This is a genomic window from Agathobaculum desmolans ATCC 43058 (genome assembly GCF_000701665.1).
GTDB classification, from domain to species: Bacteria; Bacillota; Clostridia; order Oscillospirales; family Butyricicoccaceae; genus Agathobaculum; species Agathobaculum desmolans.
In genome coordinates, this window is record NZ_JNJN01000001.1 from 1 (window position 1) to 115,343 (window position 115,343).

Consider the following 115,343-nt stretch of genomic DNA (forward strand, 5'->3'; position numbering starts at 1 on the left):
CAGAACTATTATACAAAACATCTCTGTAAATCTAAATGCAAGTATTTTGAGCAAGAGTACAAGAAAAACTTGCGTTTAGTTTTTCAATTAACCCCCCTTGTTCCAGCAAGCAAGGGAAGTTTATTGGACACCGCTTATGCTATGCTTACCGTAACAAGGAGGTGACCGGCATGATCTATTGCTGCCAGACCAAATGCTGCCACTATCTGTTCTGCGGCAGTGAACAGCAAACCACCTGCCCCGACTGCGGCCATAAGCGCATCCGCCCGGCGACCCGCGAGGAACGCGCCGCATTTTTCCGCCAGCGCACCGCGCTGCTCGCCGCAGAGCGCCGTCCCGGCTGACGGCAAAGCAAACGTGCTTCCCCATCCGGGGAAGCACGTTTGCTGTCGAAAACTCTGTTTTCCGAACAGTCTCTCGATCGAAGCCACGCTTTCGATCGAATCTGCGACGGAGAATCGCGCTCCTTGGGCGCAATTCTCCGTCGTCTGGTATAAAAATGCGTACTGACGCGCATTTTACGGATATTTGCTGTTAAAATCCATTCCATAGGCGCAGCGCCCATACGAAGAACCGGCAGTCCCACAGGAAGGGCAACGGTTCTTCGATTTTTATCAACCAAAGCAGATAAAAGGCCTTCCGAACAATTTCCGGAAGACCTTTTATGTACCGCTTGTTTGTGTCATGTGTGTTCTGACTCCTCAAGGCAGCCGCTGCCTTTGTAATGATACCGCATTACTTGGCAGTGCGGCGCGCCTTGCGGGACTTGGAATCAACGCGGTTGGAATCCAGATCCAGCATACGGGCTGCGACCAGATTGTTGAAGAAACCCTTCATCATGATTTGTCACACTCCTTTTTCTGATTTGTGAGATCGTCTTTTCCTGATCTCTGGTATAATCATACACGGAGCGCGGCAGAAAAACAAGTGTCACTATTTATGAATATTGCATAACCGCTGTTTTTATTTTTTGTGCATATTAAATATATCGCATTAACACTTTGTACATATATTGCGTTTTATTATCATACATTTTACACAATTTTTAAGCAAAATATTCCTGCGCCAGCTTTTCAAACAGCGGCAGGGCACGCCGAATGGTATCTTCCCGCACGCAGTACGAAATACGCATGTGACCCGGCGCACCGAAATCCGAACCCGGCACGACCAGCAGGTCATATTTTTTCGCCCGTTCACAGAACGCCCGGTCATCCGGCTCCAGCGTCTGCGGGAACAGATAAAACGCCCCCGCCGGCTTGATGCAGCGGTATCCCATTGCTGTCAATCCCTGATACAGCAGGTCGCGGTTGGCCTGATAGGCGGAAATATCTCCCGTCATACCGGCGCAGCGTGCCGCCACCCGCTGAAACAGGCTGGGCGCACACACATAGCCCAGTGCCCGGCCCGCGCCACACACCGCAGCATACAAATCGCTGCTGTCCGCCGCCTGCGGCGGCACCAGCACATAGCCGATACGTTCACCCGGCAGCGAAAGCGACTTGGAGTACGAATAGCAGACCACGGTATCCGCGTAATAGTGGGGAATGAACGGAACCTGCGTCCCATCATATACGATCTCACGGTACGGCTCATCCGAGATCAGGTAGATCGGATGTCCATAGGCGCGTTCCTTTTCCGTAAGCATTTCTGCCAGCCGGCGGATGGTCTGCTCCGCATATACTGCGCCCGACGGATTGTTGGGTGAATTGATGACCACCGCCTTGGTTTTTTCGTTCAGACACTGTTCAAGCGCGTCAAAATTGATTTGAAAATCCGCGACCGACGGCGGCACGACCACACATTTGGCACCCGCGCCACTTTCGATAAACATCCGATATTCGGGAAAATACGGCGCAAATATAACCACCTCGTCTCCCGGGCAGAGAACCGCCCGAAATGCGCAGGAAAGCGCCGCCGCCGCGCCGGCTGTCAGATACAAGCTGTCGCCAGTGTAATCCGTGCCAAAACGGCGACTCAAGTCTGCCGCCAGCGCCGCGCGCACCCCTGCCGCGCCCTGCGCCGATGTATAGCCGTGCAGCGCGACCGGATCGCCCGCCGCCTCTTCCACAATCGCCTGCCGCACCGCGTCCGGCGCGGGAATGCTCGGGTTGCCGATCGAGAAATCAAACACATTTTCACGGCCCACCACCGCCGCACGCTGGTTTCCATATTCAAAAAGCTCGCGGATGGTCGAGCGCTTGCTGCCAAGCTCCTGCATCTGCCGATTGATCATTTTGCGAAACGCCCCCTTTCTTCATTGTGGTTTATTATAGCACAGTGCAAAAGTGTTGACAAGTGCTCCCGACCGGTCACTCTACGGTCCGTCGATTGCGTCCGCTCCGGTTATCCGGTATAATAAACCTGCGAGGTGAACAAAACATGGATCACGAAAAAACCGGCGCCCTGATCCGCAAATTGCGGACCGAAAAGGGACTGACCCAGCGCGCACTGGCAGAACGCCTGCACGTCAGTGATAAAGCGGTCTCCAAATGGGAGCGCGGAGTTTCCCATAGTTAAAGATACCATACCACAAACCCACGCTTATAATATTTCTCTAAGATGGAAATGTCTTTTTGCTGTCATGACAGAGTTCTAAAGTAATTCACACCAATGCCTTATTGATAGTTCAATCCAATATTGTTTTTCTCATCTATTTCACAAGCCGGATGCTGTTTGAAACAGACATTCGGCTTGTTTTATTTGTATCTATCTTTATTTGATCTTAATACGTTTAGGCAATCTCTTATTATTTTATAGTATTCCGCATGGTACGATATAAACACTCATGTATACCACAGACCGATATTGTAGGAGAAGATACATATGGAGAAGATACAACAGACAAGGTCAGGTGTCGAGATAGGTGGGGAAGGTACGCACCTTGCTGGAAAGCTAAAAATCTTTTTTGGCTATGCAGCGGGTGTAGGCAAGACCTATGCCATGCTCGAGGCAGCCCATCAGGCGCAAAAAGAGGGCATGGATGTTGTGGTGGGCTATGTGGAGCCGCATGCCAGACCAGATACATTGGCGCTCTTGGATGGGCTGGAGAGTTTACCTTGCAAAGAGATTGACTATCGCGGAATTAAGCTGAAAGAGTTTGATCTGGACCGAGCGTTGCAGAGGAAACCACAACTCATTCTGGTAGACGAATTGGCCCACAATAATGCCCAAGGGTGCCGACACACAAAGCGGTATCAGGATGTAGAAGAACTACTCCAGGCCGGGATCAACGTCTATACCACGGTGAATGTGCAGCATTTGGAGTCGTTGAACGATTTGGTGTCCTCCATCACAGGCATTGCGGTCAATGAGCGAATCCCGGATCATATTTTTGACCGGGCCAATCAGGTTGAACTGGTGGATATTGAGCCTGATGAGTTGGTGAAACGCCTCCAGATGGGAAAAGTGTACCGGGAGCGCCAGGCAAAACAGGCCCTCCAACACTTTTTTACCACCGAAAATTTGGCTGCCCTGCGTGAGATCGCTATGCGGCGTACTGCGGATCAGCTGAACCGCGCGGCGCTGCAGGAAGGTAAGGAAAAGAGCGCGAAAGCCGGGGAACACATTTTGATCTGTCTTTCGTCTGCACCTTCCAATGCGAAAGTGATCCGAACCGCTGCACGAATGGCGGAAGCCTTTCACAGCGGTTTCACTGCGTTGTTTGTGCAGACACCGGAAACAAAAGAATTATCCGGCGAAAACCTGAAGCGCCTGCGTAGTAATCTGCGTCTCGCGGAGCAGCTGGGCGCACAGATTTCTACGGTATATGGAACGGAACCCGCCGTACAGATTGCGGAATATGCCCGTGTCAGCGGCGTGACAAAAATCGTTATGGGGCGCATCAACCATAAGCAAAACCCTATTACAGGGAAAAAGAGTCTGGCTGATCGTCTGATTGAACTAACAGATCTGGATGTATACATTATTCCGGATCACCAACCGCTATATAAAAAGCCTCTTGGAAAGCTTCATGTTCCAAAAACACGCTTTACATGGAAAGACACAGGCATTATGCTGGCCTCTTTACTGCTTTCCTCCCTTGCGGGATTTGGCTTTTATTACGCTGGATTCAGCGAATCAAACATCATTACGGTTTACATCTTGGGAGTTCTTATTACGGCGGTTTGGACAAATGGTCACTTTTATGGCGCAATTGATTCTCTCCTCAGTGTTGCCGCTTTCAATTTTCTTTTTACAGAACCTCGTTTTACCTTTCAAGCCAACGATCCCAGCTACCCTGTTACATTTCTCATTATGCTTTTCTCCAGCGTGATTGCAAGCTCATTGGCCAGTCGCGTAAAAGCACAGGCCCGTTTGGCGGCACAAAAAAGCTACTATACGGAACTGCTTTTGGGAAGCAGTCAGAAACTGCAAAAAGGGCGGACTGAATGGGATTGCCTTCGGTTGACTGCGGAACAATTAAATCGGCTTTTTGACCGACCTGTTCTCTATGCTCTAAGTGGAACGGAAAAGGAATTGGCGTTTCGGGTAGAACCGTCCGATGAACAGAATATTTTGATGGAATTGGGTTCCGAAGAAATCGGGGTGGCCAAATGGGTACAAAGAAACAACAAGCACGCAGGTGCAACCACAAACACACTGCCGGACTCTAAATGGCTTTTCCTGTCTGTCCGGGGAACGCAGGGAGTAATGGGGATTGTTGGAATTCCCATTGCAGGTTATTCCATCCCGGACGCATTCGAAAAAAACCTTATGATTGCCATATTAAGTGAGTGCGGTCTCAGCCAGGAACGTATCCGGCTGCAGGAAGAACGAAATAAAGCAGCGCTTCAGACACAAAAAGAGCGGCTGCAAGCCAATTTGCTTCGAGCAGTCTCTCATGATTTACGTACACCGCTCACAAACATCAGCGGCAGTGCCGATATGCTGATGCAAGAAGAGTCTGAACTTGATCCGGCAATCAGGAAAAAGCTGTACACGGCAATTTATGACGATACAAACTGGCTGATTAACATGACAGAAAATCTGTTGGTAGCCACTCATCTGGAAACAGATAAGGAATCCTTCAAAATGAGTCCGGAACTGATCGAAGATCTTTTCCAGAGTGTAGTTGCACATCTGGATCGCAGAGCTGCAGAACATCACATATCTGTCCATTTGGAAGATGCCACACTCATGGCTGCTATGAACGCAAGACTGATTCAGCGAGTCATCATCAATATTCTGAACAACGCAATTCAGTACACGCCTAAGGAATCAAATATTGAACTGAGTGCCGTAAAGAAAGGAAATGTCGTGCAGATAAGCGTCACCGATGATGGCCCGGGAATTCCGGATGATGCAAAAAGGCACTTGTTTGATTTGTTCTACACTGCCGGGCAAGGGAAAGCGGATTGTCAAAGAGGTCTGGGGCTTGGGCTCAATCTATGCCAATCTATTGTCGCTATGCACGGGGGAAAAATTGATGTACTGGACCATATGCCAGCCGGGACTACATTCCAGTTTACGCTTCCCTTGGTTTCTGCTGAGGAAATGAAATATTAATCTCCTGTTAATGTCCCGTCATCTTCCTTAATCCCCACTTATTACAGATTGCGGTATGCTATGAACGCAAAACAGATGTTGTGTGTTTTGCTTGCCTGTCAATTGCGAAAGGAGAACGATCTTATGGCAGAGTATATGCTGCTTCGCATGGCTATGATCGGCGTCATCATTGGAATGTTTGCGCTGACGATCACTGCCAGGAAAATGGCGCATGTGGCATGGCATCATTTATATCAACGAAAGGAGCCCCGAGTATGATGGATTGCTTTATGGTAGGAACCCTGTTGGCCGGTTTTGGCCTTGTCTGGATGCTGGTGAATTGGTGCCAGCGGCAAGTCGATTCTCAGGAATAATGGAGAGTAGGAGTTGAACAGTATGATTTTGCTCGGAATTATTGTTTTGCTGCTGGGCGGATATCTGGTATACGCCTTGGCGCATCCGGAGCGATTTTAATGTCGAGGACACAGTATAGGAGGAGTTTCATATGTTACAGCTGGTTCTGACATTGATCATTTATTTGATCCTTGTCATTCCGGTGGGGCGGTATCTGTATCATATTGCCGCAGGAAAACACACCTTTGCCGACCCCGTATTTGATCGAGTAGACGGGGCAATTTATAAGTTGGGCGGGGTAGATCCCCACAAGGGTATGAACTGGAAACAGTACGCCATGGCCCTTATTGGCACCAACGCAGTGATGATCGCCATCGGCTATATCATTCTCCGGATTCAGAGTCTCCCCCTCTTGAATCCCAATGGGATTGATGGAATGGAACCCACTCTGGCCTTCAATACCATTATCAGTTTTATGACCAACACCAATCTGCAGCACTACTCTGGTGAGAGCGGATTGAGCTATCTTTCTCAGATGCTGGTCATTATCTTTATGATGTTTGTTTCGGCAGCCAGCGGCTATGCTGCCTGTGTGGCCTTTATCCGTGGCCTGGCTGGAAAAACGAAGGACAATGTGGGAAACTTTTTTGCCGATCTGGTTCGCATCACCACCCGTGTACTGCTGCCCTTCTCTCTGGTAGGCGGACTGCTGCTGGTATGGCAGGGTGTGCCGCAGAACTTTTCGGAGAATGTGGTGGTGCAAACCCTGGAAGGTACATACCAGGTCCTGGCTATGGGTCCCGTAGCGGCACTTGAAATCATTAAGCACCTGGGTACCAATGGCGGCGGATTTTTTGGCGCCAATTCCACCACACCCATGGAGAACCCTACCATCCTGTCCAACCTGATCGAGCTGTATTCCATGATGCTGCTGCCCGGCGCCTGCGTCATTACCTTTGGAAAAATGGTGGGAGACGGTCGTCTCCAGCATCAGAAGAGCAAGACCCCGGAAAATGCTCTGCCTGCGCATCAGGAAGGAATCACCGCCCGGCTGTTCGGCAAAGAAGGCCGAAGCATCTTTTTGGCTATGGGAATTTTGTTCCTGGTAGGCCTGAGCCTTTGCTACTGGGCGGAGTTGCAGGGCAATCCGACTCTGGCTGAGATCGGCCTCAACCAGTCCGCAGGCAGCATGGAGGGCAAAGAGGTACGCTTCGGTATTGCCCAATCCGCTCTATTTACCACGGTGACTACATCTTTCACTACAGGTACGGTCAATAATATGCACGACACATTGACGCCGCTGGGTGGCATGGTGCCGCTGCTGCACATGATGCTCAACTGCGTCTTTGGAGGCAAGGGTGTGGGCCTCATGAATATGATTCTGTACGCCATCCTGGCAGTATTTATTTGTGGGTTGATGGTAGGACGTACCCCCGAATATCTTGGCAAGAAGATCGAGGGGCGCGAGATGAAGCTTACCGCATTGGCCATCATTATCCACCCGCTGCTGATTCTGGCTTTCTCTGCTCTGGCGGTGGCGACGGCCGCCGGTCAGGCAGGCATTACCAATCCCGGATTCCACGGCTTGAGCCAGGTGCTGTATGAATACGCCTCCTCTGCAGCGAATAACGGATCCGGATTTGAAGGGCTGGCAGATAATACCTACTTCTGGAACATTACCACCGGTATTGTCATGTTCCTGGGGCGGTATCTGCCCATCGTGATTCAATTGGCCATTGCAGGCTCGCTGATGAAGAAAAACTATGTAAACGAGTCTGCTGGCACGCTGCGGACCAGCACCGTAAGTTTTGCTGTGATTCTTGTGTTCGTGGTGTATATCTTTGCTGCGCTGACATTCTTCCCGGCGCTGGCGCTGGGCCCCATTGCTGAACATCTGACCCTTTGGGGCTAAGGAGGATTTTCGTAATATGAGTAAGAAACAAAATAAAAAGCTGCTGACCCCAGAGATCCTGAAACAGGCTCTCATCGGTTCGGTAAAAAAGCTGGACCCCCGATATATGATCAAGAATCCGGTCATGTTCGTCGTGGAAATCGGCTTCCTGATCACGCTGCTGTTGACGATTGTGCCGGGGCTGTTTGGTGAGGGCGATACCGGCCTGCGTACTTACAATTTGATCGTTTCCATCATTCTGCTGGTGACAGTGCTGTTTGCTAACTTTGCGGAGTCTGTGGCAGAGGGGCGGGGCAAGGCGCAGGCTGCCAGCCTGAAGAAAACCCAGAAGGACACTGAAGCCCATTTGCTGGACCAGGACGGTAACGAAACCATCGTTTCTTCCAGCGAGCTGAAAAAAGGCGATGTTGTTATGGTAGTGGCCGGTGAGGTGATTCCCGGCGACGGCGAGGTGATTGAAGGCATTGCGTCAGTGGATGAATCGGCTATCACCGGCGAATCCGCTCCCGTAGTTCGTGAGAGCGGCGGCGACTTCTGCTCCGTTACCGGCGGTACCACCGTGGTATCCGACTGGCTGAAAATCCGCATCACCTCTGATCCCGGCAACAGCTTTCTGGATCGGATGATCGCTCTGGTGGAAGGTGCCTCTCGGAAGAAAACGCCCAACGAAATTGCATTGAGCACTCTCCTCGTTTCCCTGACCATCATTTTCCTGATTGTGATTGTCACCCTGTATCCCATCGGTATGTATTGTGGGGTTCAGCTGCCGCTGTCCACCCTGATTGCCCTGATGGTTTGTCTAATCCCCACCACCATCGGCGGTCTGCTCTCCGCCATTGGCATTGCTGGTATGGACCGTGTGACCCGCTTCAATGTGATCGCCATGTCCGGTAAGGCGGTGGAAGCCTGCGGCGATGTGGACACCATGATTCTGGATAAGACCGGCACCATTACCTTTGGCAACCGCCTGGCCGCTGATTTCTTCCCCGTGGAGGGGGCAAGCCGCAGCGATCTGATTCGTTGTGCGGCTCTGACCAGCCTTCATGATGAAACTCCTGAGGGTAAATCCACTCTGGAACTGGCACGCCGTCTGGGAGACAACAGTGAGGAAATCCCCGGTTCTTCCTTTATGGAATTTACAGCCCAGACCCGCATGAGCGGCGTGGATCTTCCCGATGGCACCAAGGTTCGCAAGGGGGCCTCGGATGCCATTGAGCAGTATGTTATGTCTCAGGGCGGAAAGGTTCCGGCTGATTTGCATGCCCATGTGGAAAAGGTTTCTTCCCTGGGCGGCACCCCTCTGGTTGTATGCCAAAATAAGCAGGTGCTTGGCGTTATTTATCTGAAAGATACCGTAAAGCCCGGCATGGCAGAGCGTTTTGAGCGCCTGCGGGCCATTGGCATCAAGACCATCATGTGTACTGGCGACAACCCCCTGACTGCGGCCACCATCGCCAAGGAGGCGGGTGTGGACGGATTTATTGCCGAGTGTAAGCCGGAGGACAAGATCAGCGTCATCAAAAAGGAGCAGGCGGAAGGAAAAATCGTTGCCATGACCGGCGACGGTACCAACGACGCTCCCGCCCTCGCTCAGGCGAATGTGGGACTTGCAATGAACTCTGGCACCACCGCGGCTAAGGAAGCCGCCAACATGGTGGATTTGGACTCCGATCCCACCAAGATCCTGGAGGTGGTGGAGATCGGCAAGCAGCTGCTCATCACCCGAGGCTCTCTCACCACCTTCTCGATTGCAAACGATATCGCAAAGTATTTTGCCATCATTCCCGCTATGTTTATGGCGGCCATCCCGCAGCTGGGTGTTCTGAATATCATGCACCTGAGCACACAAAACAGTGCCATCCTGTCTGCATTGATTTTTAATGCGATCATCATTCCCTGCCTGATTCCTCTGGCGATGAAAGGCGTCAAGTACCGCCCCATGTCTTCCGGGAAAATGTTGGCCCGAAATATGATGATCTACGGTCTGGGCGGTGTCATCACTCCCTTTATCGGAATTAAAATCATCGACATGATTATTGCTCCCATACTGACAGCAATGGGCATCTGAGGAGGATCCTTACTATGAATGAAACAACAAATAAGAACGCATTCTTTCACGGTCTGCGTCAATCTTTGGTGGTAACATTAGTATTGTTGCTGCTCTGTGGTTTTGTATTTCCTGTATTGCTCAGCGGTATTTCCACGGTGATTTTCCCCAGCCAAGCCAATGGCAGCCTGGTCTATGCAGATGGCCAGGCTGTGGGGGCAGAAAATATAGGGCAAGATTTCACTGAACCCTATTTCATGAAGGGACGTCCTTCGGCTTACAACTATAACACCTATTATGAAGATGACCAGGGTAACCAATACTATAACGATGGCAGTGAGTTTGCCGGGCTCAGTTCCGGTTCCAACAACTATGCGCCCTCCAATCCTGCCCTGACGGAACGAGTTGAGGTCGACATTGAGGCATTCCTGGAGGCTAACCCGGATGTGAAGCGGGAGGATATTCCTGCTGATCTGATGACTGCTTCCGGCTCCGGACTGGATCCGCACATTTCGCCTGAGTCTGCCCGCATTCAGATTCCTGCTCTGGCAGCAGCCTCCGGACTGAGTGAGGATAAGTTGGAACAGATTGTGGCGGATAACACAGAGGGTAAGCTGTTCGGTATTTTCGGTGAAGAAACCGTCAATGTTCTCGGCGTGAACCTGGACATTGCCAAGGCGATGGGCCTTGTGGGGGATGCGTCCAAGTAAGTGCCCTCCCCGCTGGTTTTCGATAACGGAGGCACACTATGCAATTCCATTTTGACAAAACGCTAAAGCAGAAATTCAAAGCAATGACCCAGATTGCAGATGAAACTCCGGCGTGGCTGACGATATGCCTGGCAAAGTCCTTAAAAGAATGGCTTGGTCAATCGTGCAGAGTATCCTATCAAGACGGAAAGACGCAGCTTCAATTGGGCTATGAAGTCCTGTCCGTGCCGGTTTTGGAGTTTGCACAGACATTCGCCCCCCTGGTTTGCAAAGTCGATCCCATATGGCCCGTTCAGATTTTTGGAATGGCGGAGAACCGCGAATTGATTGAACTTTCATTTTCTGAAATGGGCGGCGAGTACATTGTGCAGCAACACAATATTTCCGGAATCTGGTGTGACAATTTTCAAGATATCTATTTATGTATCCAGTTTCCTGATCCTTTGTCGGCTGGTTGTATGTACCAGCTTTTATGCGCAGCCGTACATGATGAGTATGTGGTTGCTTTTGACTGGAGATTTGCTGATTTTCTGAACCAGCAGAAGCTGTTCATGGAAGATCGCACATTGTCCTACTGCTATGTTTCGTTGGATACTGACTCGGCACAAGAGAGCCCCGTTGACTGTTTGTCTGGATTGCAGCTGCAGCAAAAGGAAAGCTTATGGCATCTGTTTTTGGAAAAACATTTGGTCCCGCCTGAATTTGAATGGATCAGGGATGCATTGCTGCAAGACGGTGTCCCAAACTGGATCGAGTGGCATTTGGCACTTTACCACACTTTGGAACAATTGGGCATCCGATTTCTCTGCAATGGAAGTCAGTTTGAGCTTATGGACAGCGCGGGGAAACGCCTCTATTTCAGCGTGGATCACACCAATGCCGCAGAACATGTGCTGATGAAAATCCTTTTTCCACTGAATCAATAGTTCCACCCTCATATGCTATTCAAAAGGTCACCGGCCTGCCTGTGCATTTCAGGCGGGCCGGCGACCTTTTATCTGTTCTTAATTCCATATGTGCAATCTTTTCCCCGGTTTTAGTTTCTATGAGCTATCATAATGCCATAAGGAGGAGACAGATATGTTTGCGTTAAAGTTAAAAAAGCGTGTCTCTCGTTTTGAAAACCATGTTGACGCCGCCATGGAAAAGTTTCTTTTCCATCACAGGTTGTTGGGGTTTTTGATCATCTTCATTGGAATGCCTCTTGTCACCCTGGCCGCTGTTTGTATTTGTACCACAATGATTACTTTGCCAATCGCCTTGCTGTTCGGCTGGATATGAGACGGGTGTGCGTTTCAAGAAAGTGTGACATATGAATATTGCCAAAATTATGATTCCTAAGGTTTGCACCGTTGTTTTGCATGAGCGCAGCACGATCCGGCAGGGATTGGAAGTCTTGGCACGTTGCCATTATACGGCCATTCCCGTGCTGGACGCCGAGGAGCATTATGTCGGAAGTGTTACGGAAGGAGACTTCCTTCGACATATCATAAAAACCGGTATAACAGATATGAAGGAACAGGAGAAGTATTCTGTTAGAGACATTTTACGGCGCGACTTTTGCCCGGCGCTTTCTATTGAGGCGGAGTATGATGTCGTGGTAGATGCCTCGCTTCGACAAAATTTTGTCCCGGTTGTTGATAGCAGAAACGCACTTTGTGGAATTGTCACTCGCCGTAGTCTGATTGCAGAGATTGCGGCTTCTAAAAAGTAGTTGCAAATAAGAGGAGTGACTTGTGCCTTAATACCGTCTTAATATGCGCCCTAATACATTAACACCTCCTTTAGACCAGATATGGATAATGGGGGTATAAAGAAATAATAAAGGCGTATTAAGAGGTGGAGGCTTATGTGGCAGCTTTTGCATAAGAACAATAAGTCCCCTTTCCGGGTTATCATATTGGGATTTTTTCTGGTCATTTTAATGGGAAGTTTCCTTCTTATGCTTCCAGTATCAACACAAGAGGGAACCAGTACCTCATTTTTGGATGCTCTGTTTACTTCCACATCCGCTGTCTGTGTAACAGGATTGGTGATACATGATACAGCTACTTGCTGGTCGAATTTTGGACAATTTATCATTATTTTGCTGATACAAATAGGCGGACTTGGTGTCGTGACGGTGGCAGGTGCCTTTGCCATTCTCTCGGGGCGAAAAATCGGACTCATGCAGCGAAGTACCATGCAGGAAGCAATTGCAGCCCCCAATGTGGGAGGCATTGTTCGTCTGACCCAGTTTATTCTAAAGACAGCCCTGATAGTCGAATTATTAGGAGCCGCGCTTCTTTTTCCTGTGTTTTACCAAGAGTTTGGACTTATTAAGGGTGCTTGGTATGCTTTATTCCACTCCATATCCGCTTTTTGTAATGCAGGGTTTGATCTGATGGGAATGAAAGCTCCTTTTTCCTCCTTGACGGATTATGCAAGGAACCCGATAGTTTCCCTTGTGATTGCGCTTTTGATCGTGGTGGGAGGAATTGGCTTTCTGACCTGGGAGGATATTCGCACCAATCGGCTGAATCTCCGCAAATACCGGATGCAGAGCAAAGTGATTCTGACCGTGACCGGCATCTTGATCCTGCTTCCGACAATCTATTTTTTCTTTTTTGAGTTTGAGGATGCGCCTATCGGAGAGCGATTTCTTTTATCGATTTTTCAGGCCGTCACGCCCAGGACCGCCGGCTTCAACACTGCGGATCTCACGGCCATGAGCGAAACCGGGCAGTCGATGATTACGATTCTAATGCTGATCGGCGGCTCTCCGGGATCTACCGCTGGAGGTATGAAAACCACCACTTTGGCAGTCTTATTGGCGAGTGCTTTTGCAGTTTTTCGTCGTAGAGAGAATCCGCACTTTTTCAATCGGCGCGTGCCAAATGAAACAGTGACTCAGGCGGCCACGATTATGATGATGTACCTGATTCTGTTTTTAACTGGCGGGCTGATCATCAGCAGGTTAGAGAATCTGCCTGTCCTTACCTGCCTTTTTGAGACAGCCTCTGCCATAGGAACGGTAGGTCTTTCGTTGGGGATTACTCCGCAGTTGGGGTGGATATCACATCTCATTCTAATTGTGCTGATGTTTTTTGGTCGGGTTGGCGGACTTACATTAATATTTGCAGCCCTCTCCAACATACAGGGCAACAGTGCTCGACTCCCTCAGGAACGAATTACAGTAGGGTAAAGAAATAAATATGGAGGACTTATGAAAACCATTTTGTTGATTGGCTTAGGCCGTTTTGGCCGCCATATTGCGATGAAGCTAAACGAACTGAATCATCAGGTTATGGCGATAGACAAAGATGAGGAACGAGTCAATGCAGTTCTTCCCTTTGTGACCAATGCCCAGATTGGGGATAGCACCAGTGAAGAATTCCTTTCTGCTATTGGTGTGCGAAATTTTGATGTTTGTATTGTTGCGATTGGAGATAATTTTCAAAGTTCCTTAGAAACTGCATCCTTATTAAAGGAATTAGGGGCAAAAAAAGTGGTGGCAAGAGCTGCGCGGGATGTACAGGCAAAGTTTTTGCTCCGCAATGGTGCCGACGAAGTTGTATATCCGGAAAAGCAGATGGCAATTTGGAGTGCGATCCGTTATAGTTCCGATCACATTTACGACTATATTGCTCTGGGTGATGACCACGCAATCTTTGAAATTGAAGTCCCTAATAACTGGGTTGGAAAGACGATCGGACAATTGGACGTGCGGAAACGCTACCATGTCAACATCCTGGCAATTAAGCAAAGCGGAAAATTCGCTATGACGGTCATTACCCCGGATATATGTTTGCCGGAAAACAGCACGATCCTGGTTTTGGGAACACAGCGTGATATCCAGAAGTGCTTCCATATATGAGTATAGTACCCTTACGACCCAAGAAGGAGGGATAGAAATGGGAATGGAAGACATCGTTTTACTGGGTGGTTTTGCGGCAATTGCAATATTTGGGTATTACATTATGGTAAAATTGGATAATTTCTTAGATAAGGTCCGGCGGGAGAACGAAGAACAGGCGCAAACAACCTGTTTCAATATTGCGACCTCATGCGTTAACATCATACCGGCTGTTTCAAATATTCTGAAAGATATCAATCATTTGTATCCTGATGTACATTGCAATCTATCTGTTGGCAGTGAACAGGAAGTTATGAAGTCCTTTGATTGCGGAGATGCCGATGTAGTAATTATATCCGCCGATTCCGATGTAGAAAGTGCAAGACTGGCACGGTGGAAATGCATTACTCTAAATCCGCAATCCTTTTCCATAGACAATGGAATTGTTGATGTGAAAACTATTGAGAAAAATCCTCAGCATCAAAAAGTTCTGTGGAAAGGCAGCGATAACCAATCTTTGGTGCTGCATTTTATTCACCAACTCTGCGGCCAGAGGGCGTAAATTTATGCTATAATACATTTGCTTGGAAGGGGGGTTCATAATGAATACAGTCACACTGCCTGAGCAACTTACAGAGAAGAAACAAGGAAAACTCACTATTTTTTCCAGCTACTTTACTGGTGCTGGCAAAAGTTATTCTATGTTGGAGAGCGCTGAACAGGCAAGACAAGCGGGGCTGGATGTAGTCATTGGCTTACTCTCCTGCGAGCAGTGGCCTCAAACTCAATTTTTGGCTGAAAAGTTTGAGGTATTGCCTTATAAAACAATAATCCGGGCCGGGCGGACTGATTATGAAATGGATTTGGATGCCTGTCTGAAAAGAGCGCCGGATTTGATTTTGGTTGATGATTTATCTCACTTGAACATGGATGTTTCGCGCCATATGAAACGCTATCAGGATATAGCGGAATTGTTGAAAGCAGGCGTGGATGTTTATACAACACTGAATGTTCAGCACATTGAGAGTATTCAAGATACCGTTTTTTCCATACTGGGATATTCTGAATCAGAGCGTATTCCGGACCGTGTGTTTGATCAGGCGGACCAGGTGGAGTTTGTTGATATCGAGCCGGAAAGACTGCAGCAGCGTCTGCTCCAGCAGAAGAAGGGAGAGCTGCTTTCCGACTGTACTTTGTCACAATTAAGCGCACTACGGGAGATTGGTTTGCGCCGTTGCGCAGACAGAGCAGCTTTATATACCCAAGGTTCCCAGAGTAAAATGGAATACCGCACTCGTGAGCACATTTTGGTGTGCCTTTCTTCTGCCCCTTCTAATGAGAAAATTATACGCACAGCAGCACGGATGGCAAGTGCTTTCCGTTGCGGATTTACTGCACTATTTGTAGAAACAAAGGAATTTCAGTGGATGCCTCAGACGGATAAAGAACGCCTCCAGACCAATATTCATCTGGCGCAGCAATTGGGGGCATCCATTGAAACAGTTTATGGCGATGATGTTGCGTATCAGATTGCCGAATTTTCACATCTGTCAGGGGTCACAGAAATTGTGCTTGGCCGTAGCGGGATCCCGCATCATATGTTGTTCCGGAAGCCATCTTTAACTGAGCGGCTAATCGAACTTATTCCGGAACTTGACATTCACATCATTCCCGATAATGGATTGAATGGTCGGTTTGCTGCTAAACATCGAGAAATCATGCGTCTGCCGACCTTGTCAATTCTTGATTTGTTAAAAAGCGCGCTGCTCCTTGTTTTAGCTACGGTTATAGGATTTTTGTTTTATCATTTGGGCTTTACGGAGGCCAATATTATTACGCTTTATATTTTGGGCGTTATGCTGGTTTCCATATCCACAAAGAGTTCTGTCTGTAGTTTTATTGCTTCCTTCGTCAGTGTGCTTACATTCAATTTCTTTTTTACGGAACCCAGATTTTCTCTGCATGCTTACGATAGCGGATACCCGGTTACTTTTCTTGTCATGTTTCTGGCCTCCCTGCTTACAGGCTCTTTAGCATCCAAACTGAAGTCCCATGCCAAACGATCTGCTCAGGTAGCATGGCGTACAAAGCTTCTTCTTGAAACGAATCAGAATCTTCAAAAGGCTCGAACGGAGGAAGAAATTATCTCGGTAACGGCAAAACAGCTATTAAAAATATTCCAACGAGATATCATTGCATACCGCATAAAGGAAGAAAAACCTGTGATGCCGGAAATATTTCTTGCAGACAGTACGGCTTCTCCGGAGTGTTACACCACTGATAAGGAGCGCGAGGTGGCGCAGTGGGTGATCACAAACAATAAGCGAGCTGGTGCAGGAACAGAAAACCTTTCCGATTCCTGCTGCACTTATCTGTCGGTACGAACAGGGAAGCAAATCTATGGGGTTGTGGGCATTGCCGCATCGGATAAGCCTCTGGACTCCTTTGAAACAAGTATTCTTCTTTCTGTTTTAGGCGAATCTGCACTTGCCCTTGAAAACCAGAAGAATTTAGAGGAAAAAGAGGCTGCTGCGGTTTTGGCCAAAAATGAACAGCTTCGCGCCAATTTGCTTCGATCGATTTCTCATGATTTACGTACTCCTCTTACTTCTATTTCGGGAAACGCCAGCAATCTGCTCTCCAATGGAGATTTGTTTGACGCAAAGACCAAGGAACAGATGTATACCGATATATATGATGATGCCATGTGGCTCATTAACCTGGTGGAAAATCTGTTGTCTGTCAGTCGGTTGGAAGAAGGACGGATGAACCTGCATGTATCTACGGAGTTGATGGATGAGGTGGTTGCGGAGGCCCTGCGTCATATTAACCGGAAGAGTGCGGAGTATCACCTGAAGGTGCAAAACAGTGAGGAATACCTTTTGGCGCAGATTGACGCAAAACTCATCGTTCAGGTCATCATTAATCTGGTGGATAATGCCATCAAGTACACTCCGCCAGGGTCCGAAATTGACATTGGGTGGAAACAAAAAGGAAGCTACATCTATATTTCCGTTGCAGATAACGGACCGGGAATCTCTGACAAAGACAAACCGCATATTTTTGATATGTTTTACAGTGCGTCCAATCAGATTGCGGATAGCCGCCGCAGCATGGGATTGGGTTTGGCATTGTGTAAATCCATTGTCAATGCACATGGAGGAGAAATCATGGTCACCGATCATTTGCCTCATGGATCCATTTTTACATTTTCTGTACCAGCCGGGGAGGTAGAACTGCATGAATAAACCTTTGATCTTAGTGGTTGAGGACGATACACCCGTTCGCAACTTAATTACTACAACATTAAAAGCCCATGATTACCGCTTTTTGACTGCGGCAAACGGAGAATCAGCTATTCTGGAGGCTTCCTCCCACAATCCGGAAATCATTTTACTGGATTTGGGACTGCCGGACATGGATGGCGTGGAAGTCATCCACAAAGTTCGTTCCTGGTCCAATATGCCCATTATTGTAATCAGCGCCCGGAGTGAGGATACGGATAAAATCGATGCGCTGGATGCTGGTGCTGATGATTATCTGACCAAGCCCTTTTCTGTGGAAGAATTGCTTGCAAGACTGCGCGTGACACAGCGGCGCTTAGCCGCACTGCAGATTGGTTCTATCAATACAGATGCGGTTTTTACAAATGGCAAGTTAAAAGTGGATTACGCAGCTGGCTGTGCTTTTTTGGATGGGCAAGAGCTTCACTTAACCCCCAGTGAATACAAACTGCTGTGCCTACTTTGTAAAAATGTGGGCAAGGTGCTGACCCATACTTTCATTACCCAGCAGATTTGGGGAAGAAGCTGGGAAAATGATGTTGCCTCACTTCGCGTATTTATGGCTACCCTGCGTAAGAAATTGGAAAAAGAGCCGGGTTCTCCGCAATATATCCAGACCCATATCGGAGTCGGGTATCGCATGATGCGAGTAGAGCCATAAGAAACGTTAACTGATATAGAGGTTGGAAACAGACCTGTTGGAGAGTATAATCCAGAGGTATATAGTTTTCTATTATAACGCTAATATTCTAATGAAATGCTATATTATGCTGCCTGTTGTTTGAAATAATCAGGGCGCAAATACTATCATGGGAATGCGTTGTGAAAGGAATGCTCCTATGTGCTGAAATATATAATGAATTATTCTTTTGGCAAAAATGTTACTCTCTGTGGTATCCCACTCTGCCAACCGCACGATCTCCGCTGTTCCAGCCTCAAAATCAAACGAAATCTCGCCCCATTCACCGTCGTTGTCCACCTGATACAGGTAGACAGCGGCGGCGATTTTCTTTTTGTGTTTGGTCTGGGATTTGCGTTTCAGCCGGATCATATGAAGCACTCCGGCTTCTGTCAGCAAACAGGCCAAGTGTTCTACGGCTTTGCGGTAGGCTCGTTCTGCGCCGCTAGCGGAGCTGCCCTCAAAGAGAAGCGCCAATTCTTCAAAGGTCAGCCGAGTGCTGATGGGACTGACCCGTCCACAGGTCATACAGATGGCGTTTCTCTTTTCCAAAAGGGTCTGTTCCCGGTAATTCAGTTTTTCAAATGCTTCTCGGACAGCTTCAGCCTGGATGCCGTTCCAGAGAATCTCCGTATAGTCCCAGTGTTCATCCCGGCTGACATCCTCGCCGGTTTCTTCGCTGTCCTCGTCCTGTACGGTCTGGTAAAACGGAACACGGCTTCGGTTTTGATTGGCCAACGCCAAAAACTTCGCTGCGGTTTCACCTGAGCAGCTATGTTTCTGGGCATATTTCTGGATCGCCGCCTGTTCAGACTGACCGGATTGATTGTAGAGCCATGCAATTCCACGCACAGCCTTGTACTCATCCACATTTTCAAAGGAACCGGCCTCCTCCTGCATCCGGCAGGTCAAAAGGGCGTTCCCGATAAAATGATGGGCATAGGTCAGAAAATCTGCTCCTTGTGCGGGATCGTATTCTCGGAGGCAATCCAGTATGGCAAGCACACAGCCCATTTTGTAGTCCAAAAAGCGTTCTGGGTCATAGCGATCCAGCCCCTCCCGCAGCAGGAAACGGCGAATACGGCCATTGAGCCGATTTTCATAGTGGTACAGGAAAAAGGAGAACCAGCGCAATTCACGGCTCCGCACAGCCTCAATGATGTAGTCGTTCATATTTTCCAGAACAGGCGGTTCCGGGTCAAGCTGAAAGATGCGTTCCACTTCCCGCATGGTCAGACCCTTGGGGTCCGTCAGAAAACTGTATTTGGCACAGTAGCCGGGTAGCTCCCATGACCACGCTGTATCCATTTTCCCTCACCGCCTTTCTGGTGTTTCGTTGCTTAGTTCTTTTCTACTGCTTTCAGCAGTGCATCTTGGGTCATTTCCTGCTCATAGACAGTGCTGGCATAACGCTGATCTGAAAGCGCACGGAGCATCTTATCTTTTGCCAGCTTTTTCATAGCCGCTGCAACTCCTTCATCCAGCTTTCCCCGGCGGGTATTTTGCAAAATGGTGTTCATACGGCGGGTATAAATGGCCTTGATAGGATGATCGTCGGCAAGCTCCCGCTGCTCCCGGCCTCTCAGATTGCCGATTTGTCGGCACGTCCGTCCCCGTTGGTCACCGGGGGCCAGACCACCGCAGTATTTGGTATGCCGTGCGTCAATGGTGAGAAACCATCTGCCACAGATGGGGCATTTCTTGGGTGCATGGCCCACACAAAGACCCTCAAACAGATCGGAACGGAACATCCCCACAAAGGAGACATAGTGCATCCGCTTGACCAACTGTAGCTCCATCTTTCCGGGGCGAATGGCGGATACATACTGCACCGAAGCATTGGTTAGGGTCATCCAGGCCGGGTTATCCAGCGACAGAGTTGGCTCACCTTTGAAGAACTGCCCGAACATTGCCGCATAACCATCCGGGGTACGGTCATAGCCTGGTTCATTCAAACGCTCTGCAAATTTCGTCAGGGCTTCCTTGTATTGCCCCAGCGAATAACTCAAATGTCCCAGCACCTGTGCGATTCGGGCGAGCATGGTTGCCTTGCTATGCTGACCAGTCAAGGCACAGATCAGCTGCTCCTGCTGGGTAAGCTGCAAATAGGCTTTTGCGTCCTCCATATATTCTTCGGAAAAGATGGCTGCAAGTTTTTGCTCAAAATAGCTTCGATTCGATCGGGAGAAGGGTGGTGTAACCTGCAAAAAGGAGATGATCTCGCCAGCGGCCTGCTGCACCTGCGGCAGCAGCTCCATATCCACAGAACCGGTGTTCATCCCCTGAAGCAGCTGGTTCAGCACATTGCAGGGAGTATTCAACTCTTCAATGGTACTGTCCGGGATGTTCAGCACCTCGCAGCCAATGGTTCCTGTGGGCATGGTACTTCCCTCATAGGTCACGGTGTCCTGCCAGAAATCCAGCGACAAAACTGCATGGTTGATGATCTGATCCATGTTCTCCCTCCTGTCATGTTTTTTTATTTTCATAATAACACACAATTAAATTCTTGTCATGTTTTTTGAAAATGGCTTGTCATGCCATCAGCCTGTTTTTTTCGATTTTCCCCATAACCTATACAGAGGGGTGAAAAAACTGCCCCATCAAAAAGGAAATGGAGGGAATCTGTATGAATCTATTTGAAGTGGTGAAAGCCAGTATTAACGCACAGGAAGCAGCGCAGGCGTATGGAATCGACATCAACCGCCATGGCATGGCACTGTGTCCGTTCCATAATGACCGTCATCCGAGCCTGTATGTGTCGGATGACCACTACCACTGTTTTGCCTGTGGGGAGCATGGGGATGTGATCGACCTGGCCGCCAAACTGTTTGACCTTCGGCTGTATGATGCGGCCCGAAAACTGGCATCGGACTTTCACCTTGCACCGGACAAGCCCTTGCCGGAAGCCATTCGCCGGAAAAATGAACACAAAACCAGAGCACAGCAGCTTCGTGAGAACGAGCAGCTGTGCTTTCCTGTTTTGAACGAGTATCGGCGGCTGCTCCTGGATTGGGAAAAACGGTATGCACCGCAAGCGCCGGAAGATGTACTGGACGAGCGGGTTGTAGAAGCCTGCCACCGATTACCCTGGGCAGAGTATCAGCTGGACATCCTGCTGCAAGGCGATTCCTATGAACGAGGCGAAACCGTAAGTAATCTAACGGCAGACGGATACATCCGCAAATTACAGGCCCGCCTGAGAGAGGAGCGATACCATGAACAACCCTGTTTGGATCGATGAGAAAGGGAAAATCATCGAGCCGGAATATTGCCGGGATTTCCTGTCCCGGCATCCCATGCGCTGTATCAATGACCGTTTTTATACCGTGGACGGCCCGCTACCGGATGAGAACAAATTGAAGCGGACGATTTATGAGGAAATCTCGCCCTAGCTCCATGACAAGGTCGCACAGACGGTGGAGCAGGTGATTAAGGCGTTGAAGCTGGCTGCATACACAGACCCTCTGCCCCTGCAATGTGACCGCATCCATGTGGCGAACGGCACTTATTTTCTGGGCGGTACATTCACAGAGGAAAAAGAATACTGCAGCAACCGTCTGTCGGTGTCTTATCGGGCAGATGCTCCTGCACCGGAACACTGGCTGCGGTTCCTTTTGGAACTGCTGGAGCTGGAGGATATTCCCGCCTTGCAGGAGTATTTGGGCTACTGCCTGATTCCGTCCACCAAGGGCCAGAAAATGCTCATGCTGATCGGAAAGGGCGGCGAGGGCAAAAGTCGGATCGGTGTGGTCATGAACGCCATTTTCAGGCTAAACATGAACACCACTTCTATCCAGAAGGTAGAAAACAATCGTTTCGCCAGAGCCGACCTGGAGGGCAGGCTGCTCATGCTGGACGATGATTTGGACATGAACGCCTTGACCAAGACCAACTATGTCAAATCTATCGTGACCGCAGAACTGCGGATGGATTTGGAACGGAAGAAAGAGCAGAGCTATCAGGGGCAGCTTTATGTACGCTTCCTATGCTTCGGCAACGGGGCATTGACTGCACTTCACGACTGCAGCGACGGTTTCTTTCGCCGCCAGATCATTCTGACCACCAAAGACAAGCCTGCGGATCGGTTCGATGACCCGTTTCTTGCTGAGAAACTGATTGCCGAAAAAGAGGGAATCTTCCTCTGGATGCTGGAGGGACTGCGGCGGCTGATCGCCAATCACTATCACTTTACCATCAGCCAGAGAGCCAAGGACAATATCTCTTCCGCTGTTCGGGATGCCAACAACATTCTGGACTTTCTCGATTCTGAGGGTTATGTGGCATTCAAGGCCGATTATGAAGCCAGCACCAAAAATCTGTATGCAGCGTATAAGCGGTGGTGTGAGGACAACGCAGAAAACCCGCTATCCCCAAAGAGCTTCGCAAACCAGCTTAGCCAAAATGCGGAACGCTACCATTTGGAGCCGGTCAATAACCTGCACATCGGCGGTGGAAAACGGTGTCGGGGATACATGGGCATTTATGTCCTGCTCTCGCCTATGGAGTTGTAATGAAACTTCAAAACCTTCTGTTCGTGCGTTCATGCGTTCCTGACCGGGTACAGCCTGTGGAACGAAGGAACGCACGAACGCAAAAAATCGAAGTTCATTTTTTTATTGTTCGGCTCAGAGGGCGCTCTAAAATCCGCACTTCCCGATCAATGGTTGTGCAAACAGTGAAAAACACTACTGTAAACAGAATGCAAATCATCATTCGGTGATTTGCGAAACAGTGACGCTGGTATGCGGTAAGGTGACTATTTTCACGGTTTCGCTTGCAAGCCCACCTAATGGAAAAGTCGATGGGGTGCTGTTACGGACAGTTCTTCACAAAAGCAGTTCTGAACGATTTTTGAGAAGTAATTAAGATTAACTGTACCGTGCAACGTGTGTGCTCTACGGCAAACTAACTTTACTAAAGAATGAGGTATTTTCTATGAAATCCAATTTAAGAAATGAAATTAAGTCGTACATCGTGCGTTCCGGCTACACGATGCAGGAAGTCGTTGACCTGCTTTCTGAGGATTACGGCTGGAGCGACAGCGTTTCCAACCTGTCAAACAAGCTCCAGCGGGAGTCTCTGCGGTATGTGGAAGCGGTACAGCTTGCCGACGCCCTTGGCTATGATCTCGTATGGCAGAAACGGAGGGACACATGATGCCCGCCGTTCTTACCCGTCGTATCTCCCGTCCCCATCGAAAAATCCGCAGATTTGGAGATGGATGGCAGAGTGGATTTGCAAAATCTGCTCTACCTGTGAGCGGCAGAATTGAAGCAATCAAGAGTGCGGAGAGACTGTCGGTCACACCGCCTTTTGAGGATTTGGGTGCCACACACAAGCCTCTAAAGGCGGCAAGGCATCCGCAGATGCCGCATTCCCCCTCGGAGAGCCCACGGCACTTTGCAGCCCTCTGGGATGAAAGTGTCATAGTGGGTTATTACACTTCCCGCAGGAAGTGCATCCCCGGCCCCCAGCCGTCTGCCGCACAATGGAAAGGAGCTGATTTGTATGGCCAGAAACGACGGAATCGACCGCACCTTTGCCCGTAACCAGGACTTGCCCACCCTCGATGATGTAGCGAAGGTGCAGGAGCATAACGAACGAGAAAAGGACAGCTACTCCAACCAGGATATTGATACCACCCAGACCTACCGGAATATCCACTTCAAAGCTCCCACCGACAGCTATGCCGCTATGTTCGATCAAATGATTGCCGATGGCGTCATCTCCACCCGTGGCCTGAAAGCCGATGCGGTGAAATATGGGGAGCTGATTTTTGATGTGAACTCCGCTTACTTTCACAATCACGGCGGCTACGAATATGCCAAGCAGTTCTACACCGACGCATACAAAGCAGCCGTGGAGATCGTGGGCGGTGAGCAGTACATCCTCTCTGCCGTCATGCACGCTGATGAACGCAACCGGGCTATGTCGGAAGCTCTGGGGCAGGATGTGTACCACTACCATCTTCATGTGGTCTATGTCCCGGTGGTGGAAAAACAAATTCTCTGGTCAAAGCGGTGCAAGGACAAGTCCCTTGTGGGCACGGTTAAGGAGACCATTATGCAGGTCAGCCGCAGCAAAAAATGGGAGTCAAAAGTTGCTCTGGATGAGCAGGGCAATCCGCTTCTGACTTCCAAGGGGAAGAAAGTCCTGCGGACGTCGTACAGTGTCCTGCAAGACGATTTCTTCAACTATATGAAAACTGCCGGATATACCGATGTGGAGCGTGGAGAGCGTGGCAGCACCGAGGAACATCTGACGGTGACCCAGTTCAAGGTAGCACAGGAGCAACAGCGGCTGGAAGATGTGACCGCCCAAATCGCTCAGACAGAACAGGCGCTGGACACCGCACAGGCTGCTGTTGAGAAAAAGCAGAAGGAACTGCAATCCCTGCAAAAGCAGACCAAAGAACAGCGTACTGCCGCCCTGACGGTACAGGAAATCCGCTCCATGGGGAAAAAGACGATCACCGGCAACATCACTCTGACCCCATCCGAGTGTAACACGCTCAAGGATTATGCGGTCAATGGGATTCTTGCCAAGGCGGAAAACAGCCGTTTGGAGGAAAAGCTGCAACAAGCGCAAAAGAGCACCGTTGTCTGGAAACAGCGATATGAATCACTGAAAGAACTGGCACGGCCCTATCTGGAAGCTGTCAAGCTCGCACCCGAAAAGGTGCGGGCTTTTCTTGATGCCATTTTGACCCGAACCCGACAAACAAGGCAGCACGATCAACCTTCCCGCCGTAAGTCGCAGGATATGGAACTTTAATTGATGGAGGAAACTGCATGAGAAAACACAAAGATTTTATGAGCGAACCCGACTATGGTTATATCGACATTGAATCCTGCTTTGAACCGATTTTTGAGCCGCCGTTGGAAACTCTGGAAGAATGGCGCAGCTGGGAGGATGAACCCGAACCGACACTGGAGAACACCTCGGTCTATGTCACAGAGCCAGATGGCATCCAATATTTTTACTGCGGCAATACCCGGATTCGGGTATCCGAGCATTTCTCCCAGGCAGGCAAACCCATGGACAAGCTGATTGAAAATGTGATCCAGTATACCGCCCGCAACGCCGGATAAACCCATTCCACAACAAAATGTCGTTGAACCACACCCACGCTTACGGTATAATAAAAGTAGAAGTATTGTAAGCGTGGGTTGTTTCGATTAGAAGGAGGATTTTTACCGTGAAACAACCTTACAATACCGCACTCTATATGCGTCTCAGCCGTGACGACGAAAACTATGGCGACAGCGTGAGTATTGAGACTCAGCGCACCATTTTGCAGCAGTACGCAAAGGAACATGGCCTTTCGGTGTATGGCGAATATGTCGATGACGGATGGAGCGGAACAAATTTCGAGCGTCCCAGCTTTCAGCGGATGATGGATGATGTGGAGGCCGGAAAGGTCAACTGCATCGTTACCAAAGACCTCAGTCGCTTTGGCCGTGAACACGTGATGATGGACTACTATCTGGAATTTGTGTTCCCGGAAAAGCAAATCCGCTACATTGCCGTGGCCGAAAACGAGGACACCGAAAAAGGACTTTCGGATTTCGTGCCGTTCAAGAATCTTTTCAATGAATGGTTCGCAAAGGATACCAGCCGCAAGGTAAAAACGGCACTCCGTGCCAAATTTGCCGCAGGAGAACGAACCTTTTCCTATGCCCCGCTGGGATACATCCGCCATCCCGAAGTCAAAAACACTTTGGCCATAGACGAAGAAACCCGCTGGATCATCGAGAAAATCTTTGACCTTGCGTTTCATGGGGCGGGTGCAGCGAAGATCACCAAGACCCTGATTGCAGAGAAAGTCCCGACTGCGGGTTGGCTCAATTATCAGCGGTATGGAACTTTCGCCAATATCTATGCCAATGCGTCGGAAGAAAAATCCTATGCCTGGACGATTGCTCAGGTGAAAAGTATTCTGCAAGATGAAACCTACATCGGCAACAGCGTGCACAATAAGCAGACCAATATCTCTTATAAAAACAAGAAAAAGGTGCGCAAGCCGAAAGAAGAATGGATTCGGGTGGAAAATACCCATGAGGCCATCATCAGCCGGGATGTGTTTGAGCAGGTGCAGAAGCAGATCGCCAGCCGCCGGCGTCAGCAGAAGGATGCCACAACGCAGATTTTCGCCGGGCTTGTAAAATGTGCAGATTGTGGCTGGTCTATGCGCTTCGGCACGAACCGGCAGAACAAAACGCCGTACAGCCATTTCACTTACAGCCAGTACGGACAGATGGGGACACAATGCTCGGCGCATTATATCCGCTATGACACGCTCTATGTCTATGTGCTGTCCAGAATCCAGTATTGGTTCCATCGGGCGCAGCTGAGCGAAGAAAAGCTCTTGCAGCAGATTTTGAAAAACGGTGACCGGGAACGCATGACTGCCGCCAAGCGTCAGGAATCCGAGCTGAAACGGGCGGAAAAGCGCAAGGCAGAAGTGGACGGAAAATTCGTCCGAATGTACGAGGACTGGTCCGCCGGACGCATCACCGAGTATAACTTCAATCTGCTGACTAAAAAGTACCAGGCAGAACAGCTGGAGCTGGAGGAAAAGATCAGCCGCTTGCAAGCGGAGCTGTCCGCAGAGCAGCAAACTGCCCTGGATGCCGAAAAGTGGGTCGCTCTCATCAAGCAGTACGCCAATCCCACGGAACTGACTGCTGAACTTCTCAATACCCTAATTGAAAAAATCGTCATTCACGAGGCCACTAAAAGTGCGGATGGGATGCGAGATCAGGAGATTGAGATTTACTACCGCTTTATCGGCAAAATTGATTAACCTGTATCCATATCCTTAACTTTGGGAAACCGGCGCGGGCTGTCCGGATATATCGCTGCTGCCCGCACTGGCCGAAGAACTGGGGGCTTCGCTCGAAAGCCTATTGGATGGTCAGACGGACGCCGCTGAACAACAGGGAGGTAATATGAAAAAAACATTGTTTTACGTCTGTCCGGACTGCGGCAACCTGCTTACAGCCGCGGCAGAAACCACCATCAGCTGCTGCGGCAAACGGCTGACCGCCTGTACACCCCGTAAGGCGGCGCCCGATGAGCGCCTGACAGTTGAGCCAATGGACAACGATTACTGCATTTCGTCCGCACACGAAATGACCAAAGACCACTACATCGCCTTTGTCGCATTATTGACCGGCGATACGCTGCTGCTGCGCCGCTTGTATCCCGAATGGGATATGCAAACGCGCCTGCCCGCCTTTGCGCGCCACGGCACGCTGCTTTGGTACTGCACGCAGCACGGATTACAATATCAGTTATTTTGATGTGCGCTGCCGCGCGTATGCTGATATTCGCCTGTAAGTATTTTTTGATAATCTTAAAGACCGCCCCGTTGGGGCGGTCTCAGCCTGTCAAAAAAGTGTGTTGTCGATGGGTGTTAGCAATACGCGCGGCAGCGCGCATAAACAGCATTTGCAGCGCAAATGCATAAAAAGTCAGGACAAGTGCCTGACTTTTTATACTTTGAGAGAGAAAAAACTTCTGCACAGGAACTTTTTCTCGTCCATGTTTGGCGAAGTCCAAACATAGATTGTCGGAAAAACGAAGTTTTTCGACAGTCTCAGACCGCCCCGTTGGGGCGGTCTTGTTATCTGTTTACAGCGTAAGCTGCTCGTCCGGCAGGTCTTCATCTGTCAGCAGTGCGCCGATGGACGGAATGCTGCGGCAGCGGTAACGGCCGTTATCCGACAGCGCCGCCTCTTCCATGCGGCAGGCGCGCGTTACCGTGTGCTTGCCGCGCAGTACCATCGTCTGCACGCCCTGCGTGGAACGGCTGGCCTTGATATCCAGCATATTCGCCCGGAAGGTCAGTGCGCGGCCCGCCGTAGAAAACATGGTCAGTTCGGTTTGCTCATCCACCGGATGGAAAAATGCTACCGCCGGCGATTTTGCCGAATACGCGCCAGTCAGGCGGCGGCGGTTGGTTTTTGTCTCAAAGCTTTCCAGCGAAAAGCGCGCTGCCTTGCCGTTTTGGAACACAACCACCATATTGCCCTTATAATCCCCCGGCAGCAGGGCATATACCGGGCTTTCCCCCTCTTCCATATCCAGTTTGGAGGCCAGATAATCGCCCAGCACCGAAGCCTTGCAGTCATCAAAATCATACAGCCGCGCCTTATATGCCTGCTGCATATTGGTAAAGAAGATGATCTCGGCTTTGTTGGTGGCTTCCACCTGCCAGATCACCTCGTCGCCGTCCTTGAGCTTATGCTCCTGCGACATGCGCCATGACTGCGGCGTGATCTTTTTGAAATAGCCCTCCCGCGTCAGGAACAGCAGCACGGGATAATCCTCAATGTGATCCTCTTCATCAAACGCCGGCACGGCCTCCGCCGTAACCAAACGGGTCCTGCGCTCGGACGGATACTTTTTGATGACCTGCTCCAGCTCTTTGATGATGATATTGCGGATCTTGGTTTTGGACTTTACCGTTTCCTCCAGCTTTGCGATCTCTTTTTCCAACGCCTCAGTCTCCTGCGTGCGCTTGAGGATGTATTCCTTATTGATGTTGCGCAGCCGAATATCCGCGATAAATTCTGCCTGAATCTGGTCGATTCCAAACCCGATCATCAGGTTGGGGATGACCTCGGCATCCTCCTCGGTCTCACGGATGATGCGGATCGCCTTGTCGATATCGAGCAGGATCTTGCGCAGACCGAACAGCAGATGCAGCTTATCCTTCTTTTTATTCAAATCAAAGAACACGCGGCGGCGAACGCATTCCGTGCGCCATGCCGTCCACTCATCGAGCAGCTCCTGTACGCCGAGCACACGCGGCATCCCGCCGATCAGCACGTTGAAATTGCAGGAAAAGCTGTCCATCAGCGGCGTCATCTTCATCAGCTTGGCCATCAGCAGCTCGGGATCTGTGCCGCGCTTCAGGTCGATCGCAATTTTCAGGCCGGAAAGGTCGGTCTCATCACGCACGTCTGCGATCTCACGCAGCTTGCCCGTCTTAGCCAGATCCGCGATCTTGTCGATAATCGCTTCGATCGTGGTGGTATACGGTATCTCCGTGATCTCGATCAAATTTTCCTTTTTATTGTACGCCCATTTGGCGCGCACCTTGAACGAGCCGCGGCCGGTCTGATAAATGGCGCGCATTTCCGCCTCGTCGTAGATCAGCTCGCCGCCGGTCGAAAAGTCCGGTGCGGGCAGCGTGGAGAGGATATCGTGCGCCGGGTTTTTGATGCACTCGATCGCCGTGCGGCACACCTCGCCCAGATTAAAGCCGCAGAAATTAGATGCCATACCGACTGCGATACCCGTATTGGCTGATACCAGAATATTCGGAAAGGTCGTCGGCAGCAGCACCGGCTCTTTCATCGTGCCGTCGTAGTTATCCGTAAAATCGACCGCATCCGTATCAATATCGCGGAACAGCTCCGCGCAGAATGCATCCAGCTTGGCTTCGGTATAGCGCGGCGCGGCATACGCCATATCGCGCGAATAGACCTTACCGAAATTGCCCTTGGAATCGACAAACGGGGTCAGCAGCGCCTCGTTGCCGCGCGTCAGGCGCACCATGGTTTCGTAAATGGCCGCATCGCCGTGCGGATTGAGTTTCATCGTCGAACCGACGATATTCGCCGACTTGGTACGGTTTCCGTTCAGCAGCCCCATCTTGTACATGGTGTACAGGAGCTTGCGGTGCGACGGCTTAAAGCCGTCGATCTCCGGAATCGCGCGCGACACGATTACGCTCATCGCATAGGGCATATAATTTTCGCGCAGCGTATCCGTAATGCGCTGATCGACCGAGGGATGCTCCTTATATACTTTTATTTCGGGTTTTTTCGCCATGCTTACCCTCCGTTATTTTGTTTGATTTACGATGCGGCGCGCCGCCCAGCAGGCTGCCGTGCGGCAGGCAGGAAACCAGCCCCGCAATCAGCAGACCGCCCGCAAAGGTCATCAGCCAGCTCTGCCACAGGCGCAGATAGATGACCGGCTCCTGCCGCACCGTCCATTCGTTCCACAGCCGCATCACAAGCGGATGGGAAAGATACAATGCAAAAGACAATTCGCTCAGCCGCCGCACTGGCCGCGGCATCTGCCGCACCATGCTGCCCAGTTCCCACAGCAACAGCCCCGAGGTAAATACGTACACCGTCAGATCCGGCCGCAGCGACAGGCTGCCCAGCGTTGGAAAGCGGCGCACCGTCCACAACACGGCAGCGGCGCTCACGATCCACAGCAGCCCAATGCACACAAGCCGTTTTCCGCTGCCGGACACCGGCAGTGCATCCCGCCGGCGCAGCCATAAACCCACGGTGTAAAACAGCAGATACGGTACAAACAGGCTGCTGTACGGCACCGGCAGCGCCGGAAGCCGGCACAAGCCAAGCTGTGCGCCGCACAGCAGCGCCTGCATCACCAGCGTAATCAGTCCCGAGAGAAGCAGCGTCTGATACGGTGCGCGTTCCACAGCGCGGTAAAGCGGTACATACAGCAGTTCAAACTGCACCAACACCACAATAAAGTACAGGTGCATATACGCGCCGCCGCTGATCAAATCCCACAGCGGTGCGGCATGCGGCCTGCCGAACAACGCATCCAGTGACAAATAGAGCGCCGACCACAGCCAAAACGGCGGCAGAATACGCTTCATCCGCCGCAGAAACAGCGGCACCGGCTGCATCAGATTTTGCCCGGGCGCCCCATGGCCGAACGCTGACAGCAGGATGAACAGCGGCACCGCAAACCGTGCCAACTGATTGCAAACCTGCGCTGCACCGCCGGCACTGCCCGCAGACACATGGATCATCACGACCGCAGCGGCGGCTGCCGTCCGCAGGCCGTCCATCTGCGGATACCACTTTTTCTCCATACTCATCAAATCCTTATGAAATATCTGCCAGCTCCAAATACTGTGCGCCGTTTTCCGCAATATACTCCTTGCGGCCGGACAGATTATCCCCCAGCAGCAGATCGAACATATCACTCGTTGCCTTGGCCTCATCCGGTGTGATGCGGATGAGACGGCGGGTTTCGGGGTTCATGGTGGTTTCCCACATCATATCGGCCTCATTCTCGCCAAGGCCCTTGGAGCGTTGGATGAGCAGCTTTTTTCCCGCAAGCTTTTGCAGGATCGCGGCCTTTTCGCTTTCATCAAAGGCAAAATAGCTTTTATCTTTATAAGTGATCTCATACAGCGGGGATTCCGCAATATACACATAGCCCTGCTCGATCAGGGTGGGTACCAACCGGTACAGCATGGTCAAAATCAGCGTGCGGATCTGGAAGCCGTCCACATCCGCATCCGTACAGATGATGATGCGGCGCCAACGCAGGGCTTCCAGATCAAAGGCGCTGAGATCCTTGGCCGCCTTGCCGCGCACCTCGACCCCGCAGCCGAGCACCTTGAGCAGATCGGTGATGATATCGTTTTTGAATATCTTGTCGTAATCCGCTTTCAGGCAGTTTAGGATTTTGCCGCGCACCGGCATGATGGCCTGAAACTCACTGTCCCGCCCCTGCTTAACCGAACCGAGCGCGGAGTCGCCCTCCACGATATACAGCTCGCGGCGCGTTACATCCTTGGTGCGGCAGTCCACAAATTTCTGTACCCGGTTCGCCAGATCAATATTGCCGGAGAGCTTTTTCTTGATGTTGAGACGCGCCTTTTCCGCCTGTTCACGGCTACGCTTGTTGATCAGGATCTGCTCGGCGATTTTATCCGCCTCCGCTTTATTCTCAATAAAATAAATCTCCAGCCCCTGCTTCAGGAAGTCGGTCATCGCCTCCTGAATGAACTTATTGGTGATGGCCTTTTTGGTCTGGTTCTCGTAAGAGGTCTGGGTGGAAAAGCAGCTTGTCACCAGTATCAGGCTGTCCATCACATCCTGAAAAGTAACTTTACTCTCCGACTTATTGTATTTGCCGTTCTGTTTGAGATAGCCGTCAATCGCAGAAACAAATGCCGAACGCACCGCTTTATCCGGTGCGCCGCCGTGCTCCAGCCACGAAGAGTTGTGATAATACTCGATCTGCGACACCGCAGCGGAAAAGCAGAACGCGCAGGACAGCTTGACCTTATACTCGTTTTTATCCGCACGGTCGCGTCCGCGGCGCTCGCCCTCCAAAAACTGCACTGAGGTCAGCGGATTTTCCCCCGCCAGCTCATTCACATAGTCCACAATGCCGTTCTGATATAAGAACTCGGTGGTTTCATACCGGCTGCCGTTCTGATCCTTCAGCACAAACTTGATATGATTGTTGACCACCGCCTGCCGCTTAAGGGTATCCAGATAATAGTCGACCGGGATATTGATATCAGTAAACACTTCCAAATCCGGCTTCCAGCGGATGGTGGTGCCGGTTTTCTTAGTGGCGGCGGGCTGCTTGATAAACCCTTCCTTGGTGCCGGTTTTATTTTCGCCTTTTTCAAAATGCAGGCTGTACGAAAAACCGTCCCGTACAATGGTCACATCCATATATTCCGAAGAATACTGCGTGGCGCAAGTGCCGAGGCCGTTCAGACCGAGTGAAAACTCATAGTTTTCGCCCGTATCGTTTTTATACTTGCCGCCCGCGTACAGCTCGCAGAACACCAATTCCCAGTTATACCGCTGCTCGCTCTCATTCCACTCAACCGGAATACCGCGCCCGTGATCGGCCACGGAGATCGACCCATCCGCATAACGGGTCACCACAATCTCACTGCCGTAGCCCTCGCGTGCCTCATCGATCGAGTTGGATAATATCTCAAACACGGCATGTTCGCAGCCCTCCAGCCCGTCCGAGCCGAAAATAACGCCCGGACGCTTGCGCACACGATCCGCGCCCTTGAGAGAGGAAATGCTTTCGTTGCCGTATGACGGTTTTGCTTTACTCATATATACCCAAACTCCCATAATAGAAGATTTATGATTCCATAACTTTTATATTATACGCTGTTTTCATATTTTTTTCAATCTATTCCTGCACTTTCTCTGTCATATGCTGTCATGCAGTCAAAATACCAAGCGAGCCATACCGCAATGTTGACCATCCGGATGCGCAGCGCAGCACCTTTCGGCAAATGAAAGCGCGATGAGATTGTCGAAAAACGCAATTTTCAACAGTCTCAGCGCGCCTGTATCATAATGGGCGGAAATCCGCCTCTTTTCTTTGGACTGTCCGGGAGCCTGCGCGGTATTCCGTCCCACAGGGCCGAACAGATTTTTTATTGTCTTCCCATGAAGATTCTTTTATTTGAAAAGGGTTGTCTCCCTTGCTGTGCTTATAGAATACCGCATCGATATGTCTAAAGTTTGGCGAATCTATGAAAGAAGTGTAAATACTTCCCGGCACTGCCCCACTTCGAACAAATAAAAAGCACGGAATCCAATGATTCCGTGCTTTTGTCAGACACAAATTATCTGAACTTTTTCTTCTTCGCGCGTGCAGCCTCAGACTTCTTGCGGCGCTTTACGCTCGGGCTTTCATAATGCTCACGCTTGCGGAGCTCGGAAAGCGTACCCGCCTTGGCGCACGAACGCTTAAAGCGGCGCAGCGCGCTGTCAATAGACTCATTTTCTTTGATGCGGATCTCCGACACAGTTTTCCCTCCCTCCGCGCGTTCCTCTCTGGAGGATCGCTTTGCACGGCTTGCAATGCACAGGCACACAAAACCGTAAGAATATTATATCTGTTTTTACTGTCTCTGTCAACAACAAAGTTCAGCGGACAACCAGATTCACAATTTTTCCGGGAACCACGATCTGTTTGACCATCTGTTTCCCCTCTACCGCGTGCTGCACCTTCTCTTCTGCCAATGCAGTATCGATCGCCGTCTGCTTGTCACAATCCGCCGGCAGCTTGATCGTGCACTTGAGCTTGCCGTTGACCTGCACCGCTACCTCGACCGTATCCTCCACGGTTTTGGCCTCATCATATACCGGCCACGATGCCACCGAGAGCAAACCCTCGCCGTCCATCATCTGCCACAGTTCCTCCGTGATATGCGGCGCAAAGGGACTCAGCAGCTTGAGGAACGTCATATACTCAGCGCGGTTCACGCCCTTGTCGTAAAACTCATTGAGCATACTCATCAGCGCAGCGATCGCCGTGTTGGCCTTGAGGGCGTCTGCATCTTCTCCGACCTTTTTGATCGTGCGGTGCATCAGTACCTCATGCTGCCCGGAGTAGCTGTTGCCCTCCTGCACCTTTTCCGCCAGCGCCCAAACACGCTCGAGGAAGCGGCGGCATCCCTTGATGGATTTCGGGCTCCACGGCGCAGCCTTTTCAAAGTCACCGATGAACATCTCATACAGGCGCATGGTATCCGCACCGTAGGTATCGACGATCTCATCCGGATTGACCACATTGCCGCGGGACTTGGACATCTTCTCGCCGTTTTCGCCGAGGATCATGCCGTGGCTCGTGCGCTTGGCATACGGCTCCCGGGTCGGCACAATGCCGATATCATACAGGAACTTATGCCAGAAACGGCTGTACAGCAGGTGCAGCGTGGTGTGCTCCATGCCGCCGTTATACCAATCGACGGGCGACCAGTACTCGAGTGCTTCCTTGGAGGCCAGCGCCTTATCGTTATGCGGATCCATATACCGCAGGAAATACCAGGACGAGCCGGCCCACTGCGGCATGGTATCGGTCTCCCGCTTGGCGGGGCCGCCGCAGCAGGGGCAGGTGGTGTTGACCCAATCGGTCATCTTTGCCAGCGGGGATTCGCCGTTCTCGGTCGGTTCATAGCTCTCCACATCCGGCAGGGTCAGCGGAAGCTGCTCCTCCGGCACCGGCACATAGCCGCACTTGTCACAGTGCACGATCGGGATCGGTTCGCCCCAATAACGCTGGCGGGAGAACACCCAGTCGCGCAGCTTATACTGTACCTTGGCATGGCCGATCCCCTTCTCTTCCAGCCATGCTGTCATCGCCGGGATCGCGTCCTTCACAGTTTTGCCGTTCAGAAAATCCGAATTGACGAGAATACCGGTCTCATCCTTCGCGGTAAATGCCGCCTTCTGCACATCCTCACCGCCGGAAACGACCTCGATGATCTCACAGCCAAACTTTTTGGCGAACGCCCAGTCGCGGTCATCATGCGCCGGCACGGCCATGATCGCGCCCGTGCCGTAGCCCATCAATACATAGTCCGATACGAAAATCGGGATCTGCTTGCCGTTTACCGGGTTCACCGCAGCTACACCGTCCAGCTGCACACCGGTCTTGTCCTTGTTCAGCTCGGTGCGCTCAAAATCTGATTTGCGCGCAGCTTCTTCGCGGTAAGCGCGGACGGCTTCCATGTTGGTCAGCCGGTCCGCCCACTGTTCGATCACCGGATGCTCAGGCGAAATGACCATATAGGTCGCGCCGAACAGCGTATCCGGGCGGGTGGTATAAACGGTCAGCACATCGCCGGCCGTGGTCTTGAAATCAACCTCCGCACCGGTCGAGCGGCCGATCCAGTTTTTCTGCTGGGTCTTCACGCGCTCAATAAAATCCAGATCGTCCAGATCATCGATCAGACGCTGCGCATACTTGGTGATCGCCAGCATCCACTGGCTCTTGGTCTTATGAACGACCTCGCTGCCGCAGCGCTCACACACACCGCCGACAACTTCTTCGTTCGCCAGCACGCACTTGCACGAGGTGCACCAGTTGACGCTCATTTCCTTTTTGTAAGCCAACCCCTTTTTGAAGAGCTGCAAAAAGATCCACTGCGTCCACTTATAGTAGCTCGGATCGGTGGTATTGATCTCACGCGACCAGTCAAACGACAAGCCGAGACTCTTAAGCTGGCTCTTGAAACGCGCAATATTCTTTTTGGTCACCTCTGCCGGGTGTACATGGTTTTTGATTGCAAAGTTCTCGGTCGGCAGGCCGAACGCATCCCACCCCATCGGATACAGCACGTTGTAGCCCTGCATGCGCTTTTTACGCGCCACGATATCCAGCGCGGTGTAGGAGCGCGGATGGCCTACATGCAGACCCTGACCGGACGGGTACGGAAATTCTACCAGTGCATAGAATTTTTCTTTATCGCTGCCGTTTTCGGCTTCAAAGCAGTGTGCTTCATCCCAGGCATCCTGCCACTTTTTTTCGATCAGCTTATGCTCATATTTGTTCAATGGAATTTCCCCCAAAATACTAATTGAAAATGGAAAATGGAGAATGGAACCAACAGCAGACTGCGCCGATCGCCTATCAGACGGCACGAAATGCTCCATTGCCCATTCTCAATTCTCTATTTTTATTCGTCCTGCTTGATGCCCAGCTCAGCCAGCGGCACAGGCGTGCCGTCCTTCCACATATTCTCCAGATTATAGAACTTACGCGCCTCGGGCATAAATACGTGCAGCACGACGCAGCCATAGTCCATCAGCACCCACTGGTTGGATTCAAACCCCTCGGTGTGGTGCACCAGTGTCTCGTGGTCGTACTTAAGACGCCATTCTACATTGTCTGCCAGCGCCTTAACCTGTGTAGTCGAAGTGGCAGAGCATATCACCAAATATTCCGTCAGCTCAGTCAGCCGCTCAACCTGCAGGACCTGAACATCCTGCCCTTTCTTTTCCAGCAGCGCCTCGCAAATTGCCTTTGCCGTCTGTTGTGCAGTCAAATTCACAAACTCCTTTACGTTTTTGTTTCCGTTATGCTTCCGGATCGACCGGTGGGGCCGTGCCGCTATCCGTACTGCCGCCGCCCGAGCTGTCCCCGCCGGAGGTATCTCCACCGGCATCGCCGCCCGATGTGTCTCCGCCGGTGCTGCCGCTGCCCGAGCTGTCCCCGCCGGAGGTATCTCCACCGGAGGTATCGCCGCCCGAACTGTCTCCGCCGGACGCGCCGCCGGACGAGCTGTCCCCGCCGGAGGTATCGCCGCCTGACGTATCACCGCCCGAGCTGTCCCCACCGGAGGTATCACTGCCCGAGCTGTCTCCGCCGGAATCATCCCCGCCGGACGAGCTGCCGCCGGTAGTATCACCCCAAACGTCGTTGTCGTCCGGGTCATAGGTCACAGAGCCGCCGGAATAGCTTTCCGGTCCGCCGACAATATCCAACGTGATGATTTCTTCCTCATACGGATTGAAATACTGATTGACCAGTTCCAGTGTTTCCTTGTAATACGGGAAGAAGAAAGAATACGCAGTCGAGCTGCCTGCCGTGCTCATCTGACCGTAGCCCGGCAGCGTGAAAAACTGGATATTCTCATTTTTGATCTGTACCGCCTGCATCCCCATCCAGAGCAGCTCGCCGGCCGTCAGGTCGGTTTTGACATTCTGGAACACGGCTTCCGCAATTTTGGGAATGTTGGGCACATTTTTCAGCTGGAATACCTCTTTTGCCAGCGCTTTGAGGAATTTCTGCTGATTTTCCACACGGCCTTCGTCGCCGTTGGCATACTGCATGGAATAATCGTTATTGTGCCGCCAGCGCAGGAACTCGACCGTCTGCTTGCCAGTCAGATGGTGCATACCGGCATACAGGTCGATATGCAGGTTCTGCGAAGGGTCATCATACTGCATCCGGAAGGGGATCTCATAATCCACACCGCCGATCGCATCCACGATCGCGGCGATACCGTCGAAATTGACGATCACGTACTTATCCGGTTGGAAGCCCATCAGCCGCTCGATCTCTTTTTTGGTCTGCTCGATGCCCTTGCTCATGCCATAAGCCGCGTTGATCTTGCGGGCGGCGCCGGTCACCCCATTGTTGCACATGGTATCACGCGGGATGTTCATGATGTTGATGTTTTTTTTCTTGATATCCATCGTTGCGACCATGAGCGCATCTGTGCGGGTCTCATCCTCATCCACTGCGCCGACCACAAATGTGAACACATCACTGATGCGCGTGCCCGAGTTGAGCAGACTGTCCACATTGATCTTATCGCCGTTTTCCTTATCCTTGATGGTGGGATCGTTCGCCTGCGGCGGGCGGATAAACCACACTGCTGCGGCCGTCAGCCCTGCCAGAAGCGCCAATACCACCACCACGGAAATCACGATCCGCCGCGTGCGCTGCTGCCGGGTCAGCGGTTTTTTTACCTTTGCACCTTTTTTTCCGTCCGGCCGGGGCGCAGTGGCACGCGGTGCGCTGCCCGGCGCCGGCGCTGCCTGACGCGGTGCGCTCTGCGGCGCCGATGCGCGGGATGGGCGGTCCTCCGTTTTACGGGCCGGCGTTTTACGATGGCCGCCGCTGCCTCCAAAAAGTTTCAAGCGTTTTCTGCCTCCAGTTCCATCTTACGCTTCCCTCCAGCGGATTCCCTGCCGTATCATATCGTTATAGGCAGCAATCGTATCACTGTGGATCAGCTTGCCGCGTGTGACCAGCTCGATCAAGGTCTGGTCATAGCAATACAGCAGTGCGCGGTCGATGCTGGTTTTTGCCAGCTCGCGTGCCTGATCCACGCCGGGGAAATCGCGCGTCTCCTCAATGTAATCCGCCAGATAAAGAATCTTATCCAGCAATGTCATCCTGTTTCGTCCGGTGGTATGGCAGGCGATCGCCTGACAGATCTCCTCCGGCATGCCGTATTCCGCGCGGGCAATGGCTGCAGCGGTTTTGCCGTGCAGCATTTTCGGCTCGCTTTTTTCAACAGCACAGGGTATTATACCGTATTTTTCACATAAATTCAACTGTTCCTGCGGAGAAAGATGTTTGGTTATGTCGTGCAGGATCGCCGCCGTGCCCGCCCGATCCGGGTCTTCGCCGTACTGCTCTGCCAAACGGCGCGCAGCGCGCTCCACCCCGAGCGAATGCTCATACCGGTATCCGCGCAGCCTCGACAGAATGCCCTTGCGCATTTCATCATTACACAACATAACTTTGACCCGCCTTTCTGTTTATATCGAAGTGTTGTATCGTCAATATCCGTACAAATGATGCTGCTCGATATAATCCGCGACCGCGGGCGCGGTATAACGGCGCAGTGCGCCGCCCTGCCGCAGCTCGGTCGATGAAATGGGCAGGCTACCGCCCCGCACCATTTCGATTTTGGCATGCAGCTCGCGCCGCAGGGTTTCCGCCTTGCGCGCCAGTGCCGGCCAGTCCTCCTCCTCCCGTGCACATACCGCCAGCGTGGACAGCCGTGCGATCTCCTCCGGCGCACGCCAGATACGGTCAAACGAAAGCAGCATATCCGTGCCGACGATCAGGTACAGATCCTCTTCCCCGCGCGCATGCAGCGCACGCAGCGTATCCACCGTGTAGCTTGCACCGCCGCGGTCGATCTCGATCGTATCCAGCCGCGCCCATGGCTGATCCGCAGTCATCCGGCGCACCATCTCACAGCGGTCCGCCGCGGTGGCGGTATCCTCCGGCAGCGCCTTGTGCGGCGGGATATTCGTCGGGATAAACAGCACACGATCCAGCCCCAGCGCCTGCTGTGCCAGACGCGCGGCGTGCAGGTGTCCCAAATGCGGCGGATTGAATGTGCCGCCCAGCAGTCCCGTCCTCATTTTACCAGCACGATCTTTCTTTTATCCTTCTCCCGCGCCTGACGGTACAGCACAAACTTGGAACCGATGCACTGCACCGGTTCTGCGCCGGTCGCTTCGCACAGCGCTTCAGAAACCGTGCGCGGCGTCAGCAGGGCACTTTCCAGCACCTTGCCCTTGACCAGCTCATGCGCCTCCAGAAGCTGATCAAGCTGACGCTCGACCGCATCGGTCACGCCCTCCTTGCCGATAATCAGTGTATCGGCCAGCGGGTTGGCCATCGCACGCAATTGCGCGCGCTGTTTGGTAGTCAGCATAGTTGTTTTTCTCCTTATCCGTTCTCAAATCCTGTATCCTGCATCCGCAGTTCCAGCGCCTCGCGCAGCTTGCGCAGCGCACGCCCACGGTGGGAAATTTCATTTTTCACTTCGCCCGGCAATTCACCGAACGTGCAGCCGTGGGACGGCACGTAAAACAGCGGATCATATCCGAAACCGCCCGCGCCGCGGCTTTCGCAGAGCAGCTCGCCTTCGCATTCACCGCGCACGGTAATGGTTTCCCCATCCGGCAGCACACATGCCGCCGCACAGACAAACCGGCACGTACGGTTTTCCTGCCCCTGCATGTTTTGCAGCAGAAAGGCATTGCGATCCTGATCGGTCCCTGCGCAGTAGCGCGCAGAATAAATTCCCGGTGCACCGTCCAGCGCGTCCACGCACAGGCCGGAATCATCCGCAATCGCCGGCAGTCCGGTAAAGTCTGCCGCACTTTTCGCCTTGATCCGGGCGTTTTCCTCAAATGTCGTGCCGTTTTCCTCCGGTTCCGGCGCCTGTTCCGGCAGCGGAAGGATCTCGATCCCCAAACCATTCAGAATCACGGACAGCTCCGCCAGCTTTTTCTGATTGTGGGAAGCCAGTACAAACTGCATCAAAGCGCCTCCCCCATGACCCGGCTCTGCGCCCGGCACAGCCGCGCGCAGCCGCGTTTGCCGAGGCCGAGCAGCCGTTTCAGCTCCGTTTCCGTAAACGGACGGCCTTCCCCGGTACCCTGCACCTCGATAAACTCGCCCTTGGAGGTCATCACCACATTGCAGTCCACGATTGCGCGGCTGTCCTCCGCGTAGTTCAGATCCAGCACCGCTTCCTCCTCAAAAATGCCGACCGATACCGCCGCAACCTGCGCCGTCAGCGGCATGGCTGCAATCACGCCCTCGTCGAGCAGCTTTTTGCACGCCAGCCACAGGGCAACAAACCCGCCCGTAATGGACGCACAGCGCGTGCCGCCGTCCGCCTGGATCACATCGCAGTCAATCGTGATCTGCCGCTCACCGAGCGCGGCACGGTCGACCACGGCGCGCAGGCTGCGGCCGATCAGCCGCTGGATCTCGCTCGAACGGCCATCCAGCTTGAGGCTCTTGATATCGCGCTTTTTGCGGGTATTGGTTGCACGGGGCAGCATAGCGTATTCCGCCGTGACCCAGCCCAGCCCCTTGCCCTCCAGAAAGGGCGGCACCTTTTCCTCCACCGAAGCGGTGCAGATGACCTTGGTATTGCCCATCTCCACCAGCACCGAGCCTTCGGCGTACATGGTATAATCCGTTGTGATTTTCACCGGGCGCATCGCGCCGGGTGTTCTTCCGTCCGGTCTCTGCATTTATCCTTCTCCTTCCTGCGCTTCGGGCAGCAGCGCTTCCAAAAAGGCCGCGCGGTCAAAATCGATCAGATCGTCGATCCCTTCGCCTACGCCGACCAGCTTGACCGGTACGCCCAGTCCTGCCGAAATGGCGATCACGATACCGCCCTTGGCGGTGCCGTCCAGCTTGGTCAGCACGATGCCGGTCAGTTGGGCGGCCTTATTGAACTCCTCCGCCTGATGCACGGCATTCTGCCCGGTGGTCGCGTCCAGCACCAGCAGCGTCTCGCGTGAGGCTTCGGGCAGCTCGCGCGTGATCACCCGGTCGATCTTAGCCAGCTCGTTCATCAGGTTGGCCTTGTTGTGCAAACGCCCCGCCGTATCCACAATGATGATATCGCTGCCGCGCGCCTTGGCTGCGGAGATCGAATCAAACACGACCGCCGCCGGATCCGCACCCTCGCCATGGCGCACAATGTCCGCCCCGGCGCGTTTCGCCCAGATCTCGAGCTGGTCGGCCGCCGCCGCGCGGAATGTATCTGCCGCAGACAGCATGACCTTTTTCCCCTCGCTGACATAGCGGGCGGCCAGCTTGCCGATCGATGTGGTCTTGCCTACGCCGTTGACGCCGATTACCAGAATGACCGCCGGCTTGCCCGATACGTCAAGCGGCTGGTTTTCCAGCATATGGTCAGTCAGCACCTCGCGCAGCAGATCACGCAGTTCAGGCGCGGTGGTAACTTTTTGCAGCTTAGCACGTTTTTCCACCTCCGCCACAATTTTCACTGAGGTTTCTGCGCCCACATCGGAAAGGATGAGCGCCTCCTCCAGCTCTTCAAGCAGATCCGCGTCGATCTTGACGAACGCCGCGAACACGTTGTCCAGCGAGCGGTTGACCGCATCACTGGTTTTCTGTAAGCCCTGTTTGATTTTATCAAAAAATCCCATCTATCAAAACTCCTTACGAATTTAACCGATCGCCGCGCAAAACAAAATGATCAGCGACGCCCCTGCGGCAAGCTCGCCCAGCAGCATCCGCTTCTCGCGCTTATCACGCGCTTCTTCGCTTTCCTCCGCCTGCGGATGCGTATAAAAAATCGCACTCGTCAGCCCGAACACAAAGGTCATCGGCCATAAAAACCACAAGTTTTTGCCTGCTGCGGCCAGCAGGGCAAAAATATCCCAATACATACGGTGTTCCCCCTTTGTTGTCGGAATTACCGGATCGCATTTCCGAGCTGTTTTTCCGCCTCCGCGAGATTGAGCATCAGCATCTTGGAGACACCCTGCTCCTGCATGGTCACACCGTACAGCATGTCGGCCTCTTCCATCGTGCCGCGGCGATGCGTGATGACGATGAACTGGGTCGCATCGGTCAGCCGACGGATGTACTGCGCAAACCGCGCCACATTCACGTCGTCCAGCGCGGCTTCGATCTCATCGAGCACGCAGAACGGTGTAGGCCGCAGCTTGAGGATCGCAAAATACAGTGCGATCGCCACGAACGCCTTTTCACCGCCGGAAAGCAGCGTCAGCGTTTTGACCGACTTACCCGGCGGGGAAACACGGATATCAATGCCGCAGTTCAAAATATCCGAGGTATCAGCCAGCGACAGCTCCGCATGTCCGCCGCCGAATATCTCGCGGAAGGTTTCCCCGAAATAGGCGTTCAGTTTGGCAAACTCAGAAGCAAAAATCTCCTTCATGTTCACCGTCAGTTGTTCTATGACCTTGTACAGTTCATGCTGTGCCTTCTCGAGATCAGCTTTCTGCTCTCCCATAAAGGTATAGCGCTCCATGGCCTGACGGTATTCCTCCACTGCGTCCAGATTGACGTTGCCGAGCGCCTTCATCTGTCCGCGCAGGCTGCGCGCCTGCTCCTTTGCCTCCGGAATATCATCCACAGGCCGGGCGGCCTCAGCCGCCGGTGTGGGGGTCAGCTCATAGCTTTCCCACATTTTATCCAAAATCTGCGTTTCTTCGTTTTTCAGCTGCCCGGCACGGTTCTCCAAACGTGCTGTCTCCCGCTCGAGATGCAGGATCTCCTCATTCCGGCTCTGCGCGTCACGATCGACCCGGGTGCGATCGCCCTCGATCCGTTCACGCAGGGTTAACTGCGCTTGGATCTGCCCGCTGATCTGCTCTGCCGCCGCACCGGACTGCACATGCAGCGCCTGCGTCTGCACCAGCTCTTCTTCCAGCCGTCGGATCTCCGCTTCATATTCCGCAGCGGCTTCATCCGCGCCGGTCACCCCTGCATCCAGCTCTTCCTTCAGCCGTTCCAGATCTGCCAACGCGCGCTGCTCGCTCGCCGCTTCCGAACGGTTTTCCGCCAATTCGGTCTGCAGGGCCGCCCGCTGCGCGGCACGTCCGGCCGCTTCTTCTTCCAGTGCATCAAGCGCTGCACGCGCCTGTGCCTGACGCTGTTCCGCCTGTCCGCAGGCCTCACGCGCCGCCGTTTCCCGCTCGCCGCAGCGGCGGATGGTCTGCTCATACTGTTCCCGGGCGGCGGACAGGTTTTCCCGTTCGAGCGCCAGCCCGTCATGCTGCTGCCGCACACTTTCCACCAGTGCTGCATGCTGCTGCACAGCGGCGCGCAGACCGGCTTCCTCCTGTGCGGCGCGGCTGCGTTCGGCTTCGATCGCCTTGAGATCATAATCCAGCGCAGCCAGTTCTTCTTTTGCCGTGCGCCAGCGTGCGTCCGTCTGCTCCGCCTGTGACTCCAACATACGCACCTGCTCCTGCGCGGCACGCAGCTTTGCCGCCCGCGCCAGTGCGCCCGTCCCGCGGGATGCCGAACCGCCCGTCATCGCGCCGCCGGCCTGTATGATCTGGCCGTCCAGTGTCACGATACGGAAGCGGTGTCCATACGCCTTGGCAAGCGCCAGTGCAGTATCCATATTCTCCGAAACGACCGTGCGTGCCAGCAGATTCTGCACGATTGCCGCATAGCGCTTGTCAAACCGCACCAGCCTGTCAGCCGTGCCAAAGCAGCCCGGCTGCTCCTCCAGCCCGGTTTCCCGCAGGGTATTCGGACGGATGGTATCGGCCGGCAAAAAGGTCGCGCGTCCGCCGTCCGTCCGCCGCAGGTATTCGATGCAGCGCTTACCGTCTGCTGCGGTATCCACCACAACAGAAGAAGCGGACGCACCCAGTGCAGTGTCGATCGCGGTCACAAAACGATCCTCAGTCGTCAGCAGAGAGGACACCGGCCCGTGCACCCCGTGCATCGCGCCCCGTTCCGCCTGCTGCATGACCGCCTTGACTGAACGGGAAAAGCCCTCATACTCCCGCTGCATATCGGACAGCATTTTTACCCTGCCCTGCGCGTTGGTCAGCGCAGCAGCGGTTTTCTGCTGCTCCTCCCGCAGGGCATCCACCTTGCGCCGGCGGCTCTCCGCCTTGAGCGCCACACCCTGCATTTTATTCTCCGCTCCCGCAAGGATGTCCAGACAGGCGTGCAGCTGCGTTTCCATCTGTTCCTGCGCCTGCTGCTCCGCTTCCAGCCGCCCGGCCGCGGCCTGTATATCCGCTGCGATCGTCGTGCGCCGGCTGTCCATCCCGGCCAGTCCGGTTTCTGCTGCGGTGCGGTCAAGCGCCAGCGTATGCAGCGTATTGCGGCAGGCCTCGTGTGCCTGCGCCGCCGCCTGCACCGCCTGCACCGCCTGCTGCTGCACCGATGCCTGCGATGCATCCGCCTGCTCCAACGCGGCCAAACGGTCGGTCAGCCCCTGCTGCGCTGCATCCAGCAGCCCGATCCGCGTGCGCCGCTCCGCAAGCTGTCCATCCAGATTGCGCACCTGTTCGGCTCGCTGGCTGCTTTCGCGCCGGGCACGGTCGATATTTTCCTGATAATTGTGAATGTTGGCTTTGAGCACCGCGGCACGGCCGGACTGATCCGCAGCGCGCTGTTCGGTCTCCCGCAGCTGCTGCCGCAGGCTGTCCGCCGCGCGGTCGATCGTCCGTATCTCACCGGCAAGCTGTTCGGAGCGGGCATACAGCCCCTCCTGTGCTTGTTTTGCCGCTGCAAGCTGTTCCGCACAGATGGCGCGGTCGCTTTCCAACTTTTCGGTATCCGCCTTAATACGCTCCAGCGACAGCAGCCAAAGTGATATCTCCAGTACGCGCAGCTCGTCGCGCAGCAGCAGGTACTGCCTTGCCTTTTCAGCCTGCTTGCTCAACGGATCGATCTGCCGCTCCAGCTCATCATACAGGTCGTGAATGCGGGTCAGATTATCCTCGGTAGCGGCAAGCTTGCGCTCTGCCTCCTCCTTGCGGTACCGGAACTTCGTAATACCGGCAGCTTCCTCAAAAATTTCCCGGCGATCTTCGCTTTTCAGGGAGAGGATCTCATCGATCCGCCCCTGCCCGATAATGGAATAGCCGTCGCGTCCCAAACCGGTATCCATAAACAGCTCGTGGATATCCCGCAGGCGACAGTGCTTTTTATTCAGGAAATACTCGCTCTCGCCCGAGCGGTAATAGCGGCGGGTCACCATAAGCTCGGTATATTCCGACCGGAACACGCCCGCTGCATTATCCAGAATCAGCGATACCTCCGCAAAGCCGACCGGGCCGCGCTTTGCTGTACCGCCGAAGATGACATCCTCCATCTTCGCACCGCGCAGCGAGCGCGAGGACTGCTCTCCCAGCACCCAGCGGATAGCATCCGATATATTGGATTTTCCCGATCCATTCGGCCCGACGATCGCGGTCATGCCGCCGAGAAATTTGATCTCTGTTCTGTCGGGAAAGGATTTGAAGCCTTGTAAGAGCAGGCTCTTGAGAACCATGTAACACCTCGTAAATATATATGGTATCATTCTACCACCGTACGGCCTGTTTTTCAATGCACAGCGGGATAATTTACAGCTTATCTACAAATCACCGCCCTTGTGTGCTATGCTAAAAGCAGCAATATCTTACAAGAGGAAGGACGTGCGCGCAATGAAGCACAGAGAACAGCTGATCCGGCACTGGTTTGCCATGTGGCTGACCGGCTCTTCGCATGGTATAGAAGACATCTTCGCCGAGGACTGCATCTATACGGAAAGCTGGGGGCCGGAATACCACGGTATCACTCAAATACAGCACTGGTTTACCGAATGGAATACGCGCGGATGCGTACTGCAGTGGGACATCCAGCGCTTTTTTCACAGCGATGAGCATACCATTGTGCAGTGGTATTTCAAAAACCAAATGCACAACGGCAACACCGAGGCCTTTGACGGTCTCTCCCTCATCCGTTGGACGGCGGACGACAAAATCGCCTCGCTCAAGGAATTCGGATGCAATACGAACACCTATGACCCCTACGCGGACGGTCCCACCCCCCGCTTCCGTCCGCAGGACCATCTCTGGTTTTGATCCTTACGCAAAAAGCGATCCCGGTGCCAAGGGCGGCTGCCCTGCACCGGGATCGCTTATCTGTCAGCCCTCGCCCATCAGCTCGAGCGCTTTTTTGGCCGCCATCTGTTCGGCTTCCTTTTTACTGCGCCCCGTGCCCAACGCGAACACATTGGAATTGAGCAGCAGCTCCATCGTAAACCGTTTATCGTGATCCGGTCCGGACTGCCCCGCCAAACGGTATTGCAGCGTTTCCTGCTTGTTCTTCTGCACGATTTCCTGCAGCATCGTCTTGTAATCCTTAAATGCGCCGCCGGCGATTGCAGCCTCCACCTTATACGGAATAAATCGCAGCACGAACGCACGCGCCGGCTCAATACCGCCATCCATAAAAATCGCGCCGAGCAGCGCCTCGGTCGCATCTGCCAGAATGGACGGACGCTCCCGTCCGCCGCCCAATTCCTCGCCGTGACCCAAACGGATCTCCTGCGGAATGCCGAGTTCCCTCGCGATCTCGCACAGCGCGCCCTCGCACACGACTGCCGCGCGCAGCTTGGTCAGCTCGCCCTCCGGCAGATCGGGATAGTGCGTGAACAGATAATCCGCTGTGACAAAGCCGAGCACGGAATCGCCAAGGAACTCCAGCCGTTCGTTGTGGTGCAGATGATTGCCGCGATGTTCGTTGGCGTAGGACGAATGGGTCATCGCCGTTTGATACAGCGTTTTGTTTTGAAATTGATAATCGATATGCAGCATATATACCTTCACCTCCCGCTGTTTGGAACTGCGGCCGCAGCGCTGCTGTGACCGCAGTTGTTTTCATCCGGTTATCCTTCGGATTCGGATACCGTCATGTACGCTATGTTTTCCCGCACCGCATCGATCATACCCGACTTGGTATAGGCGATCGCCTGCCGCACCGCGTTCATCACAGCGATCTCGCCGGAGGAGCCATGCGCCTTGATGACCGGCTTGGCGATCCCAAGGAAGGGCGCACCGCCCACCCGGTCCTGATCGAACAGGCCGCGGAATTCATCCATGCCCTTTTTGCAGGCCAGATATCCCATCTTGGTAGCTAAATTGCGCGTAAATACGCCCTTGATCTGCCCGGCCATGAATTTGGCGACCCCTTCAATGGTTTTCAGCATCACATTGCCCGAATATCCGTCGCACACGGCAATATCACATGCGCCGAGCGGCACCATGCTGCCTTCCACATTGCCGACAAAGTTGAGGCGGCCTGCATCACCCGCTTTCTTGAGCAGGGCATAGGCCTCCCGGCGCAGCGGATCACCCTTGGTATCCTCCGTGCCGTTGTTGACCAGACCAACACGCGGATTATGCACCCCGCTGATCTTTTCCGCATACAGCGAACCCAAAAACGCAAATTGCAGCAGCATCTCCGCCGTGCACTCGGTGTTCGCACCCGCGTCGCACAGCATGACCTGACCGCCGGCACAGGGCATCACCGGGGCGAGCGCACCGCGGCGGATGCCCTTGATGCGCCCGCCGAACAGGGTCGCGCCGGTAAGCAGCGCCCCTGTGTTGCCCGCAGAAACCAACGCATCCCCCTCGCCGCTTTTCAGCAGCTTGAACGCCACCGCCATGGAAGAATCCGGTTTGCGGCGCAGCACGGTTGCCGGATCATCATGCATATCCACCAGATCGGACGCCGGCACGATATGCAGGCCGGGCTGTTCCGCCATCCCCTTGGCCTTGAGGATCTCCGCAATCGGCTCCGGACGGCCAACCAGCACAACCTCCTCGCCGAACTCCTTTGCCGCCAGCGCACCGCCCCAAACGGCGGACTCTGGCGCATGATCGCCGCCCATGGCGTCCACAATGATCCTCATGTCAAAGCTCCCCTTTCAAACTGCCGATCGCTTCAAGCGCCCGCTCGGAAATTTTTGTATTCTTCTCCCGCTTTCCCTTAATTTTATACCCAAGCGGATCGAGAATGCCGAAATTGATGTTCATCGGCTGAAATTTAACAACGGTATGGTCAGAAATATAACAGGCCAGCGCACCCGTCGCCGTCCGGCGGTCGAGTGCGGGGAAGGAGCGTCCCAAAACCTCCAGCGCGGTCGCCGCACCTGCAACCCAGCCCGATGCGGTGGATTCCACATACCCTTCCACACCGGTCATCTGCCCGGCAAATCGGATACGCGGATCGGCCTTCAAGGCATAGGTTGCATCCAGCAGGCGCGGGGCATCCAAAAATGTATTGCGGTGCATCACACCGTAGCGTACAAACTCGGCATGGCGCAGCGCCGGGATCATGGAAAACACCCGCTTCTGCTCCCCCCATTTCAGGTGGGTCTGGCAGCCGACCAGATTATACAGCGTGCCCTGCGCATTGTCCCGCCGCAGCTGGAGCACCGCATACGGATCCTTCCCTGTTTTTGGGTCGGGCAGGCCGACCGGCTTCAAAATGCCGTAGCGCATGGTATCATACCCCCGCCGGGCGTTGACCTCGATCGGCATGCAGCCCTCAAACACCTTGGAATCCTCAAACCCATGCACCGGCGCTTCCTCCGCCGTGGTCAGTGCGTTCCAGAAAGCGTCATACTCCTCCCGGGTGAACGGGCAGTTGATATAATCTGCCGTTCCCTTGCCGTAGCGGGAGGCGATATAAGCGGAATCCATATCAATGCTTTCCGCCGCAACGATCGGCGCAGCCGCATCATAAAAATGCAGGAAATCCCCGCCCACCTTACGGTGGATCGCCTCAAACAGCGCGTCCGAGGTCAGCGGCCCGGACGCGACCACAACCCGCCCCGCCGGGATCTCGGTCACCTCGCCGTACACGATCTCGATCAGCGGATGCGCTTTGATTTTCTCCGTTACCGCACGGGCAAATGCTTCCCGATCGACCGCCAGCGCGCCGCCGGCCTCCACGCGGTTGGCATCCGCGCAGGCAATGATCAGGCTGTCCAGACGGCGCAGCTCTTCCTTGAGCAGTCCCGCTGCATTGGACAGTTCATCCGAACGCAGGGAGTTGGAACACACCAGCTCGGCAAAATCATCCGAATGATGCGCCGGGCTGTGCTGCGCGGGCTTCATCTCATGCAGCCGCACGGGCACGCCGCGCTGTGCCAGCTGCCACGCAGCCTCACAGCCGGCCAGCCCCGCGCCGACCACGGTTACTGTATCAAGCATCTGCATCCTCCCTGCTTGTTTTCTTCCGGGCGGACGTCTTACCCGCCGCAGGCTTTTTCGCCGCCTTTTTCTTTTCCGCGGCTTTCTTTTCCTTTTCCGCAGCCTTTTCCTGCTCCGCCTTGGCCAGTGCCTTGGCATACTGCTCCTGCTGCTTGGGGGTAAGCGCCTGCACATCTTCCTCCTTCAGCTTTTTGAAGCGGTTCGTGGTTTTGGTCATCCACGGCACCTGCTTTTTTGCTGTTGTTTTCTTAGCCGCAGGCTTTTTCGCCGCCTTCTTCGGGGCTTCCTCCCCTTCGCCGGCTGCTGCGGCGGCTTCCTTGGCCGCTGCCCGCTCGGCAGCCTTTGCCGCACGCGCTTCCCGGCGCTGGCGGTTCTTTTCCGCCTCCTCTGGCGGCAGGCCTTCCTTGACCAGATCGGTGTAGCCGCAGCCCTCGCGCAGACATACATCGGTGACCTCCTTGGAGTCCCGGTCGGTATGGCGGAACAGCGAGGAATCACAGTTCGGGCACTTGGTTTTCAGCGGCTTGTCCCACGTCATAAACTGACAGGTGGGATAGGTATCGCAGCTGTAATATACATAGCCGCGCGCCGATTTTTTCTTAACGACCTTAGCGCCGCACACCGGACAGGCCGCGCCGGTGTCCTCTGTGATCGGCTTGGTGTTGGTGCACTCAGGGAAGCCCGGGCAGGCCAAAAACTTGCCGAACCGCCCGGATTTGATTACCATATTGCGGCCGCACTTATCACAGATAACGTCCGTGACCTCATCCTTGATTTTGATGCGCTTGCCCTCCAGATCGATCTCCGCCTGACCGAGCGCTTTTTCAAATCCATCATAAAACTGGTGCAGCAGCGTGATATAATCCAGCTTTCCGGCTTCGACCTCATCGAGCTGCTCTTCCATATTGGCGGTAAACTCATAATCTGCCACCGACTTGAACTCATCCACCAGCAGACCGGTCACGCCCTCGCCCAGCGGCGTGGGACGCAGCGCCTTATTTTCCTTCGTCACATAGTCGCGGTCGATGATCGTCGAAATCGTCGGCGCATAGGTGGACGGGCGGCCAATGCCGCGCTCCTCCATCGCGCGGATGAGCGACGCCTCGGTATACCGCGCGGGCGGCTGGGTGAAATGCTGCGCCGGTTCGAGCTTTTCTGCCGTAACCATATCGCCCTTGTCAAAGCGCGGCAGCGGCTTGCCTGCATCACCGCTCTTCTTTTCCTCATCCGTGCCTTCTTCATAAACGGCGGTAAAGCCGGGGAAGGCAACTGTATGACCGGACGCGCGGAACACCTGTCCCTCGCACACAATATCAGCCGACACCGTATCAAGGATCGCATCCACCATCTGACAGGCCACAAAACGCGACCAGATCAACCGGTACAGCTTAAACTGGTCGGGCGTGAGATAGCGCCGGATCTCCTCCGGCAGCAGCTTAACATCGGACGGGCGGATCGCTTCGTGCGCATCCTGCGCATTGCCCTTGGTTTTGAACACACGCGGCTTGCCGGGATAGTACTGCTCGCCATACCGTCCGCGGATAAAGCCCGCCGCCGCGGCCGTCGCCTCATCGGCCAGACGCAGCGAATCGGTACGCATATAGGTGATCAAACCGGTCAGGCCGTATTCGCCCAGCTCAATGCCTTCATACAGCTCCTGCGCAATGCTCATGGTGCGGCGCGGCGTCATATTGAGCTTGCGGGAAGCCTCCTGCTGCAATGTTGAAGTGATGAACGGCGGCGCGGGACTGCGTTTTTTCTTGCCGCGCTTGATCTCGCCCACGGTAAGCGGCCGACCCTGCACCGCATCGAGCACGGCCTGCGCCTGTGCCTCGCTCTTCAGCTCGGCTTTGCCGTTTGCATCGCCGTAATAACGCGCGGGAAATCGTCCGCCGTCTGCTGTTTGCAGCAGCGCTTCGATCGTCCAGTATTCCTCCGGCACAAACGCGCGGATCTCATTTTCACGATCCACCACCAGCCGGGTCGCCACGCTCTGCACGCGGCCGGCGGACAGACCGCGCTTAACCTTGCGCCACAGAAACGGCGACAGCTCATAACCAACGATGCGGTCGAGGATCCGGCGGGCCTGCTGCGCGTTGACCAGATCGATATCGATATCCCGCGGGTTCTCGATGCCGTAGCGCACCGCCTGCCGCGTGATCTCGTTAAAGGTGACGCGCTTGGAATCCTTATCCTTCAGCTTGTATAATTCCTTGATGTGCCACGAAATGGCTTCTCCCTCGCGGTCCGGGTCAGTTGCGAGATAGACGAAGTCCGCCTTGCGGATCTCGCTGCGGATCTCCTTGATGATTTTATCTTTCCCTTCGATCGGCACGTATTCCGGCTTGAAATCATGCTCGATATCGACGCTCATTTTCTTTTTCGGCAAATCGCGCAGGTGCCCCATTGATGCCTTGACCACATACTCCGACCCCAGATATTTCCCGATGGTCTTGGCCTTGGCAGGCGACTCCACGATGACTAATTTCGACATATAAACCTCCAAAGCTTCGATTGCAAACGATGTTTGCAATCGAGTTCTGATTCTCTGGCAGCGAAACTGCCCGAGAATGCCGGCCGGAGCCCGCGCCGCAGGCGCGGCTTCCCTGCCGGATGGTTTTGCAAAACCGGGCAAAGCTCGATTTTGCAAGGCCGCTCACAGAGCGGCTATTTCATTTGCGCCTTATAGCGCAGACCGCTTCCATTTTCTTCTCCGACTGTACAACGGACGCTATTGCCGTCCCAGCACAAGCCTGCCCTTTTCGCGGCGCAGAACGCCGTCCATCTCCAACATGGTGACCAGACTCATCACACGCGGCGCGGGCAGGCCGCAGCGCTCAATCAATTCCTCGGCAGTGCCTACGCCCTGCTGCACCAGCTCCGCGATCTGCCGCTCCGCATCCGACAAGTGCGCCGGCAGCGCCGCTGCCGCAGCAGCGGACGGCTTTTCCGTTTTCTCCGCCTGCTTTGCCCGCTGTTCCGCCTGTTCCTCGCGCCGCCGGATCTCATCCCATGCAGAACGGGCTGCCGGCGCGCTGCGCTCCCCGGTCTGCCGTTGGAATGCACGACGCGCCTGCTGTTCTACGGTGCGGTCGGGCAGCAGCCCCAAGTAGGTGCGCACCAGCGCCTGCGGACTGCGCAGCAGCGCGGCCTCTCCCTTTTCGATCAGCTCGTTGCACGCGCGGGACTGCGGTGCGTCCAGCGCACCGGGCACCGCATAAACGTCCCGCCCCTGATCGAGCGCGTGCCGCGCGGTGATCAGCGCACCTGAGCGGTAATCCGCCGCTTCCACAATGACCGAAGCGACCGACAGACCGCTGATGATCCGGTTGCGGTTGTGGTAATGCGTGCCGCGCGGCTCTGTTCCGGGCGGGTATTCGCTCACGACCGCGCCGGACAGTAAGATATCCCCCATCAGGCTGCGGTGCTGCGGCGGATAGCATACATCCACGCCGCCGGCCAGCACGGCAACGGTCAGTCCGCCTGCACGCAGCGCGCCGCGATGCGCCGCACCGTCCGCGCCAAGCGCCATGCCGCTCACCGTGATCATACCGGCACGAGCCAGCGCCGCGCCGATCTCCTCCGCCGTGTGCAAGCCGTAAGGCGTGGCCTTGCGCGTACCCACAACGGATACTGCAGGCGTCACATCAAAATCCGGCCAGCTTCCGCGCACATAGAGCACAAGCGGCGGATCGGCGATCGCGCGCAGACGGTCAGGATAGGCGCTGTCGCCGATCGTCAGTATCTGGATGCCCGCTCTGGTGCACTGCTCGATGATGCGCGCTGCCTCATCGGTATTTTTATCGCAAAGCGTATCCACCTGTGCCTTGCGCAGCGGGCAGGCCGACGCGGTCAGCGCTGCCCGGTCGGCGGCATATACGGCCTCCGGCGAACCGAACGCCCGCAGCAGCTCTGCCGCAGTGCCCGCGCCCAAACCATTCCTCTGTGCCAGCCATACATAACTCAAACGTGACGGCATCATGCCCGCCTCCTTATTTGGTCATTTCATAGATCACAATCGCTGCCGCAACACCCGCATTAAGCGATTCTGCACGCCCATGCATGGGAATAATGATGCGCCGGTCGGAAAGTGCCAATGCCTGCTGCGACACACCTCTGCCCTCGCTGCCGATGATCACCGCTGCGCTGCCGAGCGGCACGCTGCCGAGCGGCACGCTGTCCGCGTGCAGCGCAGTCGCATACAGCGGCAGCCCCATCTGCCGCAGTTGTGCCGCGGCCTGTTCCAGCGGCAGCTGCACGCACGGCAGGCGGAACACCGCGCCCATGGTTGAACGCACGACCTTGGGCGAAAAGGGATCAGCGCAGCCCTCGCACAACACCACAGCGCCGAGCGCAAAGGCTTCGGCGGTGCGCAGGATCGTGCCAAGGTTGCCGGGATCCTGCAAACCGTCCAGCAGCAGAACCTGCTGCCGTCCGTTCAGCGCCTGCGCCGTCCACACCGGCTGCCGGCAGGAAAACACCACACTCTGCGGCGTTTCCACTTCGCTGGCCAGCGCAAACAGCGCGTCCGGCGCGGTATACAACGCCGCACCGGATGCGGCCGCCTGTCCGAGCAGAGTGGACAGCTCCGCTTCCCGTCCCGCGCGCACCAGCAGGGTTTGGATCTGCGCCCCCGAAGAGAGCGCTTCGCGCAGCATCTTTTCGCCTTCGCACAGCATTTCTCCTGTGCTGCGGCGGTATTTCCGTTCCCGTCCCAACCGCGCCAGATGCCGCAGCGCGGGGTTATGACGGCTCTGCACCTCGATCAATGCAGCTCCACCACGGCGTTGACACGGTCATTCGTGCCGATCACGATCAGGATATCGCCATTCTCGATCACCTGTTCCGGAGAGGGCGATACATCCACATGGCCGCCCTCCCCATGCCGGATCGCCAGCACATTGATCAGGTAGCGCGCACGCACGTTCAGTTGTCCCAGCGAATGGCCGATCCAACTTTTGGGCGGATGGATCTCCAAAATCGAAAAATCATCCGACACACCGATAAAATCCACCACGTTGGTACGCGCCAAACGCTGCGCCAGACGCTGCCCCATTTCACTTTCAGGCAGTACGACCCGATCCGCGCCGACGCGCTCGAGCACACGGGCATGCACCGGACTCATTGCCTTTGCCACCACGTATTTCGCGCCCATTTCCTTGAGCATCACCGTAATCAGGATGCTGGCCTCCATATCCGAACCGACCGCGACCACGCAGCAGTCAAAATTGCGCGCACCAACCGAGCGCAGCACGGCTTCCTCCTGCGCATCGCCCTGAATCGCCTGTGTCACATCATCGGCAATGTGCTGCACATTTTCCGCATCCACATCAAGGGCAAGCACCTCCTGCCCCAAGGCGGACAGTTCCCGCGCCACCGCAGTGCCAAACCGCCCCAAGCCGATCACCAAAAAGGATTTCATCATGCAAAACTCCTCTGTTTCCGCCCCGTTTGGCGGCATCTGCCGCCAAACGGATCAGCCTATCATCACATTGGCCTCCGGATACTGCATCTTCGGCGGGTCCCGGTGCCGCATAAGCACAGCGACCCCCAGTGTCAGCACGCCGACACGGCCAAGGTACATCAATAAAATCAAAATCACACGCGAAGCGGTGCACAGCATCGGCGTCAGCCCCATGGTCAGCCCGACCGTACCGAACGCCGAAACCACCTCGAACACACACTGCTCAAACGGCACGCCCTCCAGATAGGAGATCGCACAGGCTCCGCTCAGCCCCAGCACACCGCCCATGATCATCATGGTAATAGCATTCATAATGCTGCGCGGCACGATCGTGCGGCCAAAGGCGGATGCCGTTGTCCGCCCGCGCAGCGCTGAGATCGCACTGATTGCCAGCACCGCCGTTGTAACCGTTTTAATGCCGCCCGCTGTCGATCCGGGCGAACCGCCGATCATCATCAACAGGCAGGCGATCGCCTGCGAAGGGCCGGTGAGCGCCGCCTGATCGATGGTGTTGAAACCCGCGGTGCGCAGCGTAACCGACTGGAACGCCGCCGCAAGCAGCTTATCCCCGCCGGAGAGCGCCCCCAGCGTTTTCGGATTGTTCCACTCAAACAGGACGGTCAGCCCGAAGCCCGTCAGCAGCAGCACGCCGGTTGTGACAAGCACCAGCTTGCTGTGCAGGGTCAGGCGGCGGAAGCGCCGCTTGTCCCAGATATCGCCCCACACAAAAAAGCCCAGCCCGCCGATCACGATCAGCGCCATGATCGTCAGGTTGACAACCGGATCTCCCACGTAATCCACCAGCGAACCAAACGGCTGCTCCGGGGTGCCGAACAGGTCGAATCCTGCGTTGCAAAAGGCTGAAACCGCGTGAAATATGCTCATTTTCAGGCCATGCCACCAGCCGAACTGCGGAATAAACCGCGTGCTGAGCAGCAGTGCACCTGCACTTTCAAACACCAGCGTGCCGAACAGCACACGGCGGGTCAGACGGACGATACCGGCGTTTTCCGTTAAGTTCAGCCCCGCACTGAGCACCATGCGCTCACGCAGGGTGATTGTGCGGCGCAGCAGAAAAGACGCGATCGAAGCCATTGTCATAAATCCCAAACCGCCGATCTGGATCAGCACCAGAATCACACCTTGTCCAAACCCCGACCAGTGAACCGCCGTGCTGACCGTGATCAGACCGGTCACACAGGTAGCCGAGGTAGCAGTAAACAGCGCATCCAGAAAGTCCGTCGGCTGTCCGCTGCGGGCCGAAACCGGCAGACACAGCAGCAGTGCGCCGGTCAGGATCGTGATGGCAAAGCCCAACGCGATCACCATGGTGGCGTGCATGGACCGGTGCATCCTGCGGCGGCCGAACAGATTGATACCGCTCATTCCCGAAATACTCCTTTGCTCATGCGAAATACCAAAAGCCTGAACGGTATGCGTTCAGGCTTTTATCGAAATATTGGCTTGCCCTGCAGCAGCCGGCCCCACGGCCAGCTGCACTGCGCGCGGGAACAAAACGTTTTCGACAAGCTGAACGATGCTGCTGCCGTCCGCGCTTCCACGCCGGAGCGGCAGTGCCCGCAGCCTTAGTACAACTTGGCGCCGGCGGGAATCCGATCATCCACAAGCAGCAGGTTCAGACCCTCGCGGCCGTCCTCTTCATGCACCGCAGAGATCAGCATCCCTTCCGATTCGATCCCCATCATCTTACGCGGCGGCAGGTTGACGATCGCGATCGCAGTTTTGCCGATCAGCTCCTCCGGCTCATAGTATTCATGAATCCCGCTGAGGATCGTGCGGCGGCGCTCCGTGCCGTCGTTCAGGGTGAACTGCAGCAGCTTCTTGCTCTTCGGCACCGCCTCGCAGGCCTCGATCTTGACCGCGCGGAAATCCGACCGGGAGAACGTTTCAAAATCTACCGTTTCTTCAAACAGCGGCTCGATCTTCACCTTGGAAAAGTCCGGCTTTTCTGCCTTCGGCGCAGCAGCTGCTGCACCGGCAGTTTCCCCCGGCTTGCCGTCCAGCGGCTTCATTGTCGGGAACAGCAGCACATCACGGATGGAGGCCGAATCGGTCAGGAACATGACCAGACGGTCGATGCCCATGCCCATGCCGCCCGTGGGGGGCATGCCGTACTCCAGCGCGTTGATAAAATCATCATCCATCATGTTGGCTTCGTCATCGCCTGCGGCGCGCAGCGCAACCTGACGCTCAAAGCGCGCCCGCTGATCGATCGGATCATTCAGCTCAGAGAAGGCGTTGCACAGCTCACGCCCGGCGACAAAGCACTCAAAACGCTCGGTCAGGCGCGGGTCAGATGCCTTGCGCTTGGCCAGCGGCGAAATCTCGACCGGATAGTCAATGATAAAGGTCGGCTGCAGCAGATTTTCCTCTACAAACGCATCGTAGCACTGCGCCAGCAGGTCGCCCCAGCTTTCCTTGCCCGGCTCGACCTCCACGCCCTTGGCGCGAACAGCCGCCAGCGCCTCCTCCTGACTCATCGCCATAAAGTCCAGTCCGGCGTATTCCTTAACGGCATCCGCCATGGTCATGCGGCACCAGCCCTTGGAGAAGTCCAGCTCCAGCCCCTGATAGGTCACCTTGGTGGTTCCCAGCACCTTTTCGCACACATGCACGACCATATCCTCAGTGATATCCATCATGCCGTGATAATCCGTATAGGCCTGATACAGCTCAATCGTGGTAAACTCCGGATTGTGCTTGGTATCCATGCCCTCGTTGCGGAAAATACGGCCGATTTCATACACCTGCTCAAACCCGCCTACGATCAGACGCTTCAGGTGCAGCTCGGTCGCAATGCGCATGTACATATCAATATCGAGCGCATTGTGGTGTGTGATAAAGGGACGCGCTGCCGCACCGCCCGGAATGGTATTCAGGCACGGGGTTTCCACTTCCATAAAACCACGGGAGTCCATAAAATTGCGGATCTCGCGCACGATCGCCGAGCGCTTTTCAAAGGTGTCGCGCACCTCGGGGTTGATGATCAGATCAACATAGCGCTGACGGTAGCGCATATCGGTATCCTTCAGGCCGTGCCACTTTTCAGGCAGCGGCGCAAGATTCTTGGAGAGCAGCGTCAGCTCATGCACCGCAACCGAGATCTCGCCCTTCTGCGTGCGGAACACCTCGCCCTCCACACCGATGATATCACCGATATCAAACTTCTTGTAGCCCTTATAGACCTCATCGCCCACATTATCGCGCTTAATATAAAGCTGCAGGCGGCCGTAGCGGTCGGACAGGTCGGAGAAGGATGCCTTGCCCATGATGCGCTTGCTCATCATACGGCCGGCCAGACGGACGGTCTTGCCCTCCAGTTCCTCAAACCGCTCGTGGATCTCGTTTGTGTGATGGTCACGTTCAAAGCGCACCTGCTGGTACGGATCTGCATCCGCAGCCTGCAGCTCCGCCAGCTTTTCGCGGCGGATGCGCTTCAGTTCGTGCAGCTCCTCCGCGGTCTGCTCGTGCTGTTCCTGCGCCTGATGCTGTTCTGCCATGTTTTCCCCATCTTTCTGATTATGATAATATGTAAGACACGCCGGTGCGTGCCATGCGGCGGGCTGCTTGCCCTGCCGCCATTTTATTTCTGAATATTAACGATCTGGTACTTGACAATGCCGACCGGCGCCTCAACCTCGACCACCGCGCCGACTTTTTTGCCCAGCATCGCCTTGCCAAACGGCGATTCATCCGAAATTTTGCCCTCCATCGGATCCGCTTCCTGCGAACCGACGAAGTGGTATTCCTCCTCATCGCCGAATTCCAGATCCTTCACCACAAAGCGGCAGCCGGGAGAAACCTCGTCCGCAGCGTACGTATCGCCGGTCACGACGACAGCCAGCTTGATGATCTCCTCCAGCTCTGCAATCCGGGAATACAGCTTGCCCTGCTCGTTTTTCGCTTCATCATATTCCGCATTCTCGGACAGGTCGCCGAACGAGCGCGCTTCCTTCAGCTGCTCGGCTACTTCATCCGCACGAGTGGTTTTAAGGTATTCCAGTTCTTCCTTATATGCGTCCAGACTTTCCTGCGTCAGTTTGATTTCTTTTGCCATTTCCTGCAAACCCTTCTTATTCTCAATCATCGGCTCTAAGGCCGTACAGTACACCTTATTATAGGTAAGGATGCGCACTCTGTCAAGCGCACATCCCTATTTTCTTGCATTTGATCTGATTTCGACAGGATATTATTTCAACATTTCGGCTGCTTTTTGTATCTGCGGATCATTTTCCGGCATCAAAAACCAAAACGCTTCCCGCTGCTCCTCGGTAAGCGGCGCCTCTATATCCGGCGCGATACCGACACCCGCCAAGCTCTTCCCCTGTGGGGTAAAATACTCCTCTACCGACAGATTGACCGCCGAACCGTCAGACAGTTCAAAGGTGCGCTGGGCGCGCCCCTTGCCCGTGGTATGGGTACCCAGTAAAAGCGCACAGTCATATTCCTGCAGGGCGGCAGCAAAGAACTCCGCCGCCGAAATACTCTGCTCATCGATCAAAACCGCCAGCGGCAGATCAAGCTGCGCTGCATCCGAGGAATAAACGATCTCCTCCCCATCCTTGGTGCGCAGGGTCATAATCGTCCCCTCAGGCAGCAGCGGATCGAGCATAGCGCTCATTTCCTTCACCCGGCCGCCGCCATTGTGACGGACATCCAGCACGATCGCCCGCGCACCCGCCTGCACCAGTGCATCCAACGCCGTCTGAAACTGCTCCGCTGACCCCACATGGAAATTTTCGATGCGCAGATATCCGGTACCGTCCGCCAGCATTTGCCCCCACGCCATCTTTTGCGTCACGATCGCACGCGTCATCGTCATCTCCAGTGTGCTGCCGTCCCGGCGGACGGTCAATGTCACCGGTGTGCCCTCTTCTCCCTGAATTGCTTCCAGCACCGCTTCTGCACCGTCCTGCGGAACGGTCAGGCCATCCGCACCTACAATGCAGTCACCCTGCTGCATTCCGGCCTGTGCCGCCGGAGAGTCATCATAGATCCGGCTGACATGCAGCCCCTTTTCATCTGTGACGACCATCACACCGATACCGCAGTTTTTGCCCTCGGTATTCAGCTTGTACGCCTCATACTGCTCCGCCGGAATGTAGGATGACCATACATCCCCCAAGCCGGTCACATAGCCGACCGCCGCATAATCCGCCACAGCGGTTTCATCCAGTGTCCCGATATACCGGTCCGCCGCAATACGGTCGATCTCACGCAGTTTGTCAGCGACCGCCGGCGTGCGCCAGCCCAACGCCGCCAAGCAGCACAGCACAGCGAGCAGCGCAGCCGTCATGCTCAAAAACAGGGCCGTCACCAGCGGCACGCGCACTTCTCGTATTTTTTTCAATGCTATCCCTCCAAAAAAGCAGGGGGAGCCATGCTCCCCCTGTATTATTTCGGTTGTTCCGGATCAAAAATAGCTCTTCGGATCAACGGTAGAGCCGTTGACATAGACCTCGAAGTGCAGATGCGGCCCGGTCGAGTTGCCGGTCGAGCCGACCTTGCCGATCAACTGTCCCTGTGTTACGGTCTGCCCCACCGAAACCAGAATGGACGACTGATGACCGTATGCCGTCATCAATCCGCCGCCATGGTCGATTACCGTATAATTGCCGTAACCGGATACCCAGCCCGCCGTTACCACACGTCCCGTGGCTGCCGCCAAAATATCCGCGCCGTAGCCCGCGGGGATATCCTCGCCCGCATGGAACTTACGCGTGCCGTAGATCGGGTGGATGCGCCAGCCATACCGCGAATTGGTAGTCGTGCAGCTCGGCGTCGGCCAAACGAGCGTACCATCCCCCATCGGCACCGAACCGTTCGCAGCCGACTGCCGGGACAATTCCGCGATCTGATTGCTGACCGACTGCATTTCACCGGCGATACGGTCGTACTCCGCTTCACTTTCCGCCTTATACGCCTCGATGCTCTTTTGCAGCGCGGCCTGCTCCGCCTCGCTTGCAGCCAGCTCATCGACCTTATAGCCCAGATTCTCCTCGTATTCCTTCTGCGCATCCTGCGTATTCTGCAGGTCATCCCGCTTCTGTTCGATATCCTCCTTGGCCGCCGTATACTCAGCTACCACACGCTTGTTATCGTCCATGATCGCGGTAACGATCTCCATGCGAGAGAGCAGGTCGGAAAAGCTCGAAGAATTCAGCAGCACTTCCAGATAGCTGGTATCCCCCTGCTCATAGGTCGTGCGCACGGTCAGCGCAAAGGCATCCTCTTTCTCAGCCAACGCCTGTTCCGCCGTATCCAGCTCAACGGTTTTTACATCGATCTGCTGCTGCAGACGCGCAATGTACGCCTTGACCGTTTCAATTTCTTCCTTGGTCAGATTGATCTCGGCCTGCAAAGCATCACGGGTTGCCTGCACATCGTTGGCCTGACGGGTCAGTTCAGCGATTTTTTCCTTGACCGCCGCCTTTTCATCCTCCAGTGAGGACAGCTTATCCCGCAGGGAATCGGCATCCTCGGCCGCTGCGGCAAACGTCAGCCCGGAAGCCAGCAGGGATACCAGCATTGCCAGCACCAGCACGCCCGCCACCACGCAGGAGATCAGCCGCACGGTTTTCTTTTTCAACATAAGGTATTCGCTCCTTTTCTGTGCGGAGAATTATACATCCATAAACTTGCGGATGCTCGTCACCGATCCGCCGATGCCGAACAGCACGCTTGCGCCCAAAAATACGCTGAGCACCAGCCAGCGCAGGCTTTCAAACGGCGCGATTTGGAAATACGGGATCACGCCGCCCGCAATTCTGGCCAGCTCGGTATACAGTCCCCATTCGGCAAAGAAAGCCAGAGCGCCCGCCAGCAGGCCGAGCACCATGCCTTCAATCACAAACGGCCAGCGAATAAACCAGTTGGTTGCGCCAACCATTTTCTGAATGGAGATCTCCTCCCGCCGGGCAAACATGCCGAGCTTGACCGTGTTGGCGATAATGAACACCGAAATAACAGCCAGTCCCACCACCATGGCAAGCGCCACAATGTTGAACACCCGCTGCACCTGCACCAGTTTGGAGATCACAGCTTCATCCGCACGGACATTTGCCACACCGTCCACCGCTTCGATTTCGGCAATGGTCTGTTCGGCCTGTGCCGGATCGGCAAGCGTAAAGATAAAGCTGTTGCGCAGCGGATTATTCGAGGAGTCATAGCTGTCGAGGATTTCGGCATCCTCGCCCAGATCTTCACGATATTTTTCCAGCGCAACATCCCGATCTTCAAAGTCGATCGTGGCGATATTGCCGATCCGCTCAAACTGCGAGCCAAGCGCCTTGGCCTCGCGCGTTGTCAGCTCCTCATCGATAAACACCACGATCTCGCTCGACTGCTGCAGATCGCGGATACTCAGATCGATGTTATACGCCAGCAGCGACACCGTTCCGGTAAGGATCAGGCAGGCGATCATAATGAGCACCGCTGCCAGCGACATAAAGCCGTGCTTGAAAATATTGCGGAAGCCTTCCTTCCAGTAATATCCGAATTTTCTCATACCTGATAGTACCCACCTGTCTGATCACTGATGACCTCGCCCTTATCGATCATCACAACACGTTTTTCAAACTCATCCACCAGGCCTTTTTCGTGGGTAACGATCAGCACGGTGGTGCCCAATTCGTTGATCTTCTCAAACAGCGTCATGAGTTCCAGCGAGCGGGCCGGGTCGAGGTTGCCGGTCGGCTCATCCGCGATAATCAGACGCGGGTTGTTGACCAGCGCACGCGCGATTGCCACACGCTGCTGCTCGCCGCCGGACAGATTCATCGGTTTTTCCTGTGCCTTTTCCGTCAGCCCGACCAAATCGAGCACATAGGGCACCCGCTCTTTGATCGCCTTGGCCTTGGCACCGATCGTCCGCATCGCAAAAGCGACGTTTTCGTACACGGTTTTATTATTGATCAGGCGGAAATCCTGATATACCACGCCCAAAGTACGGCGCAGATAGGGAATCTGGCGCTTCTTCATCTCTCCGACATTGTAATTATTGACCAGCACACGCCCCTCAGTCGGCCGAACCTCCGCCGTGAGCAGCTTGATAATCGTTGTTTTGCCCGAACCGGACGCACCGACAAGAAAGACAAACTCCCCCTCGTCCACACGCAGGTTAGCCTTGTTCACCGCACGGGTACCATTGTCGTACACCATGGTGACATCGTTCATTCGTATCACAGGCAATCCTCCCCGGATCTATCCCTTAAAATCAAAAAAGGCGAAGGCATATATCCATACACCTTCGCCTATTATAGCAGATTATTTCCCGCCGCGCAAGCCAACATTCCCCGCAGCGGTTTCCTTTTGATCCGGCTGCTGCATCAAAAGCTTACGGATCAGCCCTCATTCCGCTCACTACAAGGCATAACCCAACCACGCCAAACAGCAATCCGATGTAAAAGAAAAATACATCCGGAACCGCTACGATGTTTCCAAACAGCAAAAGGGCAAACCCAAGCGTTTTTCGTTTCATTTACCTGCACCTCTTCATTTGCAAGGTGAGCTGCCTGCCGTCATCCGCTATGACGATTGCACTGCCCGCGCTTTAGCGCACGCCTTCCTCACGGCTGGCCAGATACTTGCGCACCATGAGCGCCACCTTGAACACAATCGCGTGATCAAATTCACGCAGATCCAGACCGGTCAGCTTTTTGATCTTTTCCAAACGGTAAACCAGCGTATTGCGGTGCACAAACAGCTTGCGCGAGGTTTCGGATACGTTCAGGTTGTTTTCAAAAAACTTCTGAATGGTAAACAGGGTCTCCTGATCGAGCGAGTCGATCGATCCCTTTTTGAATACCTCGGACAGGAACATCTCGCACAGGGTGATCGGCAGCTGATAGATCAGACGGCCGATGCCCAGATTTTCAAAGCTGATGATATTTTTCTCGGTATCAAATACCGCGCCGACCTCGATCGCAGTCTGCGCTTCCTTAAACGACTTGGCGATGTCCTTCATCTGCGAGGAAACCGAACCGATACCGATCAGGCATTTGACCGAAAGCTCACTGAGCAGCGTTTCTTCGATCGCAGCGGCAATCTTCGCCAAATCCTTGACCTCGCTGCCGGCCTTTACTTCCTTTACAACAACAATATCGTTTTCCGAAATGTGCAGCACAAAGTCCTTCTGCTTGTCCGGGAACATACCGACCACAACATCAATCGCCGCCACATCCGCCGGAGCCTGCTGGCGCACCAGAAAGACCACACGCGGTACATCGTTGCCGAAATGCAGCTCACGCGACTTGATGTAGATATCGCCCGGAAGGATATTATCCAGAATGATATTCTTTACAAAGGTCGCTTTATCATGCTTTTCATCATACAGCGTTTTGATATTATTGATAGCAACCGCGACCAGCGAACAGATGCTGCGCGCCATTTCGTCCTCGCCCTGCACAAAAACGGCATATTCCAGCCGGGAGGCACGATCCCCCGTAATGTGGTACGTGTAGCCGCCGAAACGGACGATCTCCCCCGCAAAGCCCAGCTCGGTAATTGCTTCCTCGCGCATCTCACCAATCCGGGGCAGGTCGGTGCATGCCACAACCGCACCGCTTGCATCCACAATGCCGATCGTACGATCCACCGTATCCTTCATTTGCAAAACAATTGACTGGAACAATCTTGAAGCCATTTCCATCACCTTTCCCGTCTGCTCTCTTTTTTCGGTACTGCACACGCACCATCATGCAGTATCCGCACCGCACCGCCGCTGTTCTGCACAATCTCCACAAGAACGCCACGGCATTCCATCGCATTTTATGACATTATATCATATGCATACTCATTTTTGTACAAAAAGTTTGAAATTTTTTGTCCATTTTTAGAACTCCTGTGCCCCTCCAGCCTGCAAAACTGCCAGCTCGTCTGCCGTCAGCTCCCGGAAAGCGCCCGGCTCCAGCGCGGGATCAAGCGGTATGCCACCGAGCTGCACCCGTTTCAGCGCCACGACCACACCGCCCACTGCGGCCACCATGCGCTTGACCTGATGATATTTGCCCTCCCGCAGGGTAATGCGCACGCGCGCATCCGGTAAACCGGACAATACCTCGAGCCGGGCCGGGCGGCATACCGTGCCGTCCTTCAGCACAAGCCCCTGCCGGAACCGTTCTGCTGCATCCGCAGCCAGTTCCCCTTCAACCGCTGCCTCATACACCTTGGAGACATGGCGGTTCGGGCTCATCAGCGCATGGCTGAGCGCCCCGTCATCCGTAACGAGCAGCAGGCCTTCCGTGTCCTTGTCCAACCGGCCGACCGCAAACAAACCGCGCCGCTCGGCCTCCGGAAACAGATCAAGCACGGTATCGTGCCGTGCATCCCGGCTGGCTGTGATCACCCCCGCCGGCTTATTGAGCATATAATACCGCTGGGCACGGTAACGCTGCACCTGACCATCCAGCGAAACCGAAGCAGTATCCGGATCGACCTTTGCTGCCGGGTCACGCTCGGCTGTGCCGTCTACCGCAACACGCCCCGCGCGAATCATCGCCTGTACTTCCTTACGGCTTCCACAGTTCAGATGGGTTAAAAGCTTATCCAACCGTATGCGTGGCATTTTGTTTCCCCCACCAAGTTATTGATGATTACAGCATAACACTTTTTCGCATATTGCACAATAGGGAAAAACAAAAAAAGTGCAACTCACCAAAAGTAACCAACATGTTCGGAAAATTGCACGCGCTTTTTTCGTGGTTTTGCACAGATAAGCAAAAGCGCTCCCGTTTTGGGAGCGCAAGCACATTCTATTCTTCCGGCGGCTGCGACGGCTGCTGTGTAATCCCGTGCACGAAGCCATCCGCCTCGGCCGCACTGATATCCGCCGCAATCAGCCGGCCGCGCCGCACGAGCAGATTAGCCGTAACGCCGCTCTCCCCCGTGGGGTAGGACAGCAGCTCATAGGTATACAGGGTTGCCCGTTTGCCCTGATACGGCGTCAGATCCATTCCCTGCTCGATCTGCAGCGCATTATATGCGCGGTAATCGTCATCAAAGCTTTTGGGAATCTGCACCTCGCGCTCGCTGCGCGGCTCGGGATCGACCTGCCAACCGCAGCTTTCGAGCAGTGCCACCCGCTGCTCATTCGTGCGCAGTTTGTCATCCAGATCCACCTCGGCCGCTGCAGACGGCGCGCTCACCGTTTCCGCTGCCTGCGGCCAAAGCGCCGCGCCCCCTAATACGGCCGCCCCTACCAGCAGCGCCCCCGCCGCTACTTTTTTCAAGGATATTTTGGCTGCAAAAACGATCATAGCATTGTCCCCTCCCGCTTTTGCTTTATCCTATGTGTAAAGCGGACAGGACAGAACCAAAAAGGCTGTCGAAATGCCTTGGCACTTCAACAGCCTCTGCTTCTCGGTCAGGCCAGAATTTGCGAAGCCAGCACATCCGCCAATGCTTCCAGCGAGGCACGTTGCCCATCTGCAAGCGCAGAGCGGATCGATACCGGCTGTTCCAGCACGGTCATGTTTTTCATGCTTTCCAGCATAGTGCGCATATGCTTTGCCGAAACCGGCGCCCAAGTGCCGTTTTCCAATAGCGCGGCCGTGCGGTTCTGCAGCCCCAGTGCCTTCAGATCCGCCAAATAGCCTTCCATCCGCGGATGCAGGCCGCCGTTATACGTCGGCGCGGCCAGCACCAGATGGCTGCACCGGAAGCTTTCCGCCACCAACTCGGACACATCCGTACCGGAAACATCATACATGGCAATATTGTGCACGCCGCGCTCTGCCAGCAGGCCGGCCAACACCTGTGCCGCATTTTCCGTATTACCGTACATGGTCGCATAGGCGATCATTACGCCCTGCTCTTCCGGCTCATACGTGCTCCATTTCTGATACTTCTCCAGCAGCACCGGCAGATTACCGCGCCAAACCGGACCGTGCAGCGGGCAGATCATCTCGATATCAAGAGCCGCCGCTTTTTTCAGCAGCGCCTGCACCTGCGCGCCGTACTTGCCGACGATATTGGAATAATACCGGCGGGTATCCGCCATCCACATGCTGTCCAACTGCAGCTCGTCATCAAACAGGTTGCCCGCCAGTGCGCCGAATGTGCCGAACGCATCCGCCGAGAACAGGATCTTATCCGGTTCGTCATACGTGACCATGACCTCCGGCCAATGCACCATCGGCGCCATCATAAAATGCAGGGTATGACGGCCGGTTGAGAGCTTGTCCCCTTCCGCCACGACCAGGGCGCGATCCTTTACATCAAGCGCATAGAACTGGGACAGCATTCCGACTGCCCGGGCGCTGCATACGATCTTCGCCTGCGGATACCGGCGCAGCATTTCATCGATCAGGCTGCAGTGATCCGGCTCCATATGCTGTACAACCAGATAATCGAGTTCGCGTCCGCCCAGTGCATACAAAACATTTTCCGTAAACTGGCGGCCGATCGAATCATCGACGGTATCAAACAGCACGGTTTTTTCATCCAACAGCACATAACTGTTATACGATACCCCGCGCGGGATCGGGAACAGGTTTTCAAAACGGCTCAGGCGGCGGTCGCTGCCGCCGACATAAATCAAGTCATCCTTGACCTTTCTGGTACTGTGCATCGCACGACACCTCCATAATCATATCTGTTAAAAGTGTAACACATTTTCCCGTTCCCGTCTACCCCGACGCAGCGCGGGATGCAACAAAAAACCGGCTGCGAAACAGCCGGTTTTTGTCAAACGGTCAAATTCCTGTATTATTTTACCGCCTATGTATCAAATCATTCCTTGTTAAGGGCTTCCAAACGCGCCTTATTCTCCGCAATGACCTTTTCCTGTACCGGTACCGGCGCCTCATCATACCGCTCAAAGGCAGAAACGAAGGAACCGCGGCCCTGCGTCATAGAACGCAGCGTGATCGCGTAATCGGACAGCTCAGCCATCGGGCACTCGGCCAGAATCTCCTGCTTGCCGCCATCAATCGGGTTCATGCCCATGATGCGTCCGCGGCGCTTGTTCAGATCGCCGATCACATCACCCATGTAGGAATCCGGCACAACGACCTTCATCGAGCAAACCGGCTCAAGCAATACCGGGCTGGCCTGCGGAATACCCGCCTTGTAAGCCAAGCGCGCCGCCATCTTGAACGACAGCTCGTTGGAGTCAACATCGTGATAGGAGCCGTCGAGCAGGGTCGCGCGCAGACCAACCATCGGATAGCCCGCCAGTACACCATGCTCCATTGCCTCACGGATGCCCTTATCAACTGCCGGATGGAAGTTTTTCGGCACCGAGCCGCCGAAGATCTTTTCTTCAAACAGGTACTCGCCTTCCGGATACGGCGCAAATTCCATCTTGACGTGACCGTACTGACCGTGTCCGCCGGACTGCTTCTTGTGCTTGCCTTCCACCGTGACCGGCTTGCGGATCTTTTCACGATAAGGAACGATCGGACGGGTCAGCTCGACCTCAACGCCGAATTTATCCTTGAGCTTGGAGCAGAGCACATCCAGATGGATGTCGCCTGCACCTGCGATCGTATGCTGCTTGGTCTCGGGATTGAACTCAGTCTCAAAAGAGGGATCCTCATCATGCAGGCGGGACAGACCGGCGGAGATCTTCTCCTCCGCGCCCTTGACCTTGGGCTGGATCCCCTGCGTGTAGCAGGGCGGTGCGAACTCGATCGGCTCCAGCTCGACCTTGCGCACGCTCATCGAAAGGGTATCGCCCGTTTTGGTCGTAACCAGCTTGGAAACCGCGCCAATATCGCCGCAGCCGATCACCGGCACTTCTGTGGTCTTTTTGCCGCAGACCGTATAGATGTGGCTGAGCTTTTCATTCGCATCTGCACGCTTGTTGACCAGCGTCATATCGCTCTTGACTTCACCCGACATAACCTTGAAGTAGGAGAAACGGCCGTACTGATCCGCAACCGTTTTGAACACGAGCGCACAGGTCGAACCGTTGGGCGTGCAGTTGATTTCGATCAGTTCACCCTTCTCATCCTCACAGATCTCGACCGGCTTTTCATCGGGCGACGGCATATAATCCGCAATGCCCTTGAGCAGCGCATAGGAGCCGATACCGGTTGCCGCAGTGCCGCAGAATACCGGTGCGATGACCAGATCCTTCACACCCTGACGGATGCCTGCGATCAGCTCATCATCCGAGAACTCCTCACCCGCAAAATAGCGTTCCATCAGCTCTTCGCTCAGCTCGGCGATATTCTCGCACAGCGCGGCGCGGTGCTGGTCGATGCGGTCCTTCATATCCTCCGGGATCGGGATCTCGACGCGCTTGCTGCCTTCCATACGGTAGGCCTTACGGATCACGCAGTCGACTACGCCGACCGTATCGCGGTTGCCCTCAAAAATCGGGACGACCACCGGCGCCACAGAAACGCCGAACTGCTTTTGCAGCTTGTGCAGCGCCGTATAATAATCCGAATTTTCTTCGTCAATTTTAGAAATATAGAACATGCGCGGCATAGCGTGCGCTTCGCAGCGCTCCCACGCCTTTTCCGTGCCGACGCCGGGGCCGGACTTGCCTGTTGCAATAATCAGGCCGGATTCGGCAACCCGCAGAGCACAGTTGACTTCACTTTCAAAATCGAAAAAGCCCGGCGTATCGAGCAGATTGATCTTGCAGTCACCAAACTCCACCGGCGCCACGGCAGTGGAAATCGAAAACTGGCGCTTGATCTCTTCCGGATCAAAATCACAAACGGTATTGCCGTCCGTTACCTTGCCGACACGATCGGTCACGCCGGCGATATTGAGCAAGCTTTCGACGAGCGAGGTTTTGCCGTCGCCGCCGTGCCCCATCAGACATACATTACGAATCTTATTAACCGGGTAATTGGCCATAGTTGATATACACTCCCCTGCCCTTGCCTTGCTTCGGGCCCTTTGATAACGGGAATTGATCCCTGTTTGTTATTATACACTATTTGCCACCTGCACGCAAGCTATTTTTTGTGCATTTTTAACCCACGGCCTTCTTACGGAGTATACGTAAATTTTTTGAAAATATTTTTGTTTTTCCTGTCACAAAACCGGCACTTGATCCGTTTATATATATGTAAGCTGTTTTGGTACCGAAGAGAAAGGAGCCCGCCATGACACGCGCCTATCTTGCCACTGCCGCCGCTGTTCTGGCACTGGCCTTAGCCGTTTTTTCTGTTATTTCTGTTTTACCTTTTTAACCCCGAGCCTGTCGAAAAGTGCAGCTTGCTGCACTTTTCTATTGGATACGCACTGCCGCGCAAATACTTTTCCAACAAACGAAAACCCGCTGCGGGATGATTTTCCGCAGCGGGTTTTTTCTGTTATTTGAAAGTTAATGGGTCTGCTGGGTGATAATGAATGATGGGACATACCACAACAGCAGATACAGCAGCAAATGCTGCACCGGCAGCGCATCCGCTGCATTCTGGAACACTAAGTAAAAAACGATCAGCATGCCGAAAATACCGGCAAACGCCCCCAGCGTCAGCAGCGAACGCACTGCGCCCGCCAGCTTATCTGCGCAGCGGAGCACCTGCATCAGCGGCCCCGCCCCCTCACGGGTCAGAATCGCAGCCGGAGCATCCCCCCATGCATAGCCGGGATCGAGCAGCCGCTTTACCCCCGCCGGGTCAGGCTGGTCGGCAAAACCGCGGCGCAAATCAAACTCTGTCTCCACCATTGCAGGCGAGATATTGAAATCCTGCACCGCCAACACGGCATTCATATGCATCCGGCGCATCATACGCATGGCCTGATAGGTATGCTTGGTTGTCTGGTAGCGCAGCGTCAGCACACCGGCCAGCGCATCATCCACCACCAGATAGCCACAGACCTGATCGCCCTGTCCCGCATGGATCCGCACGCCCATCTGCACCATAAGCGCCGCAGTGCCAAGAATCACCCGGCTGCTGCCAACTTCACCGGCCACGCCGCCTTCGACCATCCGCACATTGCGTGCGGCCAGTGTAACGCCGTACCGCTCACGCGTCACATCGGTCAGCACGCGGCCCAGCTCCAGACCGGCGGCATCGGCCACCGCCGCCGCGCATGCCAGCACACGGTCATCCGACAGCCGTCCCATATTCTGCAGGGACTCCAGACTGATCGATCCCGCGGGGAACAGGTCGTTCTCACACAGTACAACCTCTTCCGTACCGCGCAGCAGGTTGGCCTGCCGTGCGCCGGCGATCGCCGCCCCGGACGCCAGCAAGCGGCGGGATACGTTTTTATAGCTTGCGCCGAAGGCACACAGCATTCCCAGCGGCGCAGAAACCGACAGCACTGCCGAAAATGCCCAGAAAAACCGCATTGGCTGGCCGCATCCTACGGATGCCACCAATGCAAAAATAATCGATGCTGCCAACGCAATCGGCACATAGATCATCGAGAAACGATCTGCCGCATCCGGGCGTTCCATTTCCGTTAAAAAGGCTTTTTCATCATACAGCGGGCATTTGACCGCCCGGCAGGCATCATCCTCGCTGTCATAGTGGCTGTATACTGCCATGGGCTGCTCTGCCGCACAAACCGCCTGATAAGCGCGCGCCCGTGCAGCACAGCAGTTGCGCTCTTCCCGCAAGGCTGCATACAGCATTAGGATGCTGACCGCCACATACGGCACAGAAACGCCGCCCTGATCGGGAAACACGATCATCGACGCACCGTGCAGCAGCGAAGCCACCACAGCGAACGAAACCAGCGAATTCCGATCCGGCGCACCGTGCAGCAGCTTGTAAAAGCCTTGCCCAAACAGATCCACACCCAAAAACAGCGCTGCAAATTGCAGCAGCAGCAGCACGCCGATGCCCACCGTGGGATTTTCCACCGCATCCACTGCTGCCGGCAGCGGCAGCACCTCAAAACCGGGGGCAACGCTGAGATAAGCCGCAGCAGCCGCCAGCAGCAGCACCAACGTTGCACGGATAGACAGCCCCTGCGCCCGTCGTTTCAGGCCGGACGACGCCTGCGCCGGGTTGCGCAGACGGATCTCTTCCTCTTCCTCCGCCTGTTCGGCCGCAATGCGCGCAGCACGCGCCTGCTTGCGTGTCATGCGCTCCCCACTGGCACCGTCCGGCATGGATGCTTCCGGCGCGGCGGCAGACACTTCTTCTTCCTCGCGTTCTGCCAATTTGGCAGCGCGGCGCGCTTCGCGGGCCGCTGTCTTTTCCTCCGCACGACGGCGGCGTTCCTCTGCCTTGGCCTCCCGTGCGGCGATCCGCACCGCACGGGGATCGACGTCCTCCTCTTCTTCCAAAGCGGACAAATCAGGCACCGGCTCCCGCTCTGTTTCCGGCTCGGGGTGACGCGCCGGGCGTTTTTTCGGCGCAGTGCGCGGCGCCTCCGCTGCCGGCTCTGCCGCCTGCGCAAACTGCGGCTGTTCCCGCACAGGCTGCGGTTCTTCCCGCATAGGAGATACATCCGGTATCGGCTGCGCGGCTTGGCGCGGCTCTGCCGGCACACCGCCCGACACCTCAGCGATGATCGCATCCAGATCGAATTCACCGCTGTCCGGCACATCATTCAGCAGATCCTTCAGCGCGTCCAGATTCATTGTTTCATCTTTTCTGTCCATAGCTTACTGCGTCCCCTCCCTCATCCGTTCTGCGTGCGGCGGCGCACCGCTTCAAACAGCATCACCGCCGCGGCGTTGGATGCGTTCAGTGAATTTACCCGACCGCGCAGCGGGATGCTGACAATATAATCACACTTATCCCGCGTCAGCCGGCTGAGGCCCTGCCCTTCCGAGCCGATGATAATTGCGGCCGGACGGTCAAACGCCGCCTCGTAAAGATCCACCGTGCCATCCGCCTCGGCGCCGAACAGCCATACACCGCGCTCCTTCAGCTCATCGAGCACAGCAGCCAGATTATTCGCCTTGTGCACACCGATATAGGCCAGCGCCCCTGCTGCAGCACGCGCAACCGCCGCCGTCAGTCCAACGGCGCGGCGCTTAGGAATGATAATGCCGTGTGCACCCGCCGTTTCCGCCGAGCGAATGATCGCGCCCAGATTGTGCGGGTCCTCGATTCCGTCGCACACAACGATCAGCGGCGCTTCACCGCGCACTTCCGCCACCCGGAAAATATCCTCCAGCGTGACATACTCCTGCGCCGCGGCCTGCGCAATCACGCCTTGATGGTTACCGGTCGGACTCATATGGTCCAGCTTGCGCCGGTCGCAGGTGACGACCGGCACACCGTGCCGCCGCGCTTCGGCCGTGATGTCACCGATCCGCCCACCTTCTGCTACGAACACCTTATCCACCGTGCGGCCCGCGCGCAGCGTTTCCAACACGGCGTTGCGGCCCTCGATCAGGGTGCCGTCATCCTCCCGCGGGGGACGGCGTCTGTTTCTTTCATAAGCCATGATATTACGCTCCAAAAATCTTCAGATAGTGGTAGTATACCACATGCTATCCTCATTTTTCAACGCCATGCGACTGAAAAGATGAATTTACACGGTTTCCCTCTCGAAGCGCCGCCGCTTTTTGTGAAAAATTTCGAAAACTTTTGGTGTTTTCTGCGACACAGCCACCCCATATGCTGCACCGCAGCAACGGCACCCTCACGCATGCCGCCTGCCCAAAAGCAAAGCGGAACAGCCCGCAGCAGGCGTTCCGCTTTATGATGATTTACAGGGTAGTCTCCCGCCCGTTGATCTGAGCCGATTCCCCTTCCTCTAACGGGATCAGCAGGCATCTCTGCCCGCCGATCCGTTCTGCACGGATCCGGGCGGCGCGCTCCTCCGGCATCCGCAGCTCAATGCGGCCGGCAGCGGTATCCTCCCATGGCGGGATATCCCCCTCTGCCTCCACGCGGTCTGCTGCCTGCTGCGCCAGCTCCTGCTGCAAAACCGCAACCTTCTGCTCCAGCGCTGCTGTATGGGCACGCGCCGTCCCTTCCTCGACCAGACGGCTGTCCAGCACATTGTGCGCGGCGGGCGGCACATCACCGAACACCTGCGCATACGTTTTACCCAGCTGCTCACGCACCGCATCCGATACTTCCGCTTCCTCCGCCAAATCTGCCATGGCTTCGGCCGTCAGGCTGACCGGCGGCAGGCTGGGATCCTCCTCCCGCTCGGCCACCATGGCACTGATTGTCTTCTGCATTTGGAAAAACGCCGCATCCGCCTGCTCGGTATCCTCTCCGAACGCACTTTTGACCACACTTTGAAACGCCTGCTTATCCTCTGCCGCTGTGCGCTGCGACACGCATCCCAGCACGTTTTCCACCAGCTCCGGATGCGAGCTGCGGCCGGTGCGGACATAGTACATCACTGCATTGACATCGCTGCTGCGGCCGCTGAACGCCGGGTAAACAAACCCCAGATCCGGCTTCCCTACCACCCAGTCGCGTTCACGGGCGCCGATGCGGTTCTCCTCCTCGCAGTAACCCAGCGCGGGCTTGGCCAGATCGACCGGGCAGACCGCGCACAACAGGTATTCGTAAATCTCTTCAGACTCCTCCTGCTCCTCCCCCGAGGTGGCTTTGGCAGGTACATCGTACACATCGTGATAAACCAGAATGAGATAGTTGCCCGGATAGGCATACTCCGCAATGACCTGCTCATACAGCCGGTCCAGCAGCTCTTCATTCGCCAGCTTGCTGCCTTTGAGCATCAACAGGTACTTCTGGCGTTCCGCCGCCTGCTCGGTGCGTGCAAACTCCAGCTCAAGCAGGTTGCCGCCCAGCGTACCGGACAGCGTTTTCTTCGCAATCTCTAAGTACTTGTAAAACTCATCCTCTTCCAGCTCGGAAAACGGTTCGCTGAACTTCAGCACGACCTGTTTACCGCTGTTGACATAACAGCCGCACAGCCGCCCAAAGGTACATTCGGTTTTCTTCAGGCGGCGGCGCAGCTCGAGCACATCGCCTTTTGTGATATTCATGCTTGGTTCTCTCCTGTCCGGTTTTAACTGATCGCACCGCCGCCGGGCGGTGTTGCTTTTAGTATACGGCATACGCCGCGCCCTGTGCAAGCAAAGATTATTCCCGCCTGCCGTAATGTATGCCCCCATCGTCCACCGACGGTTTCAGCCCCTCCCTGCGGAGCAGGAAGGGGCTGAAGGCGTTCGGTTTCTGTCGGTTATTCAAGATAAGGCGCCGGGCTGTCGATCCGCACGGTACGCGCCTGCTCATCCCAAACCACGGCAAAATCCATTGCCGCCGCCAGATCGCGTAGCTTGAAGAAATTGTTGCCGGCAATCTGGTAGGCTGTCAGTTCCAACGGCTGCCCACTCCGGCAGACTGCTGCCGTCGTCAGCGACGCTTGCGCCGGTGCCACAAACGCGCTGTTTTCCCCGCCGACCGGCGTATACGGCTGTCCCTCGATCAGGTCGATGCGCTGCTGCGCGCCGTCCCACTTTACCTCGAACTGCGCCTTTGTACCGGAAAGCACTGCCGCCAAATCGCGCAGCCGGAAATAATTGTCCCCGTTAATCTTATACACAGCGATCTGTACCGGTTTGCCATCCAGCATAATACGGTCCTCCGAGGCCACGGCTTTGGGATTGGTCAATGTGCGCAGCGCTGCGACCGTATCGCCCATCGTGCCCGAGACGCTCTTGCAGACAGAGGAATACTTCCAGAAAGAATACCACTGTTTTTCCATGCCCGCCGCAAAATCGCTCAGGCCTTTCTCCAGCTCCTCCGGCGTGACCGATTTGCCGTTCAGCGTGCAGATATGCACGCCGTAGGAACCGTCCGGGTATTCGCCGATCGCATCCTGATAGGTCAGCGCGGCAGTCATCCGATCTCCCTGCTTAGTATAATAGGTCACCGTACCGCCATTCATTACCCCGTGCCCATCGACCAGATACGCCTTATCCGCGCCGACATACAGCAGCGTAGAAGGCGATAAATCCGTACTGAAATTGCTGACGTTTTGCGGGATCTCCAGATTTCTCAGCCCGTTATCATAGGTGTACAGCCACTGACCTTCCATTCCGGCGCTGCAATACAGCTCCGGGATCTCATCTCCGTCAAAATCAATCAGCCGGGCAAGCGACAGCCCCGTCCACATGCTGTTCAGCACTGCATCCGAAGCGACCGCTGCTTTTCCATATGTATTTTGCAGACGCATAATTTCATCCCGGTACGCCTTGGCGCCTTGCGGTGATAAATCACCCACCGAATCCGCTGCCCCCGCAGCGGACACCATGCAGGCGCCGGCCAGAGCCGCGCACAGCCATTGTTTCGCTTTCATGTGTTCATATCCTCCTTCTCATTGACCTTATTCACAATATAGCACCCTTTTGCCGGCATTACAAGCTTTTTCCTGCATTGCAGCCCTTTTCCCAGTATTACATCTGCCATCTGCATACAGCAAAACCGGCCGCCGTATCAACGGCGGCCGGTTGCAGCATCAATCAGTTAGGCCTTCGCCAATTCCTTTACGCGCGCCTGCGCAGCAGCCAGACGGGCAATCGGAACACGGAAGGGCGAGCAGGAAACATAGTTCAAACCGACATTGTGGCAGAACTCAACCGAAGACAGGTCGCCGCCATGCTCACCACAGATGCCCAGCTTGATTTCCGGACGGGTGCGGCGGCCTTCCGCTACAGCAAAGCGGATCAGCTTGCCGACGCCGGACTGGTCCAGACGGGCAAACGGGTCGGACTCCAGAATCTTTTTATCAAAGTAGGTCTCCAGAATGCGGCCCACGTCATCACGGGAGAAGCCATAGGTCATCTGGGTCAGGTCGTTGGTGCCGAAGGAGAAGAACTCCGCTTCGCGTGCGATCTCATTCGCGGTGACCGCTGCACGCGGGGTCTCGATCATGGTGCCGACCATATACTTCATCTTCAGGCCGGAAGCCTCGATCAGCTCATCTGCCTTGGCCTTGATGACCTTCTTGACAAAGCGCAGCTCATTGATCTCGGATACCAGCGGTACCATGATCTCCGGGGTGATCTTCAGGCCGTCTTCCTTCCAGACGTTGATCGCCGCAGAAATGATCGCCTCGGTCTGCATCTCGGCGATTTCCGGATACAGAACGTCAAGACGGCAGCCGCGGGTGCCGAGCATCGGGTTAAACTCATGCAGATCCTCTACCTTAGCACGGAGCTTATCATAGGAAATGCCCATTTCGTCCGCCAGCTCGCGGATCTCGTCATCCTCCTGCGGGAGGAACTCATGCAGCGGGGGATCAAGCAGACGGATGGTAACCGGCAGGCCGCCCATCGCGCGGTAGATGCCCTCAAAATCGCTGCGCTGCATCGGCAGGATCTTGGCGAGCGCCGCCTTGCGCTGCTCCACCGTATCGGAAACGATCATCTCACGAACCGCCTTGATGCGTGCCGGCTCAAAGAACATATGCTCGGTACGGCACAGGCCGATGCCCTCCGCGCCGAACTTACGCGCCTGCGTTGCATCGCGCGGGGTATCGCCGTTGGTGCGGACCTTGAGCGTGCGGATCTCATCCGCCCAACCCATAAAGCGGCCGAAGTCGCCGGTCAGCTCCGCATCCTGCGTTGCGATCTGACCCAGATATACATTGCCGGTCGAGCCGTCGAGCGAGAGGAAATCACCCTCATGCACTACGGTGCCGTCAGCAAAGGTAAGCGTTTTATTCTCTTCCGAAACCTTGATGCCGTTAACGCCCGCCACACAGCAGGTACCCATGCCGCGCGCCACAACCGCCGCGTGCGAGGTCATGCCGCCGCGCGCCGTCATGATACCCTCGGACACTGCCATGCCGTCGATATCCTCCGGAGAGGTCTCCTGACGAACCAGAACGACCTTAAGACCGGTCTTGTGGGCTGCCGCAGCCTCTGCTGCGGTAAAGTAAACTGCACCGCACGCCGCACCGGGGGATGCCGGCAGGCCGGTGGTGATCGGCGTTGCTGCCTCCAGCGCAGCCGGAACAAAGGTCGGATGGAGAAGTGCGTCGAGCTGCTTCGGCTCGACCTTCATGATCGCCTGCTCCTTGGTGCAGACGCCCTCATCCACCAAATCGACCGCCACCTTGAGCGCAGCCTGCGCGGTGCGCTTTCCGTTGCGGGTCTGCAGCATGTAGAGCTTGCCGTTTTCAATCGTAAACTCCATATCCTGCATATCGCCGTAGTGCTGCTCCAAACGGGAAGAAATATCCACAAACTGCTGATAAACCTCCGGCATGGTATCCGCCAGCGCGGAAATCGGCTGCGGGGTGCGGATACCGGCTACGACGTCCTCGCCCTGCGCGTTCATCAGGAACTCGCCGTACAGCTTCTTTTCGCCGGTTGCCGGGTTGCGGGTAAAGGCAACGCCCGTGCCCGAGGTATCGCCCATATTGCCGAATACCATGGACTGCACGTTGACCGCCGTACCCCAAGAGTGCGGGATATCGTTCATGCGGCGATAGGTGTTGGCGCGCGGGTTATCCCACGAACGGAATACTGCACGAACCGCCTCCATCAGCTGCTTCTTGGGATCCTGCGGGAAATCTTCGCCGAGGGACTTCTTGTAATGATCCTTAAACAGGACGATCAGCTCGGACATATCATCCGCGTCCAGTTCGTTATCCATCTTAACGCCCTTTTTCTCCTTGACCTGATCGATAAAGGTTTCGAAGGTGGACTTGGGCAGCTCCATAACAACGTCCGAGAACATCTGGATGAAGCGGCGGTAGCTGTCGCGCGCAAAGCGCGGATTATTCGTCAGCCCTGCGACGGCCTCGCAGATCTCGTCGTTCATGCCGAGGTTCAGGATGGTATCCATCATGCCGGGCATGGATGCGCGCGCGCCCGAACGCACGGACACCAAAAGCGGCTTAACCGGATCGCCCAGCGTTTTGCCGGTGATTTTTTCCAATTTATCGAGGTACTCAAGGATCTGATCCTGAATATCGGGATAGATCGTCTTGCCATCCTCATAATACCGGGTGCAGGCCTCCGTGGTAATAGTGAAGCCCTGCGGTACCGGCATGCCGAGACCGGTCATTTCTGCCAGGTTCGCGCCCTTACCGCCGAGCAGCTCACGCATGGAGCCATTGCCTTCCGGGAACATGTAAACATACTTCTTCATTTGGGTCTTCCTCCGTTTCGTTTGGTGCTCTCTCTTAATCACACACTTCAATCACGCAAGGCTATTATATCACGTCCCCTGCACGCTGTTCCATTGTTGGATTTCACCGATTTGCCAAAGATACATTGTGCAAATTGCCGAACACCACACCATTCTGCGCAATATTTTATCTTTTCTTTGCTGTTTTTTCATCAAAATAAGCCTTTTTTATTGCAAAAAATTTATCTTTTCTATCGCTTTGCGCCATTTCATGCGCAATTTGTGAAAGCCTTACTGCACGCTGTCAAAATTTCATTTTCGATCCGACTCTGCACAATTTCCTGCAAAAGGAAAGACAGCCATGCAGAACGAATCTTTTCCCTTTCGCATGCACAAAGCACCGCAAAAGAAAAAAGACCGGGACATATGTCCCGGTCTCAAACCCTCATTTAGGGCCATCTTTCGTCAAACGCGACGACAAAAAATGATAAGGAAAACTTGGTTTTCCCTTGCTGCCGGGCCTACCTCAGGCTGCATGCGGCAGACCGCCGACTGCTTTGGACTGCATACCGGATACGAATACCCCCAACGCCGGAACGCCCTGATAGCTCGTTTCATACATCTGAACCGAATACAGATATCCCGCAGACGAAGTAAACGCACCGTCCGAAAACTGATAAAACGTATTTTCATTAAGCGCCGCATAATACAGCAGCAGCTGGCGGGTGCCATCCGTCAAATCTGATTGCCGGTAGTAAAAACAATGGGTACCGCGGTCGCGTGTCATCCCCAGCAGCGGCGCTCCGGTTACCACACCAAAATCCGGCACCGGATACAGCCGCTCATAGCACCCGCCGGCATCCGGCAGGTGGGCGGCAGCGTACTGCGCCGGCGTCACGGCCGTGCCGTGCTCCAGCTCCTGTACCGCTGATACCGGCACCGAAAAGGACGGCGAGCCGCTGTCCCGGCTGCTGACCGTGATCCCCACCAGCCGCCCGCGGCTGTCCAGCAGGGCGCCGCCCGAGTTTCCGCTGATCACCACCGCGGTGCTTTCGATCAGCGGATAGAGATACTCTGTGTTTTTCGGATTGGTCACACACCCCTCGGTCACCTTGGCAGCACCGCCGCCGGGATAGCCAAGCGCATAAACCGTTTCACCCGCCTGCGGCAGCGGTGCCAGTTCCAGATAAGGCAGATTGCTGCCCACAACCCGGATATAGGCAATATCACGCGCGGCATCCAAATCGTAAATGCCAACCTCACGCTTGACGCCGTCCGGCATTTCCGCAACCAGACGTTTGACACCGTTAACCAAATGGCCGCAGGTCACCGCATCTCCCTGCGGGGACAATATCACGCCGCTTCCCATTCCGAGCACACGCCCCTGTGCATCATATGCGCTCAGCTTGCACACCGCCGGCAGGCAGCGGGCGCGGATATCCGCTGCGGTCAGCGCCGCAGCAGACAGCTCTACGGTCTGCCGCAGCGCCGGATCTGCCATGCGGGTGAGGATAGCGGCCGCTTCGCTGCGCTGAATCGTGCTGTCAGGCTGAAACCGTCCGCCATTTGACCCGGTCAGCACACCTGCGCGGTACAGGTGATAGACCGCAGCCGCATAGGGGGCCGATGACGGGACATCCGGTATCTCTCCGTTTGCAATTTCATTTTTTTCCGTCAACGCCTCCGCCGGCAAGGCATTGGCCAATATCTCTGCAAACACCGCACGGGAAGCCGGCGCTTCATAATCCGTGCGCTCCGCTGCAAGGATCCCGTTTTGCAGTGCATAATTCACATAAGGACGATACCATGGCTGCGCAGAAGCAAACGAAGCGCTGCCTGTGACATAAATACTGTGCAGACAGGCTGCCAGCTTGATCGTTTCCGCCACTGTAAGCGGGCTGTTTGGCGCAAAGGCCGATGGGGTCTTGCCGTCGATCAGGCCATATTCCACCCCCGCGCGAACATTTACCGCGAACCAGTCGCTCTCCTTTACATCAGTAAACTGCCCCGGTGTATACGATGCCTGTGCTGTAAAATTTTCATATCCCGCCAGCGCAGCCGGCATCATACCGGACAGCAGCAGCACCGTCAGCAGCAGGCTGAGCAGTCTTTTTTTCACAGAATGATCCCTCCGTCCTATCATGATCCGTCGGGCTTCCGCAGCCCGGTTTTCCTACCTTTTCGCTTCGGTTTATGCGTGACCGCCCTGATACGCTGCAACGATCTCGCCGATATACATCGCATGATAATCCTGATCGTCATACCACTTGTCCAGCGTTTCCTGCTGCAAAATGTCCTCGGGCGGAATCTCCGTGCAGCAGCGCTTGCGGCAGACCAGTACCAGCTCAGCCTCCTCAAAGGTGGGCTGCCCATCCACAAACACCGGCGTCAAACCACTGTCATGCATTTTATCCATCTCTCGCCCGGACTTGCTGCCCAGCAGGTTGAGCGCATCCCGATGACCTTCCCGCAGGAACGTAAGGGTAAAATACGCGTTGTCATCCACAAACGCCTTGGTGTAGCGGCTGTGGCGGATATAGCAGGTTACTGCGGGTTTGCCCCAGATGACACCGACGCCGCCCCAGCTTGCCGTCATCGTATTCCACCGATCCTCCGCACCGGCGGAAATCAGCATCCACTGCTTGCCGATCAGTTCAAACGGATTGAAGGACTGTTCTGCAATGTTGATTTTGGTAAAAGCCATAGAAAAAACCTCCTGCAAAAAATAAACATAAAACATGTGAGGGATGCTTCCCTGCATGGTGCCGCTCTCTGTGGCGGAAGGGCCGTTTTATTCCAAGCGGTCGTTCCGCCGCAGCTTCATCTCCTGCCAATCCTCACGGGAAATGAGGATCTGCCGCGGCTTGGAGCCTTCAAACGGGCCGATGATGCCCCGCTCCTCGATCTGGTCGATGATGCGGGCGGCACGCGAATAGCCGAGCTTCAAGCGGCGCTGCAGCATCGAAGTAGATGCCTGACGGCATTCCATGATCACGTCGATCGCCTCTTCGATCATTTCATCCTCATCCTCACCCGGATCGCCGGACGAGCCGCCCTTACCGTCGACCTGCTCGGCCTGCCGCTCGATGTGCTCCAGGATCTCCTCATTATATTCCGCTGTGCTTGTCTGCTTGATATGGGAAATGACCGATTCGATCTCATCCGATGAGATAAAGCAGCCCTGCACACGGGTGGGCTTACCCTCTCCCAGCGGCGCATACAGCATATCGCCCTTGCCGATCAGCTTTTCCGCACCGGTGGTATCCAGAATGATGCGGCTTTCGATCTGGCTGGCAACCGCAAACGCGATGCGCGACGGAATATTGGCTTTCATAATACCGGTGATAACATCCGCCGAAGGACGCTGGGTCGCCACGACCAGATGCATACCTGCAGCGCGCGCCTTCTGTGCGATACGGCAGATCGAGGTTTCGACCTCCTTCGCGGCCACCATCATCAGGTCGGCCAGCTCGTCGATTACAATAACGATCTGCGGCAACACCTGATACTGCTCCGGCGTGCCCTCTTCCTCCTGCTCCGCCTTAGCCCGTTCGGCCCGCATCAGATCATTGTATCCGACCAGATTGCGTACCTGATGATCGGCAAACAGCTTATAGCGGCGTTCCATCTCGCCCACCGCCCAGTTGAGCGCACCCGCCGCCTTTTTGGGATCGGTGACGACCGGGATGAGCAGATGCGGGATGCCGTTGTAATTGCCCAGCTCGACCATTTTCGGATCGACCATGATCAGGCGGACTTCCTCCGGCGTGGACTTATACAACAGCGAAATCAACATAGAGTTGATGCACACGGATTTGCCTGAGCCGGTGGTACCGGCGATCAGCATATGCGGCATTTTGGCAATATCGCCGATGACCGGCTTGCCGGTAATATCCTTGCCCACGGCAAAGGACAGGCGGCTGCGTGCATTTGTAAAGGCCGGTGCACCGATACATTCGCGGATGAACACCGTGTTGACCGCCTTGTTCGGCACCTCGATACCGACCGCGACCTTATCCGGAATAGGCGCAATGCGCACCGATACTGCCCCAAGCGACAGCGCGATATCATCCGACAGTGCAGTAATCCGTGAGATCTTGATGCCGCGCGGGATCGACAGTTCAAACCGCGTGACCGACGGGCCGCGCACGATACCGATGATCTGCGCGTCGATATTGAAGGACACCAGCGTATCGATCAGGCGTTCGGAATTTTCCTTCAGCTCGTGCTCTGCACCGGCCATCGAAGTATGCTTCCCCTGCCCCAGCAGATCAATCGGGGGATAGTCATACACCGGCACCGGCGCCTTCTGGCTTTCATCCATCTGGTCGTTCAGCGCCGCCTGTTCATCCTCGCTTATTTTTTCCGGTTTTTTCGGTTTGGCCGGCGCTTCTGCCGACGCTTCCTCTTCCTCCGGTTTATTTTCCACCAGATCCAGAATGCTGACCTGTTCCCCGGTCGTCTGCTCCCGCAGGGAACGCAGATATTCATCCGGTGCCATCGGTTTGCCGTTCAGGCGATGTGGATGCTGCTCTGCTTCCTCCCCCGGTTTATCCTCGCCGGGCGGCTCGGTATCGATCGGGATATCGATCTCCGCTTTCCGGCGGGCGCTGCGGCGCTCCTCCCGCTTTTGCGCATGAGCGGCGGCTGCTTCATGCACATTGGGCAGCTTGGCAGGCGCTTCGTAGCGCGCCCGCTCTGCTTCGTCTTCATACTCATACGCAGGGGGACGGAACATCTCGAGCAGTGCTTCCGGGGTGATGCGGCATGCACCCAGCACCGCGGCAACTGCCAGCACCAGCAAAATGATCAGCGCACCGACCGAGGACAATGCCCATTCCAGCACCAGATACAGCCCACCGGACAGTAAGCCGCCCGCTTCCCCCTTCATGCCGGCAGATAATAAGCCGGAAAGCGTTTTCATCGAAAAATCATACTGATTGGCACACATAAAGGCATGGAAGATACTGCCGACCAGCACAGGCAGCGCTATCATACAGGCACTGCGCAGACGCACCGGCCCTTTCTGCCGTGCAAACAGCAGACCCGCCAGCGCCAGCAGTGCAAACGGCAGCACATAGCTGCCGCGGCCGATCAGCGCACCGACCCCGCGATGCAGCCAGTTGAGGACTGCACCATCGACCGGCAGCAGCGCCAACAGGCACAGCAGCCCCAGTACCGCCCAAACCGCACCCCAAGCCGCACGTGACAGCAGCGGCTCCGGCTCCGGCGCACGGCGCGCCGGCTGCTTGCCCCGCGGCGCAGTTTTTTTAGTTGTGGTTTTCCTTGCAGCCACAGCAAATGACCCTCATTTCCTTTTTCTTTTCCTTTGCACAGGCAGCCGCCCATCACAGGCGGCTGTCCGTACATCAAACCATTTTGATCAAGCTTGCTACGATCGTAATCGTACCGATCAGCGCACAGTACACCACGAACGGGCGGAAATTGCCGCGTTTCGAGACAAATTTCACCATACGGATCGCCGCCAGACCGGCAATCATCGCTACCAGGATGCCGACGATGTAGCATGCAACCGAAACATCACCCATTGTTGCAGGATCGCGGATCACATCGACCAGCTCCAGCAGATTGGCGCCCAGAATGACCGGCAACGACATGATAAAGGCAAAGCGCACAGAAAAATCACGCGAAAAGCCGCGGAACAGGCCGGTGCAGATCGTAGTGCCCGAACGGGACAGGCCGGGCAGCACCGCAAAGCACTGGCCGATACCGACGATCAGCGCGTCCAGCCATGTAGCGTTTTCCTCGGTCTTATGTTTTTTCGGCGCTTTTTCGGACAGGAACAGCACCGCTGCCGTCAGCAGCAGCATCAGACCCACGAGCAGCGGCGAGGAAAACGCATTTTCCAGCGTGCCCTTGACCGGCAGGATCGCAAACATCGGCAGGATCGTGATGAGCAGCATCACGATAAACCGGCGGTAAGGATGCCCGTTGATCTTGAAGCCATCCTTCACCCATCCGAAAAATTCAAAGAACAATTCCTTGATATCCTTCCAAAATGCAACGACCACACTCAGCAGTGTGCCGAAGTGCAGCAGCACATTAAACAGCATATAATTGGTTTCCACCCCGTCGCCAAACAGGGTCTGCGCCAGTACCAGATGGCCGGACGAGGATACAGGCAAAAACTCAGTCAGGCCTTGAACCAAGCCCAGCAATGCAGCAAACCATAAACTCATTCTGTTGATCTCCTTTTCCGCGGAACGATTTTTGCATACAGATTTATTATAGCATATGAAACGGACAGATACTACTGTTTTTTGGTAAAACGCGATCCGTCCGCCACCGTTTATCCGTTTTCCGCCAGAATCCGGTCGATCGCCGCTGCGACACCGTCCTGCGCATTGGTCAGGGTGACACGGCGGCACAGCGCCTTGACTTCTTCGGTGGCATTGCCCATTGCGATCGGCAGCGCGACAGCACGCAGCATTTCAAGATCATTTTCACTGTCGCCGATCGCGGCCGCATGACGGAGATCCGTATCCAGCTCCCGGCACAGCAGCCCCAGCGCAGTTCCCTTATCCGCCGCGGGCGTGATGACCTCGAGGTTGTCCGCCGCTGAGCTCATCACCCGCACGCCGGGAATTGCCGTGAGCTGCCTGCGCGCATTTTGCAGCATCACCGTATCCCGGCTGCGGACAAATATCTTATCCACCGAAATGTGGCCGGCCGCAATATGTTCCGCCACGGACGGCACCACTTTTTTTACCGCTAAATATCCCTCGTTCGACTTGTACTTCCCGAACTCCATATCGTCATACGGGGTGATCAGCAGGGTTTCGCCCACGTAGATCATTGCCGTCATGCCGATGCGCTCTACCACTGCTGCGGCACGCACCGCTGCCTCCCACGGCATGGACATCCGCATCGTGCACTGCCCGCGCGATACGCTCGAGATCGTCGCCCCGCCCGACGTTACCATCAAATCATCCGCACCGAGCTGTCGGGCGAAGTCGCTCGCTTCCCCGCAGATGCGGCCGGTCGAGATCACCACATGGATGCCCGCCTCGCGCGCCCGGCGCACTGCGTCCCGGGTCACATCGGTCACGGTATTTTCCGGCGTGAGCGTTGTTCCATCCAGATCAAGTGCGATCAGTTCAATTTTTTGCATGGTCATTCCCCCTTGGGCCGTTTTTTGTTCCTATTCAGCATACCGCACTGGACAATAAATTGCAAGCGGGCAAAAATCGAACATTTGTTCTTGACTTTATCCCGTATTCCGGCTATTCTTTGCATCACAGGAAAGGAGGAGATGCCATTGTGCGCAGAAAAAACCATCCGGAGGATCTGATCCGGATGCTGTACGAGATCGCGGACGATGCGGAAGCACCGGCAAACAGCCGGCTGACCGCGATCCGCGAGATCCTCGATCGGACGGTCGGCAAGGGGACGATGCTGGACGACAGCGAAGCGGAAAGCGGCCCGGTCGAAATCGTATTTCGGATCGTCGACGATACGAATTCCCCATAACACGCAGGCAGGCCGCGTTTATCCAATCCGACACGTTCGAAACGCTGTTCGGCGGCGCTGCCGGCGGCGGCAAAAGCCACGGCCAGCTGTTGGACGCACTGCGCTTTGCCGTAACCTATCCCGGCTCGCGGCAGCTCATGCTGCGGCGCACCATGCCCGAGCTGGAGCGCTCACTCGTTCCCGCCGCGCTGCGGCTGTATCCGCGGTGCATCGCCACGTATAAGGTCAGTGAGCACCGCTGGGAATTTTCCAACCGCTCCACACTGGAATTTGGCTACTGCGATGCGGAAAGCGACGTGACCCGCTATCAGTCCGCCGAGTACGATGTCATCCGCTTTGACGAGCTGACCCATTTTACGGAAAGCCAGTTCACTTATCTGCTCTCCCGCATCCGCGGAGCAAACAGCTATCCCAAGCAGGTCAAGGCCACGACCAATCCCGGCGGTGTTGGACATCAATGGGTCAAAAGCCGTTACATTGATCCCGCACCACCGAACACGGTATGGGAAAAGAACGGCACCAGCCGCCTGTTTCTGCCCGCCAAGCTGACGGACAATCCATTTTTGCAGCAGGCGGACAAAAACTACCAGAAGCGGCTGCAGCTGCTTACACCGCATGACCGCCGCGCCCTGCTCGACGGTGTTTGGGAGCTGGACGAGGGACGGTATTTCCGCGAATTTTCCACCGCCCTGCACGTTACGCCGCCCCATCCCATCCCCCGCGGCTGGCGGCGGTTCCTGACGATCGACTACGGTCTGGACATGCTCGCCGCGCTGTGGATCGCACAAAGCCCGGATGGATACAGTGTAGTATACCGTGAGCTCTATCAGCCGGGACTGATCATTTCCGAAGCAGCGGCGGCAATCCAAAACTGCGAGCTGTCCGGCGAACAGATCGACTGCCGTCTGGCGCCGCCCGACCTGTGGAACCGGCGGCAGGAAACCGGCAAAAGCGCGGTGGAGCTGTTTGCAGACTGCGGCCTGCTGTTCGACAAGAGCAGCAACGAGCGTGTGGCCGGGTGGCTGGCGCTGCATGAGCTGCTTGCACCACGCAAGGATCTGTTCGGCACGGTTCGCCCCCGCCTGACGATTTTTGATACCTGCCGCAACCTGATCCGCACGCTGCCCGCCTTGCAGCATGACAGCCGCAATCCGTCCGATACGGCGAACACACCGCACGAACTGACCCACGCGCCTGATGCGCTGCGCGGCTATGCAGCCACCATCTACGAGCCGCCTGCACCCGTGCAGCCGACCACGTATGACTGCGAGATAGGCGAGTTTTTGAGGTATTGAAACGAATGGAGAATGTTCGCCGCCGCATGCTCCGCTCTGCATTCTCAATTCTCCATTTCAGAAAGGGAGGAATCTATGGAAGTATTATTTTATTGTATCGGCGCCGCCCTGCTGGTGCTGACCGGCGCGGTCGCATCCGGCGGGCTGCGGCTGCCGCAGCGGCAGCCCAAAGCCGGCACCGCATCCCCGCAGCCGCCGGACGATGCGCTCAGCCGCGATCTGGCAGCGCTGATGGCATATGGACGAGAGGAGGACGAGCATGCGGTTTGACCCCTCACCGGCGGCCATTTGGAAAAAGTACGAGCGCGACCGCGACTATAAGCGCTCGATCGGGCTGTATGACCGGGTGCGCCGCAACGAAGCCTTTTATCTGGGGCGGCAGTGGGAAGGGCTGCGGGTACAGTCGCTCGACCCGCTGATCTTCAATGTACTGCGCCGCTGTGTCAACCTGTTTGTCTCCATGCTGGTCTCGGATGACATTGCCGTGCGCGCCCAGCCGTTCGATATGGATACTGAAGGACGGCACACTGCCCGTGTACTCGAGCGTGCGTTTGCGTCGGCAATCGAACGGTCGGGGGTAAAAGCGCTCGGACGGCCGCTGCTCAAAAACGCCTGTGTGGACGGCGACGCCTGCTTTTACATCCACTTTGATCCCGCAGTGGAAACCGGACAGGCTGTTAAGGGGGATCTGGCGGTCGAGCTGATCGACTCGGTCAACCTTTGCTTCGGCAATCCGGCCTGCGACGAGGTACAGCGCCAGCCTTACCTTATCATCGCCATGCGCCGCGACGCGGATGAGGTCCGCGCGGAAGCCAAGGCGAACGGCATGACCGCCGCCGAGCTCGAAGCGATCGTACCCGATGATGACGGCACCTCACTGCGGTACCGTGCAAACGGAACCGAGGAGCGCGTGACCGTACTGCTGCACATGCGGCGTGTGGACGGCGGCATCGCCTTTTGCAAAACCACCCGCACTGCCACTGTGATGCGTGAAAAAACACTGCCCTACCGCCTGTATCCGGTAACCCATCTGTGCTGGAACCGCGTACGCGGCTCGTGCCACGGGGAAAGCCCGCTGACCGAGGCCATTCCCAACCAGATTGCGATCAACAAGCTGTATTCCATGTATGTGCAGTGCATCAAGCAGGTGGCTTTCCCCAAAATCGTTTACGATATGACCCGTTTCCCGGATGGATGGTCCAACGATGTGGGCAAGGCAGTCGCCATGCGCGGCAACCCGAACGAGGCCGTTGCCGCTGCGTTCAAAGCGCCGGATATCTCCGCGCAGGTGCTCGGTCTGCTGAAACAGATGATGACCGATACAGCCGAACTGATGGGCGCGTCTGAAGCCGCGCTCGGTACGGTACGGCCGGACAATACCTCCGCTATCGTGGCGGTGCAGAACGCCACCGCCGCCCCGCTCGAGCTGACCAAAATGGCTTTTTACCGGTTTACCGAGGAATGGGCGCGTATTTTCCTCGACTTGATGGGCGTGCACTACGGGGTGCGCACCATTGTAGTGCCCGATGAGGACGGCGGCGAACCGCAGCGGCAGTCCTTCGACTTTTCTACCTTAGCCGGTCAGGATATGCGGCTGCAGGTGGATGTCGGCGCAGCAAGCTACTGGTCGGAAACCATGCAGACCATGACCAACGACCATCTGCTCGAAAGCGGCGTGATCACCGATCCGTTGGTTTATCTGGAACACGTGCCTGACCATCAGGTGCGCGGCAAACACGAATTGCTGCACGCACTCCGCGTACAGCGACAGCAGCAAAAGGAGGAACAAACACATGCAGAACAAACACAAGCTGAACACTGAAGCTCAGCCGTCCGCCGTACCGGACACACTGCCGGCCGATCCGTTCACAGCGCCGCAGGCAAATGCTCCGGCAGCGGCACAGGCCGCAGCCGGGGAAGCGCCCCGCTATCCCGTGCCGGTGGACGGTCAGACCGTTGAACTGACACTGGAGGAGCTGATCGAGGCCGCCAGTCTCGGGCTTTCCAAGCAGAACGCCTACGTACGGCGCAACCGTGCGGCAGCCGGTATGCCGAACGGGCAGATCTATGCCGCGTTTGTTGAGGAATACCCCGAGGTCAAGCCCGAGGACATCCCGCCCGAGGTATGGGACTGGGCACAGCGCGAAGGCTCGCTGGTTTCCGCCTACCGCAAGTGGGAGCTGCTGACCCTGAAGGACGAGCTGGCGGCACTGGAAATGAACCAGAAAAACCGCCGCGCTGCCGTCGGTCCGGCACAGTCGGACGGCGAGGCCACCGGTGTCGATCCGGTAACGCTGGCGCTGCTCGGCCGATAAGCACAATGGAAAATGCAGAATAGAGAATGGACTCGATGATCCACAGAGCCCGCGCTCCATTCCGCCCGACAATTCTCATTCTACTGTCTCAATTTTCTAAAGGAGGTTTTCTTTATGGCTATCAATCTTGCGACCAAATATTCCGACCAGATCGCAGAGGTGTTCACCCGCGCATCCTTTATCAAGGGCAAAACCGCCGAAACCTTTGATCTGACAGGCGTCAAGACCCTTAAGGTATACACGCCGATCACGGTGGAGGAAGTCGACTACGACCGTGACGGCGGACTGAAGCGCTACGGCGATGTCACCGAAATGCAGGACGTGGTGCAGGAGCTGACCATGACGCAGGACAAGGCGTTTACACTGACCATCGACAAGGGCAACAATCTGGATCAGAACCTTGTCAAAAACGCCGCAGATATGCTGCGGCTCCAGCTAAACGAAAAATCCACCCCCGCAGCAGACAAATACGCTTTCCGCCGTTTTGTCACCATGGCCGGTACCATTGCAGAAAGCGAAAAGCCGACCAAGAGCACCATCATCTCCAAAATTGCGGACGCTTCGCAGGCGCTGGACGACGCGCTGGTGCCGGACGACAACCGTTATCTCTATCTGACAAGCGAAATGTACAAGCTGGTCTGCACCTCGGATGAATTTGCAGGCGTGGATGTGCTGGCGCGTCAGTCGATCGCCAAGGGCGTATGCGGCGAGGTTTTCGGTATGAATGTTGTGCGCGTACCCAAGTCCTATCTGCCGGAAAACGTCTACTTTCTGGTGGCGCACAAGGATGCGGTGCTCATGCCCTACAAAATCGCAGATGCCAAGGTGCACGAAGACCCTGTCGGCGTATCCGGTGCGCTGATCGAAGGCCGTCACTATTATGATGCCTATGTACTGGGCGCCAAGTGCGGCGGCGTATACGCACTGACCGCGACCGGCGCACGCACCGCCGCGCCGACGGTTTCCGGCAATAAGATCACCGGTGCCGGCACGATCCGCTATACGCTGGATGGCTCAGACCCGCGCTACTCGGATTCGGCCAAGGATTATGTTGCCGAAACCACGCTGACGGCTGAACCGGGCTGCAAGATCCGCGCGTTTGCTGCGGAGGACAGCAAATACCCCTCTTCCGTCGCAGAAGGATAACAAAAAAAGCCGCCCATAGGGCGGCATAGCACAGGTGTCCGGCCTGACAAAAGCGCAGATTCCATACATCCTCAAAGCCGGTCGATATACCGCTTGGCCTCTAACAGGCTCCAGCCGGTTTGCTCCCGCAGGCGCTTGACCGCCTCTGCATCCTGACCGCTCTGCTTGCGCAGAGTAAGCTCATTGCGTAATATTTCATCAATATAATCCGTTCTGTATTCAGGGTGCCCACTGCTGTCTGCCAGCCGATCCACACATGCGCGAAGCTGCTCTACCTGCTGCTGCAATGAGCGCTGCCGTAAATACAGCACCGTCAGGCAAGCAACAAACGCCGATACCAAATATGCTATGATCCGATATACCATGATCCGCTCCCCCTTTGACCGGTTGATTTGATATCAGTATAGCATACCGTACTGCAGCAATTATGAACAAAATGAGAATCTTCATCAAACGGCACATCTGCACTTTTGTCAGGCCGGACGCCGCCGCATTCCGCAAAGGAGGAATCACCATGACCGGAACCGAATGTTTCCATGCCGCGCTCAACCTACTTGCTGAAACACCGAACAGCGGTGTGTATTACGAGCAATTTGCACTCGGCGCACTCAACCAGCTCTTATCCAACAGCCTGCGCGAAATCAATGCCGAGCATGTATTCCGCGCTGAGCCGGTGCTGGATGCGCCGCCGCGCCTGCACGCACTGTCGGACGAGATCCCTGCAGGCGACTGGCTGGTGCGCGAATGCTTTCCGTATGGGCTCGCAGCCCTGCTTGTAGCGGATGACGACAAGGCTAAATTCAACTGGGCTGCCAACGAATACACCGACCGGCTGCTGCGGCACTGCCCCGCACAATTCACCGCAATCCGGGAGATGGTATGATGCGCGCCTATCAATTTCCTTATCCCGAAACCGAGCAGGAAACCGTGATCCACCGCTTTGGCGGCGTGGATTTCCGCACGCACCCCACCAAGGTATCACTTTCCCGCTCGCCCGATATGCAGAACATGATCTGTGACCAGAACGATTTTCTGGTCAAGCGCACAGGGTGGAAAACACAGCAGCGCTATGATGCGCCCGTTTACGGGCTGTTCCCCCTTCCGGACGGTTCGGGGTTTGCCGTCCATGCCGGGAACCAGTTGTTTTTCCGCCCTGCTGCCGGCGAACAAACGGTATTGTGCAGCGACATGCACACCGCATTCTCACAGTCCTTCTGTATAAACGGCGTATTGTACATTATGGACGGAAAGACTTACCGCGCCGTGCAGCGCGATCCGGAAAAAAAGAACTGGAAAACCGTTCCGGTGCAGGAACAGGCCTATGTTCCCACCACAACGATTTCCGCCGCGCCGACCGGCGGCGGCACCGCCCATGAAGCCGTCAATCTGCTGACACCCAAGCGCATCAACACGTTTATCGGCAACGGTTCTGCCACCCAGTTTCAGGTGGATGCCAAAGAACTGGACGACGTCCCTGTAACAGCTGAGGTGGACGGCAAAGCCGTCACGGTATCCTCGGTCAACCGCACGACCGGACTGGTCACCCTGTCCGCCGCGCCGCCCAACGGCAACGGACTGGCCAACGTATCCATTGCGTTTTCCAAAACCGTCTCAGGCTATCAGGACAAGATCAACCACTGCCGGTTTGCCGGCCTGTACGGCGGCAAAAACGACACCCGCGTTTTTCTCTCCGGCAATCCGAAGGAGCCGAACTGCGACTGGCAAAGCGGGCTGTATGATCCAACCTACTTTCCGGATACCGGCTACACCCGCATGGGAACAGATGCCGCTGCGATTGTCGGCTATGTCAAGCAGTATGAAAGCCAGCTGGTCATCAAATCCGGCGGGGCGCAGGAGGCATCCAGTTATCTGCGCTCGTACCTGATGGCCGATGACGGCACAGCGCTCTATCCCCTCAAGCAGGGTGCTCAGGGCGCGGGAGCCATCGCGTCACGCAGCTTTGCAGCTCTGAATGATATGCCGCTTTTCCTCTCTGACCGCGGGATACAGGGCATATTCGGCACGGCGGTAGCCGAACAGCATACCATTCGATCGGTATCGGATGCGATCATTCCCCGGCTTGCTCGTGAACCCGATCTCCAAAACGCCTGCGCTGCGGTGTTCGAAGGCAAGTACTACCTTGCCGTCAACGGCCATATATACATTGCCGACGGTGCCCTGATCGAAGACAACGGCGATCCCGCATGGTTTTACTGGACCGAAGTACCCGCCCAATGCCTTGCAGTACTGGATCGTGCCCTGTGGTTCGGCACCGCAGACGGACGGCTGTGCCGCTTTGCCGCTGCCAGCGAGGATCACGCCTATCTTGATGACGCGCAGGCGATCCATGCTTACTGGCGCACGCCTACGCTGCCGCTTGCGGACTGGGGGCATGTGAAAACCGTGCGGGATGTGATTCCCACGCTCATGCCCTATTCCCGCTCCGGCGCAACCGTGCAATATGAAAATGAAAACGGCAGCCGGCTTGCATTATCACGTAATATGGATCTATTTTCATTTAAAACACTTGACTTTTCACGTTTTTCCTTCCGCTGTATCCCGGGCGCGGTCAGTTACCGCACCCGCTGGCGGCAGCACCGCATGCCGCTGTTCGCCGTGCGCATTGGCAACGACCGTCCGGATGAGCCCTTCGGCCTGCTCGCGCTCACGATCCGATGGACACAAGGACAAACCGTGATCTGAACAAAAAGGAGGTTGCCATGCCTGATTTTTTCGATAACGACACCGTCGCCCTGCTTGCGCTCGGCCTGACCTGTATCTGCGGCGTTTTTATGGGACAGGAAAGCCTATGCGCAGCCGCGATCGGCGCAATCGGCGGCTATATCGGCTCGCGTGTCATGCATACAAAAAACAAAAGGAGGTAAGCCATGGCTGGTTACAGAAAGGATTTTGACTATTCGGATGCCATTGCAGCCACGCAGGATGCCGGTAAACGGCAGCAGCTTCTTGCCGAGCGCCAAAACAAAATTGACGCGGAAGGACTGGCAGGCAAAGTCGCATCCAACGATGCGGTTTCCACCTGGAACGGTGCATACCGTCCGTACTCGGTATCCAGCACCAAATCCGGAGGACATGCCGTCAGCCGACTGTATGATGCAGCGGAAACCGCACGGCTGCGCCGCTTCGAAGCCGCGCGTGAACGGATCCGGCAGCAGCTGAGCGGTCAGCTTTCTGCCATCGAAACCGATTATACCGCCGGGATGCGGCAGACCGATATCAATGCACGTCAATCTGCGGTTTCCAATGCAGAAAAGCTCGCCGCACTCGGCCTGAACATGGGCGCTGCACAGGCGGCGGCAACCTCCGGCGCAGCGGAAAGCAGCCGCATTGCGCTGGACAATCGCTACCGCAGCGACCTGAATGCCCTTGGGCAAGCCCGGCTGTCCGCCCGCGCAGCGGCACAATCCGCCGCTGCTGACCGCGAGGCTGCGCTCGAAGGCGATTATTATGCCGCATCGGAAAGCGCTGCCCTGCAGCAGGCACAGGCACAGCTCACCCAATTCAACGCCGACCGCGATTACAGCCTTTCGGTTGCCGGCCTGACTGGTTTTCTGAACGGTACCCCTACGCTGGCATGGCGGGAATATCAAAGCAATATTTCCGGTGATACACAGGCACGCGCCTATGAACAGGCACTGGCCCGCTGGAAAAACACCGGTTATGTGCTGCAGCAGGATGCCGCTGTTCTCGGCGTACCCGCCGGTACACCGACTGTAGATGCCAGCTATAAAAATGCTTCCCTTGCCCTGCAGCGATGGAAGGCAGGGTATGGCTATTAAGTCCGTCTGTCCCGCTGCACCTGCACGATACAAAAAAGGCGGCCCATCGTATGGCGGGCCGCCTTGAACCTGTCGAAAAACTTCGTTTTTCCGACAATCTGTGTTTGGACTACACCAAACACGAACGAGAAAAAGTTCCCATATAGAAACTTTTTCTCTCTTGCAGTATAAAAAGTCAGGCACATGTCCTGACTTTTTATGCATTTGCGCTGCAAATGCTGTTTTATGCGCGCTGTTGCGCGTATTACTGACACCCATCAACAAAATACTTTTTTGACAAGCTAAAGGCTGCCCACCATATGGTGAGCAGCCTTGTCTCATGCTGTTTTTACTTGTTCTTCAGGTTGAAGAAAGCATCCTTGCCGAGGTACTGTGCAACATCCTCGCCCAGCTCTTCCTCGATGCGGAGCAGCTGGTTGTACTTGGCAACACGGTCGGTACGGCTCGGCGCACCGGTCTTGATCTGGCCGGCGTTGAGCGCAACCGCGATGTCCGCGATGGTAGCGTCCTCGGTCTCACCCGAACGGTGGGAAACAACCGCGGTGTAGCCTGCGCGATTTGCCATCTGGATAGCGTCGAGCGTCTCGGTCAGCGAGCCGATCTGGTTAACCTTGATCAGGATGGAGTTGCCCACGCCCAGATCAATGCCCTTCTTCAGACGGGCAGTGTTGGTAACAAACAGGTCGTCGCCCACGAGCTGGATCTTGTCGCCCAGCGCCTTGGTGAGCATTGCCCAGCCTTCCCAGTCCTCTTCAGCCATGCCGTCCTCGAGGGAGATGATCGGGTACTTCTCTGCAAAGCCCTTCCACATCTTAACGAGCTGCTGCTGGGTCATCTTCTTGCCGGACTTGGGCTGGATATAGCACTTCTCTTCGTCGTTCCACCACTCGGAGGAAGCAGCGTCGATCGCGATCATGAAGTCCTCACCGGGCTTGTAGCCGGCCTCTTCAATCGCCTTTACGATTACCTTAAGCGCGTCCTCATCCTTCTTCAGGTTGGGCGCGTAGCCGCCCTCGTCGCCAACGCCCGCAGCCGGGGTGCCGTTCTCCTTAAGGGTGGTCTTGAGCTGATGGAATACCTCAGCGCAGCGGCGCAGCGCCTCGCGGAAGGACGGAGCGGAAACCGGCATAACCATGAATTCCTGAATTTCAACGTTGTTGGTCGCATGCGCGCCGCCGTTCAGGATGTTCATCATGGGCATCGGCAGGGTCTTGGCATTGCAGCCGCCGATGTAGTTGTACAGCGGCAGGGAGAGCGCCTCAGCCGCAGCCTTGGCAACTGCCAGCGATACGCCGAGGATCGCGTTTGCGCCGAACTTGGTCTTGTTCGGGGTGCCGTCCGCCTCGATCATCGCCTTGTCGATGGCCTGCTGGTCGAGCGCGTTCATGCCGATGATGGTCTCCGCGATCTCGCCGTTGACCGCGTCAACCGCCTTGAGAACGCCCTTGCCGTTGTAGCGGGACTTGTCGCCGTCGCGCAGCTCGCAAGCCTCGAAAATACCGGTGGAAGCGCCGGACGGAACAGCCGCGCGGCCCATGTAAGCGCCGGTGTCGCCCTCCACATAAACTTCAACCTCTACGGTCGGGTTGCCGCGGGAGTCCATGACTTCACGGCCAATTACATCAACAATTTCAATGTAGCCCTTCATAACTTCTTCTCCTTTATATTAAAAAATTTGAAAACACAAAATAAAACGGAGATATTGATACTGGAGAATGTAGCGTTCCGGTATCCGGCACAGCCAGATATTTTATTTGCGCACACCTTCATTCTCCATTCTGCATTTTCCGCGTTACTGCACCAGCAGGCTGTGACCCGTCATCTCTTCCGGCTGCTCGAGTCCCATCATTTCCAGCATAGTGGGCGCAAGGTCGGCAAGCACGCCGCCGTCCTTCAGCTTGCCCTCGTGACCGATCATCACAAGCGGCACCGGATTGGTCGAGTGTGCGGTAAACGGCGTAACACCGTCCGCATCGAGCATCTGATCCACATTACCGTGGTCTGCGGTGATCAGGCACTGGCCGCCCATCTGGCGGATCGCGTCAACCACCTTGCCCACGCCGTCATCGGTCGCCTCAATGGCCTTGACCGCCGCCTCAAACACGCCGGTATGACCGACCATATCGCAGTTGGCAAAGTTCAGGATGATGACATCGTACTTGCCGGACAGGATGCGCTTCACGCATTCCTCCGTCACGGCCGGTTCGCTCATCTCCGGCTGGAGGTCATAGGTTGCCACCTTGGGAGAGGGGATCAGCGCACGGTCTTCACCCTTATACTCCTTTTCCACACCGCCGTTAAAGAAGAACGTCACATGGGCGTACTTCTCGGTTTCGGCAATGCGCAGCTGGGTCATGCCCAGATCCGAGATATATTCACCAAAGGTATTGGTCAGGCTCTGCGGCTTAAACGCCACCTCTACCCCCGCAATGGTAACGTCATACTGCGTCATGCAGACATAATGAATATTCTTTTTCTCGCGCTTGAAGCCGTCAAACTCGTGATCGACAAACGCGCGGGTGATCTCACGCGCACGGTCAGGACGGAAGTTTGCAAAGATGATCGCGTCATCGTCCTGCACGGTCGCGCCTTCGGTCACAATGACCGGAACCACGAACTCGTCCGTTATGCCCGCGTCATAAGACTTCTGCATCGCCTCATGCGCAGAAGCCGCGTGCTCGCCGATGCCGCCCGCGATCGCGTCGTACGCCTTTTCCACGCGATCCCAGCGCTTATCGCGGTCCATCGCGTAGTAGCGGCCCGAAATCGTCGCAATGCAGCCCAGCTCGAGCGTGTCGATCTTATGCTGCAAGCGGTCGATATATTCCATGCCCGACTGCGGCGGGGTGTCGCGGCCATCCATAAAGCAATGGAAGCAAACCTTGCGCAGGCCGTTGCGGCGCGCCAGCTCAAGCAGGGCAAACATATGGTCAATGTGCGAATGCACGCCGCCGTCGGACAGCAGGCCGAAGATATGCAGCGTCGAACCGAACCACTTGCACTGGTTGATCGCGCTCATCAGCGCCTCGTTGGTAAAGAAATCACCGTCCTGAATGGACTTGGTGATACGGGTCAGCTCCTGATAAACGATGCGGCCTGCGCCGATATTCGTATGACCGACCTCGGAATTGCCCATCTGGCCATCCGGCAGACCGACATCCAAACCGGAGGCACCAATATAGGTCATCGGATTTTCTGCAAAAATCTTGTCCAGATTCGGGGTCTTTGCCGCCTCGATCGCATTGCCCTTTTTCTCATCACGATGGCCGAATCCGTCCATGATGATCAGCGCAGTCGGCTTTTTCGGCTCATCCGCCTTTTTAGCAGCCGTCTTGCGGGTCGCAGTCTTTTTCGCTGCGGCTGTTTTTTGGGTCGTTTTGGCAGCCGTCTTACAGGCAGCCGGCTTTTTGGCAGCTGCCTTGACTTCTTCCGCCTTGACCTCGACAGCCGGAGCCGGTTTGACTGCGGCCTCTGCAGCCGGGGCTGCTGCCTTGACAGCCGCCGCACGCGGCAGATTATTCTTCTTCATAAAACAGTTAACTCCTTCAGGAAAGTGACGAAAGGGGACAACGTTGCTTGCCGATGTCCCCTCCCACACATACGGTGCCGGATGATCCGTTCACCGTATTCAGTATCTTATTGGTTGGCTGCTTCTACGATGGTCGCGAAGTCAGCGCTCTTCAGGGAGGCACCGCCGATCAGGCCGCCGTCAACATCCGGCTGCGCCAGCAGTTCAGCCGCGTTCTTGGCATTCATCGAACCACCGTACTGGATGGTGATGCCGCGGGCTGCACGTGCGCCGTACTTCTCGCGCAGGCAGTCACGGATTGCGGAGCATACCTCATTCGCCTGCTCTGCAGTAGCGGTCTTGCCGGTACCGATCGCCCAGATCGGCTCATAAGCGATGACAACCTTCTTGATGTCCTCCAGCGCAACATCCTTAAGTGCGATCTTGATCTGCTTGCGGATCACTTCCATCGTGACATCCTGCTCACGCTCGGTCAGGCTCTCGCCGACGCACAGGATCGGGCGCAGGCCGTTCTCCAGCGCCACAAGTACCTTCTTGTTGCAGGCTTCGTCGGTTTCGTTGAAGTACTGGCGGCGCTCGGAGTGGCCGATGATCACGTACTTCACGCCCAGCTCCTTGAGCATATCAGCAGAAATCTCGCCGGTAAACGCACCGGACTTCTCATAATGCATATTCTCCGCACCGATGGCGATCTTAGAGCCCTTTGCAGCCTTTACAGCCGCCTGAATATCGGTAAACGGCACGCAAAGAACCATCTCACACCACTTGGTCTTGGAGAGCAGCGGCTTCATTTCCTCAATGAGAGCCTTAGCTTCAGCCGGCGTCTTGTTCATTTTCCAGTTGCCGGCAATGATGGTCTTACGGTATCTGCGATTCATGTTGGTTTTACCCCTTTCAGAATTTTGGACGGACGCTCCGCCCGGATCATATATATGTATTATACAGAGCGCCGCGCGCTCCGGTATAACGCATGTTCCGCACACCGGCGGCGTCTGTACGCGCCGGTGTGGTGTTTGATTGGGCAGCGCCGCCTTACAGCGATCCCCGTAAAAACCCGCAACACGCGCGCGGATTTCTACACAGCCCCTTTCTGTTTGAAGCGGTACGCTTCAAACAGGCATCTTACTTGTCCAGCAGGCAGGCGATACCCGGCAGTTCCTTGCCTTCAAGGAATTCCAGCGATGCGCCGCCGCCGGTGGAGATGTGCGTGATCTGCTCTGCAAAGCCAAGCTGCTCACAGGCCGCAGCAGAGTCGCCGCCGCCGACGATCGTGATCGCCTCGGAATCCGCCAGCGCCTGTGCAACCGCGATGGTGCCCTTGGCAAGAGTCGGGTTCTCGAATACGCCCATCGGGCCGTTCCATACAACGGTTTTCGCGCTGCGAACCGCATCTGCAAACAGCGTGCGAGTCTTTTCACCGATATCCAAGCCCTGCTTATCTGCGGGGATCTTGTCGGAATCCACTGTCTCAACCTCAATCGGCCCATCGATCGGATCCGGGAAGTCTGCAGCAACAACCGTGTCAACCGGCAGCAGCAGCTTCACGCCCTTTTCTTCGGCCTTCTGCATCATTTCCTTGCAGTAATCGATCTTCTCCGCATCGAGCAGGGAAGTGCCGACACTGTAGCCCTTGGCAGCAAGGAAGGTATATGCCATACCGCCACCGATGATCAGGGTATCGACCTTTTCGAGCAGGTTATTGATTACGTTCAGCTTATCGGAAACCTTCGCACCGCCGAGGATGGCAACAAACGGACGGGACGGATCGGTAAGCGCCTTGCCCATCACGCCGATCTCCTTCTGGATCAGGTAGCCGCAAACCGCAGGCAGGTAGTTTGCAACACCGGCCGTGGAAGCATGCGCGCGGTGAACCGTACCGAACGCATCGGAAACATAAACCTCCGCCAGACTGGCCAGCGCCTTGGCAAACTCCGGATCGTTCTTGGTCTCGCCCTTATCAAAACGCAGATTCTCAAGGAGCATCACGTCGCCTTCCTGCAGGGCCGCAGCCTTGGCGCGGGCGTCCTCACCGATGATGTCCTTTGCCATCACAACCGGCTTGCCCAGCAGCTCGGACAGACGCTCTGCAACGACCGCAAGGCTCAGCTCCGGTTTCCACTCACCCTTCGGCTTACCCATGTGCGAGCAGAGGATGACCTTCGCGCCCTGCGCGATCAGGTACTGGATCGTGGGAAGCGCCGCAACGATGCGCTTATCGCTCGTGATTTTGCCGCCCTTGGTCGGAACGTTGAAATCACAGCGACAAAGAGCCGTTTTGCCCTTCAGATCGATGTCTTCAACGCTCTTCTTGTTGTACTGCATAAAATCCTTCTCCTTTATCAAATATATAAAAGTATTCGAACGCAAATATCATGATAACGGTTCCGCTTTTAACAGAATTCCGCTTCCATCTCAAAATTATACTCTTTATTCGATTTTATAGCAAGCAAATTCGAGAAAGCTCTCGTATTTTTGCTCCGTTTTAGAATTTTTTTGCGTTTTGCAATAATTTTTTGTGAAACATTAAACAATATGACCAAATCTGCTTATTCATGGGGCTGCCCGTAAAACGCGACTGCCAGCGCCTGCGGCCCGGTATTGGTGATGACCGATGGGCCGATCGGGCAGCGAATGACCGCCTTAAAGCCGATCTCCGTGCGCAAACGCTTTTCCAGCTCTTCCATGCGTTCCCCGGGCACCGCACCGTACAGCAGGATCGCCGTCTGTTTTTCCGGCTGCTGCACACGGGCCGAAACCTTGCGGATCAGACCGGATACCAACGCTTTTTCCCCGCGCACCTTGTCGCATACCTGCACGCCGCCGTCATACACATGGCTGATGGGCTTTAGGCCGAGCGCCTCCCCCACAAAGGCCGCACCGCCCGAAATCCGGCCGGATTTTTTCAGGTGCTTCAGACTGTATACGCCCAAAAACGCCTCCACCCGGCTCAGCCGGCTGCGCACCAGACTGACGATCGCATCAAAGCTGTCGCCCTGATCGCGCAGGCTGGCCGCCATCACAACAATGTGTCCGTAAATGTAGGTATAGGTTGCGGAATCGAACAGCTCAATATGCATCCCGCCGCCGTATTCCTCGCGGAACATATCACGGGCGAGACAGGCGGCCTGATAAGTGCCCGACCCCTTGCCATTGATCAGCACGCCCAGCACATGGGTGCAGCCGCGCTCCGCCGCACGGCGGTAGGAATCCAAAAACACCGTCGGCGTGACCATGGCAGTCGTCGGGATCTCGCGGCTGTCCTCCAACAGCTTCCAGTATTCTTCCGCAGTGATATCATAATATTCGCGGAAGGTCCGTCCCTCATGCGTCAGCGAGATCGGCACGATCTCGATCCCGTAGGCTTCGACCTGCTCCTGCGGGATATCTGCAGACGAATCGGTCAGAATATGAATCTTTTCCATCAGTTCCTCCTCAATTCTGCGGGAACGGCCCCGCAAGCCTCAGGTTTTCAAAGCCGGTCTGCCGCAGCGCCTCAAATACAATAACCGCCACCGAATTGGACAGGTTCAGGCTCCGCGCCCCCTCACGCATCGGAATGCGCACACAGCGCTCCGGATGCGCGACCAGCAGGCTTTCCGGCAGTCCCTTTGTCTCCTTGCCGAACATGAGATAGTCCCCATCGTGATATTCCACCTCGTGATAGGCATGCGGCGCTTTGGTAGTGGCGTAAAAATACCGACCGTCCGGATTTTTTTCAAAAAATTCGTTCAGGTTTTTATACATGCGGACATCGAGCAGATGCCAGTAATCCAGCCCGGCGCGTTTCATCCGCTTATCATCGATCGCAAAGCCGAGCGGCTCAATCAGGTGCAGCACACAGCCCGTTGCCGCGCAGGTGCGGGCGATGTTGCCTGTGTTCTGCGGGATCTCCGGCTCAACCAGAACAATATGCAGCATAATTCTTCCCCATTTTTTCAAAGCTCTCTCTATTTTATGGTATTATCAGCTTTTTTTCAAGCCGATTCCTGTTTTTTTACAAAAAAATCTCCCCTGACCGCTCCGGATCAGGGGAGAAAACAAATATGTTATGCAATTTCCGCGTAAACACCGTACAGATAGCCCTGTGTTTTGGCCTGCTCGTCGGTGAGCACCTCGCCGGTGTAGCGCGGGCCGCTCAGGTCATCCGGATCGTCCGGATATTCGACCGCGAGCTTGCCGGTGTGCAGGGTAAGGGTCTGGGTGTCGGTCGTGCCGTCCGTAAAGGTAACCGTAACGGTCAGCTTAGCACCCTCGAACGCATCCACACGGCTGTGCCATGCCGCTCGCAGATCTTCGTCCTCCTCGTGCTGCGTCGGCGCATCCCACAAACCGTAGCTGGCTTCCGCGTCATAGGACTCCTCAAAGCTGGCGCCCAGCTTCCAGCTCAGATCCGCCCACCACTGATTGCGCTCTGGCAGGCCGCTTACGCTGACGGCATCCGCGCCGTCCAGCCGCGGATCGGTGCCTTGATGCAGCTCCGCCACATCATCGTGCGATACCTCGATCCGCTTTGTACGATACAGGCCGCCCTTGTCGATCGACGCGCTGACCCCCGCGATGTTATCGCCCGTTACCTTGAACAGACAGCCGGAGAAAAAGCCCTTTTCCGGGTCATCCGCACCCGCTCCATCGTCAAACACGATCTTGCTGTCCCTCGGCTGCATGGTCTCGCCCGTATCCGCAGCATACGCCACGATGCCGAACGAATTCGCCACCGCACCGGCCAGCACATCCGCCGCCGGCTGTCCGCTGCCGCGCGCCTGCCATACCGCCGTGCCGCCGACGATCACACCGAACGCGCACGCCGCTGCCAAAATCCGCTGCGCCATGCCGAGACGGCGGCGCGGCTTCGCCTGCAAATGCTGCGGCGCATCCTGCTGTGCGGCGCGGCGTACTTCACGCGCCGCCGCCAAGGTGCGCTGCTTGAGTTCCTCGGGCGCTTTTTCGTTCTGCATCCGGTTCAGTTCGTCCATTGTCTTTTTGTTCATCGTCAGATCCCTCCAAGTCCAGTTTCAGTTGCTTACGCGCACGGTGCAGCCGTGTGCGTACAGTCGCCGGCCGGCAGCCGACCATCGCGGCGATCTCCGCAGTATCATAGCCTTCCACATAATGCAGATGAACGACGGTGCGCAGATCCGGCGGCAAGGCATACACCGCCTGCCACAGTGCGCTGTGGTCGTCCGGTTCGGGCGCGGCGGCATCAGGTGCGGCCTCCAGCGGCGCAGTGCGCCGAAACCACGCCGAACGGCGCAGATCGGTACAGCGGCTGATAGTTACCCGCAGCAGCCACGCTTTCAGGTGCTCCGCATCGCGGAAATCCGTCGTATCCCGCAGCAAACGGAGAAACACCTCCTGATATACGTCCTCCGCATCTGCCCGGCTGCCCAGGCGGCACAGCGCCAAGCGGTATACCGCGTCGCCGCAGGTATCCATCGCCTCGCACAGGAATGCGTCGGATCGCAGGTTTGTTTGCACGGTGCTCTCTCCTCCTTTCTGTAAGCAACACGAACCAGCCGGGAAAAAGGTTCCCAATGAACATTTATTTTTTATATTTTGGCTTGCAATGGATGATTATCGTCGAACTATCCAATAAATCGCATATCTTATCAGCAATTTGCACAATGCGTGCATCACATTTATAGAAATATTCAACAAATTATATCTTGCTTTTTTAGGATAAATCACTATAATAATACTTGTAAGACGAAATGATAAAACCCAATAGGAAGCAGAAACCGTCTCTCATAAACAATGCCGCTTATCCGGCGGAGATTCGGTCACTTTCTCTTTGCTTGCTATACTGCAAGATAATCTTATTATATCGCATCTTTCATTGCCACACTTATCTTTTAACTTTCTTTCTCCACTCTCTTTGAGGAAAAAACTGCCCTGCGGGGCAGTTTTTTCTGCTTTTTTCCCAAAAACACACCTCGAAACTGCCGTTGCGGGAAGCCTGTAAAAAATCTTTTACCAATGCGGAGGATCACAACGCGCAGGGAGCCGAGCGCTTCTTCCGCAAACCAAAACAGCCTCCCGGAGCAGATGGCTCCGGAAAGCTGCCAGCTTGTCAAAAATGTTTTGTTATGGAGTGTGAGCAATACGCGCGGCAGCGCGCATCCAATAGAAAATTGCAGCTTGCTGCGATTTTCATAAAAACCCGCGACCGGTGCGTGGGTTTTTATACAAGGGGACGGAGGATTGTGCCCGAAGGGCGCGATCCGCAGTCGCAGATTCGATCGAAAGCGTGGTTTCGATCGAGAGCCTGTCGAAAAACTTGCGTTTTCGACAGGCTCACAGTCTCCCGGAGCAGATGATTCCGGGAGGTTGTCGATTGACTGGTTATTTATGAAAAAAGTCCCGTGTCTGCTGTACGTTTTCCGCAATCGCCGCGCGCAGCGCCTCGACCGATTCAAACTGACGCTCGGGCCGCAGGAACTTGTGCAGCTCCACATGGATGAGCTTACCGTAAAGGTCACCGGCAAAATCCAGAAGATGCGGCTCGATCGTCGGCGCACCGCCGTCCACAAAGGTGGGCTTGACACCGATATTGGTCGCCGCAATATAGCCCTGTCCGTCCACCAGCACACGCGCCGCATATACGCCGTAGGGCGGCAGCGCCATCTCGGCCGGCAGACGCAGATTGACCGTCGGCACCTTGAGCACGCTCGTACCGACCTTTCTGCCGTGCTCAACCACACCGGTCACGGTATATGGATGACCCAAAAAGTGTGCCGCGCCCTCCATATCGCCCTGAGAGATCAGCTGGCGGATGTAGGTAGAGGATACAACGATCCCATCCACCAGCACATCATCAATGCAATCATACCCGATACCGGCTTTTTCACATTCCACCGCCATGCCATCGGCATTGCCCTGTCCTTTATAGCCGAAGCGGTTGTTGCGGCCGGAGATGATCCAGCGCGCGCCGAACTGGCCGATCAGCATCTTGTGGATAAAATCACGCCAGTCCATATGCTGCATTTTCTCATCAAAATGGCCGAAAATGACCTCATCCACGCCGCCAAGCTTTTTGATCTCCTCCCGGCGGTAGGCATTTGCTGTCAGCAGCGGCACCTGACGCCCCAGCACAACCGAATCCGGATGTACGTCAAACGTAAATACCGCGCTCGTGCCGCCGATCTGTTTCGCCCGCTCGACCGCCTTCTCCATCAATGCCTGATGGCCCCGGTGCACACCGTCAAAATAGCCCAGCGCGATCACGCGCGGCTTTTCATATCCCTGCATAGGGTCTCCCCCCTGAATGATTTGATAAGTAAGCATCGAAAACCGGAACGGCACCGGACTTTGCCCGGCAACCGCTTCCGCTGCATCCGTAACCCGTCCTTGCGGCATTATCGGAAATTTTTATAAACAAACAGCCCGAGTCCGCCCTTATCCAGCGCGCGAACCTGCCCGAGCATCCAAAAACGTCCGTTGTGATACACCCGGCACAGGGCATCCTCCTGCTCGGGCATCCCCTGCGCCTGCCGCGGAAACACAACCGCCCCGCGTGCGATCCGCTCCGCGCCCTCTTCCGAAAGCATGACCGCCGGATGCTCGGTAAACAGGCTGTCGGTCGGTATCAGCAGCCGCTGCACTTCTCCCGCCTGCGCAGCCTGTTCAACCGCGTCAAAGGAGCAGCAGTCCGTGAGCGCATATGCGCCCGACCGGATACGCACCAGACTGTGCATGACCGCATAGGTGCCAAGTGCCTCTCCCAGATCGTGCAGGATCGTGCGTACATAGGTGCCCTTGCTGACCGTCAGCCGCACAACGCCTTTTTGCGCCGCTTCCTCAAATGCCAGCAGCGCAATCGCGTGCACAGTGATATCCCGCGCCGGGCGCTCGACCGCCTTTCCCTTGCGGGCAAGATCGTACAGCTTTTGTCCGTTCACCTTGACCGCGGAATACATCGGCGGCACCTGCTTCTGCGGGCCGAGGAATGCCGCCAGCGCCCGTTCGACCGCTGCGCGATCAGCACGTATGCCACTGGTGCGCAGCGTCTGCCCGGTCACATCCTGCGTATCCGTGCAGAAACCAAGCGTAAAGCCCGCCTCATAGGATTTATCCTGCGCCGCGGCAAAGTCGGCCGCCTTGGTCGCGCCGCCGACAAATACCGGCAGCACCCCGGTTGCCAGCGGATCGAGCGTGCCGCCGTGGCCGATTTTCCGCGTGTGCAGGATCCCGCGCAGCTTGGCCACCACATCATGCGAGGTAAAGCCCTGCGGCTTGTCCATCAGCAGGATGCCGTTCAGTTCAGCGTGCTGCATGATACTGCTCCCGTGCAGCTGCAAGGATCGCCTCGCAGGCCTCCTGCATTCCGCAATCAAAGCTGGCGCCCGCCGCGCGGATATGCCCGCCGCCGCCAACCTTTTTGCAGATCGCCGCGGCATCCATCTCCTTGGTGGTGCGCACGGATACCTTAACCGTACCGTCCTTGTTTTCGGTCAGCGTAATGCCGATCTGCACCCCTTCGACCTGCCGCGTCAGCGAGGCGATCGAATCCAGATCATCCATATCCGCACCGGTGCGGTCGATATCCGCACGCCACAGCAGCGCAACCGCGATCGCACCGTCCTCATAGAACGCCATGGTATCAAATACGATGCGCTCCATCTGAAAACGCGGCATGGTTTTGGTTTCGAACAGGGCACGGTTGATTTCGCCCCCGTCGATCCCTGTGGTCAGGCAGGCCGCCGCGACCGCATGGGTGTGCGCGGTCGTGTTGGAGTACTTAAAACATCCTGTGTCCGTAGAAACACCAACATAAATGCACTCCGCAATCTCGCGCGTCAGCTGCACGCCCAATGCCATCAGCAGGTCATACAGTACCTCGGCGCAGGCACCCGCATCCGGCCGGATCAGATCTTTTTTCCCAAATCCGGGATTGGAACCGTGGTGGTCAATCACCAGATCGACCTTTCCCTTATACGGCGCCGCAGTATCCGGAAAAAGCTTTTCCTCCGCAATATCCGTCGAAACGATATAGCGCGGTACAAACCCCTCCGGCGGACGGCAGGGCACGATCATCGGGGCATAGCGCCGGGTGATCTCGGGATTTTCCATGATATACGCGGTTTTCCCAATCTGCCGCAGACCGCGGCACAGCGCCCCCGCGCAGCCAGTGGTATCCCCGTCCGGACGGCGGTGGGTCAGGATCAGAATATCATCCGCTGCCAACAGCGCCGCTGCCGCACCTGCGATATCCACGGTCATTCGGTGTCCTCCCCTCCGAGCCGCCCTTCGCTTTTCAGCTCATGCAGCACTTCAGAAATATGCGCGCCGTGTGTGATCGAATGATCCAGCTCAAATACCAGCTCGGGCGCATAGCGCAGCTGTACCTTGTGCCCGACCTCGCGCCGCAGCCATCCCGCTGCGGATTTCAGACCCTTCATGACCTCTTTCGCCTGCGCATCGCTGCCCAACACGGAAACATAGCATTTGGCATAGCGCAGGTCACCTGTCACTTCACAGTGTACGATGGATACCATCGCACCCTGTACCCGCGGATCCTTGACCGAGCGGATCGCCTCGGCCAGCGCCTTCATGACCTCTTCTGAAATACGGTCGATTCGTGTAGACATAAAACAAACTTCCTCCTTTTCTGAGGATAGGGTACAAATTGAAAATGGAAAATGGAGAATGTATCGGTCTTCCTCTATCTTCCACGCAATATTCCCGTCTTGAACAAACGGCGAATGCCGTTTGCACGGTGCGCCGCAGCGCCCGCATCAAAATCCCCCGCAAAACCGGGGCTTTGCCTCGGTTTTGCACCGCTGCTTCGGGACGCGTGTCCCGAACCGCCTTTGCGGTGCAAAGGCGAGGGGGGTATCGAAAAAAGTTTCCTTAGGAACTTTTTTCGTATATAGGGGGGACAGAGTCCCCCCTATAGGCAGTTATTGCTTCACTTCTTCCATCACAAAGCACTCGATGATATCCTGCTCCTTGATGTCGTTATAGTTTTCGATGCTCATGCCGCATTCATACCCGGAAGCAACTTCCTTGACATCATCCTTGAAGCGCTTGAGGGTGTTCAGATGGCCTTCGTGGAAAACAATACCGTCACGTACCACGCGCACCTCGGCGTTGCGCTGGATCTTGCCATCCTGCACATAGCAGCCCGCAACAGCGCCCGCACCAGTGATCTTGAATACCTGACGCACCTCTGCATGGCCGAGCACAACTTCCTTGAACTTGGGTTCAAGCATGCCCTTCATGGCCTGCTCCATCTCTTCGATCGCATCGTAGATAACGCGGTACATGCGCATATCCACGCCCTGCTGTGCGGCGGAATCGGTTGCCGTGCGGTCCGGCCGAACATTGAAGCCAACAATGATCGCACCCGAAGCGGAAGCCAGCATCACGTCAGACTCGTTGATCGCACCAACCGCGCCGTGAATCACCTTCACGCGCACTTCCTCGTTCGAGAGCTTCTCGAGCGAGGCGCGGATCGCCTCGACCGAGCCCTGCACATCCGCCTTGACGATGATGTTCAGTTCCTTCATCTCGCCCTGCTGGATGGAATCGAACAGGTTATCCAGCGTTACCTTGTGGAACAGCTTGTTGCGCTCTTCCTTCTCCTTATCCTTACGCTGCTCGACCAGCTCGCGCGCCATCTTCTCATCATCTACCGCATCGAAAATATCGCCCGCGCCCGGCACCTCAGCCAGACCGATGATCTCAACCGGCACCGACGGGCCGGCATCCTGAATTTTCTTGCCGTCATCATTGGTCATAGCACGCACACGGCCGACTGCCGTACCGGCGATGACCGTATCGCCCGCGTGCAGCGTACCATTCTGCACCAGCAGCGTGGCAACCGGGCCGCGGCCCTTATCCAGCTTTGCCTCGATAACCGTGCCGTGCGCCCGGCGGTTCGGGTTGGCCTTAAGGTCTGCGACCTCAGCGGTCAGCAGCACCATCTCGAGCAGGTTTTCAATGCCCTGACCGAACTTTGCCGAGATGTTGCAGACGATGGTATCACCGCCCCATTCCTCGGGGATGATCTCATACTCGGTCAGCTGCTGCAGCACACGATCCGGGTTGGCAGCCGGCTTATCCATCTTGTTCACTGCCACGATGATCGGCACACCGGCCGCCTTGGCGTGATTGATTGCCTCGATCGTCTGCGGCATAACGCCGTCATCCGCCGCAACTACAAGAATTGCAATATCCGTAACCTGTGCGCCGCGGGCACGCATCGAAGTGAACGCCGCATGACCCGGGGTATCCAGGAAGGTGATCGGCTTGCCGTCCACCGCAACGCGGTATGCGCCGATATGCTGGGTAATGCCGCCGGCCTCGCCCTCGGTCACCTTGGTCTTGCGGATCGCATCAAGCAGCGAAGTCTTGCCGTGGTCAACGTGACCCATAACAACAACGACCGGATCGCGCGGCACGAGATCCTCTTCGCGGTCCTCACGCTCGTCAAACAGCTGCTCCTCGATGGTGACGTGTACTTCCTTTTCGACCTTGCAGCCCATTTCCTCTGCTACGATTGCCGCGGTATCATAGTCGATGATCTCGGAAATTGACGCCATCACGCCCAGCTTGATCAAGCCCTTGATGACGTCCGCCGCGGTGCGCTTCATGCGGCTGGCCAGTTCGCCGACCGAGATCTCATCCGGGATCATTACCTTGACCGGGATCTTCTTAAGCGCAGCCATCTGCTGCTGGCGCTGCAGGCGGCGCATCTTTTCCTGCTCCTCCTGACGGCGCTTGTTGCCGAACGGCTTGGAGCGCTGATCGGACTTTTTGGTCAGCTTCTGCTTTTTCTGTCCGGTGGACTGCATCCGCTCAGCCTTCGCATCGACCAGCTTATCCACGTGGTCATCATACTTGGCAAGATTCACATCGCCCGCGCCGCGGGTGTCGATGCGGTGCACCTGCTTGACCTTGCTCTGTGTCGGCTGCTCGGCCTTCGCCTCTGCGGGCTTTTCTGCCTGCTGCTTGCCCTCGGCCGGCTTGGCCGCCTGTTCCGCCTTGGGGGACTTTTCCGCCGGCTGACGCACGTTCATCTGGGCATTCAGCTTTTCCTCAATATTGGCAACCTGATGGTGCTGGGTCAGATACTCAAAAATAACCGACAGCTCCTGATCCTCCAGCACCTGCATATGATTCTTGGGCGCCGTGCAGTATTCGGTCAGGATCTCCACGACCTCCTTGGTGGATACGCCGAAATCCTTGGCGACCTCATGCACGCGATATTTATTCTCTATTGCCATGGGCAACTCCTCCTTAATGCAATTTCGATCCAAGGCGCAGGTTTCCTTCCGTGCAGTGCACAGCTCTTCCCGACAGACCGGCCGTTTCCGGCAGATCGTCCTTCCTGCGTCCGTTTTGTATGAAAACCGCCGCTTCGCGGGGATCTTCTGAATTATGTGCGCGGCGTCTTACCCGGTTTGCGTCCCGGGCGTGCCGCCCGGGATCCGGCGGCTCTGTGCGCCTGCCCGCCCGTGCGGGCAGCACCAGATGGGCGTGTTCGTCCGTCTACGCGGTGTGCGCGGCCGGATGTCCCGCGCGCCGAATGCACAGCGGGCTTTGCCGTCTCACGGGGCTGCGCCTGCGGTGCCTTGACACGATCCTTCGGCTTCTTCTTTCCCTTACGGGATTGGATCCGCGCATTCTTTTCCTGCAGCAGTACAGCTGCGGCCTCATATGCCGCATCCTGCGCGGCAAGCTTTTGCACCGCCGCCGCTGCAAGACCAATATCGGTCACGGCGCAGACCGCACAGCCGTTTTTGCCGATCGCCGCGCCCAGTGTCTGCTTATCCACCGGCAGAACAACCAGCGGCACACCTGCCCGTTCCGCGTAAAACGCCGCTTTTTTAGCGGTGCTCTCGCCCGCGTCGGATGCCGTCATCACACAGCGGGCCTTTTTATCCGTGCACGCCTCGCGCACCAGCTCCTCGCCGAACGCCAGCTTGCCGGCGCGGCGAGCCAGTCCGAGCATCTGCAAAGCAGGTTCATTCGCCATGCGCACCCTCCTGCTCCATCTGCTGTTCCAACTGTTCATATACCTCTTCCGGTACCGCTACACCGAGCGCACGCTCGATCGCCCGGCTCTTGCGCGCTTTTTTCAGGCATTCAGACTTGCCGCACAGATAGGCGCCGCGTCCCGGCGCTTTTCCCTTAAAGTCCAGCGACAAAGTGCCCTCCGGCGAGCGTACCACACGGATCAGCTCCCGCTTGGGGAACATTTCGCGGCAACCAAGGCACTGCCGCATGGGAATTTTCTTCTGTACCATATTCTGCCGCACCTCCGCCTGCTTATTCGCCCTGCGAGACCGGCGCGATGTCGATCTTGCAGCCGGTCAGCTTAGCAGCCAGACGGGCGTTCTGCCCTTCCTTGCCAATTGCCAGCGAAAGCTGATCATCCGGCACAATCACGCGGCAGGACTTATTATCCGCCTGCATTGTGGCAGAGACCACATCCGCAGGTGCCAGCGCGGCGGAAACAAACTGCGCAGTATCCTCATTCCACTTGATGATGTCGATCTTTTCACCGTTCAGCTCACCCGTGATATTTGCCACACGTGCGCCGCGCGTACCGACGCACGCGCCGATCGGATCGACGTTTTCATCATGCGAGGTCACGGCGATCTTGGTACGGTTGCCCGCTTCACGCGCGATCGACTTGACCTCGACCACGCCGGAATGGATCTCGGGCACCTCCAGCTCAAACAGACGTTTAACCAGACCCGGATGCGTGCGCGACACCACAACCTGCGGACCGCGCGTACCGCGGCGCACCTCGATCAGATAAACCTTGATGCGCTGCCCCTCGGTGATCTCCTCACCGCGGACCTGCTCGGAGGAGGCCAATACGGCCTCGCTCTTTTCACCACCGGACACAACATCCAAATAGGCGTTGCCCGTGCGTGGGTCAATGCGGGCGACCACACCGGTCAGGATCTCGTGCTCCTTGCTCTCGAACTCCGAAATCACCATGCCGCGCTCGGCTTCGCGGATACCCTGAATGATGACCTGCTTTGCCGTCTGTGCAGCAATGCGGCCAAACGACTTGGTCGGGATGTCGATATCGATGATATCGCCGACCATCGGGTTATTCTTGTACTCCGCAGCTTCCTCCAGCGTGATTTCCTCGTACGGTTCATACAGATCCTCTGCACGGACAACCGTTTTGCGCACATACATATAGATGGTCTTCTTATCGCGGTCCGGCTCGACAAATACATTATCGGTCATGCCGTCATTATCGCGTTTGTAGGCGGTAATCAGCGCCTGACCGACGCGGTCGAGCATATAATCCACCGGAATGCCTTTTTCCTTTTCCAGCTGCTCCAGCGCATCAAAAAATTCTGCGTTCACCATTTTTTCCAATCCAGCTCCTTACTCATATCTCAACCGCGAGTCGCACCGCGGCAATGTCTTTCGGCTCATACACGGTCTGCTGTCCGCCTGTTTCGATCGTAACACAGCCGTCCTCATACGCAACCAGCGTCCCCTCGATCTGCTTTGCGCCGCCCACCGGCTTATAAAAGCCGACCTCGACCGTATGGCCGAGAAACGCCGCAAAATGCGCGGGACGCTTGAGCCGTCGGGCCAGTCCCGCCGAGGAAACACACAGCGTATAGGAGGGCATATCGTCAAATTCCTTTGCATCCAGCATCGGATCGAGCGCGCGCGAAACCTGTTCACACTGGTCGATATGCACACCCTCCGGATGATCGACCGTCACAGTCAGCATATACTGTCCGCCCTCTTTTTCAAATTCCACATCCCACAGGGAAACACCGGCCTGCTCACACAAGGGTTTGACCAGCTCTTCCACACGGGCGACGATCTGCTTTGCCTGCAAAGCGTTCCCTCCTTACAAAAATACTCCAAGCAAAGCGTAAGGAGTGGCTTTTGCCACTCCTTACGGTTACTTCTTACTGAACGTGCTTAGTATATCATGTTTATCGGGCAAATGCAAGGATAATTACGCCGAAAACCCGGATTTTGCAAAATATTTTCCCTGCTCTTCAGGCGGAAACCGACAATATCCCCTGCACCTCGCCCGGCAGCCGCAAAAAAGCGGAGCGGTCATACCGGCGCGGCAGCACAACAACCATGGTCATCCACAGTGTGCCGTCCTTTTTCTGCTCGGTATGAACCTCCTTCACCTCAATCTGCTCGGCCAGCAGCCAGCTTCGCAGTGCCGGTGCGCTTTCTCCGCTGTCCGCCAGCTGCACGCACAGCTCGGTCACGCGCACGCTCTCACGCCGTTCGATGTAGCGCAGTACCACCTGCGAAACCAGCATCAGCGCAGTCGTGACCAAACCGAGCAGATACAGTCCGCTGCCGACCGCCATGCCAACGCCGGTAGTCGTCCACAGACCGGCTGCCGTTGTCAGGCCGACCACACTGCCGCGGCGCACAAAAATCACACCCGCGCCCAGAAATCCGATCCCCGCCGCAATGCTCGCCGCCACGCGCGACACATCCACGCTTGCCCCCTCGACCGGGATCACGTCGAAAAAGCCATATTTGGAAACAAGCATCATCAGCGCCGATCCAAGCGCTACCATCATATGGGTCTTCATGCCCGCGCCCTTCATGCGGGACTGCCGTTCAATGCCGATCATCAGCCCGCAGGCCGATGCCACCAGCAGCCGCACAATACAAACCAATTCCATTTCCCATTGCAGCATACGCCCGCCCCCTCTCTCTTCTTGCTTTCAGTATAGCAGAACGGTGCGTGAAGTCAAACGAAAACGCAGTACCATCCTGCCGGACGGGGTATGCTCCGGTGCAATCCACTTTTCAGACAAAAGAAAAAGGTTATCCAGTAAGCACGCTACTGGATAACCTTTTTAGATCATTTTCCTGTAACAGGTGAGCCGTTAACTTACTTAACCAGCTCGATGATCGCCATTTCCGCTGCGTCGCCGCGGCGCGGACCGGTCTTGATGATGCGGGTGTAGCCGCCGTTACGGGTGGCATACTCGGGCGCGATCTCAGAGAAGAGCTTTGCTACAACAGCTTCCTTGGTGATGAAAGCCATCGCCTGACGGCGGGAAGCCAGCGTGTTCTTCTTGCCAAGGGTGATCATCTTTTCGGTCATCGGGCCGACTTCCTTGGCGCGGGCGAGGGTGGTCTCCACTCTGCCGTTCTCCAGCAGGAAGGTCACCATCGCACGGAGCATGGCCATACGGTGGTCGGTCGGACGGCCGAGCTTGCGATTGTTAGCCATTCGTGTTTACCTCCAAATTCAAGTGAAAGCGGCGGCGCGGCCTTCGTGCCGCCGCAGAAATTCAGTACATGCTGCCCATACAACACGGGCACGGGAAAGATCGTGCCGCCTGCTGTGCACAGTCAGACGGTACAGCAAATCATTCCTCGGACTTGGCAAGATGCAGACCCATAGCCTCCAGCTTGCCAATCACCTCTTCCAGGGACTTGCGGCCCAGATTACGAACCTTCATCATATCCTCTTCCGAGGTGTTGATCAGGTCTTCCACC

The 115,343-nt window shown here is 55.7% G+C and carries 101 protein-coding genes and 2 pseudogenes (1 of these 103 running past the window's edge); 34 read left to right on the forward strand and 69 right to left on the reverse strand.

What is annotated here, in order from left to right; genetic code table 11:
• Positions 1 to 170 precede the first annotated feature (170 nt).
• Complete coding sequence (locus T363_RS15895) at positions 171 to 344, forward strand: hypothetical protein (protein WP_154658707.1); 174 nt, start codon at positions 171 to 173, stop codon at positions 342 to 344.
• 701 nt (positions 345 to 1,045) lie between these two features.
• On the opposite strand, the gene T363_RS0100015 is transcribed toward T363_RS15895, so the two are convergent.
• The gene (locus T363_RS0100015) at positions 1,046 to 2,233 is read right to left on the reverse strand and encodes a pyridoxal phosphate-dependent aminotransferase (RefSeq protein WP_031472010.1); all 1,188 of its coding nucleotides are present in this window, start codon (positions 2,231 to 2,233) and stop codon (positions 1,046 to 1,048) included.
• 146 nt (positions 2,234 to 2,379) lie between these two features.
• On the opposite strand from T363_RS0100015, the pseudogene T363_RS0100020 reads away from it, so the two are divergent.
• From T363_RS0100020 to T363_RS0100095, 15 genes and pseudogenes are all read left to right on the forward strand, one after another.
• A pseudogene (locus T363_RS0100020) lies at positions 2,380 to 2,502 on the forward strand (helix-turn-helix domain-containing protein); the annotation flags it as partial.
• Between the two features lie 321 nt (positions 2,503 to 2,823).
• Positions 2,824 to 5,505, forward strand: coding sequence for a sensor histidine kinase (locus tag T363_RS0100025; RefSeq protein WP_031472014.1), 2,682 nt, complete (start codon positions 2,824 to 2,826; stop codon positions 5,503 to 5,505).
• 123 nt (positions 5,506 to 5,628) lie between these two features.
• Positions 5,629 to 5,763: a hypothetical protein gene (locus T363_RS16660; RefSeq protein WP_278246964.1), complete on the forward strand. Its 135-nt coding sequence runs from the start codon at positions 5,629 to 5,631 to the stop codon at positions 5,761 to 5,763.
• A gap of 117 nt (positions 5,764 to 5,880) precedes the next feature.
• On the forward strand, positions 5,881 to 5,958 hold the full coding sequence (gene kdpF / locus T363_RS16760) for a K(+)-transporting ATPase subunit F (RefSeq protein ID WP_154658714.1): 78 nt from the start codon (positions 5,881 to 5,883) through the stop codon (positions 5,956 to 5,958).
• A gap of 31 nt (positions 5,959 to 5,989) precedes the next feature.
• Positions 5,990 to 7,750 carry a potassium-transporting ATPase subunit KdpA gene (locus T363_RS0100045; protein ID WP_031472016.1) on the forward strand — a complete coding sequence of 587 codons (1,761 nt, stop codon included), beginning with the start codon at positions 5,990 to 5,992 and terminating at the stop codon, positions 7,748 to 7,750.
• Between the two features lie 16 nt (positions 7,751 to 7,766).
• A complete protein-coding gene (kdpB, locus tag T363_RS0100050; RefSeq protein WP_031472018.1) occupies positions 7,767 to 9,818 on the forward strand; it encodes a potassium-transporting ATPase subunit KdpB in 2,052 nt (683 codons plus the stop codon).
• Positions 9,819 to 9,832: 14 nt separating this feature from the next.
• Positions 9,833 to 10,507, forward strand: a complete 675-nt coding sequence (gene kdpC / locus T363_RS0100055) for a potassium-transporting ATPase subunit KdpC (protein ID WP_031472020.1) — start codon at positions 9,833 to 9,835, stop codon at positions 10,505 to 10,507.
• A gap of 38 nt (positions 10,508 to 10,545) precedes the next feature.
• On the forward strand, positions 10,546 to 11,433 hold the full coding sequence (locus T363_RS0100060; RefSeq protein WP_031472022.1) for a hypothetical protein: 888 nt from the start codon (positions 10,546 to 10,548) through the stop codon (positions 11,431 to 11,433).
• Between the two features lie 154 nt (positions 11,434 to 11,587).
• Entirely contained in the window at positions 11,588 to 11,788 is a 201-nt protein-coding gene (locus T363_RS16320; RefSeq protein WP_031472024.1) for a hypothetical protein, read from the forward strand.
• Positions 11,789 to 11,819: 31 nt separating this feature from the next.
• Complete coding sequence (locus T363_RS0100070; RefSeq protein ID WP_031472026.1) at positions 11,820 to 12,221, forward strand: CBS domain-containing protein; 402 nt, start codon at positions 11,820 to 11,822, stop codon at positions 12,219 to 12,221.
• 135 nt (positions 12,222 to 12,356) lie between these two features.
• Positions 12,357 to 13,691, forward strand: coding sequence for a TrkH family potassium uptake protein (locus T363_RS0100075; RefSeq protein ID WP_031472028.1), 1,335 nt, complete (start codon positions 12,357 to 12,359; stop codon positions 13,689 to 13,691).
• Positions 13,692 to 13,712: 21 nt separating this feature from the next.
• Positions 13,713 to 14,363: a potassium channel family protein gene (locus tag T363_RS0100080; RefSeq protein WP_031472029.1), complete on the forward strand. Its 651-nt coding sequence runs from the start codon at positions 13,713 to 13,715 to the stop codon at positions 14,361 to 14,363.
• Between the two features lie 37 nt (positions 14,364 to 14,400).
• The gene (locus tag T363_RS0100085; RefSeq protein ID WP_031472031.1) at positions 14,401 to 14,904 is read left to right on the forward strand and encodes a hypothetical protein; all 504 of its coding nucleotides are present in this window, start codon (positions 14,401 to 14,403) and stop codon (positions 14,902 to 14,904) included.
• 40 nt (positions 14,905 to 14,944) lie between these two features.
• Complete coding sequence (locus T363_RS0100090; protein ID WP_031472033.1) at positions 14,945 to 17,590, forward strand: sensor histidine kinase; 2,646 nt, start codon at positions 14,945 to 14,947, stop codon at positions 17,588 to 17,590.
• Positions 17,583 to 18,287 carry a response regulator gene (locus T363_RS0100095; protein ID WP_031472034.1) on the forward strand — a complete coding sequence of 235 codons (705 nt, stop codon included), beginning with the start codon at positions 17,583 to 17,585 and terminating at the stop codon, positions 18,285 to 18,287. Before T363_RS0100090 ends, T363_RS0100095 begins: the two co-directional genes overlap by 8 nt.
• Before the next feature lie 129 nt (positions 18,288 to 18,416).
• Here T363_RS0100095 and T363_RS0100100 read toward each other — a convergent pair whose 3' ends face one another.
• Together T363_RS0100100 and T363_RS0100105 are read right to left on the reverse strand one after the other, a co-directional pair.
• Positions 18,417 to 19,613 (reverse strand): sigma-70 family RNA polymerase sigma factor, encoded by a 1,197-nt coding sequence (locus T363_RS0100100; RefSeq protein WP_031472036.1) that lies wholly within the window; start codon positions 19,611 to 19,613, stop codon positions 18,417 to 18,419.
• 32 nt (positions 19,614 to 19,645) lie between these two features.
• Positions 19,646 to 20,761 carry a DUF6076 domain-containing protein gene (locus tag T363_RS0100105; protein WP_031472038.1) on the reverse strand — a complete coding sequence of 372 codons (1,116 nt, stop codon included), beginning with the start codon at positions 20,759 to 20,761 and terminating at the stop codon, positions 19,646 to 19,648.
• 173 nt (positions 20,762 to 20,934) lie between these two features.
• On the opposite strand from T363_RS0100105, the gene T363_RS0100110 reads away from it, so the two are divergent.
• The 7 genes and pseudogenes from T363_RS0100110 (at position 20,935) to T363_RS0100140 (ending at position 27,613) form a co-directional block, all read left to right on the forward strand.
• Positions 20,935 to 21,549, forward strand: a complete 615-nt coding sequence (locus T363_RS0100110; RefSeq protein ID WP_031472040.1) for a CHC2 zinc finger domain-containing protein — start codon at positions 20,935 to 20,937, stop codon at positions 21,547 to 21,549.
• Positions 21,524 to 22,819 (forward strand): annotated as a pseudogene (locus T363_RS14240) (DNA primase family protein). Before T363_RS0100110 ends, T363_RS14240 begins: the two are co-directional and overlap by 26 nt.
• A gap of 424 nt (positions 22,820 to 23,243) precedes the next feature.
• Positions 23,244 to 23,465, forward strand: a complete 222-nt coding sequence (locus T363_RS0100120; RefSeq protein ID WP_031472042.1) for an LLM class flavin-dependent oxidoreductase — start codon at positions 23,244 to 23,246, stop codon at positions 23,463 to 23,465.
• 351 nt (positions 23,466 to 23,816) lie between these two features.
• Positions 23,817 to 25,082, forward strand: a complete 1,266-nt coding sequence (locus T363_RS0100125; RefSeq protein ID WP_031472044.1) for a plasmid recombination protein — start codon at positions 23,817 to 23,819, stop codon at positions 25,080 to 25,082.
• Positions 25,083 to 25,099: 17 nt separating this feature from the next.
• On the forward strand, positions 25,100 to 25,399 hold the full coding sequence (locus tag T363_RS16325; protein WP_034971363.1) for a hypothetical protein: 300 nt from the start codon (positions 25,100 to 25,102) through the stop codon (positions 25,397 to 25,399).
• A gap of 107 nt (positions 25,400 to 25,506) precedes the next feature.
• Complete coding sequence (locus T363_RS0100135) at positions 25,507 to 27,114, forward strand: DUF4368 domain-containing protein (protein ID WP_031472046.1); 1,608 nt, start codon at positions 25,507 to 25,509, stop codon at positions 27,112 to 27,114.
• Between the two features lie 145 nt (positions 27,115 to 27,259).
• On the forward strand, positions 27,260 to 27,613 hold the full coding sequence (locus T363_RS0100140) for a hypothetical protein (RefSeq protein ID WP_051642988.1): 354 nt from the start codon (positions 27,260 to 27,262) through the stop codon (positions 27,611 to 27,613).
• Between the two features lie 331 nt (positions 27,614 to 27,944).
• On the opposite strand, the gene T363_RS0100145 is transcribed toward T363_RS0100140, so the two are convergent.
• The 15 genes from T363_RS0100145 to smc all read right to left on the reverse strand — a co-directional run bounded on the left by T363_RS0100145 (position 27,945) and on the right by smc (position 46,161).
• The gene (locus T363_RS0100145; protein WP_154658708.1) at positions 27,945 to 30,152 is read right to left on the reverse strand and encodes a DNA gyrase/topoisomerase IV subunit A; all 2,208 of its coding nucleotides are present in this window, start codon (positions 30,150 to 30,152) and stop codon (positions 27,945 to 27,947) included.
• A complete protein-coding gene (locus T363_RS15375) occupies positions 30,121 to 31,179 on the reverse strand; it encodes an acyltransferase (protein WP_031472052.1) in 1,059 nt (352 codons plus the stop codon). The genes T363_RS0100145 and T363_RS15375 overlap by 32 nt, the downstream gene beginning before the upstream one ends.
• Before the next feature lie 13 nt (positions 31,180 to 31,192).
• Positions 31,193 to 33,187, reverse strand: a complete 1,995-nt coding sequence (locus T363_RS0100155; protein WP_031472054.1) for a DNA gyrase/topoisomerase IV subunit B — start codon at positions 33,185 to 33,187, stop codon at positions 31,193 to 31,195.
• A gap of 521 nt (positions 33,188 to 33,708) precedes the next feature.
• On the reverse strand, positions 33,709 to 33,891 hold the full coding sequence (gene rpsU, locus T363_RS0100160; protein WP_031472056.1) for a 30S ribosomal protein S21: 183 nt from the start codon (positions 33,889 to 33,891) through the stop codon (positions 33,709 to 33,711).
• A 121-nt stretch (positions 33,892 to 34,012) separates the two neighbouring features.
• Positions 34,013 to 36,424 carry a leucine--tRNA ligase gene (gene leuS, locus T363_RS0100165; RefSeq protein ID WP_031472058.1) on the reverse strand — a complete coding sequence of 804 codons (2,412 nt, stop codon included), beginning with the start codon at positions 36,422 to 36,424 and terminating at the stop codon, positions 34,013 to 34,015.
• Between the two features lie 122 nt (positions 36,425 to 36,546).
• Positions 36,547 to 36,921, reverse strand: coding sequence for a ribosome silencing factor (gene rsfS / locus T363_RS0100170; protein WP_317394383.1), 375 nt, complete (start codon positions 36,919 to 36,921; stop codon positions 36,547 to 36,549).
• A gap of 25 nt (positions 36,922 to 36,946) precedes the next feature.
• Complete coding sequence (locus T363_RS16665; RefSeq protein WP_051642989.1) at positions 36,947 to 38,515, reverse strand: LCP family protein; 1,569 nt, start codon at positions 38,513 to 38,515, stop codon at positions 36,947 to 36,949.
• A gap of 24 nt (positions 38,516 to 38,539) precedes the next feature.
• Complete coding sequence (gene yqeK / locus T363_RS0100180; protein ID WP_031472064.1) at positions 38,540 to 39,121, reverse strand: bis(5'-nucleosyl)-tetraphosphatase (symmetrical) YqeK; 582 nt, start codon at positions 39,119 to 39,121, stop codon at positions 38,540 to 38,542.
• 42 nt (positions 39,122 to 39,163) lie between these two features.
• On the reverse strand, positions 39,164 to 39,757 hold the full coding sequence (nadD, locus tag T363_RS0100185) for a nicotinate (nicotinamide) nucleotide adenylyltransferase (RefSeq protein WP_031472066.1): 594 nt from the start codon (positions 39,755 to 39,757) through the stop codon (positions 39,164 to 39,166).
• Complete coding sequence (locus tag T363_RS0100190) at positions 39,754 to 40,053, reverse strand: YhbY family RNA-binding protein (protein WP_031472068.1); 300 nt, start codon at positions 40,051 to 40,053, stop codon at positions 39,754 to 39,756. The genes nadD and T363_RS0100190 overlap by 4 nt, the downstream gene beginning before the upstream one ends.
• Positions 40,054 to 40,067: 14 nt before the next feature.
• Positions 40,068 to 40,664 carry an RdgB/HAM1 family non-canonical purine NTP pyrophosphatase gene (gene rdgB, locus T363_RS0100195; RefSeq protein ID WP_031472070.1) on the reverse strand — a complete coding sequence of 199 codons (597 nt, stop codon included), beginning with the start codon at positions 40,662 to 40,664 and terminating at the stop codon, positions 40,068 to 40,070.
• Complete coding sequence (gene rph, locus T363_RS0100200) at positions 40,664 to 41,389, reverse strand: ribonuclease PH (protein WP_031472072.1); 726 nt, start codon at positions 41,387 to 41,389, stop codon at positions 40,664 to 40,666. Before rph ends, rdgB begins: the two co-directional genes overlap by 1 nt.
• Positions 41,390 to 42,316 (reverse strand): signal recognition particle-docking protein FtsY, encoded by a 927-nt coding sequence (gene ftsY, locus T363_RS0100205; RefSeq protein ID WP_031472074.1) that lies wholly within the window; start codon positions 42,314 to 42,316, stop codon positions 41,390 to 41,392. It lies immediately after the preceding gene.
• 21 nt (positions 42,317 to 42,337) lie between these two features.
• A complete protein-coding gene (locus tag T363_RS0100210) occupies positions 42,338 to 42,559 on the reverse strand; it encodes a hypothetical protein (RefSeq protein WP_031472076.1) in 222 nt (73 codons plus the stop codon).
• Positions 42,560 to 42,585: 26 nt separating this feature from the next.
• Positions 42,586 to 46,161, reverse strand: a complete 3,576-nt coding sequence (gene smc / locus T363_RS0100215) for a chromosome segregation protein SMC (RefSeq protein WP_031472077.1) — start codon at positions 46,159 to 46,161, stop codon at positions 42,586 to 42,588.
• 154 nt (positions 46,162 to 46,315) lie between these two features.
• Here smc and T363_RS0100220 point away from each other — a divergent pair, with 154 nt between their 5' ends.
• Complete coding sequence (locus T363_RS0100220; RefSeq protein WP_031472078.1) at positions 46,316 to 46,735, forward strand: nuclear transport factor 2 family protein; 420 nt, start codon at positions 46,316 to 46,318, stop codon at positions 46,733 to 46,735.
• A 63-nt stretch (positions 46,736 to 46,798) separates the two neighbouring features.
• On the opposite strand, the gene rnc is transcribed toward T363_RS0100220, so the two are convergent.
• The 30 genes from rnc to T363_RS0100380 form a co-directional block, all read right to left on the reverse strand.
• The gene (gene rnc, locus T363_RS0100225) at positions 46,799 to 47,470 is read right to left on the reverse strand and encodes a ribonuclease III (protein WP_031472079.1); all 672 of its coding nucleotides are present in this window, start codon (positions 47,468 to 47,470) and stop codon (positions 46,799 to 46,801) included.
• Positions 47,471 to 47,541: 71 nt separating this feature from the next.
• A complete protein-coding gene (gene plsX / locus T363_RS0100230; protein WP_031472080.1) occupies positions 47,542 to 48,567 on the reverse strand; it encodes a phosphate acyltransferase PlsX in 1,026 nt (341 codons plus the stop codon).
• A gap of 1 nt (position 48,568) precedes the next feature.
• The gene (gene trmFO, locus T363_RS0100235) at positions 48,569 to 49,873 is read right to left on the reverse strand and encodes a methylenetetrahydrofolate--tRNA-(uracil(54)-C(5))-methyltransferase (FADH(2)-oxidizing) TrmFO (RefSeq protein WP_031472081.1); all 1,305 of its coding nucleotides are present in this window, start codon (positions 49,871 to 49,873) and stop codon (positions 48,569 to 48,571) included.
• Positions 49,866 to 52,367, reverse strand: coding sequence for a type I DNA topoisomerase (gene topA, locus T363_RS0100240; protein WP_031472082.1), 2,502 nt, complete (start codon positions 52,365 to 52,367; stop codon positions 49,866 to 49,868). The genes trmFO and topA overlap by 8 nt, the downstream gene beginning before the upstream one ends.
• A gap of 237 nt (positions 52,368 to 52,604) precedes the next feature.
• Positions 52,605 to 53,855, reverse strand: coding sequence for a DNA-processing protein DprA (gene dprA, locus T363_RS0100245; RefSeq protein WP_078096837.1), 1,251 nt, complete (start codon positions 53,853 to 53,855; stop codon positions 52,605 to 52,607).
• 10 nt (positions 53,856 to 53,865) lie between these two features.
• Positions 53,866 to 54,633 (reverse strand): TrmH family RNA methyltransferase, encoded by a 768-nt coding sequence (locus T363_RS0100250; protein ID WP_242840205.1) that lies wholly within the window; start codon positions 54,631 to 54,633, stop codon positions 53,866 to 53,868.
• A gap of 5 nt (positions 54,634 to 54,638) precedes the next feature.
• Entirely contained in the window at positions 54,639 to 55,298 is a 660-nt protein-coding gene (locus tag T363_RS0100255; RefSeq protein ID WP_207640611.1) for a potassium channel family protein, read from the reverse strand.
• A gap of 51 nt (positions 55,299 to 55,349) precedes the next feature.
• Entirely contained in the window at positions 55,350 to 56,723 is a 1,374-nt protein-coding gene (locus T363_RS0100260) for a TrkH family potassium uptake protein (RefSeq protein ID WP_051642990.1), read from the reverse strand.
• Between the two features lie 200 nt (positions 56,724 to 56,923).
• The gene (gene lysS, locus T363_RS0100270) at positions 56,924 to 58,858 is read right to left on the reverse strand and encodes a lysine--tRNA ligase (RefSeq protein ID WP_031472094.1); all 1,935 of its coding nucleotides are present in this window, start codon (positions 58,856 to 58,858) and stop codon (positions 56,924 to 56,926) included.
• Between the two features lie 83 nt (positions 58,859 to 58,941).
• Positions 58,942 to 59,415 (reverse strand): transcription elongation factor GreA, encoded by a 474-nt coding sequence (gene greA / locus T363_RS0100275; RefSeq protein ID WP_031472096.1) that lies wholly within the window; start codon positions 59,413 to 59,415, stop codon positions 58,942 to 58,944.
• A 132-nt stretch (positions 59,416 to 59,547) separates the two neighbouring features.
• Positions 59,548 to 60,708 carry a S41 family peptidase gene (locus T363_RS0100280; protein ID WP_031472098.1) on the reverse strand — a complete coding sequence of 387 codons (1,161 nt, stop codon included), beginning with the start codon at positions 60,706 to 60,708 and terminating at the stop codon, positions 59,548 to 59,550.
• Positions 60,709 to 60,771: 63 nt separating this feature from the next.
• Complete coding sequence (locus tag T363_RS0100285; RefSeq protein WP_051642991.1) at positions 60,772 to 61,950, reverse strand: murein hydrolase activator EnvC family protein; 1,179 nt, start codon at positions 61,948 to 61,950, stop codon at positions 60,772 to 60,774.
• Between the two features lie 30 nt (positions 61,951 to 61,980).
• Positions 61,981 to 62,865 (reverse strand): permease-like cell division protein FtsX, encoded by an 885-nt coding sequence (ftsX, locus tag T363_RS0100290; protein WP_031472102.1) that lies wholly within the window; start codon positions 62,863 to 62,865, stop codon positions 61,981 to 61,983.
• Complete coding sequence (gene ftsE, locus T363_RS0100295; protein WP_031472104.1) at positions 62,862 to 63,542, reverse strand: cell division ATP-binding protein FtsE; 681 nt, start codon at positions 63,540 to 63,542, stop codon at positions 62,862 to 62,864. Before ftsE ends, ftsX begins: the two co-directional genes overlap by 4 nt.
• A 151-nt stretch (positions 63,543 to 63,693) precedes the next feature.
• Complete coding sequence (locus T363_RS15900; protein ID WP_154658710.1) at positions 63,694 to 63,837, reverse strand: hypothetical protein; 144 nt, start codon at positions 63,835 to 63,837, stop codon at positions 63,694 to 63,696.
• 72 nt (positions 63,838 to 63,909) lie between these two features.
• On the reverse strand, positions 63,910 to 65,001 hold the full coding sequence (locus T363_RS0100305) for a PucR family transcriptional regulator (protein WP_031472106.1): 1,092 nt from the start codon (positions 64,999 to 65,001) through the stop codon (positions 63,910 to 63,912).
• Positions 65,002 to 65,190: 189 nt separating this feature from the next.
• Positions 65,191 to 65,922, reverse strand: a complete 732-nt coding sequence (locus T363_RS0100310; RefSeq protein ID WP_031472108.1) for a pseudouridine synthase — start codon at positions 65,920 to 65,922, stop codon at positions 65,191 to 65,193.
• 187 nt (positions 65,923 to 66,109) lie between these two features.
• Positions 66,110 to 66,613: a DUF4830 domain-containing protein gene (locus tag T363_RS0100315; RefSeq protein ID WP_031472110.1), complete on the reverse strand. Its 504-nt coding sequence runs from the start codon at positions 66,611 to 66,613 to the stop codon at positions 66,110 to 66,112.
• A gap of 107 nt (positions 66,614 to 66,720) precedes the next feature.
• A complete protein-coding gene (locus tag T363_RS0100320; protein ID WP_031472112.1) occupies positions 66,721 to 67,926 on the reverse strand; it encodes an FprA family A-type flavoprotein in 1,206 nt (401 codons plus the stop codon).
• A gap of 161 nt (positions 67,927 to 68,087) precedes the next feature.
• Complete coding sequence (locus T363_RS0100325; protein ID WP_031472114.1) at positions 68,088 to 70,172, reverse strand: elongation factor G; 2,085 nt, start codon at positions 70,170 to 70,172, stop codon at positions 68,088 to 68,090.
• 472 nt (positions 70,173 to 70,644) lie between these two features.
• Positions 70,645 to 72,885 (reverse strand): hypothetical protein, encoded by a 2,241-nt coding sequence (locus tag T363_RS14250; RefSeq protein WP_034971367.1) that lies wholly within the window; start codon positions 72,883 to 72,885, stop codon positions 70,645 to 70,647.
• Positions 72,886 to 72,905: 20 nt separating this feature from the next.
• A complete protein-coding gene (gene rlmB / locus T363_RS0100335; protein WP_034971369.1) occupies positions 72,906 to 73,679 on the reverse strand; it encodes a 23S rRNA (guanosine(2251)-2'-O)-methyltransferase RlmB in 774 nt (257 codons plus the stop codon).
• 265 nt (positions 73,680 to 73,944) lie between these two features.
• A complete protein-coding gene (locus T363_RS0100340; protein WP_051642992.1) occupies positions 73,945 to 75,204 on the reverse strand; it encodes a DUF4317 domain-containing protein in 1,260 nt (419 codons plus the stop codon).
• A 197-nt stretch (positions 75,205 to 75,401) separates the two neighbouring features.
• Positions 75,402 to 76,520: a hypothetical protein gene (locus T363_RS14840; RefSeq protein WP_031472120.1), complete on the reverse strand. Its 1,119-nt coding sequence runs from the start codon at positions 76,518 to 76,520 to the stop codon at positions 75,402 to 75,404.
• Positions 76,521 to 76,687: 167 nt separating this feature from the next.
• Positions 76,688 to 79,321, reverse strand: coding sequence for a pyruvate, phosphate dikinase (gene ppdK, locus T363_RS0100355; RefSeq protein ID WP_031472122.1), 2,634 nt, complete (start codon positions 79,319 to 79,321; stop codon positions 76,688 to 76,690).
• A gap of 505 nt (positions 79,322 to 79,826) precedes the next feature.
• Complete coding sequence (locus T363_RS0100360) at positions 79,827 to 81,419, reverse strand: trypsin-like peptidase domain-containing protein (RefSeq protein ID WP_031472124.1); 1,593 nt, start codon at positions 81,417 to 81,419, stop codon at positions 79,827 to 79,829.
• A 72-nt stretch (positions 81,420 to 81,491) separates the two neighbouring features.
• Entirely contained in the window at positions 81,492 to 82,004 is a 513-nt protein-coding gene (locus T363_RS0100365) for a flavin reductase family protein (RefSeq protein WP_031472126.1), read from the reverse strand.
• 87 nt (positions 82,005 to 82,091) lie between these two features.
• A complete protein-coding gene (locus T363_RS0100370; protein WP_051642993.1) occupies positions 82,092 to 84,596 on the reverse strand; it encodes a DNA translocase FtsK in 2,505 nt (834 codons plus the stop codon).
• Between the two features lie 73 nt (positions 84,597 to 84,669).
• A complete protein-coding gene (locus T363_RS0100375; protein WP_031472130.1) occupies positions 84,670 to 85,500 on the reverse strand; it encodes an undecaprenyl-diphosphate phosphatase in 831 nt (276 codons plus the stop codon).
• 110 nt (positions 85,501 to 85,610) lie between these two features.
• Positions 85,611 to 86,432, reverse strand: a complete 822-nt coding sequence (locus T363_RS0100380) for a Cof-type HAD-IIB family hydrolase (protein ID WP_031472132.1) — start codon at positions 86,430 to 86,432, stop codon at positions 85,611 to 85,613.
• Between the two features lie 149 nt (positions 86,433 to 86,581).
• On the opposite strand from T363_RS0100380, the gene T363_RS0100385 reads away from it, so the two are divergent.
• The 6 genes from T363_RS0100385 (at position 86,582) to T363_RS0100410 (ending at position 91,547) form a co-directional block, all read left to right on the forward strand.
• Positions 86,582 to 86,791, forward strand: a complete 210-nt coding sequence (locus tag T363_RS0100385) for a hypothetical protein (protein WP_031472134.1) — start codon at positions 86,582 to 86,584, stop codon at positions 86,789 to 86,791.
• A gap of 44 nt (positions 86,792 to 86,835) precedes the next feature.
• Complete coding sequence (locus T363_RS0100390) at positions 86,836 to 88,086, forward strand: phage terminase large subunit (protein ID WP_278246968.1); 1,251 nt, start codon at positions 86,836 to 86,838, stop codon at positions 88,084 to 88,086.
• A 75-nt stretch (positions 88,087 to 88,161) separates the two neighbouring features.
• Positions 88,162 to 88,356 carry a hypothetical protein gene (locus tag T363_RS0100395; RefSeq protein WP_031472138.1) on the forward strand — a complete coding sequence of 65 codons (195 nt, stop codon included), beginning with the start codon at positions 88,162 to 88,164 and terminating at the stop codon, positions 88,354 to 88,356.
• The gene (locus T363_RS0100400; RefSeq protein ID WP_031472140.1) at positions 88,346 to 89,908 is read left to right on the forward strand and encodes a portal protein; all 1,563 of its coding nucleotides are present in this window, start codon (positions 88,346 to 88,348) and stop codon (positions 89,906 to 89,908) included. The genes T363_RS0100395 and T363_RS0100400 overlap by 11 nt, the downstream gene beginning before the upstream one ends.
• On the forward strand, positions 89,880 to 90,401 hold the full coding sequence (locus T363_RS0100405; RefSeq protein WP_031472142.1) for a hypothetical protein: 522 nt from the start codon (positions 89,880 to 89,882) through the stop codon (positions 90,399 to 90,401). Before T363_RS0100400 ends, T363_RS0100405 begins: the two co-directional genes overlap by 29 nt.
• Before the next feature lie 114 nt (positions 90,402 to 90,515).
• Positions 90,516 to 91,547: an FN3 associated domain-containing protein gene (locus tag T363_RS0100410; RefSeq protein ID WP_051642994.1), complete on the forward strand. Its 1,032-nt coding sequence runs from the start codon at positions 90,516 to 90,518 to the stop codon at positions 91,545 to 91,547.
• A gap of 71 nt (positions 91,548 to 91,618) precedes the next feature.
• Here T363_RS0100410 and T363_RS0100415 read toward each other — a convergent pair whose 3' ends face one another.
• Complete coding sequence (locus tag T363_RS0100415) at positions 91,619 to 91,912, reverse strand: hypothetical protein (RefSeq protein ID WP_031472150.1); 294 nt, start codon at positions 91,910 to 91,912, stop codon at positions 91,619 to 91,621.
• A gap of 149 nt (positions 91,913 to 92,061) precedes the next feature.
• Here T363_RS0100415 and T363_RS0100420 point away from each other — a divergent pair, with 149 nt between their 5' ends.
• Genes T363_RS0100420 through T363_RS0100435 form a run of 4 tightly spaced genes read left to right on the forward strand, consistent with a single transcriptional unit; the run spans position 92,062 to position 95,347 of the window.
• Positions 92,062 to 92,430 carry a hypothetical protein gene (locus T363_RS0100420; protein WP_031472152.1) on the forward strand — a complete coding sequence of 123 codons (369 nt, stop codon included), beginning with the start codon at positions 92,062 to 92,064 and terminating at the stop codon, positions 92,428 to 92,430.
• Complete coding sequence (locus T363_RS0100425) at positions 92,427 to 94,250, forward strand: hypothetical protein (protein ID WP_207640612.1); 1,824 nt, start codon at positions 92,427 to 92,429, stop codon at positions 94,248 to 94,250. The genes T363_RS0100420 and T363_RS0100425 overlap by 4 nt, the downstream gene beginning before the upstream one ends.
• 17 nt (positions 94,251 to 94,267) lie before the next feature.
• Positions 94,268 to 94,432, forward strand: coding sequence for a hypothetical protein (locus tag T363_RS15905; protein ID WP_154658711.1), 165 nt, complete (start codon positions 94,268 to 94,270; stop codon positions 94,430 to 94,432).
• A gap of 3 nt (positions 94,433 to 94,435) precedes the next feature.
• Complete coding sequence (locus T363_RS0100435) at positions 94,436 to 95,347, forward strand: hypothetical protein (RefSeq protein ID WP_031472156.1); 912 nt, start codon at positions 94,436 to 94,438, stop codon at positions 95,345 to 95,347.
• Positions 95,348 to 95,675: 328 nt separating this feature from the next.
• Here T363_RS0100435 and eno read toward each other — a convergent pair whose 3' ends face one another.
• From eno to T363_RS0100540, 20 genes are all read right to left on the reverse strand, one after another.
• On the reverse strand, positions 95,676 to 96,995 hold the full coding sequence (eno, locus tag T363_RS0100445; protein WP_031472160.1) for a phosphopyruvate hydratase: 1,320 nt from the start codon (positions 96,993 to 96,995) through the stop codon (positions 95,676 to 95,678).
• Positions 96,996 to 97,139: 144 nt separating this feature from the next.
• Positions 97,140 to 98,876, reverse strand: a complete 1,737-nt coding sequence (gene gpmI, locus T363_RS0100450; protein ID WP_078096842.1) for a 2,3-bisphosphoglycerate-independent phosphoglycerate mutase — start codon at positions 98,874 to 98,876, stop codon at positions 97,140 to 97,142.
• A 107-nt stretch (positions 98,877 to 98,983) separates the two neighbouring features.
• Complete coding sequence (gene tpiA / locus T363_RS0100455) at positions 98,984 to 99,754, reverse strand: triose-phosphate isomerase (RefSeq protein ID WP_031472164.1); 771 nt, start codon at positions 99,752 to 99,754, stop codon at positions 98,984 to 98,986.
• Between the two features lie 244 nt (positions 99,755 to 99,998).
• A complete protein-coding gene (locus T363_RS0100460) occupies positions 99,999 to 101,198 on the reverse strand; it encodes a phosphoglycerate kinase (RefSeq protein WP_031472166.1) in 1,200 nt (399 codons plus the stop codon).
• A gap of 224 nt (positions 101,199 to 101,422) precedes the next feature.
• Positions 101,423 to 102,298, reverse strand: a complete 876-nt coding sequence (locus tag T363_RS0100465; RefSeq protein WP_031472168.1) for a DegV family protein — start codon at positions 102,296 to 102,298, stop codon at positions 101,423 to 101,425.
• Positions 102,299 to 102,308: 10 nt separating this feature from the next.
• A complete protein-coding gene (trmL, locus tag T363_RS0100470; RefSeq protein WP_031472170.1) occupies positions 102,309 to 102,794 on the reverse strand; it encodes a tRNA (uridine(34)/cytosine(34)/5-carboxymethylaminomethyluridine(34)-2'-O)-methyltransferase TrmL in 486 nt (161 codons plus the stop codon).
• A 128-nt stretch (positions 102,795 to 102,922) separates the two neighbouring features.
• Positions 102,923 to 103,864, reverse strand: coding sequence for a hypothetical protein (locus T363_RS0100475; protein ID WP_154658712.1), 942 nt, complete (start codon positions 103,862 to 103,864; stop codon positions 102,923 to 102,925).
• Positions 103,773 to 104,351: an RNA polymerase sigma factor gene (locus T363_RS0100480; RefSeq protein ID WP_242840204.1), complete on the reverse strand. Its 579-nt coding sequence runs from the start codon at positions 104,349 to 104,351 to the stop codon at positions 103,773 to 103,775. The genes T363_RS0100475 and T363_RS0100480 overlap by 92 nt, the downstream gene beginning before the upstream one ends.
• Positions 104,352 to 105,215: 864 nt before the next feature.
• On the reverse strand, positions 105,216 to 106,121 hold the full coding sequence (ribF, locus tag T363_RS0100485) for a riboflavin biosynthesis protein RibF (protein ID WP_031472176.1): 906 nt from the start codon (positions 106,119 to 106,121) through the stop codon (positions 105,216 to 105,218).
• A gap of 107 nt (positions 106,122 to 106,228) precedes the next feature.
• Positions 106,229 to 107,146, reverse strand: coding sequence for a tRNA pseudouridine(55) synthase TruB (truB, locus tag T363_RS0100490; protein WP_031472178.1), 918 nt, complete (start codon positions 107,144 to 107,146; stop codon positions 106,229 to 106,231).
• Positions 107,133 to 108,092: a DHH family phosphoesterase gene (locus T363_RS0100495; RefSeq protein WP_031472180.1), complete on the reverse strand. Its 960-nt coding sequence runs from the start codon at positions 108,090 to 108,092 to the stop codon at positions 107,133 to 107,135. Before T363_RS0100495 ends, truB begins: the two co-directional genes overlap by 14 nt.
• A complete protein-coding gene (rbfA, locus tag T363_RS0100500; protein WP_031472182.1) occupies positions 108,089 to 108,460 on the reverse strand; it encodes a 30S ribosome-binding factor RbfA in 372 nt (123 codons plus the stop codon). The genes T363_RS0100495 and rbfA overlap by 4 nt, the downstream gene beginning before the upstream one ends.
• Before the next feature lie 312 nt (positions 108,461 to 108,772).
• Entirely contained in the window at positions 108,773 to 111,100 is a 2,328-nt protein-coding gene (infB, locus tag T363_RS0100505; protein WP_031472184.1) for a translation initiation factor IF-2, read from the reverse strand.
• A gap of 152 nt (positions 111,101 to 111,252) precedes the next feature.
• Complete coding sequence (locus T363_RS14845) at positions 111,253 to 111,852, reverse strand: L7Ae/L30e/S12e/Gadd45 family ribosomal protein (RefSeq protein ID WP_051642995.1); 600 nt, start codon at positions 111,850 to 111,852, stop codon at positions 111,253 to 111,255.
• Entirely contained in the window at positions 111,842 to 112,123 is a 282-nt protein-coding gene (gene rnpM / locus T363_RS0100515) for an RNase P modulator RnpM (RefSeq protein ID WP_031472188.1), read from the reverse strand. Before rnpM ends, T363_RS14845 begins: the two co-directional genes overlap by 11 nt.
• 22 nt (positions 112,124 to 112,145) lie before the next feature.
• The gene (gene nusA / locus T363_RS0100520) at positions 112,146 to 113,210 is read right to left on the reverse strand and encodes a transcription termination factor NusA (RefSeq protein ID WP_031472190.1); all 1,065 of its coding nucleotides are present in this window, start codon (positions 113,208 to 113,210) and stop codon (positions 112,146 to 112,148) included.
• Between the two features lie 22 nt (positions 113,211 to 113,232).
• The gene (locus tag T363_RS0100525; RefSeq protein ID WP_031472192.1) at positions 113,233 to 113,697 is read right to left on the reverse strand and encodes a ribosome maturation factor RimP; all 465 of its coding nucleotides are present in this window, start codon (positions 113,695 to 113,697) and stop codon (positions 113,233 to 113,235) included.
• A 166-nt stretch (positions 113,698 to 113,863) separates the two neighbouring features.
• Positions 113,864 to 114,532, reverse strand: a complete 669-nt coding sequence (locus T363_RS0100530) for an MgtC/SapB family protein (RefSeq protein WP_031472194.1) — start codon at positions 114,530 to 114,532, stop codon at positions 113,864 to 113,866.
• Positions 114,533 to 114,729: 197 nt separating this feature from the next.
• On the reverse strand, positions 114,730 to 115,074 hold the full coding sequence (gene rplQ, locus T363_RS0100535; protein WP_031472196.1) for a 50S ribosomal protein L17: 345 nt from the start codon (positions 115,072 to 115,074) through the stop codon (positions 114,730 to 114,732).
• Positions 115,075 to 115,213: 139 nt separating this feature from the next.
• Positions 115,214 to 115,343, reverse strand: partial view of a DNA-directed RNA polymerase subunit alpha gene (locus T363_RS0100540; RefSeq protein WP_031472197.1) — the end only. 818 nt of this gene lie beyond the right edge of the window; only the last 130 of its 948 coding nucleotides appear in the window; the start codon falls outside the window, past its right edge — the gene reads right to left on this strand; the stop codon is at positions 115,214 to 115,216.

Bases quoted from the DNA above. Each gene is read 5' to 3' on its own strand.
- T363_RS0100045 (WP_031472016.1), top strand. From the start codon at position 5,990: ATGTTACAGCTGGTTCTGACATTGATCATTTATTTGATCCTTGTCATT.
- T363_RS0100090 (WP_031472033.1), top strand. From the start codon at position 14,945: ATGAATACAGTCACACTGCCTGAGCAACTTACAGAGAAGAAACAAGGA.
- topA (WP_031472082.1), bottom strand. From the start codon at position 52,367: ATGTCGAAATTAGTCATCGTGGAGTCGCCTGCCAAGGCCAAGACCATC.
- T363_RS0100315 (WP_031472110.1), bottom strand. From the start codon at position 66,613: ATGATCGTTTTTGCAGCCAAAATATCCTTGAAAAAAGTAGCGGCGGGG.
- T363_RS0100285 (WP_051642991.1), bottom strand. From the start codon at position 61,950: ATGTTGAAAAAGAAAACCGTGCGGCTGATCTCCTGCGTGGTGGCGGGC.
- rplQ (WP_031472196.1), bottom strand. From the start codon at position 115,074: ATGGCTAACAATCGCAAGCTCGGCCGTCCGACCGACCACCGTATGGCC.
- T363_RS0100255 (WP_207640611.1), bottom strand. From the start codon at position 55,298: ATGATGAAATCCTTTTTGGTGATCGGCTTGGGGCGGTTTGGCACTGCG.
- dprA (WP_078096837.1), bottom strand. From the start codon at position 53,855: ATGATGCCGTCACGTTTGAGTTATGTATGGCTGGCACAGAGGAATGGT.
- infB (WP_031472184.1), bottom strand. From the start codon at position 111,100: ATGGCAATAGAGAATAAATATCGCGTGCATGAGGTCGCCAAGGATTTC.
- truB (WP_031472178.1), bottom strand. From the start codon at position 107,146: ATGCAGCACGCTGAACTGAACGGCATCCTGCTGATGGACAAGCCGCAG.
- T363_RS0100530 (WP_031472194.1), bottom strand. From the start codon at position 114,532: ATGCTGCAATGGGAAATGGAATTGGTTTGTATTGTGCGGCTGCTGGTG.
- T363_RS15895 (WP_154658707.1), top strand. From the start codon at position 171: ATGATCTATTGCTGCCAGACCAAATGCTGCCACTATCTGTTCTGCGGC.
- rph (WP_031472072.1), bottom strand. From the start codon at position 41,389: ATGCAGAGACCGGACGGAAGAACACCCGGCGCGATGCGCCCGGTGAAA.
- T363_RS15900 (WP_154658710.1), bottom strand. From the start codon at position 63,837: ATGAAACGAAAAACGCTTGGGTTTGCCCTTTTGCTGTTTGGAAACATC.
- T363_RS15905 (WP_154658711.1), top strand. From the start codon at position 94,268: ATGCCTGATTTTTTCGATAACGACACCGTCGCCCTGCTTGCGCTCGGC.
- eno (WP_031472160.1), bottom strand. From the start codon at position 96,995: ATGAAGGGCTACATTGAAATTGTTGATGTAATTGGCCGTGAAGTCATG.
- T363_RS14845 (WP_051642995.1), bottom strand. From the start codon at position 111,852: ATGGCGAATGAACCTGCTTTGCAGATGCTCGGACTGGCTCGCCGCGCC.
- T363_RS0100190 (WP_031472068.1), bottom strand. From the start codon at position 40,053: ATGCTGACTACCAAACAGCGCGCGCAATTGCGTGCGATGGCCAACCCG.
- T363_RS0100220 (WP_031472078.1), top strand. From the start codon at position 46,316: ATGAAGCACAGAGAACAGCTGATCCGGCACTGGTTTGCCATGTGGCTG.
- T363_RS0100400 (WP_031472140.1), top strand. From the start codon at position 88,346: ATGCGGTTTGACCCCTCACCGGCGGCCATTTGGAAAAAGTACGAGCGC.
- T363_RS0100420 (WP_031472152.1), top strand. From the start codon at position 92,062: ATGACCGGAACCGAATGTTTCCATGCCGCGCTCAACCTACTTGCTGAA.
- plsX (WP_031472080.1), bottom strand. From the start codon at position 48,567: ATGAGGATCATTGTGGACGCCATGGGCGGCGATCATGCGCCAGAGTCC.
- T363_RS0100015 (WP_031472010.1), bottom strand. From the start codon at position 2,233: ATGATCAATCGGCAGATGCAGGAGCTTGGCAGCAAGCGCTCGACCATC.
- T363_RS0100435 (WP_031472156.1), top strand. From the start codon at position 94,436: ATGGCTGGTTACAGAAAGGATTTTGACTATTCGGATGCCATTGCAGCC.
- rlmB (WP_034971369.1), bottom strand. From the start codon at position 73,679: ATGGCTTATGAAAGAAACAGACGCCGTCCCCCGCGGGAGGATGACGGC.
- trmFO (WP_031472081.1), bottom strand. From the start codon at position 49,873: ATGCTTGATACAGTAACCGTGGTCGGCGCGGGGCTGGCCGGCTGTGAG.
- T363_RS0100060 (WP_031472022.1), top strand. From the start codon at position 10,546: ATGCAATTCCATTTTGACAAAACGCTAAAGCAGAAATTCAAAGCAATG.
- ribF (WP_031472176.1), bottom strand. From the start codon at position 106,121: ATGCAGGGATATGAAAAGCCGCGCGTGATCGCGCTGGGCTATTTTGAC.
- T363_RS0100100 (WP_031472036.1), bottom strand. From the start codon at position 19,613: ATGGATACAGCGTGGTCATGGGAGCTACCCGGCTACTGTGCCAAATAC.
- T363_RS0100080 (WP_031472029.1), top strand. From the start codon at position 13,713: ATGAAAACCATTTTGTTGATTGGCTTAGGCCGTTTTGGCCGCCATATT.
- T363_RS0100120 (WP_031472042.1), top strand. From the start codon at position 23,244: ATGAAATCCAATTTAAGAAATGAAATTAAGTCGTACATCGTGCGTTCC.
- kdpF (WP_154658714.1), top strand. From the start codon at position 5,881: ATGATTTTGCTCGGAATTATTGTTTTGCTGCTGGGCGGATATCTGGTA.
- T363_RS0100410 (WP_051642994.1), top strand. From the start codon at position 90,516: ATGGCTATCAATCTTGCGACCAAATATTCCGACCAGATCGCAGAGGTG.
- rbfA (WP_031472182.1), bottom strand. From the start codon at position 108,460: ATGTCTACACGAATCGACCGTATTTCAGAAGAGGTCATGAAGGCGCTG.
- T363_RS0100425 (WP_207640612.1), top strand. From the start codon at position 92,427: ATGATGCGCGCCTATCAATTTCCTTATCCCGAAACCGAGCAGGAAACC.
- T363_RS0100340 (WP_051642992.1), bottom strand. From the start codon at position 75,204: ATGAATATCACAAAAGGCGATGTGCTCGAGCTGCGCCGCCGCCTGAAG.
- T363_RS16325 (WP_034971363.1), top strand. From the start codon at position 25,100: ATGAGAAAACACAAAGATTTTATGAGCGAACCCGACTATGGTTATATC.
- T363_RS0100460 (WP_031472166.1), bottom strand. From the start codon at position 101,198: ATGCAGTACAACAAGAAGAGCGTTGAAGACATCGATCTGAAGGGCAAA.
- T363_RS15375 (WP_031472052.1), bottom strand. From the start codon at position 31,179: ATGGAGAAAAAGTGGTATCCGCAGATGGACGGCCTGCGGACGGCAGCC.
- T363_RS0100475 (WP_154658712.1), bottom strand. From the start codon at position 103,864: ATGAACAAAAAGACAATGGACGAACTGAACCGGATGCAGAACGAAAAA.
- ppdK (WP_031472122.1), bottom strand. From the start codon at position 79,321: ATGAAGAAGTATGTTTACATGTTCCCGGAAGGCAATGGCTCCATGCGT.
- T363_RS14840 (WP_031472120.1), bottom strand. From the start codon at position 76,520: ATGAAAGCGAAACAATGGCTGTGCGCGGCTCTGGCCGGCGCCTGCATG.
- T363_RS0100395 (WP_031472138.1), top strand. From the start codon at position 88,162: ATGGAAGTATTATTTTATTGTATCGGCGCCGCCCTGCTGGTGCTGACC.
- T363_RS0100140 (WP_051642988.1), top strand. From the start codon at position 27,260: ATGAAAAAAACATTGTTTTACGTCTGTCCGGACTGCGGCAACCTGCTT.
- T363_RS0100125 (WP_031472044.1), top strand. From the start codon at position 23,817: ATGGCCAGAAACGACGGAATCGACCGCACCTTTGCCCGTAACCAGGAC.
- T363_RS0100415 (WP_031472150.1), bottom strand. From the start codon at position 91,912: ATGGTATATCGGATCATAGCATATTTGGTATCGGCGTTTGTTGCTTGC.
- gpmI (WP_078096842.1), bottom strand. From the start codon at position 98,876: ATGAAGAAGAATAATCTGCCGCGTGCGGCGGCTGTCAAGGCAGCAGCC.
- T363_RS0100025 (WP_031472014.1), top strand. From the start codon at position 2,824: ATGGAGAAGATACAACAGACAAGGTCAGGTGTCGAGATAGGTGGGGAA.
- nadD (WP_031472066.1), bottom strand. From the start codon at position 39,757: ATGAGGACGGGACTGCTGGGCGGCACATTCAATCCGCCGCATTTGGGA.
- T363_RS0100110 (WP_031472040.1), top strand. From the start codon at position 20,935: ATGAATCTATTTGAAGTGGTGAAAGCCAGTATTAACGCACAGGAAGCA.
- T363_RS0100075 (WP_031472028.1), top strand. From the start codon at position 12,357: ATGTGGCAGCTTTTGCATAAGAACAATAAGTCCCCTTTCCGGGTTATC.
- T363_RS16320 (WP_031472024.1), top strand. From the start codon at position 11,588: ATGTTTGCGTTAAAGTTAAAAAAGCGTGTCTCTCGTTTTGAAAACCAT.
- ftsY (WP_031472074.1), bottom strand. From the start codon at position 42,316: ATGGGATTTTTTGATAAAATCAAACAGGGCTTACAGAAAACCAGTGAT.
- rdgB (WP_031472070.1), bottom strand. From the start codon at position 40,664: ATGCAGTTTGTACTGGCTTCCCACAATCAGAAAAAGCTGGCGGAGCTG.
- T363_RS0100320 (WP_031472112.1), bottom strand. From the start codon at position 67,926: ATGCACAGTACCAGAAAGGTCAAGGATGACTTGATTTATGTCGGCGGC.
- T363_RS0100085 (WP_031472031.1), top strand. From the start codon at position 14,401: ATGGGAATGGAAGACATCGTTTTACTGGGTGGTTTTGCGGCAATTGCA.
- greA (WP_031472096.1), bottom strand. From the start codon at position 59,415: ATGGCAAAAGAAATCAAACTGACGCAGGAAAGTCTGGACGCATATAAG.
- T363_RS0100145 (WP_154658708.1), bottom strand. From the start codon at position 30,152: ATGGCGAAAAAACCCGAAATAAAAGTATATAAGGAGCATCCCTCGGTC.
- yqeK (WP_031472064.1), bottom strand. From the start codon at position 39,121: ATGTTGTGTAATGATGAAATGCGCAAGGGCATTCTGTCGAGGCTGCGC.
- T363_RS0100465 (WP_031472168.1), bottom strand. From the start codon at position 102,298: ATGGAAAAGATTCATATTCTGACCGATTCGTCTGCAGATATCCCGCAG.
- lysS (WP_031472094.1), bottom strand. From the start codon at position 58,858: ATGGCAGAACAGCATCAGGCGCAGGAACAGCACGAGCAGACCGCGGAG.
- kdpC (WP_031472020.1), top strand. From the start codon at position 9,833: ATGAATGAAACAACAAATAAGAACGCATTCTTTCACGGTCTGCGTCAA.
- smc (WP_031472077.1), bottom strand. From the start codon at position 46,161: ATGGTTCTCAAGAGCCTGCTCTTACAAGGCTTCAAATCCTTTCCCGAC.
- nusA (WP_031472190.1), bottom strand. From the start codon at position 113,210: ATGGTGAACGCAGAATTTTTTGATGCGCTGGAGCAGCTGGAAAAGGAA.
- T363_RS0100310 (WP_031472108.1), bottom strand. From the start codon at position 65,922: ATGCCACGCATACGGTTGGATAAGCTTTTAACCCATCTGAACTGTGGA.
- T363_RS0100305 (WP_031472106.1), bottom strand. From the start codon at position 65,001: ATGGCTTCAAGATTGTTCCAGTCAATTGTTTTGCAAATGAAGGATACG.
- T363_RS0100495 (WP_031472180.1), bottom strand. From the start codon at position 108,092: ATGACCGTGGATATCGCAGGTGCGGCAGCGGCGCTGTTGGCAGCGGAT.
- T363_RS0100380 (WP_031472132.1), bottom strand. From the start codon at position 86,432: ATGCAAAAAATTGAACTGATCGCACTTGATCTGGATGGAACAACGCTC.
- T363_RS14250 (WP_034971367.1), bottom strand. From the start codon at position 72,885: ATGGACAGAAAAGATGAAACAATGAATCTGGACGCGCTGAAGGATCTG.
- T363_RS0100155 (WP_031472054.1), bottom strand. From the start codon at position 33,187: ATGAGTAAAGCAAAACCGTCATACGGCAACGAAAGCATTTCCTCTCTC.
- T363_RS0100095 (WP_031472034.1), top strand. From the start codon at position 17,583: ATGAATAAACCTTTGATCTTAGTGGTTGAGGACGATACACCCGTTCGC.
- T363_RS16660 (WP_278246964.1), top strand. From the start codon at position 5,629: ATGGCAGAGTATATGCTGCTTCGCATGGCTATGATCGGCGTCATCATT.
- T363_RS0100405 (WP_031472142.1), top strand. From the start codon at position 89,880: ATGCAGAACAAACACAAGCTGAACACTGAAGCTCAGCCGTCCGCCGTA.
- T363_RS0100260 (WP_051642990.1), bottom strand. From the start codon at position 56,723: ATGAGCGGTATCAATCTGTTCGGCCGCCGCAGGATGCACCGGTCCATG.
- rnc (WP_031472079.1), bottom strand. From the start codon at position 47,470: ATGCTGCATATCGATTATCAATTTCAAAACAAAACGCTGTATCAAACG.
- T363_RS0100105 (WP_031472038.1), bottom strand. From the start codon at position 20,761: ATGGATCAGATCATCAACCATGCAGTTTTGTCGCTGGATTTCTGGCAG.
- rnpM (WP_031472188.1), bottom strand. From the start codon at position 112,123: ATGGTACAGAAGAAAATTCCCATGCGGCAGTGCCTTGGTTGCCGCGAA.
- kdpB (WP_031472018.1), top strand. From the start codon at position 7,767: ATGAGTAAGAAACAAAATAAAAAGCTGCTGACCCCAGAGATCCTGAAA.
- ftsX (WP_031472102.1), bottom strand. From the start codon at position 62,865: ATGAGAAAATTCGGATATTACTGGAAGGAAGGCTTCCGCAATATTTTC.
- trmL (WP_031472170.1), bottom strand. From the start codon at position 102,794: ATGCTGCATATTGTTCTGGTTGAGCCGGAGATCCCGCAGAACACAGGC.
- T363_RS0100325 (WP_031472114.1), bottom strand. From the start codon at position 70,172: ATGGCCAATTACCCGGTTAATAAGATTCGTAATGTATGTCTGATGGGG.
- tpiA (WP_031472164.1), bottom strand. From the start codon at position 99,754: ATGAATCGCAGATACCGTAAGACCATCATTGCCGGCAACTGGAAAATG.
- T363_RS0100070 (WP_031472026.1), top strand. From the start codon at position 11,820: ATGAATATTGCCAAAATTATGATTCCTAAGGTTTGCACCGTTGTTTTG.
- T363_RS0100365 (WP_031472126.1), bottom strand. From the start codon at position 82,004: ATGGCTTTTACCAAAATCAACATTGCAGAACAGTCCTTCAATCCGTTT.
- T363_RS0100210 (WP_031472076.1), bottom strand. From the start codon at position 42,559: ATGTATTGGGATATTTTTGCCCTGCTGGCCGCAGCAGGCAAAAACTTG.
- T363_RS0100375 (WP_031472130.1), bottom strand. From the start codon at position 85,500: ATGAGTTTATGGTTTGCTGCATTGCTGGGCTTGGTTCAAGGCCTGACT.